General features: G+C 70.1%; 98 protein-coding genes, 1 tRNA gene and 12 pseudogenes (2 of these 111 only partly in view). 39 read left to right on the top strand and 72 right to left on the bottom strand.

What is annotated here, in order from left to right; translation table 11 throughout:
• Positions 1–167, top strand: partial view of a pyridoxal phosphate-dependent aminotransferase gene (locus DK427_RS11635; RefSeq protein ID WP_109951395.1) — the end only. 1,036 nt of this gene lie to the left of the window's left edge; 167 of the gene's 1,203 nt are visible here — the last part of the coding sequence; its start codon lies beyond the left edge, outside the window; the stop codon is at positions 165–167.
• Between the two features lie 42 nt (positions 168–209).
• Here the strand turns inward: DK427_RS11635 and DK427_RS11630 are convergent, their stop codons facing one another.
• Together DK427_RS11630 and DK427_RS11625 are read right to left on the bottom strand one after the other, a co-directional pair.
• Positions 210–548 (bottom strand): type II toxin-antitoxin system PemK/MazF family toxin, encoded by a 339-nt coding sequence (locus tag DK427_RS11630; RefSeq protein WP_109951394.1) that lies wholly within the window; start codon positions 546–548, stop codon positions 210–212.
• Positions 518–751 carry an antitoxin MazE-like protein gene (locus DK427_RS11625; RefSeq protein ID WP_109954121.1) on the bottom strand — a complete coding sequence of 78 codons (234 nt, stop codon included), beginning with the start codon at positions 749–751 and terminating at the stop codon, positions 518–520. Before DK427_RS11625 ends, DK427_RS11630 begins: the two co-directional genes overlap by 31 nt.
• Before the next feature lie 148 nt (positions 752–899).
• Here DK427_RS11625 and DK427_RS11620 point away from each other — a divergent pair, with 148 nt between their 5' ends.
• The gene (locus DK427_RS11620; protein ID WP_109951393.1) at positions 900–1,172 is read left to right on the top strand and encodes a hypothetical protein; all 273 of its coding nucleotides are present in this window, start codon (positions 900–902) and stop codon (positions 1,170–1,172) included.
• 13 nt (positions 1,173–1,185) lie between these two features.
• Here DK427_RS11620 and DK427_RS11615 read toward each other — a convergent pair whose 3' ends face one another.
• Together DK427_RS11615 and DK427_RS11610 are read right to left on the bottom strand one after the other, a co-directional pair.
• The gene (locus tag DK427_RS11615; protein ID WP_109954120.1) at positions 1,186–1,365 is read right to left on the bottom strand and encodes a hypothetical protein; all 180 of its coding nucleotides are present in this window, start codon (positions 1,363–1,365) and stop codon (positions 1,186–1,188) included.
• A 119-nt stretch (positions 1,366–1,484) separates the two neighbouring features.
• Positions 1,485–2,396, bottom strand: a complete 912-nt coding sequence (locus tag DK427_RS11610) for a histone deacetylase family protein (protein ID WP_204165304.1) — start codon at positions 2,394–2,396, stop codon at positions 1,485–1,487.
• A gap of 115 nt (positions 2,397–2,511) precedes the next feature.
• Here DK427_RS11610 and DK427_RS11605 point away from each other — a divergent pair, with 115 nt between their 5' ends.
• From DK427_RS11605 to DK427_RS11590, 4 genes are all read left to right on the top strand, one after another.
• A complete protein-coding gene (locus tag DK427_RS11605) occupies positions 2,512–3,666 on the top strand; it encodes a ceramide glucosyltransferase (RefSeq protein WP_109951392.1) in 1,155 nt (384 codons plus the stop codon).
• Between the two features lie 49 nt (positions 3,667–3,715).
• Entirely contained in the window at positions 3,716–4,402 is a 687-nt protein-coding gene (locus DK427_RS11600; RefSeq protein WP_109951391.1) for a type 1 glutamine amidotransferase, read from the top strand.
• Between the two features lie 232 nt (positions 4,403–4,634).
• Positions 4,635–4,826: a hypothetical protein gene (locus DK427_RS11595; RefSeq protein WP_109951390.1), complete on the top strand. Its 192-nt coding sequence runs from the start codon at positions 4,635–4,637 to the stop codon at positions 4,824–4,826.
• Between the two features lie 57 nt (positions 4,827–4,883).
• On the top strand, positions 4,884–6,080 hold the full coding sequence (locus tag DK427_RS11590) for a pyridoxal phosphate-dependent aminotransferase (RefSeq protein WP_109951389.1): 1,197 nt from the start codon (positions 4,884–4,886) through the stop codon (positions 6,078–6,080).
• 66 nt (positions 6,081–6,146) lie between these two features.
• Here DK427_RS11590 and fhuF read toward each other — a convergent pair whose 3' ends face one another.
• From fhuF to DK427_RS11545, 10 genes are all read right to left on the bottom strand, one after another.
• The gene (fhuF, locus tag DK427_RS11585; RefSeq protein ID WP_109951388.1) at positions 6,147–6,878 is read right to left on the bottom strand and encodes a siderophore-iron reductase FhuF; all 732 of its coding nucleotides are present in this window, start codon (positions 6,876–6,878) and stop codon (positions 6,147–6,149) included.
• The gene (locus DK427_RS11580; RefSeq protein ID WP_245930897.1) at positions 6,875–8,107 is read right to left on the bottom strand and encodes an MFS transporter; all 1,233 of its coding nucleotides are present in this window, start codon (positions 8,105–8,107) and stop codon (positions 6,875–6,877) included. Before DK427_RS11580 ends, fhuF begins: the two co-directional genes overlap by 4 nt.
• A 209-nt stretch (positions 8,108–8,316) precedes the next feature.
• Positions 8,317–8,799 (bottom strand): response regulator, encoded by a 483-nt coding sequence (locus tag DK427_RS11575; RefSeq protein WP_109951386.1) that lies wholly within the window; start codon positions 8,797–8,799, stop codon positions 8,317–8,319.
• A 202-nt stretch (positions 8,800–9,001) separates the two neighbouring features.
• A complete protein-coding gene (locus tag DK427_RS26695; protein ID WP_204165303.1) occupies positions 9,002–9,178 on the bottom strand; it encodes a hypothetical protein in 177 nt (58 codons plus the stop codon).
• A 37-nt stretch (positions 9,179–9,215) separates the two neighbouring features.
• Positions 9,216–10,199: a LacI family DNA-binding transcriptional regulator gene (locus DK427_RS11570; RefSeq protein WP_109951385.1), complete on the bottom strand. Its 984-nt coding sequence runs from the start codon at positions 10,197–10,199 to the stop codon at positions 9,216–9,218.
• 265 nt (positions 10,200–10,464) lie between these two features.
• Positions 10,465–11,703 carry a cytochrome P450 gene (locus DK427_RS11565; protein WP_109951384.1) on the bottom strand — a complete coding sequence of 413 codons (1,239 nt, stop codon included), beginning with the start codon at positions 11,701–11,703 and terminating at the stop codon, positions 10,465–10,467.
• Positions 11,700–12,983 (bottom strand): NAD(P)/FAD-dependent oxidoreductase, encoded by a 1,284-nt coding sequence (locus tag DK427_RS11560; RefSeq protein ID WP_109951383.1) that lies wholly within the window; start codon positions 12,981–12,983, stop codon positions 11,700–11,702. The genes DK427_RS11565 and DK427_RS11560 overlap by 4 nt, the downstream gene beginning before the upstream one ends.
• The gene (locus DK427_RS11555) at positions 12,980–13,201 is read right to left on the bottom strand and encodes a ferredoxin (protein WP_109951382.1); all 222 of its coding nucleotides are present in this window, start codon (positions 13,199–13,201) and stop codon (positions 12,980–12,982) included. The genes DK427_RS11560 and DK427_RS11555 overlap by 4 nt, the downstream gene beginning before the upstream one ends.
• A 94-nt stretch (positions 13,202–13,295) precedes the next feature.
• Entirely contained in the window at positions 13,296–13,526 is a 231-nt protein-coding gene (locus DK427_RS11550) for a hypothetical protein (protein WP_109951381.1), read from the bottom strand.
• Positions 13,527–13,720: 194 nt separating this feature from the next.
• Positions 13,721–13,951 carry a hypothetical protein gene (locus tag DK427_RS11545; protein WP_109951380.1) on the bottom strand — a complete coding sequence of 77 codons (231 nt, stop codon included), beginning with the start codon at positions 13,949–13,951 and terminating at the stop codon, positions 13,721–13,723.
• Positions 13,952–14,133: 182 nt separating this feature from the next.
• Here DK427_RS11545 and guaA point away from each other — a divergent pair, with 182 nt between their 5' ends.
• On the top strand, positions 14,134–15,690 hold the full coding sequence (guaA, locus tag DK427_RS11540) for a glutamine-hydrolyzing GMP synthase (protein WP_109951379.1): 1,557 nt from the start codon (positions 14,134–14,136) through the stop codon (positions 15,688–15,690).
• A 28-nt stretch (positions 15,691–15,718) separates the two neighbouring features.
• Here guaA and DK427_RS11535 read toward each other — a convergent pair whose 3' ends face one another.
• Entirely contained in the window at positions 15,719–17,017 is a 1,299-nt protein-coding gene (locus DK427_RS11535) for an RsmB/NOP family class I SAM-dependent RNA methyltransferase (RefSeq protein ID WP_109954118.1), read from the bottom strand.
• A 138-nt stretch (positions 17,018–17,155) separates the two neighbouring features.
• Here DK427_RS11535 and DK427_RS26690 point away from each other — a divergent pair, with 138 nt between their 5' ends.
• Positions 17,156–17,326 carry a hypothetical protein gene (locus DK427_RS26690; protein ID WP_204165302.1) on the top strand — a complete coding sequence of 57 codons (171 nt, stop codon included), beginning with the start codon at positions 17,156–17,158 and terminating at the stop codon, positions 17,324–17,326.
• 19 nt (positions 17,327–17,345) lie between these two features.
• Here the strand turns inward: DK427_RS26690 and panE are convergent, their stop codons facing one another.
• From panE to DK427_RS11515, 4 genes are all read right to left on the bottom strand, one after another.
• Positions 17,346–18,281: a 2-dehydropantoate 2-reductase gene (gene panE, locus DK427_RS11530; RefSeq protein WP_109951378.1), complete on the bottom strand. Its 936-nt coding sequence runs from the start codon at positions 18,279–18,281 to the stop codon at positions 17,346–17,348.
• Between the two features lie 207 nt (positions 18,282–18,488).
• Positions 18,489–18,887, bottom strand: coding sequence for a type II toxin-antitoxin system VapC family toxin (locus DK427_RS11525; RefSeq protein ID WP_109951377.1), 399 nt, complete (start codon positions 18,885–18,887; stop codon positions 18,489–18,491).
• Between the two features lie 316 nt (positions 18,888–19,203).
• The gene (guaB, locus tag DK427_RS11520; RefSeq protein WP_109951376.1) at positions 19,204–20,697 is read right to left on the bottom strand and encodes an IMP dehydrogenase; all 1,494 of its coding nucleotides are present in this window, start codon (positions 20,695–20,697) and stop codon (positions 19,204–19,206) included.
• Positions 20,698–20,868: 171 nt separating this feature from the next.
• A complete protein-coding gene (locus DK427_RS11515; protein ID WP_109951375.1) occupies positions 20,869–21,777 on the bottom strand; it encodes a DUF3313 domain-containing protein in 909 nt (302 codons plus the stop codon).
• Between the two features lie 252 nt (positions 21,778–22,029).
• Between DK427_RS11515 and DK427_RS11510 the strand changes: the two genes are divergently transcribed.
• On the top strand, positions 22,030–23,451 hold the full coding sequence (locus DK427_RS11510) for an MFS transporter (protein ID WP_109951374.1): 1,422 nt from the start codon (positions 22,030–22,032) through the stop codon (positions 23,449–23,451).
• Between the two features lie 32 nt (positions 23,452–23,483).
• Here the strand turns inward: DK427_RS11510 and DK427_RS11505 are convergent, their stop codons facing one another.
• From DK427_RS11505 to DK427_RS11495, 3 genes are all read right to left on the bottom strand, one after another.
• Positions 23,484–23,897 carry a DUF2147 domain-containing protein gene (locus DK427_RS11505; RefSeq protein WP_109951373.1) on the bottom strand — a complete coding sequence of 138 codons (414 nt, stop codon included), beginning with the start codon at positions 23,895–23,897 and terminating at the stop codon, positions 23,484–23,486.
• Positions 23,898–24,398, bottom strand: coding sequence for a DoxX family protein (locus tag DK427_RS11500; protein WP_109951372.1), 501 nt, complete (start codon positions 24,396–24,398; stop codon positions 23,898–23,900).
• A gap of 73 nt (positions 24,399–24,471) precedes the next feature.
• Entirely contained in the window at positions 24,472–25,698 is a 1,227-nt protein-coding gene (locus DK427_RS11495; protein ID WP_204165333.1) for a multidrug effflux MFS transporter, read from the bottom strand.
• 236 nt (positions 25,699–25,934) lie between these two features.
• Here DK427_RS11495 and DK427_RS11490 point away from each other — a divergent pair, with 236 nt between their 5' ends.
• Entirely contained in the window at positions 25,935–26,108 is a 174-nt protein-coding gene (locus tag DK427_RS11490) for a YqaE/Pmp3 family membrane protein (RefSeq protein ID WP_109951371.1), read from the top strand.
• Between the two features lie 63 nt (positions 26,109–26,171).
• On the opposite strand, the gene DK427_RS11485 is transcribed toward DK427_RS11490, so the two are convergent.
• The 5 genes from DK427_RS11485 to DK427_RS11465 all read right to left on the bottom strand — a co-directional run bounded on the left by DK427_RS11485 (position 26,172) and on the right by DK427_RS11465 (position 31,629).
• A complete protein-coding gene (locus DK427_RS11485; RefSeq protein WP_109951370.1) occupies positions 26,172–27,632 on the bottom strand; it encodes a L,D-transpeptidase family protein in 1,461 nt (486 codons plus the stop codon).
• A gap of 135 nt (positions 27,633–27,767) precedes the next feature.
• Entirely contained in the window at positions 27,768–28,505 is a 738-nt protein-coding gene (locus tag DK427_RS11480; protein WP_109951369.1) for a DUF1796 family putative cysteine peptidase, read from the bottom strand.
• Complete coding sequence (locus tag DK427_RS11475) at positions 28,502–29,464, bottom strand: acetyl-CoA carboxylase carboxyltransferase subunit alpha (protein WP_109951368.1); 963 nt, start codon at positions 29,462–29,464, stop codon at positions 28,502–28,504. Before DK427_RS11475 ends, DK427_RS11480 begins: the two co-directional genes overlap by 4 nt.
• 362 nt (positions 29,465–29,826) lie before the next feature.
• Positions 29,827–31,200, bottom strand: a complete 1,374-nt coding sequence (locus DK427_RS11470) for a PleD family two-component system response regulator (RefSeq protein ID WP_109951367.1) — start codon at positions 31,198–31,200, stop codon at positions 29,827–29,829.
• A 54-nt stretch (positions 31,201–31,254) separates the two neighbouring features.
• Positions 31,255–31,629 (bottom strand): response regulator, encoded by a 375-nt coding sequence (locus DK427_RS11465; RefSeq protein ID WP_109951366.1) that lies wholly within the window; start codon positions 31,627–31,629, stop codon positions 31,255–31,257.
• 76 nt (positions 31,630–31,705) lie between these two features.
• Between DK427_RS11465 and DK427_RS11460 the strand changes: the two genes are divergently transcribed.
• Positions 31,706–32,005 (top strand): DUF3572 family protein, encoded by a 300-nt coding sequence (locus tag DK427_RS11460; RefSeq protein WP_245930893.1) that lies wholly within the window; start codon positions 31,706–31,708, stop codon positions 32,003–32,005.
• A 21-nt stretch (positions 32,006–32,026) separates the two neighbouring features.
• Here DK427_RS11460 and DK427_RS11455 read toward each other — a convergent pair whose 3' ends face one another.
• The 6 genes from DK427_RS11455 to DK427_RS11430 all read right to left on the bottom strand — a co-directional run bounded on the left by DK427_RS11455 (position 32,027) and on the right by DK427_RS11430 (position 36,793).
• Positions 32,027–32,917: a cell envelope integrity EipB family protein gene (locus tag DK427_RS11455; RefSeq protein ID WP_109951365.1), complete on the bottom strand. Its 891-nt coding sequence runs from the start codon at positions 32,915–32,917 to the stop codon at positions 32,027–32,029.
• A gap of 94 nt (positions 32,918–33,011) precedes the next feature.
• The gene (locus DK427_RS11450; protein ID WP_109951364.1) at positions 33,012–33,506 is read right to left on the bottom strand and encodes a DUF3016 domain-containing protein; all 495 of its coding nucleotides are present in this window, start codon (positions 33,504–33,506) and stop codon (positions 33,012–33,014) included.
• Positions 33,503–33,718, bottom strand: coding sequence for a hypothetical protein (locus tag DK427_RS11445; protein ID WP_066921812.1), 216 nt, complete (start codon positions 33,716–33,718; stop codon positions 33,503–33,505). Before DK427_RS11445 ends, DK427_RS11450 begins: the two co-directional genes overlap by 4 nt.
• A gap of 98 nt (positions 33,719–33,816) precedes the next feature.
• Positions 33,817–34,338, bottom strand: a complete 522-nt coding sequence (locus DK427_RS11440; protein WP_109951363.1) for a ComEA family DNA-binding protein — start codon at positions 34,336–34,338, stop codon at positions 33,817–33,819.
• Positions 34,339–34,490: 152 nt separating this feature from the next.
• Positions 34,491–35,951, bottom strand: coding sequence for a right-handed parallel beta-helix repeat-containing protein (locus DK427_RS11435; protein WP_162559773.1), 1,461 nt, complete (start codon positions 35,949–35,951; stop codon positions 34,491–34,493).
• Entirely contained in the window at positions 35,948–36,793 is an 846-nt protein-coding gene (locus DK427_RS11430; RefSeq protein WP_109951361.1) for a LuxR C-terminal-related transcriptional regulator, read from the bottom strand. The genes DK427_RS11435 and DK427_RS11430 overlap by 4 nt, the downstream gene beginning before the upstream one ends.
• Positions 36,794–37,267: 474 nt before the next feature.
• Here DK427_RS11430 and DK427_RS11425 point away from each other — a divergent pair, with 474 nt between their 5' ends.
• The 4 genes from DK427_RS11425 (at position 37,268) to DK427_RS11410 (ending at position 41,477) form a co-directional block, all read left to right on the top strand.
• Complete coding sequence (locus DK427_RS11425) at positions 37,268–38,293, top strand: hypothetical protein (RefSeq protein ID WP_109951360.1); 1,026 nt, start codon at positions 37,268–37,270, stop codon at positions 38,291–38,293.
• Between the two features lie 63 nt (positions 38,294–38,356).
• Positions 38,357–39,460 (top strand): acyltransferase family protein, encoded by a 1,104-nt coding sequence (locus tag DK427_RS11420; RefSeq protein ID WP_109951359.1) that lies wholly within the window; start codon positions 38,357–38,359, stop codon positions 39,458–39,460.
• 74 nt (positions 39,461–39,534) lie between these two features.
• Positions 39,535–41,037: a UbiA family prenyltransferase gene (locus DK427_RS11415; protein ID WP_109951358.1), complete on the top strand. Its 1,503-nt coding sequence runs from the start codon at positions 39,535–39,537 to the stop codon at positions 41,035–41,037.
• 11 nt (positions 41,038–41,048) lie between these two features.
• The gene (locus tag DK427_RS11410; protein ID WP_109951357.1) at positions 41,049–41,477 is read left to right on the top strand and encodes a GtrA family protein; all 429 of its coding nucleotides are present in this window, start codon (positions 41,049–41,051) and stop codon (positions 41,475–41,477) included.
• A gap of 6 nt (positions 41,478–41,483) precedes the next feature.
• Here DK427_RS11410 and DK427_RS11405 read toward each other — a convergent pair whose 3' ends face one another.
• The 7 genes from DK427_RS11405 to larC form a co-directional block, all read right to left on the bottom strand.
• Complete coding sequence (locus DK427_RS11405) at positions 41,484–42,284, bottom strand: GNAT family N-acetyltransferase (RefSeq protein WP_109951356.1); 801 nt, start codon at positions 42,282–42,284, stop codon at positions 41,484–41,486.
• A 97-nt stretch (positions 42,285–42,381) separates the two neighbouring features.
• On the bottom strand, positions 42,382–43,470 hold the full coding sequence (locus DK427_RS11400) for a CobW family GTP-binding protein (protein ID WP_109951355.1): 1,089 nt from the start codon (positions 43,468–43,470) through the stop codon (positions 42,382–42,384).
• Between the two features lie 85 nt (positions 43,471–43,555).
• On the bottom strand, positions 43,556–44,140 hold the full coding sequence (locus DK427_RS11395; protein WP_109951354.1) for a HupE/UreJ family protein: 585 nt from the start codon (positions 44,138–44,140) through the stop codon (positions 43,556–43,558).
• A 40-nt stretch (positions 44,141–44,180) separates the two neighbouring features.
• A complete protein-coding gene (locus tag DK427_RS11390; RefSeq protein ID WP_109951353.1) occupies positions 44,181–45,290 on the bottom strand; it encodes an aldo/keto reductase in 1,110 nt (369 codons plus the stop codon).
• A gap of 49 nt (positions 45,291–45,339) precedes the next feature.
• Positions 45,340–46,011: a nickel pincer cofactor biosynthesis protein LarB gene (gene larB / locus DK427_RS11385; RefSeq protein ID WP_109951352.1), complete on the bottom strand. Its 672-nt coding sequence runs from the start codon at positions 46,009–46,011 to the stop codon at positions 45,340–45,342.
• A complete protein-coding gene (larE, locus tag DK427_RS11380) occupies positions 46,008–46,823 on the bottom strand; it encodes an ATP-dependent sacrificial sulfur transferase LarE (RefSeq protein WP_109951351.1) in 816 nt (271 codons plus the stop codon). Before larE ends, larB begins: the two co-directional genes overlap by 4 nt.
• Complete coding sequence (gene larC, locus DK427_RS11375) at positions 46,820–48,067, bottom strand: nickel pincer cofactor biosynthesis protein LarC (protein WP_109951350.1); 1,248 nt, start codon at positions 48,065–48,067, stop codon at positions 46,820–46,822. Before larC ends, larE begins: the two co-directional genes overlap by 4 nt.
• Positions 48,068–48,346: 279 nt before the next feature.
• On the opposite strand from larC, the gene ggt reads away from it, so the two are divergent.
• Positions 48,347–49,936 carry a gamma-glutamyltransferase gene (gene ggt / locus DK427_RS11370; protein ID WP_109951349.1) on the top strand — a complete coding sequence of 530 codons (1,590 nt, stop codon included), beginning with the start codon at positions 48,347–48,349 and terminating at the stop codon, positions 49,934–49,936.
• A 78-nt stretch (positions 49,937–50,014) separates the two neighbouring features.
• Here the strand turns inward: ggt and DK427_RS11365 are convergent, their stop codons facing one another.
• Both DK427_RS11365 and DK427_RS11360 read right to left on the bottom strand, forming a co-directional pair.
• Entirely contained in the window at positions 50,015–51,418 is a 1,404-nt protein-coding gene (locus DK427_RS11365; protein ID WP_109951348.1) for a Wadjet anti-phage system protein JetA family protein, read from the bottom strand.
• Between the two features lie 30 nt (positions 51,419–51,448).
• Positions 51,449–51,868: an FKBP-type peptidyl-prolyl cis-trans isomerase gene (locus tag DK427_RS11360; RefSeq protein ID WP_109951347.1), complete on the bottom strand. Its 420-nt coding sequence runs from the start codon at positions 51,866–51,868 to the stop codon at positions 51,449–51,451.
• A 138-nt stretch (positions 51,869–52,006) separates the two neighbouring features.
• Here DK427_RS11360 and DK427_RS11355 point away from each other — a divergent pair, with 138 nt between their 5' ends.
• Positions 52,007–52,339, top strand: coding sequence for a hypothetical protein (locus DK427_RS11355; protein ID WP_109951346.1), 333 nt, complete (start codon positions 52,007–52,009; stop codon positions 52,337–52,339).
• Here the strand turns inward: DK427_RS11355 and DK427_RS11350 are convergent.
• The 11 genes from DK427_RS11350 to DK427_RS11300 form a co-directional block, all read right to left on the bottom strand.
• Positions 52,336–52,614: a hypothetical protein gene (locus DK427_RS11350; RefSeq protein WP_109951345.1), complete on the bottom strand. Its 279-nt coding sequence runs from the start codon at positions 52,612–52,614 to the stop codon at positions 52,336–52,338. The genes DK427_RS11355 and DK427_RS11350 overlap by 4 nt on opposite strands.
• A complete protein-coding gene (locus tag DK427_RS11345) occupies positions 52,614–52,820 on the bottom strand; it encodes a hypothetical protein (protein ID WP_109951344.1) in 207 nt (68 codons plus the stop codon). The genes DK427_RS11350 and DK427_RS11345 overlap by 1 nt, the downstream gene beginning before the upstream one ends.
• A gap of 105 nt (positions 52,821–52,925) precedes the next feature.
• Positions 52,926–54,470: an FAD-dependent oxidoreductase gene (locus DK427_RS11340; RefSeq protein ID WP_109951343.1), complete on the bottom strand. Its 1,545-nt coding sequence runs from the start codon at positions 54,468–54,470 to the stop codon at positions 52,926–52,928.
• 104 nt (positions 54,471–54,574) lie between these two features.
• Entirely contained in the window at positions 54,575–55,729 is a 1,155-nt protein-coding gene (gene lpxB, locus DK427_RS11335) for a lipid-A-disaccharide synthase (RefSeq protein ID WP_109951342.1), read from the bottom strand.
• The gene (locus tag DK427_RS11330) at positions 55,726–56,574 is read right to left on the bottom strand and encodes an LpxI family protein (RefSeq protein WP_109951341.1); all 849 of its coding nucleotides are present in this window, start codon (positions 56,572–56,574) and stop codon (positions 55,726–55,728) included. The genes lpxB and DK427_RS11330 overlap by 4 nt, the downstream gene beginning before the upstream one ends.
• A 5-nt stretch (positions 56,575–56,579) precedes the next feature.
• Positions 56,580–57,398 (bottom strand): acyl-ACP--UDP-N-acetylglucosamine O-acyltransferase, encoded by an 819-nt coding sequence (lpxA, locus tag DK427_RS11325; protein WP_109951340.1) that lies wholly within the window; start codon positions 57,396–57,398, stop codon positions 56,580–56,582.
• The gene (fabZ, locus tag DK427_RS11320) at positions 57,395–57,859 is read right to left on the bottom strand and encodes a 3-hydroxyacyl-ACP dehydratase FabZ (RefSeq protein WP_066920983.1); all 465 of its coding nucleotides are present in this window, start codon (positions 57,857–57,859) and stop codon (positions 57,395–57,397) included. Before fabZ ends, lpxA begins: the two co-directional genes overlap by 4 nt.
• A gap of 130 nt (positions 57,860–57,989) precedes the next feature.
• Positions 57,990–59,042 carry a UDP-3-O-(3-hydroxymyristoyl)glucosamine N-acyltransferase gene (gene lpxD, locus DK427_RS11315; RefSeq protein WP_109954115.1) on the bottom strand — a complete coding sequence of 351 codons (1,053 nt, stop codon included), beginning with the start codon at positions 59,040–59,042 and terminating at the stop codon, positions 57,990–57,992.
• Positions 59,043–59,214: 172 nt separating this feature from the next.
• Positions 59,215–61,773, bottom strand: coding sequence for an outer membrane protein assembly factor BamA (gene bamA / locus DK427_RS11310; protein WP_109951339.1), 2,559 nt, complete (start codon positions 61,771–61,773; stop codon positions 59,215–59,217).
• 394 nt (positions 61,774–62,167) lie between these two features.
• Positions 62,168–63,325, bottom strand: a complete 1,158-nt coding sequence (gene rseP / locus DK427_RS11305; protein ID WP_109951338.1) for an RIP metalloprotease RseP — start codon at positions 63,323–63,325, stop codon at positions 62,168–62,170.
• Between the two features lie 202 nt (positions 63,326–63,527).
• A complete protein-coding gene (locus DK427_RS11300; protein WP_109951337.1) occupies positions 63,528–64,457 on the bottom strand; it encodes an AEC family transporter in 930 nt (309 codons plus the stop codon).
• Between the two features lie 185 nt (positions 64,458–64,642).
• Here DK427_RS11300 and DK427_RS11295 point away from each other — a divergent pair, with 185 nt between their 5' ends.
• Positions 64,643–65,503, top strand: coding sequence for a 3'-5' exonuclease (locus tag DK427_RS11295; RefSeq protein WP_109951336.1), 861 nt, complete (start codon positions 64,643–64,645; stop codon positions 65,501–65,503).
• 9 nt (positions 65,504–65,512) lie between these two features.
• Here the strand turns inward: DK427_RS11295 and DK427_RS11290 are convergent, their stop codons facing one another.
• The 3 genes from DK427_RS11290 to DK427_RS11280 are packed head-to-tail and all read right to left on the bottom strand — an operon-like array spanning position 65,513 to position 68,347.
• Complete coding sequence (locus DK427_RS11290; protein ID WP_109951335.1) at positions 65,513–65,854, bottom strand: DUF6883 domain-containing protein; 342 nt, start codon at positions 65,852–65,854, stop codon at positions 65,513–65,515.
• Between the two features lie 6 nt (positions 65,855–65,860).
• Complete coding sequence (locus DK427_RS11285; protein WP_109951334.1) at positions 65,861–66,085, bottom strand: DUF4926 domain-containing protein; 225 nt, start codon at positions 66,083–66,085, stop codon at positions 65,861–65,863.
• A gap of 60 nt (positions 66,086–66,145) precedes the next feature.
• A complete protein-coding gene (locus tag DK427_RS11280; protein ID WP_109951333.1) occupies positions 66,146–68,347 on the bottom strand; it encodes a 3-hydroxyacyl-CoA dehydrogenase NAD-binding domain-containing protein in 2,202 nt (733 codons plus the stop codon).
• A gap of 98 nt (positions 68,348–68,445) precedes the next feature.
• Here DK427_RS11280 and DK427_RS11275 point away from each other — a divergent pair, with 98 nt between their 5' ends.
• Positions 68,446–69,228 (top strand): EAL domain-containing protein, encoded by a 783-nt coding sequence (locus DK427_RS11275; protein ID WP_109951332.1) that lies wholly within the window; start codon positions 68,446–68,448, stop codon positions 69,226–69,228.
• 27 nt (positions 69,229–69,255) lie between these two features.
• Here the strand turns inward: DK427_RS11275 and DK427_RS11270 are convergent, their stop codons facing one another.
• From DK427_RS11270 to DK427_RS11255, 4 genes are all read right to left on the bottom strand, one after another.
• The gene (locus tag DK427_RS11270; protein ID WP_109951331.1) at positions 69,256–69,768 is read right to left on the bottom strand and encodes a DUF2059 domain-containing protein; all 513 of its coding nucleotides are present in this window, start codon (positions 69,766–69,768) and stop codon (positions 69,256–69,258) included.
• Between the two features lie 122 nt (positions 69,769–69,890).
• The gene (locus DK427_RS11265; RefSeq protein WP_109951330.1) at positions 69,891–71,099 is read right to left on the bottom strand and encodes an acetyl-CoA C-acetyltransferase; all 1,209 of its coding nucleotides are present in this window, start codon (positions 71,097–71,099) and stop codon (positions 69,891–69,893) included.
• 46 nt (positions 71,100–71,145) lie between these two features.
• Entirely contained in the window at positions 71,146–72,924 is a 1,779-nt protein-coding gene (locus DK427_RS11260; protein ID WP_109951329.1) for an acyl-CoA dehydrogenase C-terminal domain-containing protein, read from the bottom strand.
• Between the two features lie 138 nt (positions 72,925–73,062).
• The gene (locus DK427_RS11255; RefSeq protein WP_109951328.1) at positions 73,063–74,571 is read right to left on the bottom strand and encodes an alginate O-acetyltransferase AlgX-related protein; all 1,509 of its coding nucleotides are present in this window, start codon (positions 74,569–74,571) and stop codon (positions 73,063–73,065) included.
• Between the two features lie 182 nt (positions 74,572–74,753).
• Between DK427_RS11255 and DK427_RS11250 the strand changes: the two genes are divergently transcribed.
• The 4 genes from DK427_RS11250 to DK427_RS11235 all read left to right on the top strand — a co-directional run bounded on the left by DK427_RS11250 (position 74,754) and on the right by DK427_RS11235 (position 80,971).
• Positions 74,754–78,173 carry an SEL1-like repeat protein gene (locus DK427_RS11250; protein ID WP_109951327.1) on the top strand — a complete coding sequence of 1,140 codons (3,420 nt, stop codon included), beginning with the start codon at positions 74,754–74,756 and terminating at the stop codon, positions 78,171–78,173.
• Between the two features lie 163 nt (positions 78,174–78,336).
• Positions 78,337–78,774 (top strand): DUF3429 domain-containing protein, encoded by a 438-nt coding sequence (locus tag DK427_RS11245; RefSeq protein ID WP_109951326.1) that lies wholly within the window; start codon positions 78,337–78,339, stop codon positions 78,772–78,774.
• A 109-nt stretch (positions 78,775–78,883) separates the two neighbouring features.
• Positions 78,884–80,710 carry a molecular chaperone HtpG gene (gene htpG, locus DK427_RS11240; protein WP_109951325.1) on the top strand — a complete coding sequence of 609 codons (1,827 nt, stop codon included), beginning with the start codon at positions 78,884–78,886 and terminating at the stop codon, positions 80,708–80,710.
• Positions 80,711–80,881: 171 nt separating this feature from the next.
• Positions 80,882–80,971, top strand: a tRNA-Ser gene (locus tag DK427_RS11235).
• 74 nt (positions 80,972–81,045) lie between these two features.
• Here the strand turns inward: DK427_RS11235 and DK427_RS11230 are convergent.
• Positions 81,046–82,194: pseudogene (locus DK427_RS11230) on the bottom strand (IS3 family transposase).
• A gap of 438 nt (positions 82,195–82,632) precedes the next feature.
• Here DK427_RS11230 and DK427_RS11225 point away from each other — a divergent pair.
• From DK427_RS11225 to DK427_RS11215, 3 genes are read left to right on the top strand one after another with little or no spacing between them, the layout of a single operon-like run.
• Positions 82,633–83,781 carry an acyl-CoA dehydrogenase family protein gene (locus tag DK427_RS11225; RefSeq protein WP_109951324.1) on the top strand — a complete coding sequence of 383 codons (1,149 nt, stop codon included), beginning with the start codon at positions 82,633–82,635 and terminating at the stop codon, positions 83,779–83,781.
• Positions 83,778–84,389, top strand: a complete 612-nt coding sequence (locus DK427_RS11220; protein WP_109951323.1) for a class I SAM-dependent DNA methyltransferase — start codon at positions 83,778–83,780, stop codon at positions 84,387–84,389. The genes DK427_RS11225 and DK427_RS11220 overlap by 4 nt, the downstream gene beginning before the upstream one ends.
• Positions 84,386–84,919: a cytochrome b gene (locus DK427_RS11215; protein WP_109951322.1), complete on the top strand. Its 534-nt coding sequence runs from the start codon at positions 84,386–84,388 to the stop codon at positions 84,917–84,919. Before DK427_RS11220 ends, DK427_RS11215 begins: the two co-directional genes overlap by 4 nt.
• Positions 84,920–85,205: 286 nt before the next feature.
• On the opposite strand, the pseudogene DK427_RS11210 reads toward DK427_RS11215, so the two are convergent.
• Positions 85,206–86,120 (bottom strand): annotated as a pseudogene (locus DK427_RS11210) (transposase); the annotation flags it as partial.
• Between DK427_RS11210 and DK427_RS11205 the strand changes: the two are divergent.
• Together DK427_RS11205 and DK427_RS11200 are read left to right on the top strand one after the other, a co-directional pair.
• Positions 86,103–86,287 (top strand): annotated as a pseudogene (locus tag DK427_RS11205) (transposase); the annotation flags it as partial. The pseudogenes DK427_RS11210 and DK427_RS11205 overlap by 18 nt on opposite strands.
• A pseudogene (locus DK427_RS11200) lies at positions 86,273–86,636 on the top strand (transposase); the annotation flags it as partial. The pseudogenes DK427_RS11205 and DK427_RS11200, both read left to right, overlap by 15 nt.
• Before the next feature lie 14 nt (positions 86,637–86,650).
• Here DK427_RS11200 and DK427_RS11195 read toward each other — a convergent pair.
• Positions 86,651–87,727, bottom strand: a complete 1,077-nt coding sequence (locus tag DK427_RS11195) for a linear amide C-N hydrolase (protein ID WP_109951321.1) — start codon at positions 87,725–87,727, stop codon at positions 86,651–86,653.
• 183 nt (positions 87,728–87,910) lie between these two features.
• On the opposite strand from DK427_RS11195, the pseudogene DK427_RS11190 reads away from it, so the two are divergent.
• Positions 87,911–88,585, top strand: a pseudogene (locus tag DK427_RS11190) (IS5 family transposase); the annotation flags it as partial.
• An 89-nt stretch (positions 88,586–88,674) separates the two neighbouring features.
• Here the strand turns inward: DK427_RS11190 and DK427_RS27080 are convergent.
• The gene (locus tag DK427_RS27080) at positions 88,675–88,980 is read right to left on the bottom strand and encodes a helix-turn-helix domain-containing protein (RefSeq protein ID WP_281276991.1); all 306 of its coding nucleotides are present in this window, start codon (positions 88,978–88,980) and stop codon (positions 88,675–88,677) included.
• A gap of 93 nt (positions 88,981–89,073) precedes the next feature.
• Between DK427_RS27080 and DK427_RS27540 the strand changes: the two are divergent.
• From DK427_RS27540 to DK427_RS11170, 3 genes and pseudogenes are all read left to right on the top strand, one after another.
• Positions 89,074–89,262, top strand: a pseudogene (locus DK427_RS27540) (integrase core domain-containing protein); the annotation flags it as partial.
• Between the two features lie 296 nt (positions 89,263–89,558).
• Complete coding sequence (gene ppk2 / locus DK427_RS11175; RefSeq protein WP_109951318.1) at positions 89,559–90,482, top strand: polyphosphate kinase 2; 924 nt, start codon at positions 89,559–89,561, stop codon at positions 90,480–90,482.
• Positions 90,483–90,710: 228 nt separating this feature from the next.
• Positions 90,711–92,174 carry a carbohydrate porin gene (locus DK427_RS11170; protein ID WP_245930890.1) on the top strand — a complete coding sequence of 488 codons (1,464 nt, stop codon included), beginning with the start codon at positions 90,711–90,713 and terminating at the stop codon, positions 92,172–92,174.
• 5 nt (positions 92,175–92,179) lie between these two features.
• On the opposite strand, the gene DK427_RS11165 is transcribed toward DK427_RS11170, so the two are convergent.
• Both DK427_RS11165 and DK427_RS11160 read right to left on the bottom strand, forming a co-directional pair.
• Positions 92,180–93,223 (bottom strand): CorA family divalent cation transporter, encoded by a 1,044-nt coding sequence (locus tag DK427_RS11165; protein WP_245930888.1) that lies wholly within the window; start codon positions 93,221–93,223, stop codon positions 92,180–92,182.
• A 6-nt stretch (positions 93,224–93,229) separates the two neighbouring features.
• Positions 93,230–94,867, bottom strand: a pseudogene (locus DK427_RS11160) (inorganic phosphate transporter).
• A gap of 277 nt (positions 94,868–95,144) precedes the next feature.
• Between DK427_RS11160 and DK427_RS11155 the strand changes: the two are divergent.
• From DK427_RS11155 to DK427_RS11145, 3 genes and pseudogenes are all read left to right on the top strand, one after another.
• Positions 95,145–97,212: pseudogene (locus DK427_RS11155) on the top strand (hybrid sensor histidine kinase/response regulator).
• Between the two features lie 131 nt (positions 97,213–97,343).
• A pseudogene (locus tag DK427_RS11150) lies at positions 97,344–97,544 on the top strand (integrase core domain-containing protein); the annotation flags it as partial.
• Between the two features lie 475 nt (positions 97,545–98,019).
• A complete protein-coding gene (locus DK427_RS11145; protein WP_109951316.1) occupies positions 98,020–100,404 on the top strand; it encodes an EAL domain-containing protein in 2,385 nt (794 codons plus the stop codon).
• A gap of 304 nt (positions 100,405–100,708) precedes the next feature.
• Here the strand turns inward: DK427_RS11145 and DK427_RS11140 are convergent, their stop codons facing one another.
• The 4 genes from DK427_RS11140 to DK427_RS11130 all read right to left on the bottom strand — a co-directional run bounded on the left by DK427_RS11140 (position 100,709) and on the right by DK427_RS11130 (position 103,363).
• Positions 100,709–101,698, bottom strand: a complete 990-nt coding sequence (locus DK427_RS11140; protein ID WP_109951315.1) for a DUF808 domain-containing protein — start codon at positions 101,696–101,698, stop codon at positions 100,709–100,711.
• Between the two features lie 386 nt (positions 101,699–102,084).
• A complete protein-coding gene (locus tag DK427_RS11135; protein ID WP_109951314.1) occupies positions 102,085–102,363 on the bottom strand; it encodes an adenylosuccinate synthase in 279 nt (92 codons plus the stop codon).
• 102 nt (positions 102,364–102,465) lie between these two features.
• Entirely contained in the window at positions 102,466–102,891 is a 426-nt protein-coding gene (locus DK427_RS26275) for a hypothetical protein (protein ID WP_162559772.1), read from the bottom strand.
• A 193-nt stretch (positions 102,892–103,084) separates the two neighbouring features.
• On the bottom strand, positions 103,085–103,363 hold the full coding sequence (locus tag DK427_RS11130) for a DUF2171 domain-containing protein (protein WP_245931007.1): 279 nt from the start codon (positions 103,361–103,363) through the stop codon (positions 103,085–103,087).
• On the opposite strand from DK427_RS11130, the pseudogene DK427_RS11125 reads away from it, so the two are divergent.
• Together DK427_RS11125 and DK427_RS11120 are read left to right on the top strand one after the other, a co-directional pair.
• Positions 103,314–104,625, top strand: a pseudogene (locus tag DK427_RS11125) (efflux RND transporter periplasmic adaptor subunit). The gene DK427_RS11130 and the pseudogene DK427_RS11125 sit on opposite strands and share 50 nt — an antisense overlap.
• Positions 104,626–104,741: 116 nt before the next feature.
• A pseudogene (locus DK427_RS11120) lies at positions 104,742–105,097 on the top strand (efflux RND transporter permease subunit); the annotation flags it as partial.
• 36 nt (positions 105,098–105,133) lie between these two features.
• Here the strand turns inward: DK427_RS11120 and DK427_RS11115 are convergent.
• Positions 105,134–106,112 (bottom strand): annotated as a pseudogene (locus DK427_RS11115) (integrase core domain-containing protein).
• Positions 106,113–106,367: 255 nt separating this feature from the next.
• On the opposite strand from DK427_RS11115, the gene DK427_RS11110 reads away from it, so the two are divergent.
• Complete coding sequence (locus tag DK427_RS11110; RefSeq protein ID WP_245930887.1) at positions 106,368–109,340, top strand: PAS domain-containing hybrid sensor histidine kinase/response regulator; 2,973 nt, start codon at positions 106,368–106,370, stop codon at positions 109,338–109,340.
• Between the two features lie 321 nt (positions 109,341–109,661).
• Entirely contained in the window at positions 109,662–111,035 is a 1,374-nt protein-coding gene (locus DK427_RS11105) for a sensor histidine kinase (protein ID WP_109951312.1), read from the top strand.
• 373 nt (positions 111,036–111,408) lie between these two features.
• On the opposite strand, the gene DK427_RS26685 is transcribed toward DK427_RS11105, so the two are convergent.
• Positions 111,409–112,555 carry the final stretch of a PAS domain S-box protein gene (locus tag DK427_RS26685; protein WP_204165301.1) on the bottom strand. The gene runs 1,691 nt beyond the window's last position, so 1,147 of the gene's 2,838 nt are visible here — the last part of the coding sequence; its start codon lies off the right edge, out of view — the gene reads right to left on this strand; it ends in the stop codon at positions 111,409–111,411.

Raw genomic sequence — 112,555 nt, 5'->3', positions numbered from 1 at the left:
CCGACCAGGACTTCGTCACCGAGCTCCTGCAGAGCGAGGGCGTTGCGGCGGTGCACGGCTCGGCCTTCGGCCTCGGCCCGAACCTGCGCATCTCCTACGCCACCTCGAACACGGCGCTGGAGGAGGCCTGCACCCGCATCCAGCGCTTCTGCGCCTCGCTGCGCTGATGCTGCCGAGCCCCGGCCGATCCTATGATCGGGCCGGGGCGCTCAATCGGCGAGGCCGAGCATGAGCGAGAGCATGTGGTTCAGCGCCAGCAGCTCGGTCCCGGCCAGCCGGCCCAGGACGGGGCCGCATTTGGCCCGCGGCAGCGCTGCGGCCTTGTCGACCATCACCTGCGACACCGTCCGCGACCCGGTATCCGCGTCGGCCGGCATGGTCAGTCGATAGATCGGCGCCTTGCGCAGGGTGCTCGTCAGAAGGCAGACCAGGACGCTGTCGGTGTCCGACAGCCAATCCGATTGCACGACGACCGCGGGGCGCGGCTTCCTGTAAGCGCCGGGGGCGGAGACCGTGATCAGATCGCCGCGCCTCGCGCGTCGGGCCACTCGACCGTTGCGGCGATGAAGCGCATCGCTTCCTCCTCCTCGGCGGCTCCGCGCATAAGGGCCGCCTGCCGCTTGGCCTCGACCTGAAAGCCTGGTGCCGCAGGGTCGGGCACCCAGACGCGGAGCAGCTTCATGCCGCGCGGCTCGCTGCCCGGCTGGTCGGGGTCTGTCCGGCGCGGGTCGTCGGGCTTGGTCAGGGCCATGATCGCACTCCGCAGGCGCATCGCCACGCTATTCCAGAGGGGCGGCGTCCGCCAGCCATCGTTCGAACGCCGGCAGGTGTGGGCGTACTCCGCGGAACGCCACCCCGGCACCGCCGTTTCTCCCGGGCAATTTCTCAGGGAGAACACCATGCGGATCGCCGTGAAGGCATCGGCCATCGCCGTCATGACGCTGATGAGCGTCGGCGCGGCCGAGGCCAAGGGTTGCATCAAGGGCGCCATCATCGGCGGCGTGGCCGGACATTACCTTGCCGAGCGCGGCGTGGTCGGTGCCGTGGCGGGCTGCCTCGCCGGCCGGGCGCTCGCCAACCGACAGGCGCGTCGCGACGTCGATTACGGCTCGCGCGTGCGCGATCCCGGTTACGGGGGCCGCGGCTATCCCAGGCGCGACTACAGCTACTGAGGCGCGCTCCGCCTCAGCGTGGGCCGAGGGAGCCGGTGACCGCCGGTTCCGTCGGCACTTGTCTCGCGACATCGACAGGGCGCGCGCCGTCCCGCCGGCCGTGATCGAGCTTGTTGGCGGAGATCAGCGCCGCGGCGATCATCGCCAGCAACGCCAGCGTGACCTTCGTGCCTTCCCAGATCCGTCCGAGCATCGCCGCCACTCAACAGTCGAACCGGCGCGCCGCCGCCTCGGCGCGACGGCTCGATTGTGCACCGCACGCTTCATAAATGGTTTAAGCACCGGCGCCGTCCCCAGTTCATTCCGGCCGTGTCACCTTCCGGCCTCGGCTTCCGCTGCGAGCGCCTGGAAGACGAGGGCGTGGCGGCCCGCCAGGGCGTCGACGTCGTGGGTGTAGCCCCCGCCGATCACCGCCACGAGTGGGATGCCCCGCGCCCGCGCCTCTCCCACCACGTAGCGGTCGCGGGCGTAGAGACCGTCGTCGCTGAGCGCGAGGCGGCCGAGCCGGTCGTCCCGGTGCGGATCGACGCCCGCATTGTAGAACACGAGGTCCGGCCGCAGCGCGTCGAGGAGCGGCGGCAGGCGCGCGGCGAGCACGTCCAGATAGGCCGCGTCCTCCATTCCGTCCGGCAGGCCGATGTCGAGGTCGCCCGGGATCTTCTGGGTGGGGTAGTTCCGCTCGCAATGAACCGACAGGGTGAAGAGGTCCGGCGCGTAGGCGAGGCAGTCGGCGGTGCCGTCGCCCTGGTGCACGTCGAGATCGACGACGAGCGCCCGGCGGATGGCGCCCTCGTGCTGGAGCGCGCGGGCGGCGACCGCCACGTCGTTGAATACGCAGAACCCCGCACCCTGCTCGCGCCGGGCATGGTGGCTGCCGCCCGCGGTGCTGCCGGCAAGGCCCTCCGCCAGCGCGAGGCGCGCGGCGAGCAGGGTGCCGCCGACCGAGGCGCGGGAACGGCGCACCACCGTCTCGGTCACCGGCAGGCCGATCGCCCGCTCGATCGCCCGCGGCACGTCGTGGGCGAGCACCGCGTCGATGTAGCCGGGCGCGTGCGCGTGGGCCAGCAGCGCCGCGGAGGCCGGCTCCGGCTGGACGAAGCCGAGCGGCGCGAGACCCCGCTCCGCCACGACCTCCGCCAGCCGCCCGTACTTCCGCATGGGGAAGCGGTGGCCGTCCGGCAGGCTGGCCTCGTAGGCCGGGTGGAACACGATCGGCGGGATCATCCGGGCGCGGGCGATGCGGGGAGAGGCCCCGTCATAAGACTGATACGGCGGGACTGTTAGGGGGCTGCGGAACGGCGCGGCGGCAGGTCGCGGCCGGGACGGGGACGACGGCCGCATGATCGAGGCGAACGCAACCGCGCTGGCCCTGGCGCTCTGCGGCCTGCTCACCCTGATCAACCTCGCGAGCCTCGGAATCGCGGCCCGGCGCATCGGCCGGGTACGTGGGCCCTCCGCCTTCCCGGTCGGCGCCCCGGTCTCGCTGGTGCGGCCCGTCTGCGGCCTGGAGACCTTCAGCGAGGAGACGCTGACGCGCGGCTTCCGCCTCGACTATCCGGACTACGAGATCGTCTTCTGCGTCGCCGATCCGGCCGATCCGGTCCTGCCGCTCGTTAATCGGCTGGTCGCCGCGCACCCGGCCGTGCCGGCCCGGGTGCTGGTGGGCGACGAGCGCGTCAGCGACAACCCGAAGCTCAACAACTGCGTGCGCGGCTGGGAGGCGGCGCGCCACGACTGGATCGTGCTGGCCGATTCCAACGTGCTGATGCCGCCGGACTACCTTCAGCAGATGCAGGCGGCTTGGCGAGACGACACCGGCCTCGTCTGCTCGACCCCGGTGGGCGCGCGGCCCGGCAACCTCTGGGCCGAGGTGGAGTGCGCGTTCCTCAACACCCTGCAGGCGCGCTGGCAATATACCGGCGAGGCGCTCGGCCTCGGCTTCGCGCAGGGCAAGAGCATGCTCTGGCACCGGCCCTTCCTCGAGCGCCAGGGCGGCATCCGGGCGCTCGCCGCCGAGATCGCCGAGGACGCGGCCGCGACGAAGCTGGTCCGGGCGGCCGGGCGCCGGGTGCACCTCGTGCCGGCCCCGTTCGAGCAGCCGCTGGGCCTGCGCCGCCGCCGCGAGGTCTGGTCGCGCCAGCTGCGCTGGGCGCGGCTGCGCCGGGTGACGTTCCCGCTCTTCTTCGCGCCGGAGATCGCCAGCGGCGTGCTGGTGCCCTTCCTCCTGGCGGGCCTGCTCGCCGGGACTCCGGAGACCTGGGTCGGCCTCGCCGGGCTTGCGGCCCTGTCCTACGGTGCCGAGTACGCGCTCGCCGCCCGCGCCGGCTGGCAGCGCTCGCGGCGCCTCCTCCTCTGCCTTCTCGTGCGCGACGCGATGATTACGCTGCTCTGGGTCCGCGCCTGGATGCGCAACGCCGTGGTCTGGCGCGGCAACCCGATGGACATCCGCCCGAAGCCCGCGCGCCGCTTGCGCGCGGGGGCGAGCACGGCCTAACCCGGAGGCCACCCGGTCGCGCGGCCGGACCGCCACGGACGACGACCCCTTGCGCATCGCCATCCTCGAGACCGGCCGCCCGCCCGCGAGACTCTCGCACTTTCCGTCCTACGCCGCGATGTCGGCCGATCTCCTGGGGCCCGGCTACGCCTGCGCGGCCTTCGACGTGCGGGCGGGCGAATGGCCGGACCCGGCCGCGCACGAGGCCTTCCTGATCACCGGTTCGCCGGCCGGCGTCTACGATCCCCTGCCGTGGATCGCCGACCTCGTCGCCTTCCTGCGGGCGCTGCCCCCGGATCGGAAGCTCGTCGGCATCTGCTTCGGCCACCAGGTCATGGCCGAGGCCTTCGGGGGACGGGCCGAGAAGGCGTCGTGCGGCTGGGGGCTCGGGCTTCACGCCTACGACATCACGGCGCGCGCGCCCTTCATGGACGCGGCGGCCCATATCGCCGTGCCGGTGAGCCACCAGGATCAGGTCACGGTGCCGCCTCCGGGGGCGCGCGTGCTGGCGGGCAGCGCCTTCACACCCTACGGCGTGCTGGAATACGCCGACCGTGCCGCCCTCTCCTGCCAGTGCCACCCGGAATTTCGCCCCGACTATGCCCGCGCCCTCACCCGGAACCACGGCGCCGCGCTTCGGGATCCGGCCCTGATGGAACGGGCGCTCGCCAGCCTCGAGGCCCCGCACGACAGCGCGCGACTCGGCGGCTGGATCCGCCGCTTCCTCGCGGCCTGAGCGGCGCCTGCGGCCTTGCTTCGATACTCTCGGCATCGGAGAGGGGCGCGTCCGGTTCGGGTGCGATCCAAAGGTTCCTATGCGGTCGCCCTGCGCCCGCTCGGAAGAAGGACCCAGAGGAACCATTGTGCTGACGCTCTCCCCATACGGCCGAGCCGGTGCTATGCACGGGCGCTCTTCCGGCGTACGGGCCTGTCCCGACGCCCCTTTCCCGCTCGACGCGAGTGCCGACATGAATCCGCTGGTTCCGCTCTTCATCCTCGTCAGCCTGCCGATCGCCGCGATCAGCCTCGTGCTCTACACCGATACCGGCATCGAGCCGGCTCTGGTCTGGGCGACGGTGAAGACCTTCGTGATCCTGGGCATCGTCGCGGGCGCGCTCTCGTTCGGCGCGAGCCGGCTCGCCGAGCGCACCAAGGCCTGATGCGAGGACGCGGCGCGGGGCCCTCGCGCCGCCACTGCACCGCACCGAGAGGGCGTCATGCTCCAGATCGTTCCGGCCTTCGGCCGTATCGGGGAGGAGAACGCCTTCGCGGTGCTCGCCCGCGCAGGTGCCCTCGCCGCGCAGGGGCGCGATGTCATCAATCTCGGCATCGGCCAGCCCGACATGCCGACGCCGCCCCACATCGTGGAGGCGGGCATACGGGCGCTGCGCGACGGCCACCACGGCTACACGCCGGCGACCGGGATCCTGGGCCTGCGCGAGGCGGTGGCCCGAGACATCCTGCGGCGTCACCGCGTCGAGGTCTCTCCTGAATCCGTTCTGATCGTGCCGGGCGGCAAGGTCACCATGTTCATGGCGATCCTGATGTTCGGCGAGCCCGGTGCCGAGGTCCTCTACCCGGATCCTGGATTTCCGATCTACCGCTCGATGATCGAGTTCACCGGCGCCACGCCCGTGCCGGTGCCGATTCGCGAACGGAACGGCTTCGCCTTCTCGGCGGCGGAGGTGCTGAGCCTCGTCACCGACCGGACGCGGCTCCTCATCCTCAACTCGCCCGCCAACCCCACCGGCGGCGTGACGCCCAAGGCCGAGATCGACGCCCTGGTGGCGGGGCTCGCCGCGCATCCGGACGTAGCCGTACTGTCGGACGAGATCTACGGCACGATGACCTATGACGGCGAGGCGCACCACTCGCTCCTGGCCTATCCGGAGATCCGCGACCGGCTGATCTACCTCGACGGCGCCTCGAAGACCTACGCGATGACGGGCTGGCGCCTCGGCTGGTCGGTCTGGCCGCAGCCGCTCTACGATGCGGCGCGCAAGCTCGCGGTCAATTCCCATTCCTGCGTCAACGCGGCGACGCAGTACGCCGGCATCGCGGCACTCGACGGGCCGCAGGATTGCGTGGCCGCGATGCTGGCCGAGTTCGACCGGCGGCGCGCGATCGTCGTCGCGGGCCTGAACGACCTGCCAGGGGTGGGTTGCGTCACGCCGAAAGGGGCGTTCTACGCCTTCCCGAACATATCCGGGACGGGCTGGCGAGCCAAGGCGCTGGCCTCCGCCTTGCTGGACGAGACCGGCGTCGCGACGATCGGCGGCCCGGATTTCGGCATGCACGGCGAGGGCTACATCCGCCTCTCCTACGCGAACTCGGCGGAAAACATCCGCCGGGCGCTGGAGCGGATGCGGGCGTTCCTGGAGCAGCGGGCGCCGGATTCCGGCCAGCGCGGCTGAACGGCCGATCGCCTGCTTGGGGTATCACGCGGGAAAGCGGACACTGGGCAAGTCCGCCCGATCCAGTCAGGTCCCGGCGCAGCGCTCCAGCGGGCAGAGCGCTCCGCAGGAGGGGATTCCCGGCAGGCGGCTGCGCAGGCAGCAGGTGCGGCGGCGGGAGCCGGCGGCGCCCGGGCAGAGCGCTTGGGCGAGCGGCGTGCCGGCGCAGACGGGAGCACCGCAGCGGCCGAGGCAGGAAGCGACCTCCGCGCAGGCCGGAGCGTCGCCGCCCCCGAGTTCGCCCGCGACGTAGTCGAGGATCACGGCGGCGTTGCCCCAGATCACCCGCGGCGCCGGGCCACCCTGGGCGCAGCACAGAGCCACGAAGGGGCGCAGGTGATCCTCGACAAGGCCGGCCAGCCCGGGGCGCGGCCCGGCGACGCAGACACGGCCGCATCCCGGCTCGCCCGGCTCGACCAGCAGGCGCGCGGGCCGGCCGGCGGCGTCGAGTTCCAGGCTGGTCCTGTCGAAGGCGAGCGGCAGGGGCCGCCCGAGGCGGATCAGGGCGGTCAGGGCGGGCGTCGCGAGCGCGGCGAGGTAGAACTGGCTCCAGTAGGAGACGAGCGCCCGCCGGTCGACCGGATCGCGACGGGCGCCGTCGAAGAGGCCGCCGCAGAAGGCCGCGAGCGTCGCGTCGAACACGGCCGGGTCGCGCAGCGCCGCGAGCGGGCGCGCGTCCGCTGCCCCCGGTCCAGCCGCGACGCCGCTCCGGTAGGCCGTGAGCGAGTCGGGCACGCGGGCTGCGACCTCGTCGATCATCGTGCCTCCGGATCGGTCCGCGGGGTGCGGGCCACCGCGAGGGCGAGCCACGCCACGGCAGCCGCATAGAACGGCATCGCGCCCGCGAAGTAGCCCGGCCAGCCGACCCATCCGGCGAGCGCCGGGGAGGCCACCCGCAGGGGCATCGCCGCGAAGAAGGCCGCGCCGAACAGGAGTGCGTAATCGGTTGCCGGCCGCGGTCCCTGGGCCCAGCGATAGATCATGTTGAACACTGGCACGCCGAGGATCCCGCCGCAGACGAAGTTCAGGACCGTGGCCGCGACCGCGAGCCCGGTCGCGCCCGTCGCGCAGGCGGCCGCCATGAGCCCGCCGGTGGCGAGCACGCCGAGACCGCCCGCCGCGATCAGCCGCACGGTGCCGAAGCGCGTGACAAGACCGGCCGCCAGCACCGCCATGACGAGGTTGACGACGGGCAGGACGGTGCCGGTGAGGAACCCGACGCGGGCGAGCGGCACGCCGAGATCGAGCAGGGCCAAGGTGTTCGGGCCCGACAGCAGGTAGGACGCCGCGAAGTAGGCGCCGAGTGCCAGGATCGGTCCGAGGAGGGTGCGCAGGCGCGCGAAGGAGCCCGACCAGCGATGCGGCGTGCCCCCGGCCCCGCGCAGGCGCGCTTCCGGGTATGCGAGGATCGGCAGCAGGCAGAGTGCGTCCATGGCCGCGCAGGCCAGAACGGCGCCGCGCCAGCCGAGAGCGTCGTAGGATCCGAGCAGTACGCCGACGCCGAGGATGCCGCCGAGCGAGGCGCCGCAGAGCTTCGCCGAGGCCACATAGGTCCGCCGCTGCGCAGGCACCGTCTCGACGACGAGTGCCTCCAGCGCGATATCCATCGTGGCGATGCAGGCGGAAGCCAGGACCGCCAGCGCCAGCAGCAGACCGAGCGGCCAGCTCTCGCCGAGGCTGAGGACGACGAGCAGTGCGACGGTGAGCCCGAGGGTCGCGGCGATCCAGCCGATCCGGTGCGCGAGAAACGGCAGGCGGACCCGGTCGAGCAGCGAGGCCCAGAGGAAGGTCAGGCCGACCGGCAGGTTGATCAGTTGCAGCAGGCCGACTTCGGCGAGATCCATGCCACGGCTGCGCAGGATCAGCGGCGCGCCGCCCGACAGGAAGCCGAGCGTGGCGCCGAAGCTGACGTAGAGGCAGAAGAAGGGCGCCAGCGGGCTCAGCTCGGCCCGCAGGCCTGCGGCCCGAACGGCGACGGTCGCGCTCACCGCGCGGGGCACCCGGCGCAGTGGGTGCTCCCTCTGCGATGGGCGACGTGGCGCGGAGAGCCTGTGCGGCGACAGTTTATAATCACACTAATCTATTGTTTTGCCTCGTGAATTCGGATTATGCGAGCCGTCGCGTTGTTTCAAGGCGGAGACGCGCGATCGCGCCGCGACCGCCGGGCGCAGGGCATTCCGCAGCCGGAGACGGGAGTTCAGTTCCTGTCGGGCTCGCGCACGGGCGCGGCCGCGGCGGCGAGACCTGGCTGAGCCGGACTCGTCGGCAGGCCCTCGGGCAGGAGCGGGATGGCGGACGGGCCGTCGCTGCCGCGGATCTCCTGCGCGATCACCTGTGCCAGGACGTGATAGTGGAACGGCTTCCACACGATCCGCACGCCCGTCGGGATCTGGCTCGTCAGGTCGCTCGCGGAACCGGACGTGATCAGGAGTGCGAGGCCGGGCCAGCCAACCCGCGCGCGCTGAATGAGACCGATACCGTCGCCGAGAGCCGTCAGCGTGCGGCCGGTGATAAGCGCGCGGATCTCAGCGCGTGTCTCCAGCACGGCGAGCGCCCCGGCGGCGTCGGCGACCGCGACGACCGTGAAGCCGGCATCGCTCAGCATGTCGACCATGACCATGCGGATCAGCGCGTCGCCCTCTGCGATGAGGATGGCGTCGGGCTCGCTGGGGAAACTCACCGGATTGTCTCGGCCCCTGCCGCACCGCGCCGTGAGCGGCCGGTCCGTGCTTGGCTCGCCCAATAAGGTGTGAAACCATACTGACTTCTGGTTGAGGTAGCAATCGGGGTCGAGCCACAGAAGCCGACGGATCGCTGGATACCTCCACTAGCGGTTGTAGCCATCTGGTCTTCCCAAGAGCAGCGGGAAGACCTGTGACCGCTCAGATCCGTGCCAGAAGGAAGAGACTGAGCCCGATGGCCAGCAAGCTGCCGGCGATACGCGCGCAGGCGCTCGCTCCGACGCCGTCTTCCCGCCGACGCAGATGCGCGAGTTCTGCGAAGATCGCGGCCCAGTAGGCTGCCCAGAGGCTCAGCGCGGAGGTCAGCCAGATCTGCATCCTCCAAGATGGGGAGCCGCGAACGGAAAAGGCCAGCCTATCGCCGCCGCGTCGAGCCGCGCAGCACCGTTCGACCGCACAGCACCACCTTACGCACGGGTTGATCGGGGTGCGCAATCCGGTCGAAGAGGAGGCGCATCGCCTGCGCTCCGATCTCGTCAACGGGCTGCTCGACGACGGTAAGACCGGGCTCGACGAGGTCGGTCCAGAGCTCGTTGTCGAAGCCCGCCAGCGCGAGGTCGCCAGGCACGTGCAGCCCCAAGCCCCGGGCGGCGCGCAGGGCGCCCATCAGGATCAGGCCGTTCGAGAGCACCAAGGCCTCGGGACGGTCGGGCCCGGCGAGCCAGCCCGCGGCTGCGGCTTCCGCGGCGGCGGCGTTGGGGGCGACGGTGCGGGCAGCGGGGTCCAGGCCGTGCCGGATCATCGCCGCCTCGTAGCCCGCCCGGCGCTCGCGCGCGGCCGAACTCGTGGAGCCGAACAGCCCGCCGATCCGCGAGAATCCTTGATCGACCAAGTGGTCCACGAGGCCGGCGCCCGCCGCCGGATTGTCGAGCACCACGCAGTCATGGATGCCGGGCGGCCCGACTCGGTCGATCAGCACGACCGGGAAGGCAGCGGTCCGCTCTCGCAGCAGCTCGGCACCGTCGCCCGTGGGCGCGAAGATCACCCCTGTGACGCGCTCCTCCTCCATCAGCCTCAGATACATCGACTCGCGGGCCCGATCCTCGTCGGTGTTGCAGAGGATCACCCGCATGTCCCGGGCGAAGGCAGCATCCTCGACCGCGCGGCTGACCGCCGTGAAGAACGGGTTGCGGATGTCGGCGACGATCAGGCCGATGGTCCGGGCCGCCTGGGAGCGCAGGCGCCGCGCCGACAGGTTCGGCCGGTAGCCAGTCGCGCGCACCGCCGCCTCAACCTGCTCGCGCAGGGCGTCCGAGACCGGGCCGCGGCCCAGCGCCCGCGAGACCGTCGCAGTCGAGACACCGGCCGCGCGGGCCACGTCGCGGATGCCGACCGTCATCGTTCGCGCGCACCTTCAGAAAACGTTTTCACGGGTTTGGCGAAGTTCTGCCAACTCGACCGAGGCTCGGCAAGCCGCGTCGATCGCGCGTTCATAGTTCGCGCCCCACGCGGATGCGAAGACATTCAGCGCGCGACATCGCGATGCCAGGGATCAGCGCCGTCTGCCCGGTGGCCGTTGCAGACGCCCCCGAGTCCGGATCTGATAGGAATCAGGTTCGTCTCGGGCTGAAGTCGAGGATGGGCGAAGGCTTTCCCGCTGACCCTTAACTTTGCTCCACCCCGCCGATCGCCAGTGGCAACGCGCTCGGCCCACGCAGAGAGGCACCCTGGCGATAGGGCGGCGGGTCGGCGAGCAGGCGCGGCTCCCGTAGCCGGCGGCTCAGGGCCACCAGGGCGATCTCCGCCTCGATCCGGGCGAGCGGCGCGCCGACGCAGTAGTGAAGGCCGCCGCCGAAACCGAGATGGCGGTTATCGCGCCGGTCCGGGTCGAAGCGATCGGGATCGGTGAACCGCGCCGGGTCGCGGTTGCCGGAGGCGATCAGCAGGACCACCGGCGCGCCCTCCGGGATCGTGGTGCCGGCGATTGGGATGTCGGCGAGCGCGAGGCGCGTCCTGTACTGCACCGGCGGCTCGTAGCGCAGCAGCTCCTCGATGAGGCGCGGGGCGATTTCCGGCTCGCGGCGCAGCCGCTCCAGCTGTTCGGGGAAGCGCAGCAGCGTCAGCACCCCGTTGGTGATCAGATTCACGGTGGTCTCGTGACCGGCCACCAGCAGCAGCACCGCCGTGGCGATCAGGTCGTAGTCGTTCATCCGCTGGGACTCGTCGCCGGCCGCGAGGTCGGAGAGGATGTCGTCCTGCGGCTCCCGGCGCTTGGCCTTCACGAGGTCCTGGATGTAGTCGGCGATCTCCCCGAACGTCTCCTCGTTCTTGGCCTGCGTCTCCTCGTCGCCGCGCTGGTTCGGCTCCAGCGCCGTGGCGAGCTGCGTCGCCCAGCCGTGGAAGCGTGCCTCGTCCTCCGGCGGCACGCCGAGCAGGTGGCAGATCACCGTGACGGGCAGCGGGTAGGAGACCGCGGCGACGAGGTCGATCCGCGTCTGGCCCGAGAGCTTGTCGATGAGCTCGCCGGTGAGCCGCTCGGTCGTCGCCCGCATGCCGCGCACGCGCTCGACACTCAAGGCGCGCATCACCCGGCTCCGCAGGGCGTCGTGGTCGGGCGGGTCGCGGAATATGAAGGGGCGGTGCCGCTTGCGGATCTCGGCGCGCACCGGCCGGATGATCAGGTCGGTGATCGGGCGGCCGGTCCAGCGGAAATGCTGCGGGTCGGGCAGGTCGTCAGAGCTGATGCGCGGGTCGTGCATCAGGCGGTCGATCTCCGCGTGGGTGCCGACGACGTAGGTGCCGTCCGCCTGCGGGCAGACGGGCTGGCGCCGCAGTTCCGCGAAGAGGCTGTAGGGGTCGGCGCGGTTGGTCGGGTCGAGGAAGCGCTCGAACAGGGTGCTCACCGAGTCGGTTCCTCCAGGGACTGCATCGCGACACGGGCCGGCGCGTCCACCCCGCCCGGCAGCGGCGGGAACGGCGCGCCCTCCAGGATCGCCGCCCGGTATGCCGGGAGCCAGCGGGCGGAATCGACCGAGGCCGAGGCGACCGTGCGCCCCGCCTTGCCGAACACCGCCAGGAAGCGCCGCTCCTCCATCGAGCCCCGTACCACCGCGAAGGCGTCAGACCCGGCGGCGAGGCCGACGAGCTTGATCGTCAACCCGAATTGCTGCGACCAGAAATCCGGGAGGTGGTCGTGCGGCACCAGTGCGGCGGCGTCCCCGGCCAGCATATTGCGGGCGGCCGTCCGCGCCTGGGCCACCGCGTTGCCCCAGTGCTCCACGGCCACCAGCGCACCGCCGTCGTGCGGATTCGGCCAGTGCGCCACGTCGCCGGCCGCGAAGATCCCGTCGGCTGGGGTGCCGTCGGCCCCCAGAGCCCGGCAGAACCGATCGCAGCGCAGGCCGTTGCGGTCGGTCGCGAGCCCGGCCCCATCGAGCCACGCGGTGTTGCGCTCCGCGCCGATCGCCACGACCAGGCAGGCGGTTTCGATTCGGTCTCCATCCTCCAGCACCAGGCCGGCGAGGCGCCCCCGCGCGTCGCCCTGCATCCGGGCGATGGCCGCATCGAGGCGCAGGTCGACGCCCGCACCCCGGGCGACCTCGGCCACGAAGCTGCCGAGCGGGGCGCCGACCGCCCCGGCGAGCGGTAGCGAGTCGCGCACCAGCACGGTGACGGGGATGTCCATCTCCCGGCAGACCGAGGCCACCTCGAAGCTGATGAAGCCGCCGCCGACCAGCACGACGCGACCCGGACGGTCCCTCAGCCGCGCGGCGATCCGCTCGGCATCGTCACGGGTACGCAGGGTGAAGACGCCGTCGAGGGCGGCCTCGGCCGAGTTCGGCCAGGGCCGAGCCCGGGCTCCGGTCGCAACGAGGCAGCGGTCGAAGGCGAGGCGAGAGCCATCGGCGAGGATCACGGTGCGCTCCGCCCGGTCGAGCCCGGTGGCGGGCACGCCAAGCCGAAACTCGAGATCCAGATCCGCCGGCTGCGGCAGAGTGGTGTCGGCGGAGGTAAGCCCGCGTAGCGCCTGCTTCGAGAGTGGGGGCCGGTCGTAGGGCAGGTGCGGCTCGTCGCCCGCGAGGACGAGCGAGCCGGAGAACCCCTCGGTCCGCAGGGCCTTGGCAGCACTGAGGCCTGCCAGGGAAGCGCCCACGATCACGACCCGCCCGGGCGCCTCGCTCACCGACCCGCCTCGTCCAGGGCCGCCAAATCGTCGGCGCAGGCAGTGATCGCCCGGACCGGGCAGGCCAGCGCGGCGCGCTCGATCTCGGCTCGGTCGGCATCGTCGGGGGCGGTGTCGTAGACCAGCGCCTCGCGGCCGTGCAGGGCGAAGTGGCGCGGCGCCGCGTAGACGCATTGCGCGTAGGCCTGACACCGGTTGAGATCGACCACGACCCTCAAAGCACGCTCCCGTCCTGCCGGCGGGCGCCGCCGCGGTGCCCCGCGGCCTAGATCGGCCCTGCGCGCCCGGGATCAAGCGTCGCGGCGGACAGGGTCAGTTCATCCGTTGTCGCAGCGCCTGCCGGTCCTCGCGGGCGAGGCGCTTGCCGACGGCGAGGAGCAGCATCTCCGAGAGGCGGTGGAGATCCGGATCGTCCAGATCTCGTACCGCCTCGTAGGCAGCGATGCAGCGGTCGGCCGCGAGCGCGAGCGGCGCACCGACCTGCGCGCTAGCTCCGCCGGCACGGAAATCCGTCGGTCGACGCCCGTCCCTGGGTTTGGGCATGATCGGTGTGTCCCCTTCGCCGAACGGGCTCAACGTTCGACACGCGCGCCGCGCCTGCCAAAGGATCGGGACAATAACGGGCAGGCAAGTGCCTGTAAGCTGCCAATCACGTCGCTCGACCCATCATCGAGCGGGGCCATGAATGAAGTCAAGCCGCGCCGCCCTGGAGAGGACGGCGCGACGTCGGTCATGCCTCAGAGGCAGCGGCGGCTGCGCACGACCGTTACGCGGCCGAAGGGGCCGCGGCGCTTGGTGACCACGGTGCGGCAGCGGGGCCCGCGGATGACGGTGCGGCGCACCACGCGGGCCTGCTCCACGCCGCTGCCGGGGGCGACGAGCGGTCCGGGGCCGAGCGGGAGGGCGGAAGCTGGCGCGGAGAGACCGGCCAGGGTCAGGGCGGCAAGTCCGACGAAGATCGCTTTCAAGGTTCGAGCTCCTGCTTCGGTTGCGGGGCAGGCCGTGTGCCGCGCGAGTCGTGAACGAGCCCTTAACCGCCGGCTGCGCTTGCAAGGCGCGTCCGATTGTGGGTTGAAGCGGTGGAGGCCTGCGGGCACGCGCGTTGCGCGCGTCCCGGCGCTCGTCTAAGCGCGGGTTCATGGCGACTTCCATGACGACCGACCACGACAAGATCCTCATCGTCGATTTCGGCAGCCAGGTGACGCAGCTCATCGCGCGCCGCGTGCGCGAGGAGGGCGTCTACTGCGAGATCGTGCCCTTCACGAAGGCGGCCGAAGCCTTCGCGGAGACGCGGCCCAAGGGCGTGATCCTCTCCGGGGGCCCGGAATCGGTGACGACCGAGGCCTCGCCCCGCACCCCGCAGGTGGTGTTCGATTCGGGGGTCCCGGTCTTCGGCATCTGCTACGGCCAGCAGACCATGGCGGCCCAGCTCGGCGGCGAGGTCGAGGGCGGGCACCACGCCGAGTTCGGCCGGGCCGAAATCGAGATCCTCAGCGACTGCGCGTTGTTCAAGGGTGTCTGGCACGTCGGCGAGCACTATCCGGTCTGGATGAGCCACGGCGACCGCGTCACCAAGCTTCCGGACGGCTTCACCACGGTGGCGATCTCGAAGAACGCGCCCTTCGCGGCGGTGGCCGACGAGGCGCGCAAGTTCTACGCGGTGCAGTTCCACCCCGAGGTGGCGCACACGCCCCACGGCGCGCTGCTCATCCGTAACTTCGTGCGCGACATCGCCGGCTGCTCCGGCGACTGGACCATGGGTGCCTACCGCGAGGAGGCGATCGCGAAGATCCGCGAGCAGGTCGGTGGCGAGCGCGTGATCTGCGGGCTCTCCGGCGGCGTCGATTCGGCGGTCGCCGCGGTGCTGATCCACGAGGCGATCGGCAGCCAGCTCACCTGCGTCTTCGTCGATCACGGCCTGCTGCGCCAGGGCGAGGCCGAGGAGGTCGTGCGGCTGTTTCGCGACCACTACAACATCCCGCTGGTCCACGTCGAAGCGCAGGAGATGTTCCTCTCCGCGCTCGAGGGCGTCAGCGACCCTGAGGTGAAGCGCAAGACGATCGGGCGGCTCTTCATCGACGTGTTCGAGGCCGAATCGAAGAAGATCGGCGGAGCGGCCCTCCTGGCGCAGGGCACGCTGTACCCGGACGTGATCGAGAGCGTCTCGTTCACGGGCGGCCCGTCCGTGACGATCAAGAGCCACCACAACGTTGGCGGTCTCCCCGAGCGCATGAACATGAAGCTCGTGGAGCCGCTGCGCGAGCTGTTCAAGGACGAGGTGCGGGTCCTCGGGCGCGAGCTTGGTCTGCCCGAGGGCTTCGTCGGCCGCCACCCCTTCCCGGGCCCCGGCCTCGCCATCCGCTGCCCCGGCACGATCACGGGGGAGAAGCTCGACGCCCTGCGCAAGGCCGACGCGATCTATCTCGAGGAGATCCGGAGGGCCGGCCTCTACGACACGATCTGGCAGGCCTTCGCGGTGATCCTGCCGGTCAAGACGGTGGGCGTGATGGGCGACGGGCGCACTTACGACCACGTCTGCGCCCTGCGCGCCGTCACCTCCGTCGATGGCATGACGGCAGACTTTTACCCCTTCGACATGGCCTTCCTGGGCCGGGTCGCGACCCGGATCATCAACGAGGTCAAGGGCATCAACCGGGTGACCTACGACATCACCTCGAAGCCCCCCGGTACGATCGAGTGGGAGTAGCGGGGCCGCGCGCCCCGCGGGCGGGGCCTCAGCCCCGCCGCTCCAGGCTCGCCACGTAGAAGCCGTCCGTGCCGGTACGCGCCGGGCTCATCTGCAAGCCGTGGCGGGTGAAACGCACGGCCTGGGCCAGTTCGGGCAGCACCCGCGCCACCACGTCCCGCGCCGGCAGCACCGCGAACCCGCTCGTGCGGCCCAGGAAGGCGTCGAGCGCGCCGTCATTCTCCTGCGGCAGCAACGAACAGGTGATGTAGGTGACGCGCCCGCCCGGCCGCACCAGACGCGCCGCACGGTCGAGCACCGCCGCCTGCTCGGCGATGCGGGTCGCGAGGCTGCCGGGCCGCAGGCGCCACTTGGCGTCGGGGTTGCGCCGCCACGTGCCCGCACCCGTGCAGGGCGCATCGACCACGACGCGGTCCACCGTGCCGTCGAGATCCGCCAGCACGTCCGTCCGCGCCCGGCCGCCCCGGGGTGTCCGCACCTCGGCCTCGGCGCCGGAGCGGCGCAGGCGCTCGTGGATCGGCGCGAGGCGGCGCGGGTCGTCGTCGCTGGCGATCAGCCGGGCGCCGTTGCGGGTCTGGCTCGCGAGCGCCAACGTCTTGCCGCCCCCGCCCGCGCAGAGGTCGACCGCCGTTTCACCGGCCTGCGCCTCGCTCAGCAAGGCGGCGAGCTGAGAGCCCTCGTCCTGGATCTCGTACCAGCCCTCCAGGAATTCCGGCTCGACGTGGAGCGCGGGCCCACGGCCGTCCGCGCCGATCGGGATGCGCAGGCCCTGGGGCGCGAAGGGCGTCGGCTCTGCGTTCAGATGTGCGAGCGCCGGCAGTGCGGCCGCGCGATCCTGCCGGAGCAGGTTCAGGCGGATGTCGAGGGGGGCGCGGCGCGCAAGCGCCTTCAGCTCGGGCAGGAGATCGTCCCCGAGCAGGCTCACCAGATCGGGCAGTACCCAGTCGGGCACGTCACCCGCGACGTGCGGCGGCGCCTCCGCGAGGCTGCCCTGGTCGAGCCGCGCACGCTCCTCGGCGCTCAAGGGGTCGGGCGCGAAGCGCTCGCCGGTGAAGAGCTGCGCGATTGAGGGCGCGGCCAGTCCCTGCTGCAGGCGCAGCGAGCCGAGCAGCACGGCGCGCGGCGCCTCGTCCTGCATGATCCAGGCGGCCGAGGCGCGGCGCCGCAGCGCGTCGTAGACGAGGCTCGCGATCGCGGCGCGGTCGCCCGAGCCGGCAAAGCGGTGGGCAAGGCCCCAATCCTTGAGCGCGTCGGCGGCTGGACGACGGCGCGTTGCGATGTCGGCGAGCACCTCGATGGCAGCGGAGCAGCGGGCGGAGGGTGTCAGGTCGGTCTCCTGTAATCTTCTGTTCACGCTGCCGTGAAACGGCCACGCTTCCTGCGCCGGGCCGCCACGATACGGCCGAGCTTACGGCCCGATCCGAGCCGAGAACGGCCCTTGCTTCAACGAAGGCCGGAGAGCCCGATGTCCCCCCTCCCCCGTCTCGCCCTGGCGGCGCTCGTCGCCGCGGCGCTCGCCGCCTGCTCGCAGGCCCCGGCCGCACCGGGTCCGGAACTCAGCCCGCCGCCGCCGCGCGTCGATGCCAAGACGCAGCTCGAATACGGTGGCCCGCCGCCCCGCGGCCCGCGCTACTGAGCGCGCCTCGCCGTTCCCACTACCGGGCCTCGCGAGCTCGGTGCGCCTCGTATGCCTTGAGGCCCGTATAGACGATCCCGAGGAGCGGGTGCGCGACACCCGCCGCGCGCGCCCGCGCGATCAGGTCGCCGACGATGTGGTCGGCCTCGATGCGGCCGCAGCCTAGGATGTCGCGCAGCATCGAGGCCGTCATCGGCGAGCCCTCGGCCGTCAGGGTGGCGCGGGCCTGGGCGGTGACCTTCTCGCGCGGCGCATGCCCGGCTGCGGCCGCGATGGCTAGGCACTCCGCGTGGAGACCTTCGATGAATTCGCGTCCGCCCGGCGCGGCGACGATGTCGCCGATGGAGGCCCGCATCAGGGTGGTGGCGCCCGCGAGCGTCGCCAGGAACACCCACTTCTCCCACATCTCCAGCAGGATCTTGTCGCTCAGCCGGGCCTGGAACTTGGCCCCCTGCATCAGCGCGTCGATCGCCTGCACCCGGTCCGATCGGCCGCCGTCGCGCTCGCCGTAGGTGATCGTGCAGAGCTCGCTCATGTGGCGGATCTCGCCCTCGGCCCCGACCGTCGAGATGATGGCGCAGGAGCCGCCGAGCACGCGCGCCGGCCCGAAGGCGGCGTCGAGCGCGTCGAGATGGGCGAAGCCGTTGAGGATCGGCAGGACGACCGTGCCCTCGGTCACGGCGGGCGCCACGTCCCTCAGCGCCGCGTCGAGATCGTAGGCCTTGCAGGAGAGGATGACGAGATCGAAGGCGTGCTCGGCCAGCCGGTCGGCGGTCACGGTCCGGGGCTCGGGCAGGTGCAGGTCGCCGAACGGGCTCTTCAGGTTCAGGCCGCGGGCGGCGAGCGCCTCGGCCCGGGCCGGGCGGACCAGAAAGGTCACGTCGCGGCCGATCTCGGCGAGGCGCGCCCCGTAATAGCCGCCGGTCGCCCCGGCCCCGACCACCAGCACGCGCATCCGTCTCTCCCGCTGCCGCGATTGCCCGACCTCCATGCGCGCGGCCGGTCGCGGATGCAACCACCGGAGCGGCCACACGATCGCGTGGCGGGGAGGTCGGAGTGAGAAGAGGCCACGCGGTAGCGAGCCGCGCCAAAACGCAGCGATGCGCGGCCCTACGAAGCCCGACGCCGGACGATACGTCCGAGACTTCGCGACCGGAGCCGTTCAGCTCCCGATCGTTCGGATCGATCCGGCGGATCGAAGCTGCCGGACGAGTCGGGTGTCGGCGGTCGCGAAGACCGCACCCCAACGCTCCGCGGCGGCAAGGTACAGCGCATCGTAGTTCGTGCAGCCGACCCGCACGGCGATCTCGAGGGCCGCAGGCGCGATCTCGTGGATCGTCTGCAATTGTACCAGTCGCGTCAACGCGGCGATGACCTCGCGCGCATGGTCGAGCGTGATCGTCTCTGCCCGATATGCCCTCAGAAGCGTGTTGCCGACTTCGACGAGAATGTGCCCGGGCGCGATGCGGACGTCGCCTTGGGCCAGAATCGCCTCCGCCACATCGCTGTGCGGCTCGGGCAGGAACCATTTCACCGCGACGCAAGCATCGATGACGATCATCCCGCGTCGCGCTCGGCCCGGATCGACGGCGCGCTGTCCGGCAACAGGCGACGTAAGGCCCGCACCCGGATGCTGCACGCCAGGGCTACGGCTTCGTCTGCCGTCAGGGCGTTCACCTCCCGGATGCCGTCGGCGCGCCGCCGCAACGCGGCTGGCGCGGCTGCGCCCTCCTCGCGTGCGCGCTCGTAGGCCGGTCCCCGGCCTAGCTGTGAGAACCAGGGCGCGATCGTCTTGGTCGAAGCCTCCGAACAGGATTCTGCCACGAAACGACCGGATGCCCTAGATCCGTTGGCTGGTGGGGCTGGTCCAGCCCTCCTCAGGTCCGCGACGGATAGTTCGGGCTCTCGCGGGTGATGGTGACGTCGTGGACGTGGCTCTCTCGCAGGCCCGCATTGGTGATGCGGATGAACTGCGCCCGCTCCTGGAACTCGGGGATCGTGGCGGCGCCCACGTAGCCCATCGCGGCGCGCAGGCCGCCTGCGAGCTGGTGCAGCACCGCGCCGACCGGGCCCTTGTAGGGCACCTGCCCCTCGATGCCCTCCGGCACGAGCTTGTGGGTGTCGCTGACCTCGGCCTGGAAGTAGCGGTCGGCCGAGCCGCGGGCCATCGCGCCGACGGAACCCATGCCGCGGTAGCTCTTGTAGGAGCGGCCCTGGTACAGGAACACGTCGCCCGGCGCCTCGTCGGTGCCGGCCAAGAGCGAGCCGAGCATCGCCACCGAGGCGCCGGCCGCGATCGCCTTGGCGAGATCACCCGAGTACTTGATGCCGCCGTCGGCGATCACCGGCACGTCGGCCTCGTAGGCCGCCTCGACCGCCTCCATCAGGGCGGTGAGCTGGGGCACGCCGACACCCGCCACGATGCGGGTGGTGCAGATCGAGCCCGGCCCGATGCCGACCTTGATGGCGTCCGCGCCCGCGTCGATCAGGGCCTGGGCGCCGTCGCGCGTCGCGACGTTGCCCGCCACCACCTGCACGGCGTTGGAGAGCTGCTTCACCCGGCGCACGGCGTCGAGCACCTTGATCGAGTGGCCGTGGGCGGTATCGACCACGATCACGTCGCAGCCCGCATCGATCAGGCGCTCGGCTCGCTCGAAGCCGCCGTCCCCGGTCGTCGTGGCGGCGGCCACCCGCAGGCGGCCGTGCTCGTCCTTCACGGCGGTCGGGTAGGCGACCTGCTTCTCGATGTCCTTCACCGTGATCAGGCCGATGCAGCGGTAGTGGTCGTCGACGACGAGCAGCTTCTCGATTCGGAACTGGTGGAGCAGGCGCTTGGCCTCGTCCTGGGTCACGCCCTCGCGCACGGTGATCAGCCGGTCGCGGGTCATCAGCTCGGCCACCGGCTGGCTGGCGTTCGTGGCGAAGCGCACGTCGCGGTTGGTGAGGATGCCGACAAGCTTGCCGCGCGAGCCGTTGGGGCCCCGCTCCACCACCGGAATGCCGGAGATGCGGTTCTGCTTCATCACCTCGAACGCCTCGGCGAGGCTCGCGTCCGGGTGGATGGTGATGGGGTTGAGCACCATGCCCGACTCGTATTTCTTGACGAGGCGGACCTGCTCGGCCTGCTCCGGCGGCTCCAGGTTGCGGTGGATCACGCCGAGGCCGCCGAGCTGGGCCATGGCGATCGCCATCGGCGCCTCGGTGACGGTGTCCATCGCCGAGGAGAGGATCGGCAGGTTGAGCTTAATCGAGCGGGTCAGGCGGGAGCCGACATTCACCTCGGTCGGCATCACCGAGGAGGCAGCGGGCCGCAGGAGGACGTCGTCGAAGGTCAGGCCCTCGATGATCGAGGCGGCGCTGATGGGGGCCATGTGCCAACTTCCCTGCAGGTGCGCGGCGCCTGATTCAGGGCCACCGGCGTGATTGGGTTGGCACGGGCCGATATCACGGGGGAACCGGCCTCGCCAAGGCGACGAAACCGCCCCGTCCCAGCTTATTCGCGCCGGGCCCGCCTGCGCGGGCCGCATGGCGCTTGCCGCACGTCAGGGCAGCGGCCGGCCGTTGGTCGGTCCCTTGTCGGTCCAGTCCGGCGGCAGGCCGATATAGTCGCCCGCGATGCCGTTGACGCCCGGCGCCCGGCCGAAGGCCTCGCAATCGGGGTCGAGCGGCGCCTCGCCCAAGGACGTGATGCGCACGCGGTCCCAGGTTGGGAGCGTGAGCGGCGCCTTGAACGGGTCGTCGCCGGTGGCGATGAGGTAACCGAGATCCTGGCCGAAATCGCCCGCGAGGTCGTAGGCATCGCTGGCCGGGGAGAAGCGCGGCTGGCTCGTGAAGGAGTTCGCCGCCCCGCCCCAGACCATCGCGACCCGCTGCTGGCGGCGGCGGTCGAGCGCCTCGGCCTCGACGGTCAGGCTGCCGAGGCCGATCGGCACGCGGGGTATCGGCACGCGGCCGATGCCCTGGGCAAAGCCGACGCCGACCTGGGAGGCCACCGTGACGGCCGCCGACAGGCCGATGGTCGGGCCCGCGCCGCCGAGGTTGGTCGCCTCCACGCGGGTGACCTGGGCGCGCACCGTAAGGTCGGCGTCGCGGGTCGAGACCACGTCGTACTTCAGGGACAGCTCGTAGCAGAGCGCCCGGTCGGCGTTGTTGGCCACCACCCGGCGCTCGACCTCGTTGAGCCCCGCGGCGCCCGCTGCGTTGGCCGGGAAGCTCGTCGGGACGATGCGCACCGTGCGCGTTCGGGCGAGCGCGGCCCGGTCGACGTAGAGCTTCGCCGAGGTCGAGGCCTCGGTGCTCGGGCGCAGCAGGTCGTAGCGGGTGAGCGAGCCGTTGTCGTTGAGCAGCACGGTGCCGCAGGCGGCGAGCGAGGCCAGCAGGACGGAGGCCACAGCGAGCCGCGGCAGGGATCGGGGCGATAGCGATCGGAGCGTCTTCGGCCTCGTTATCATCCGGTCACTTTCTCGAGGAGCGGCCTCGTCTTCCCGCCACCCGACCGGGCGCGGGCAGCCGCGAACATTACCGCCCAGCTTAAGGCCGCCGGTCGCCCCCCGGAAGGCCCGGCCCAGGACCGCAAAGCGTTCGGAAACAATCCGTGGCGGATCCGCCACGGATTCGGTCGGATCCGTCGCGGGATCGGTCACATTCCGGGCAGGGCCGCCGCGCATGCAACCGCCCGTTCACCAAAACGCTTGTCGAGACCGATGTCCCCGACCCGGATCGTACCCCTCGTCGTCGCCACCGCCCTGTTCATGGAGAACACGGACGCGACCGTGATCGCCACCGCACTGCCGACGATCGCGGCGAGCCTCGGCGAGGATCCGATCGTCCTCAAGCTCGCGCTCACCGCCTACCTCGTCAGCCTCGCGATCTTCATCCCCGTGAGCGGCTGGATGGCCGACCGATTCGGGGCGCGCACCGTGTTCCGCGCGGCGCTCGGCGTCTTCATGGCGGGCTCCCTCGCCTGCGCGGCGGCCGACGGGCTCTTGAGCTTCGTCGCGGCCCGCTTCCTCCAGGGCGTCGGCGGGGCCATGATGGTGCCGGTCGGGCGCCTCGTGATCCTGCGCAGCGTGCCGAAATCGGAACTCGTCACGGCGCTCGCCTACCTGACGATCCCCGCGCTGATCGGTCCGATCCTCGGTCCCCCGCTCGGCGGCCTGATCACCACCTGGCTCGACTGGCGCTGGATCTTCCTGATCAACATCCCGATCGGGATCGCCGGAATCGTGCTGGCGAGCATCTATTTCGAGGACCTGCGCGAGGCCGAGCGGCCGCCGCTCGACGTCGCCGGATTTGTGCTGCTCGGGCCGGGCCTGGCCAGCCTGATGCTCGGCCTCGCCTCGCTCGGGCGCCACCTGCTGCCGGCCTGGCTCACTTGGGGCTGCCTCGGCGGGGGCGCGGCGCTGCTGGGCCTCTACATCCGCCACTCCCGCCGCGTGCCGCACCCGGTCCTGCGGCTCGGGCTGCTCGGCTACCCGACCTTCCGGGCGGCCGTGACCGGCGGCTCGCTGTTCCGCATCGGCACCGGGGCGATTCCCTTCCTGCTGCCGCTGATGCTGCAGATCGGCTTCGGCCTCGACGCGCTGCAATCGGGCCTGATCACGTTCGCGGCGGCGGCCGGCGCGATGCTGGTGAAGACGGTGGGGCCGCGCATCCTGCGCACGTTCGGCTTCCGCGCCGTGATGGTGACGAACGCGGTGCTGGCCGCCTGCTTCCTGGCGGTGAACGGGCTCTTCACCGCCCAGACGCCCCACGCTCTGATCGTCGGTCTCCTCTTCCTCGGCGGCTGCCTGCGCTCGCTGCAATTCACCTGCATCAACGCCATCGCCTACGCCGATCTGGAGCAGCGGGAGATGAGCGCGGGCACGAGCTTGGCGAGTGTCGCGCAGCAGCTCTCGCTGAGCCTCGGTGTGACCCTGGGCGCGCTGGCGCTGGAAGCCGCCGCCGCCTGGCACGGGCGCGCCGAGATCCGGGCGGAGGATTTCGGCCCGGCCTTCCTGGCGGTGGCGCTGATCTCCGGCGCCTCCGTGTTCCCGTTCCGACGGCTCAGCCCGGATGCCGGCGCGGAGATCTCGGGCCGGCGCGCGACCGAGGCGGCGCCGGCCGGGGCGCCGGGACGGAACTAGAGCCTGGAAAGCCCGTCGTTCGGATCTTGGACCTAAACGCCAAGCCAGATGCGTTTGAAGACCGCGTGGACCAGGCGGCCCGAGCCGTCCGGCATCTCAACGCGCATGGTGATGTGCAGCCGTTCAACGACGCGAAGGACCGTGATGTCGAAAGCTCGGCCGGCAACCCACCCCTTCGTCGTCGCCTGCCAGGAACCAGTCCCCCGCGCGTCGAACCGATTCCTGTCGCCGGTGTCATCGACCAGAGCCGACCAGCCGTTGTTGGCGACGATCCTGAGCGCCCCTGCCTCTCTCGTGATCTCGATCCGGCAACTTCTGCAGGAGCCGGCATTCGTCTCGACCTGCTGCCACGTTCCCTCGATGGGAGCCGGCTGGGCGGAGACAGCGCCGACAAGAGCCGGTCCCACGCAGAGGGCCGCGCACAGCGAGGAGAGGAATCTCGCCATCTAGGCCGCGGCGCGAGCCGGCCGCCCGCCGCGCTTCGGGCCGTTGCTGTTGGCGGGCTTGCGGGCGGGCGCCTTCTTCGGGGCGGAGCGCACTCCGGCGCGCCAGCCCTGCCAGCTCCAGGCGCCAGGGCCCTGGAGGGTGTAGAGCAGGAAGCCGCCCGCCAGTCCGAGATCGGCGAGCAGCAGCGTGCGCTCCGAGATCGCCGCCGCGCCGCCGAATTGCCAGAACGGATGCAGCACCACGGCCATGCCGGCGGCGAAGAGCGCGAGCGCGAGGCCGGTGAGCCGCGGCAGCACGCCCAGGATCAGCGCCAGCGGTCCGAAGACCTGCACCACCACCATCGCGGTCGCGACCGCGTTCGGGGCCGGCACGCCGGCGCCCGCCAGGGTCACCGCGAAGCCCGAGACGTTGAGCGCGCGCGCGATCCCGGTCGGCAGGAGCGCGGCAGCGAGCAGCAGGCGCGCGGCGAGGCTTAGGGCGTCGGGGGCTCTGGCGATCACGGCGGGCTCCTTCGGGCAGGCCGGAGGAGCCTTGAGGCGGGTGCGTGTAGGCCGGGTTAAGGACGCAAGGCCATCAACCGGAGACGCCGCCGCGGAACAGTCGTCCGTGCTCGGTCCAGGCCACGACGAGGAGCGCGAGGCCGCCGAGCGTCGCGTAGCCGATGCCGATCGGCAGCACCGTGCCGTCGAAGGCCTGCCCGATCAGGAAGCCGCAGAAGGCGCCGAGAATCGTGGTGTAGAAGCCCAGGAAGGACGAGGCGGTGCCGGCGATGGCGCCCAGCGGCTCCAGCGCCAGCGCGTTGAAGTTCGGCATCGCGAAGCTGATCAGGAACTGGTTCATCGCCAGCACTCCGAGGAACAGGGCGAGCGGCGGATGGCCGTGATAGGCGAGGCCGACTCCGACCTGCGCCAGCCCCACCATCACGAAGGCCGAGAGGCCCGCATGCGAGAGCGGACGCATGCCGAGGAGCCGTACCACGCGGGCGTTGACCAGCGTCGCCGCGCCCATCGCTCCCGCCACCGCCCCGAAGGCCAGCGGGAACAGGGCGCCCAGATGGTAGAGCCCGGTATCGAAGATCTGCTGGGACGAGCCGACATAGCCCATGATGCAACCCGTGAGCAGGCCGAGCGCCGTGGCGTAGCCGACCGCGACCCGGCAGCGCAGCGTCGTCAGCACGGCCTGGACCGTGGCGCCGAAGGAGAGCGGCCGGCGGTATTCCGGGTGCAGCGTCTCGGGCATGCGCCAGGTGAACCAGAGGGTGCAGATCGCGGCCAGCACCAGCATCGAGACGAAGACCCAGACCCAGGAGCCGAGCGCCAGCATCATGCCGCCGACGGCCGGCGCGATCATCGGCACGATCAGGAACACCATCATGATCAGCGACATTACGCTCGCCATCTCGCGGCCGGCGAAGCGGTCGCGCACGATCGCGGTCGAGAGTACGCGCCCGCTCGCCGCGCCGACGCCCTGGATGATGCGGGCGGCAAGCAGCCAGCCGAAGGAGGGCGCGATCATCGCCAGTGCCGTGCCGGCCGCGTAGATCGCGAGCCCGGCGAGCAGGACCGGCCGGCGCCCGAGCGCGTCCGAGACCGGTCCGTAGACGATCTGCGCCAGCCCGAAGCCGATCATGTAGACGTAGACGAGAAGCTGGAGATGGTTCGGGTCGGCGACCGCGAAGCGCGCCTGGATCGCCGGGAAGGCCGGCAGCAGGTTGTCGATCGAGATCGCGGTGACCGCCATCATCAGGGCGACGATGGCGACGAACTCGGCGAAGCCGGGGCCGACCCACGCGAGAGGCATCGGCGCGGTGGCGCGGGCGCCCTCGGGCGGGTTCGGCCGGATCGGTGCGGTCACGGATGCCTCGGATCGGAGCGGCGGGAGAGCCCCCTCCCGGGCTCCCCGTCCCCCGACAACGCGGCGGCGGTGTGACGGTGCGCATGTCCGCAGCACAGCCGTGACCAGCCGACGGGTAAAGGGCCGGAACGGAAACGGTTCAGCTTCGTTGGGCGCCCGAACCCAATCCTCTGGAGAGACCGATGTCCAGCCTCGTCCGCATCCTTCTCGCGATCTTCCTGCCGCCCGTCGCCGTGCTGCTGACCACCGGCTTTGGCCTGCAGTTCCTGCTCAACATCGTGCTGTGGATCCTGGGCTGGCTGCCGGGCACCGTCCACGCGCTCTGGCTGATGAACCGCGAGCGCCCGCTACTCTGAGCGGGCGGACCGTCCACGAACTCCCCCTCCCCCGCAGCGGTACGAAGGGGAGCCGGCAGCGCCTCAGCGCGCCGCCTCGGCCTTCGCGGCCGGCTTCTTCACCTCGGCGACCTTCGCGGCCGGGGCCTTCTTGGCCTCGGCCAGCGCGCCGGTCGCGACCGGAGGCTTGGCCAGATGCGCCTGGATCCGGGCGCGGGCGGCATGGACCTGCTTGGCAGGCTCTGCGGTCGCTGCGTCAGTCGCGGGCGTTGCCGGCGCCGCAGCGGTGGCTTCCTCCTTGCGGGCCAGTCCGCCGAACACCTTCTGGAAGGCCGAGACGTCGCCCTCCGCGTCCGCGACCGTGACGCGGGCGGGCTTGGCCTCGGCCGGCTCCGCCTGCTTGGCCATCATCATGGGCGCCGGGGCCGGCTTGGCACCGCCGGTGAGCGCGGCCGCGGCGGCCTTCGTGGGGATCGGCGCGGCGGCGAGCTGCGTGCGGCCCTTCGGTCCCGTCGCGGGGCCGGCCTTCGGCTCGATCGCGACTTCCTCGGGCGCGGCCGCGAGCGTCTCGGGGCGGCTCACCTCACCGAGGTGGTGACGGCCGAACTCCTTGGCGTTGTAGGGAAGCTCCTCCTCCTTCGTGCCGAGGCTCGCGAAGGCGGTGACGTTCTGCGGCCGGAAGACCGGGTTCTGACCCCCATCTTGGTAGACGACACGGGTGGCCGGCGTGCCCTTGGCGACGAGCTCGGCGATCTGCTGGTCGTCGCGGGCGCGCTTCTCGGCGACCTGCGGTTCGACCCGCGGGCTGCAGGAGCCGGCCGCCGCGTCGGCGCCCCCGAACACGTACTTGGCTCCGCACAGGCCGACCTTGGGCTCCTGTTTCAGGGCCTCGAAATAATCATAGCCTTCCTTCAGGTTGTTCCAGAACGGCGCGTTCGCGTCGTTGCGGAACTTGGCCATGTTCTGGGCCGTCATCCGGAACGGGTAGGACTGGAACTGGAAGGCGCGCTGGCCGCCCGCGAAGGCCTCGCGGGCGATGGCGTAGATCTCGGCCATCGAGGCGTCGGTCATCGCGAAGCAGCCGGCCGACGAGCAGGTGCCGTGCACCATGATGTAGTTGCCGGTGCGGCCGTTCGCCCGGTCGAAGGCGTTCGGGTAGCCGGTGTCGAACGACAGATAGTAGGCCGAGTTCGGGTTCATCTGGCCCGGGGTGATCGTGTAGAACCCCTCGGGCGCCTGCCGGTCGCCCTGCTTGGTCTTGGGTCCAAGCTGGCCCGACCAGCGGCAGATCGGGAAGGTCTTCAGCAGCGCGTACTGGCCGGTGCCGTCGCGCTTCCAGACCTCCAGCTCCGACTCCTTCTTGTAGGCGCGGATCAGGATCGGGTCCGTCTGGCTCATCCCCTTGGTCTGCATCAGCGACAGGGTCTGAGCCGGGACGGGAGTCAGGTGGCGGGTCGAGGCGCCGTTCACGAGCCCGTCCTGGCAGGCGCCGAGGCCGAGCGTGACGGCGATGAGACCAGCAGCCGCGAGCGGGCGCACAGCCATGGGGAACCTCGTATCGATACTCCACCCGCGGGCACGTTCGGCCGGCGTCGGGCGTCACTCCCCAAACCCGTAGATCGGTTAAACTTGACCCTCCGTTACCGCAATGACGCGGAGGACACAGTTCACGGCGAAGACTCAGCCGAGATGTGCGGGATTGCACGCGGCCTCGGCGCGAATCAGATCGAGGAGGCGCGCGTCGTCGGCCGGGTCGGCGAGGCGCAGGCCCACCGGCGCGGAGGGGGTCTCCAGCGTGATGTGCAGGAGGTCCGGCCGCGGCTCGGCCCGCTCCGCAACGCGCGGGGCCGGCGCGCCCGGCAGTAGTTGGATTACCGTTAAATGGCTGCGGGCGGCATCCCCCGCCAGCACGTCGCAGAGGCTGCTCACGTCCGCTGGCGCGACGTGCAGGTGGCTGAGCAGCCAGTAGCGGTTGCGCGCGCCGGCCAGGGCGCGCGCGGCGCGCAGGCGCCGCACCCCGGCCTGCAGGAAGGCGAAATCCGCGTCGTCCGCGGCCGGGTCGTGGTGGTTGAAGATGCAGTCGAGACCGTAGTGCTCGCGGTAGAGCCGGTGCCGGCCGCGGGTGATGTCCGGCCCCTCGCGCTCCGGCAGCGGGATCGTCTCCAACTGCGCCCGGTCGGCAAGCGTTCGGCAGTCATCGGCGAGGCAGTCGCGCACCATCGGTGGCAGGGTGAAGACCCAGTCGAACGGGCCGGACCATGTGCGCAGGCCCAGTGTTTTCAGGGCATGCGCCATCTGACAGTTGCTGCCCAGCGAGACGTGGTTGAAATCGCCTGGCTCGCGCCCGTCCGGGCGGCGCAGCCTGAGTCTGCGCCGCAATATCCCGAGAAGGCCGCCGCCCTCCCCGCCTCGTCTCACAGCCGCCGGCCGATCTCGAGGAACTTCCGCGCGCGCAGGTCCCGGATCTCGTCAGGTTTCAGACCCTCGAAGCTGCGCAGCGCCTCGTCGAGGGCGGCGCCCGCCGCCGCCACGGCGCCGTCGCGGTCGCGGTGCGCGCCGCCGGTCGCCTCCGGCACGATGCCGTCGATGACGCCGAGCCGGAGCAGGTCCTGCGCGGTGATCTTCATGGCGGTGGCAGCGTCGTGCGCCCGGCCCTGGTCGCGCCAGAGGATCGAGGCTGCGCCCTCCGGCGAGATGACCCCGTAGATCGCGTGCTCCAGCATCAGGACGCGGTTGGCTGTCGCGAGCGCGATGGCGCCGCCCGAGCCGCCCTCGCCGATGACGAGCGCGACGTTGGGCACGCCGAGCGCGAGGCAAGCCTCGGTCGAGCGGGCGATGGCCTCGGCCTGGCCACGCTCCTCCGCGTCGATCCCCGGAAAGGCGCCGGCCGTGTCGACGAAGGCCAGCACCGGCAGGCCGAAGCGGTCGGCGAGCTCCATCAGACGCACGGCCTTGCGGTAGCCCTCAGGGCGGGCCATCCCGAAATTGTGGCGCAGGCGCGCCTCGGTGGTCGCGCCCTTCTCCTGGCCGATCACGCAGACCGGCCGGCCGCGGAAGCGCCCGAAGCCGCCGACCACGGCCTCGTCCTCGCCGAAGCTGCGGTCGCCGGCCATCGGCGTGAACTCGTCGATCAGCCCGGCGCAGTAATCGAGGAAGTGTGGGCGCTGCGGGTGGCGGGCCACCTGCGTCTTCTGCCAGGGCGTGAGGTTGGCGTAGATCTCGGCCAGCGCCTGGGCGGCCTTGGCCTCAAGCCGGCCGACCTCCTCGCTGATCGAGACGGCGCCGTCGCGGGCACCGACCGCCTTCAGCTCTTCGAGCTTGGCTTCCAGTTCCGCCACGGGCTTCTCGAAATCGAGATAGGAGCGCGTCACCGCCATCGGTTCACAAATGTCCTGCGCGTCGATCGAGAGCCCACGGGCGCGAACAGCGCCGCCGGGCGGGGCGTGGTGTTGGCGATGCGGGAAGGCCTGTCAACAGCGGGGCCGGCCGGACAGACATGACGGCCGGCGCTCCGACTGGCTTAGATCGAGGGCCGGAAGGCCGAATCGGCGCGTGCCGCCGAGGCCAGGATGACGGCGGTCCAGCAGACAGCAGACGCCGAAATCCGGCTTGCCACACGCAGCACCTGCGAGGGCTGCGGCGCGGGCAGCCCCGCGCCGCTTCGGCGGCCCCGCGGGACGAAGCGTCGGAGCCCCTGCCCGGCCTGGCCGATCCCGCCCAGGCGCCGCTGGACCGACGCTCAGGCGGCCTCGGCCTCGACGCGGTTCCGGCCGCTCTTCTTGGCGCGGTAGAGCGCGAGGTCGGCGCGCTTCATCATGTCTCCCGCCACCGCGTCGTCGCCCTGCCGGGCCGCCACGCCGATCGAGACCGTGACGGGGACGGTGCGGGTGGCGCGCTGGACCGCGAAGGGCAGAGCCTCGATTCGGGCGCGAATGCGCTCGGCAATCGTCTGCGCCTCGGCGAGGCCGACATCGGGCAGGATGATCACCACCTCCTCGCCGCCGTAGCGGGCGACGATGTCGACGGTGCGGGTATGCAGCCGGATGCGCTCGGCGAAGGTCCGCAGAACCTCGTCGCCCGCCTCGTGCCCGTAGGTGTCGTTGATGGACTTGAAGCGGTCGATGTCGAGGATCAGCGCCGCGACCGGGCGCTGGCGCAGACTCGCCTCGGCGAAGAGGGCGCCGAGATGGCTGTCGAGGTAGCGCCGGTTGTGCAGCCCGGTCAGGCCGTCGGTGACAGCTAGCTGCATCGAGGCCTGGACCGCGCCGCGCAGCACCTCGGAGAAGCGCTTGCGCCGGACCTGAGTCCGCACCCGCGCCGCCAGCTCGTTCCGGTCGACTGGCCGCAGCAGGTAGTCGTGCACGCCGAAATCGAGGCCGCGCACGATTCGCTCGCGCTCGTGCGCCTCGCCCAGCATCACGAGCGGCACCGTCCGCGTGCGCTCCAGCGAGCGGAGCTGGCTGCACAGGCGCAGGCCGTCCGTGCCCTGAAGGTCGAGGCTGACCAGAATGCAGTCGAAGGCGCCTTCGGCGGCTCGCACCAGCGCGCGCTGCGGGTCGGGCTCGACGCTCACCCGGTGGTGCTGGCCGAGCGCCGCCGCCATCCGGTCGGCCGAGCCCTCGCGGTCCTCCACCAGCAGGATCTCGGCATCGAGGCCCGTCTCGGCGGCTGCGCGGGCCAGCGGGTCGCCGAGGCCGGCCTCGCGGGAGGCGAGCGCGCGGCTGAGCAGCTCATCCGTCACCATCTTCAGGCGCACGAGGCTGCGCACCCGCGCGAACAGCGCGACGTCGTCCACGGGCTTGGTCAGGAAGTCGTCGGCCCCGGCCTCCAGACCTCTGAGCCGGTCGGCGGGCTGATCGAGGGCCGTGACCATGATCACCGGAAGATGGGCGGTGACGGGGTTGCTCTTCAGGTGACGACAGACCTCGAACCCGTCCATCCCGGGCATCATCACGTCGAGCAGAACGACGTCGCAGAGACCCTGCTCGCAGATGGCGATCGCGTCGAGCCCGTTCATGGCGGCGATGGTGGTGAAATACTCGAGCGCGAGCTTCGTTTCGAGAAGCTTCACGTTTGGAAACAGATCATCGACGATCAGGACGCGCGCCGACATCTTTCCTCGCGGGCAATCGGAGACGACGCCCGCGCGGATGCACCGGCTCAGGCGTCAGGATTTGGATTCAAGATAAGTCCGAACCGTTGCCAAAAACTTCGCGACCGAGATCGGCTTGGACAGATACGCCTCGCACCCGCCCTCGCGGATTCGCTCCTCATCGCCCTTCATGGCAAACGCCGTGATGGCGATCACGGGAATGTGCTTGAGGTCGTCATCCTCCTTCAGCCATTTGGTGACCTCGAGGCCGGAGACCTCCGGGAGCTGGATGTCCATGAGGATGAGGTCGGGATGGTGGGCACGCGCGAGCTCGATCGCCTCGATGCCGTGCGCGGTCTTGAGGGTGGCGTAGCCCTGCGCCTCGAGGAGGTCGTTAAAGAGCTTCATATTGAGCTCGTTGTCCTCGACGATCAGCACCGTTTTCTTCATGAGCGTACATCCCGGTGCGCGCGACGCTTGGTGGTTAACGGTCCGTCACCCTGTCGGAGTCCATTCTAGGGTTTACATGTTGATGAAACGCAAATCCCTTCAAGAGGATGAAGCTTCGGATTCGCTGGCTCTGGATGTTCTTCTGTGGATGGTCCAAGATCCGGATCGGCTTCTCCCCTTTCTCAACGCGACCGGACTGTCGCCCGAGGCGCTGCGCGGCGCGGCGGACGATCCGGCCGTGCGCGACGCCGTCCTCGACCACATCATGGCGGACGAGCCGGTGCTGCTGGCCTGCGCCCGCGCGCTCGAGATTTCGCCCGAGCGGATCGCCGCGGCCTGGGCGCGCCGCAGGCCGCCCGAGTTCGAGGCGCCCTGACCACCGGACCAGCGCTCTGGATCAGGGACGGCAGGGTTTGTCCGGCCCCTTGTCCAGTTCCAGGCGCGAGAGGTCCCCCAGGATCGCGAAGTCGCCGTAATCGAGCTTCAGCGCGCCGCTGACCCCGTTGTCGTAGAGATCGAAGCTCAGGGTGTAGATCGGCGTGCGCTCGCCGCGTCCCTGCGTGAAGTAGCTCAGCGTCACGGGCCAGCGCTGCACCGAGGCCAGCGCGCCCTCGCGCAGAGGTCGGTCGCGCTCGGACCCCGTGGCCTGGGTCGGCCCGGTGCTCGGCCGGCCGATGACGGCGAGGGTGTCGTAGACCTTGCGGCCGTCGTCGGATCCGTCGAAGACCTTGGCGGCGAGCGTGGTCTCGCCAGCCCGCGCCGCCTCGATCAGGCGGCGCATGTGCAGGCTCGGGAACAGGACCGGTCCGGCCTCGCCGAACTGGTCGCGCTTGGGCTCCTTCAGGCGAACCTTGAACGTCTCGCCCTCCAAGGTGGCGCTGCCGTCGACCGTCGGGCTCGGGTTGCCGTTGGTCGTACTCGCGGTCCGGAAGCGGAATTCGTGCCCGTTGCCGCCCTCGAAGGTCGTGTTGCGCAGGTCCGAGGTCCGGCTTCCCGTCTCCGAGGATTCGAGCACTGTCACCTGCCGGGTCTGCATGGTGTAGCCTTGGCAGGCATCGCCCTTGAAATCGACGGCGATCCGCCCGCGGGCGCTGTCGACGGAACGGGTCCCCCCGCTGGAAGCGAGCGACAAGTCATAGACGGCCCGGTGGTTGGCCAGCACCACGGGAGACGCGGATTTTGCGAGGGCCTCGGCCGCCGGTGTAGGTCCGCCAGGGGCGGCCTTGAGTGCGCCGGCCTGGGCGAGCCCACCGACGAGAAGGAGTGCGAGAGCGGGACGCAGCCGCATGGAGGATCCTCCGGTCACCATGCGGGGCAGATAGGGGGCGTGGCCAAGCCGGGCAATGCGCCGGCAATGCGCTGCCCCGGATGGCGAGCCCGGCTCAGCCCGGCCCGGGGAAGCGCCGGGCGAACCAGTCCCGCACGAGGGCGCGCTCGTAGGCGAGGCCGCCGCTCGCCAGACGCGCGCTGCCGGTGAGCAGGAAATTGATGTCGGTCAGAGTCTCCTCGCTGCGCGCCGCCACCCGGCCGCCCCGGCGCAGCTCGTAGGCGAGGCGGATGCGCGGGGGCGCGGCATCGGTGACAACCCGCACGCCCTGTGGTGCGCCGATGCCCGGCCGCTCGAAGCCCGCGAGATCGATGTCGAGGACCGTGATCGCGAGACCGTCGCCGGGGGCGAGGCGTCGGCGGCCCGCCTCCTCGAAGATCCGAGTCATCTCGGCGAGCGTCGCCCGCAGGGACTGGCCCGAGCCGTAGCGGTTCTCCGCGTCGGTGAAGCGCTCGGGCGCGACGTAGCGCACCGTGACCTCTTGGGCCGCGGCCGGCACCGCGGCGAGGGCGACGGCCAGGAAGCCTGCGCCCGCGCCGGTCCGACTCATTGCTGGGAGCGTGTGATGACCGCCAGCAAAGCCCTCGCGACCGGCTCCGTCACGGTGCGGCGATACTTGCGGTGAACGAGCTGCCCGTTGTGGTAGACGTCTTGCTCGACGTAGAGGCGCTCGCCGTCCCAGCGGACGATGTTGTCGCTCTCCGTCGTCTCCTCGACGCCGAGATCGGATCTCAGGATCGTGCTCCCGGTGTGCGTCAGCATCCGCAATAACCCTGACTCTGTGGCCCCGCAGGCCGAAGGAGGGGAAGCATAGGCGGCGGCGGCGGCGCGCGCCAGACGCGACGCGCGACCACGCCGCCCTACTGTACGGTGACCTGGTCCTTGATCCGCTCGTAGGTGGCCCGGCTCAGCACGCGCTTGGCCAGGAGTTGATCGACGGAGCCGTAGGGCCGCTTCTGGATGATCGCGCGCCCGATATTGCCGCCGCCCCGCAGCCCGTTGAGCTGGGTCAGGGTGGCGGTGTTGAGATCGACGAGCGCCACCGCGCGTGGATCCGCGCTTTCCTGAGCGGCGGCGGCCGGATCCGGAGCGGGCGGCGATGCGGGAATGGTGGCCTGGGCGGAGGGCGCCGCCTCCCGGATGGCCGGGGCCGCCTGCACCGGCGGCACGGAGGGGCGCACCGAGAAGTCCGCCTCTGGCGGGAGCGCGCGAGCTGGCGGCTCAGGCTCGGGCGAGGGCTCCTTCCGGGGTGCCGCGACCGTCGGCACCTCGGCGACGGGCTGGGGCGCGGAGCGGATCCACAGGAACTGGGCGAGTGCCGCGAGCACACCCGCCACCACGAGCAACACGGACACGCGCACGATGGCCGAACCGCTGAGCATGGCGCCTCCCCCTCGCTGCCGCGTTTTCTCTCATTCTCCGGGAAGGAGAGGCAAGTTTCCGGAGGGGGGCGGGCGAGCATCCCGGGTACGAATCCACTGCAAACGCCGTCACAGGAGGCATGGCGGGCTGTCGCGGCAGTCCGGGTAAGATCTCAAGGGGCGGCCTTCAGGATTCCGGTCTGTTCCTGGCCCGCGGCACGGAACTGCGCAAAGTCGATGATATCGTGGCCCCAGATGAAGCGCGGCGGCGTCGCGGCAGGAAAGGTGTAGAGGTTCCGGTCGAAGCCGTTCCGGCCGGTTTGGATCACCCGGAAGTTGGGCGAATCGGGCTCGGCATCGGAGACGCCGCCCGCGCTGCCGGCGCCCTGGAACACGAAACGGTTGTCGTGGACCCGGTTCCCGGCAGTCCGGTACAGGCCGCCCTGAGCCCGTGCCCGGGCCTGATCGACCAGCACGACCGCGTGGCCGCCGGGACGGACCGTGATGTCGTTGTCGCTGACCTCGACGTCCTCGGATGCAGCCACCTGGATGTCCGCGTCCCAGAACCAGGTCGCGGCCGGGTCGCCGTTGAGGCGCAGCGTGTTGCGGCGGATCACGGCGGCGTAGGAGATCTCGTAGAAGATGCCGGGCCCGAGATTGCCCTCGGCATGGTTGCCTTCGAAGAGAACGTCCCGGCAGTCGATGTCGCACCAGAGCCCGGGGCCGCCGTTGCGCTCGACGCGGTTGCCCCGCAGGACGACCGCGCGGCTCGCGGTGATCTTGACCCCGCCCGCCTCCCAGGCCGGATCGAAGCCGGCTGTGTTGTTGGCGAAGATCCGGTTGTTCTCGAACAGGATGTCGGTGCCGCCAGCGGTCGCGCCGAGCTGGCCGTTGTGGTGGATCGCGCAGTCCCGCACTGCGCCACCCGATATGACGCCGACGCCCGCACCCGAATTGTACCTCAGCTCGCTCCTCTCCACTCGCCAGCCAGGCCCCTGCCCCTCGATCGCACCCTCCTGGGCGGGCGAATCGTACTTCTCGACAAGGAGGCCACGGATCCGCACGTTCGGCGCCCGCCCGCGGAAGGCGAAGCGGGCGCTCGCCGCCTCGATGACGTGCCCGGCCGGGTCGTCGGCGAGGATCACGCGGCCCTGTGCCGCCTCGACGAGGTAGCGGCCGGGCCCGAGGTCGGTCCGCGCCGCGACTCGTCGCAGGGGCGTGCCATCGCGGAACAGGGCCAGCGGCTGCAGGCAGAGGGTGCCGGAGCGGCACTGGCCGGGACCCCCGCCCCGCGGCCACAGGCCGTCCGCCTGCCAGTACGGACCCGCCCGCGTGAAGCCGCCGAGCACCCGGGCGCCGTCGAGGACGGCGCCCGGCTCGCCCAGGAAGGTCTGGTCGGCCAGGGGCGTCACCTCCTGCAACCGGTAGAGGCCGGCGGCGAGGCAGACCGTGCCGCGGGGCCCGGCCCGCAGGGCGGCCCGCTGGATCGAGTCGCCGGGTGTGATCCGCACGGCCCCGGCCGGGCAGTCCGAGGGCTCCGAACCGGCCGCGCCGTCACTCGCCGCCGGGGCCGGCACCGGCGCGCAGACCCCGGCGAGCGCCGCGAGGATGCCCGCGAGCCGACGGCGGCTCACCGGAGATAGGCGGGCTCGGCGCGCCAAGTCGTGCGCGGCGCCGGCAGGTCGTCCTCCTCCAGCCCATCGCCGGGCGCTGCCGAGGCCGGATCCGGGCGCGCCGCACCGCCCGCCAGCTCGGTGCCGACGAGGTGCTTCATGCCCCAGATCGCCGCCTGGGTCCGATTCTTCACCTGGATCTTGCGCAGGATCGCCTTGACGTGGCCCTTCACCCGACCCTCCGCGATCGAGAGGCGGTCGGCGATCACGCGGTTCGACTCGCCCTTCACCAGGCAGGCGATGATCTTGATCTCGCGGGCGCTGGGGCGGAAGCCCTCGCCGCCCTCCGGACGATCCGGCCCCTCGCAGGACGCGGCGTCCGCGGAGGGCGGCACCTCCGTGGCACGCTCGCGCGGCGCCGGTATGGCGAGATGCGGCACGACCCTCTGCCCGAGAAGCGCGAGTTCGAGGGTCTCGACCAGGGTCTCGGCCGCGACCGTGCGCAGCAGGATCGCGGCGACGCCCGCCTCGAGCATCGGCAGCACCTGCGCCTCCCCGCAGGCCGCACAGAGGCAGACGATCGCCGCCTCCGGATAGAGCATCCGGGCCTCCGCGACCCGCTCCAGTTCCTCCTGCCGCGCCGGATCCATCGCGAGCAGGATGACCAGTGCGTCGGCGTGGAGCGCGACCGGCTCGATGGCGTCCAGATGATCGGCCAGGGCCACGACGTCGAACGGAGATCCGACGAAGATGTGCCGCAATCCCTCGCGGAATAGCGCCGTGTCTCCGACGATCGCGACTGCGGCAGCGCCCTCGATCAGGACAGCCTTCTCGATCCGCTCATTCGAGACGAGACAGTTCATATCGCAACCCTCTCAGTGCGGGGTTTCCCCATGCGAAGGAGCGTATGCTCTAATACGTTCCGACGATGACTATGTATGTGAGCGGACGAGAAGAGAAACAACAAAAGATAAAGACCTCTCCCTTTGGTGACTGACAAATTTGCCAGTAAGGCGAGGATCCGACCCTGATGAGGACCGCCAGTGCTCACAAAGGTCCCATTGATGCCTGAAGGATTCTCTGGATGCGTTGAGTCTGTGCAGGTCTGACCGACCTTTCTGCGCGATCGGGGTAGACAAAGACGGATTCTCGCCGCCCCGCTCGGCACATCGGAGGTGGTCTACGCCGTTCGGAGTAGTCCCGCAGCGAACCCGCCGAAATTCGCTTGCACTGTAGGATCCCTCAGATCGAATGCAGTCCAGGCGGGTTCCGGCATGCTCGACGAACGCTCCCGCGCAAGTCATTCCAGCGCACATCATCTTGGTCCGACCCTCGGAGTGTCCGCACGCACGGCACCGGCCGATTCGCGCGACTGGGTGACGGAGTTCCGGCGCGAACAGGCTCACCTGATCCGGGCAGCGCCCCGCCGCGGCCCGCCCCGCCTTCTCTCCTACGGTGCTGGCGCGGCACTCGCGGCGGCACTGACCATTGGGCTCGCCACGCTGCTGCCCGTCCATTTCCGCGGTTCGCCGGTCTCGCCGGATTCCGCGGTGCCCGCCCCCGTCGCGACCGGTCCGGCGGTGGCCGAGCTGGCCGATGCCCGCGAGGAGGCGTTGCGCTTCGATCTCGCCCGCACGCAACAGGAACTCGCCCGCTCACGGCAGCAGGCGGAGGCGGCGCGCCTTGCCCATCTGGACGAGGTCGAGTCGCTCCGCTCGGCGGTGGCGCGATCCGAGGCCGACGGCGCCCGCGCGAAGGAGGCGCAGACCGCCGCCGAGGCCAGAGGCGGAGGCCTCGCCCGCGATCTCGAAGCCGCTCAGGCCGACCTCTCGGCGGCGCGGCGGGACGCGGAGGGGGCGCGGGCCGAGGCTGCGGCGGAGCGAGACCGGTTCGAGCAGCTCGATCGACACCGCTTCGAGGCGGATGCGCGGGCGCTGGCTCAGCGCGCCGATAGCGAGGCCGCGCTCGCGCGGGCGGTCCGTGAGCGGGACGAGGCTCGAACCCGCCTCGCCGAGGTCGCGCAGGCCGCCACTATCCGGGGGCAGGCCGCGGCATCGCGGCCCAACCCGCAGCCCGTCGACTGGACCGCGTTCGACCTGAGGCTCTCCACGGACGAGGCGAGCCTGCCGGCTGCGCAGCCTCCTCCGCGGGCTGGACCCGATCGCCAGGGGACCGGACCTGAACGGAAGACGAGCCGCCGGCCACGCGAGGCCACCGGCGACCGCGCCGGGCCGGCTCCGCGAGTCGGAAGCGGTGGCCGGCCGAGGGTGGGTGCGGAGCGCGCCCCGGCCGCTTCACAGGGGAGCCGTCCGGCCCCGGATTCGCACCTGCGAGGGCCGGTCGCGGCCGATCCCGACGCCTGAGCCACCCGAACCCCTTGCTCCGGCACCGCACCCGCGCCGGACGAAACCCGCCAGGAGAGATCCGTGACAAATCCGGGCCGGCGCGCCGACCTCGAATGGCTGAAGGCGCTGGCCGCGCTCGAAGTGGTGATCTGCCATTCCGACCTCGCGGTGAAGCACTTCTCCGGGTCGCTCCTCGCGCAGTCCTGGTATCTGCCGGTGAGCGGGATCGGGGTGGAGGTGTTCTTCGTCGTCTCCGGCTACCTCATCTGCCTGCGGGCGCCGGCCTACCCGACCGCGCCGGCCTTCCTACGCTCCCGAATCCTGCGTCTCATGCCGCTCTACGCGCTGTTCACGGGCCTCGCGGTCGCTGCGCGTCTCGTCAACCCGGCCTGGGTCTGGAACGGCTGGGACTTCTCGGCCGGCACGATCGTCAGCTCTTTCCTGATGCTGCCGCAGTCGCACTACCCCATCGTGGGCGTCGGCTGGTCGCTGGAGCACGAGGTCATCTTCTACGCTCTCGTCGCCCTGCTGATCCTGGCGACGCGGCTCGCCGGGACGGCGCCGGTCCGGTTCGGCGTCGCGCTGTTCGGGCTGGGCTGGTGCGGGGCGCTCCTCGGCATTTCCCCGAGCGATCCCGCCTGGTACCTGCACCCGCTCAGCGTGCTGATGACGGGATTTGCCGCCGGCTGGCTCTACCGCTGCCACGAGGCGGCGGGACGGGGCGGCATACCCTGGCTCCTCGTCGCCTGCCTGGGCGCGACCGCCGCGCTGAGCCTCGTCGCCGACGCGGCGAATGCCGAGCGCCTTCTGCGGCTCACGGGCGCCTCCGTTCTGGTCGTCCTCGTCATCGCGTTCCGGGGGGCGCTTCTGCGAATACCGATCGCGGACCGTGTGCTGTTCCCGCTGGGGCTTGCGACCTACAGCATCTACCTCTCGCACTGGTTCACCATGTCGGCGCTGGGGAAGGTCGCCGGTCGCCTCGGGCTGCCCGAATCGGCGCAGGTGCCGGTGCGCCTCGCCGTCATCGCGCTCAGCATCGCGACGGGCTTCGCGGTCTACCATCTGCTCGAACGTCCCCTCGACCGCTGGCTGCGGGCCGGCGTGCCGATACGGGAAGCCTTCCGCCCGCCCTTCCGGGGCCGTCAGGAGAGCGGAATCGCTCATCCCATCGGCGTCCTCAAGTAATCCTGAAGGTCGCGCCAGTGGATCGGCTCCCTCTGGCAAGGTCAGGTCGCACTCGCTTGAAGCGGAGACCAGGGATGGCCGAGATCATCGCCGGCGGCGCGGCGACCGCCGGGGCCGGGACGGAGGTCGGGGAGACCAGCTTGCGCCCCCTGGTGATCGATCTGGATGGGACGCTCCTGCGCACCAACATCCTGGTCGAGTGCGCGCTGGCCTACCTGCGGCGGGAGCCGCTGGCGCTCCTGCACATCTTGGTCTGGCTGTTCCAGGGCCGGGCGCGGCTGAAGCAGGAACTGGCCTGCCGCGCCCTCGTCGATCCGAAGCTCCTGCCCTTCAACGACGAACTGCACGCCTACATCGCCGCGGAGCGGGCACGCGGCCGCAAGGTCTACGTGGCGACCGCGGCGGACGCGCGCATCGCCCGCGCGGTTGCCGCCTGCCACGGCCCCTTCGAGGACGTTCTGGCAAGCGACGGCGTGATCAATCTTAAGGGCCGGCACAAGGCCGAGGCGCTGGCGCGCCTGTTCCCGCAAGGCTTCGCCTACGCGGGCGACAGCCGGGCCGACATCCCGGTCTGGTCGCGGGCCGACGAGATCATCGCGGTCGGCCGCCCGCGCTTCACGGCCCATGCCGCCGGCAGCCTCGGCGCCGGCCTCGGCAAGCCCTCGCTCGTCTTTCCGACGCCCGCGATGCTGCCGGCCCTCCTCGCCTGCGCTCGGCCGCACCAGTGGGCCAAGAACCTGCTGGTCGTCGCCCCGGCGATCCTCGGCGGCGTGGCGCTCGATGCCGGGCGGATGCTCGACGTTGCGCTCGCGCTCGCGGCGCTCTGCATCGTCGCCTCGGCGACCTACATCCTGAACGACCTCTGGGACGTCGCCGACGACCGCCGGCACTGGTCGAAATGCCGCCGGCCGATCGCGAGCGGGCGCTTGCCGATGGCGGCGGCCGCGGGCGCGGTGCCAGCTGGGCTCGCCGCGGGCTTCGCGCTCGGGGCCCTGGTGGGACCGAGCACCGTGGCGGCGCTGATGGCCTACACGACGCTCACGATCGCCTACTCCCTGGCGCTCAAGCGCGTGCCGATCCTCGACGTGGTGGTGCTGGCGGGCCTCTTCACGATTCGACTCGTGCTGGGCGCCCAGGCGGCGGCGGTGGCGCCCTCGCCCTGGCTCCTCGTCTTCTCGATGTTCCTGTTCGGCTCGCTCTGCTTCGCCAAGCGCTACGTCGAGGTGGAGCGCTGGAAGGAGCGCGGCACCGGCACAACAACGAGCCGCGGCTACGAGACGAGCGATGCGCCGATTCTGCTGGTCCTCGGGGCGGGCACAGGCGTCGCGAGCATCGTCACCCTCGTCCTCTACGTGATCTTCGACGCCTTTCGGCACGACCTCTATACGAGCGCTGGCTGGCTCTGGGCCTTCCCTCTCATCCTGTTCCTGTGGCTGGCGCGGATCTGGCTCGTGGCGGGACGCGGTCGGCTCGACGACGATCCGGTCGCCTTCGCGCTGAACGACGGGCCGAGTCTGATGCTCGGCGGGGCGCTGGTCGGCGCCTTCGTGCTCGCTTGGTCGGGGGTGCTGGCGTGATCGACTTTCATATGACCCGCCTCCGCGACCTGCCGCAGCCGGCGCGGTTCCTGCTGGCCGGCGGGCTCGCCGCCCTGGTCAATTGGCTGGCGCGCTTTCCCCTGTCCTGGCTCGTGCCCTACGGCCTCGCCGTGGTCGGGGCCGCCTGCATCGGGATGGCCTTCGGGTTCGTCGCGTATCGGGCCTACGTCTTCCGGGATGCCGGCCCAGGCGGGTTGCGGCAGGTGCCGGATTTCCTGCTCGTCAACGCCGTCACGACCGTCCTCGTGACGCTGGTGGCGCTCTCTGGCCGCGATCTGCTCACGCTCGTCGGCACGCCCTGCGGCCGGGCCGAGGCGATCGCCCACGCCTCCGGAATCGCGGCTGGCGCCGTGGGCAACTATTTCGGCCACGCCGCCATCACCTTCCGCACCCGACGGCCCGTCGCCGCCGAGGGTTAGTGCCTCTCAGGCCAGGCTCGCATCGAGGCCCGCGTGGCGCCACGCGATGGCGCCGGAGCCCTGGCCCAGATGGATCGTGCCGGCAACCAGGTTGCCGGCCCGGCTCGCGAGCGCGACGGCGAGTTCCTGACGGCGGGCGAAGAGCCGGGTTACCACGCGCACCATCGCGGCTTCCTGCGGCTCGGCGATGATCGGCTGCCGGGCGGTGCGCGCGTCGAGGGCCAGGAAGGCCTCGACCGCATCGCGGACGCGCTCCGGATCGCGGATCATCTCGACGGTCGCGGACGGCGGGACGTAGCCTTCCGGCCGGATGCCGACCACGCTCTCGGCAGGGATGACTCGCCGCCGTCCGGAAAGAGTGTTCGCGCGCGGCGTCGGATCGTAGGCGACCGGCCTGGGAAGCGCCCTGAGATGGGCCGCTACGGCGGCGTGGATCGCCGTCCCGCGGCCCGGATCGACCAGCGAGCGCGCGGCGAGCCCGGGGGGCCACCAGGGACGGGCGCGCGAGGCGCGGAACAGCGGCTCGGCGATGGCCAGCGGCACCACGCCCCGCAGTTCCGGCACCGCGCCCAACTCCCAGGCCAGCGCGAAGGCGATCTGCTCGCCGCCCGCAAGATGGCGGGCGGCCGTCAGCAGGTAATCCGGGTCGGTCCGCGGATCGAGCACCGCGTTGCGGGCGATGAGCGCCCGCCACGCCGCGACCATCTCGGCATCGACGCCCTGCACCCCCTTGAGATCGATGCGCCAGGCGGCCCCGTCCGTGGTCTGGGGGCCGTAGCCGCCCTGGATCAGCGTGAAGCGCCGCATCGTCCCCTCCGACCGATTTCCGACAGATCTGTCCCGCTTCGGGACCGGCGCGGCCCGCGACCGCTCACTCCGTGGAAACCGTTCAAGGATGGTGCCGTCAGCCCCCCGGGATGGCGAGCGGATTATCGGTGAGCGCGGCGGCGTCGGGCGTGTCGGGCCGCGGACGGCCGAGGAACGCATCCCAGAGCCGCGTGACGAAACCGGGATCGAGGTCGCGCACGATGAGGACGAGGCGCGAGGTCCGATCCGCGTCGGGCCAGGCCGGCAGGGTGACGGGGGCATGCACCACGTGCTGGACCCCGTGCACGACGACCGGCCGCTCCGGGGCATCGGCGAGCGCTACCAGACCTTTGAGGCGCAGCAGGTTCGGGCCGTGGCCGGAGCGCAACAGGTCGAGGAACATCTCGAAGGCGGCGCGCGGCACCGGCACGTCGCTCGTCAGGGAGAAGGCGCGAATCGACGCGTCGTGCCGGTTGGGGTCATGCGCGTGGGCGTGCTCGTACGTCGCGACCGCGCCGAGCCAGTCGCGCACGTCCGCGGCCTTTCCGTCGAGGCCGAACAAGCCGCCGAGCAGGGTCGCGGCCGGCACGTCCGGCAGGACGATCGGGGCGGCCGGGTTGAGGGCGACGAGACGCGCCCGCAACGGCGCGGTATCGCCGGCCATATCCTGCTTGGCCAGCACGATCCGGTCGGCCACCGCGACCTGCCGCAGCGCCTCCGGATGCGCGTCGAGGGTCGCCGCACCGTTGACCGCGTCGACCACCGTGACGACCGCCTGCATCCGGTACCGCAGGACGAGGTAGGGATGGTAGATCAGCGCGTGCAGGATCGGCGCCGGGTCGGCGAGGCCGGTGGTCTCGATCACGACGCGGCGGAAGGGCGCGATGCGGCCGTTGTCGCGCTTGCGCAGCAGATCTTCCAGCGTCGCGATCAAGTCGCCCCGCACCGTGCAGCAGAGGCAGCCGGCGCCGAGCAGCACCATGTCCTCGTCCACCCGCTCGATCAGCAGGTGGTCGAGGCCGATCTCGCCGAACTCGTTGACGATCACCACCGTGTCGGCGAGCGCCGGGTCGGCGAGCAGGCGGTTGAGCAGCGTTGTCTTGCCGGCCCCGAGGAAACCAGTGAGCACGGTGAGCGGGATCGGCTCAGGACGGCCGGGAGGTTGGGTCTCGGGAGAGGTGGACATGGGGTTGGCCTAGCGCGGGCCCTGCGCGGGCTCAACCGTCACGCGATCCCCCTCCCCCTCTACGGGGAAGGGAGACCGGCGGCGATCAGAACGCTCCGACCAGCAGCGTCAGCCCCGACAGAGCGACGGCAGCGCCCATGGCGGGCGCGGCGCGGCGGCGCTCGGTGCTGACAAGGAAGCCGATTCCGAGACCCGCCGCGTGGAGGAGCGCGGTCGCGGCGAGGAAGCCGAGCCCGTAGGCGAGGCCTGAGGCGGTCTCCGGCATCTCGGCGCCGTGGGCGTAGCCGTGGAACACCGCGAAGACGCCGACGAGGCCGATCAGCGCGGGCAGCGCCAACCGGCTCGCGAAGACGATGGCGAGGCCGAAGGCGACGAGCGAGAGCGCAATGCCGGCCTCGGCCAAGGGCAGCGCGACGCCGAAGACGCCGAGTGCGGCGCCCACCGCCATCATCGCCATGAAGGCGACCGGCAGGCCCCAGCGGGCCGCGCCGCCGCGAAGCGCCGCGAGCAGGCCCACCGCCACCATCGCGAGCACGTGATCAAGTCCGCCGACCGGGTGCGCGAAGCCGTGCGCGAAGCCCACCGCCTCGCCGTGTCCCGGATGGGCCAGCGCCGCCCCGGGGACGAGAAGCAGCAGGGCAGGCAGGAGCGGCAGGACGCGACGGGTCATCAGGGGCCTCAAGGTCGATGATATGATGAACATGGAAGCCTCATTCCATCGTGGGCGCAAGCTTCTGCACGCCCGGCACGTCCTCGCCGAGCCAGGCGGCGTTCTTGGCCGTGCCGTCGAAGGTCGCGCTCGTCTTGAACAGCTCGTACTTGCCCTCCAGGGCGTAGGGCCTGCTGCGGCCAAGGAGTTCGGCGACACGCGCCTTGTCCATCGGCCGGAAGGTCTTCACCGCCTCGAAGGCCTGGTCGAGGTCCCGCTGGTTCTGAATCCCGGTGATCACCACCGCGACCGGCAGATTGAGCGAGAAGTGCAGGTACTCCAGCGGCTTGATCGGCGCGTCGCTCTTCAGGATGACGCCGTCGCCGAAGGTCTTCATCGCCAGCGGCGCGATCCCGTTCTGGACGAGGTAAGGCAGGACGAGATGCCCGAACGACCGGAAATGCGCGTCCATCACATTGAGCGGCATCTGCACCGAGTCGAACTGGAAGCCGCGCTCGGCCGCCACCTCCAGCATCTGCAGGTGGATGCGCGGGTCCTTGTGCCCGGTGAAGCCGATGTAGCGGAGCTTCCCCTGCTTTTTCGCCTCGACGAAGGCCTCCATCGCCCCGCCCTCGGCGAAGACGCGGTCGGGATCGTCGTAGCGCAGAATCTCGTGGTGCTGGACGAGGTCGATCCGGTCGGTGCGCAGCCGCTTCAACGAGGTATCGATCTGCTTCATCGCCTCGTCCTTGGTCCGCCCGTCCATCTTGGACATCAGGAAGACCTTGTCGCGGTAGCCGCCCTGGGACAGGGCCTCGCCCATGCGCAGCTCCGAGCGCCCCTCGTTGTAGTCCCAGCAATTGTCCATGAAGGTGATGCCGCGATCGATCCCGGCATGGATCAGGCGCGTCGCCTCGTCGTCCGAGACGGCGTTCTTGCCGAGATGGAAGCCGCCCATCCCGATGGCCGAGATCTTCTCCGCGTGGCGGCCGAAGGGCCGGTAGAGCATCTCGCCCCGCATCTCGCCGGGATCCGTGACGAAGGGGAGGTCCGCGGGATCCTGCGGGCGGGTCTGAGGCAGGCCGGGCGCGTTCACGGCCGCACCCGCCGGGCCCGTGGCCGCGAGACCGGCGCCGAGGACGGCGCCCTGGAGAAAGCTTCGGCGTTCCATGCGGGTTCTCCCGACTGCGAGCCCAGGTGCGGGGTGGAATGGATCGATCTCATGGGGACAACTCCCGGAGCGCGCGGGCGGCGTGGAGCACGCGCATCGCCGCGCAGGCCGCGCCGTAGCCGTTGTCGATGTTGCAGACCGTGATGCCGGGCGCGCAGCTCGCCAGCACCGCGTCGAGCGCCGCGCGCCCGCCCTCGGCGACGCCGTAGCCGACCGAGGTCGGCACCGCGATCAGCGCGCCGGGCACGAGGCCGCCGACGACGCTGGGCAGCGCCGCGTCCATGCCGGCCGCCACGATGACGACCGGGTGCGCCCGGATCTCGTCGAGGCGTCGCTGCAGCCGCCACAGGCCCGCCACGCCCACATCGGCGATCAGCGTGGCGCGGATCCCCGCATAGGCGAGCGTCCGCTCGGCCTCGCGGGCGACAGGCACGTCCGAGGTGCCCGCCGCCACGATGGCGACGGGGGCCGCGCCCGACACCGCATTCGGCCGCCCGAACACGGCGGTGCGCGAGACCGGGCAGTAATCGAGGTCGTGCCGGAGCGCCGCACGCTTCTCCGGGTCGAGCCGCGTCAGGAACAGGCGGGCGCCGCGCTCGCCCGCAGCCGCGAGGATCGCGTCGATCTGCTCCGCCGACTTGCCGGCCGCGTAGATCGTCTCCTCGAGCCCGATGCGCTCGGGCCGGGCGAAATCGAGGGTGAACTCGTCCGCGACGCTCACCGGGCCACTCCGTTGCGCAGGAAGGCGCTGCCGTTCCTGTACGGCTCGAACCGCACCGGGCCGGCGAGCGCGGGTGCGGGCGCGCGCTCGCGGATCGCGGCGCCGAGATCCGCCCGCAGGTCCGTATCGAGGAGAGCGAGGCCGCGCGCGTCGAGTTCCACGACGACGCCCTCCGCTCGGACCCGGCAGCGCACGCGCGCCTCGGACCCCTCGGCGGAGAGCGCCCCGCCGACGAGGCGCTCGACCGCGTGGATGAAGGCCAGGGTCTCCGGCTCGATGCGGATGCCGGTCTCGACCCGGCTCGACAGGCAGGGCGAGGCGGGAAGCTCGGCGACGTCGCCGAGGCCGAGCTCGCGCGCCAGCACCCGCACCGCCGCCTTGCCCAGCCCCGCGGCCACGAAGGGATGACGCACGCCGTGCTCTCGCGCCGCGTCGAGGCCGGGCCGGTACTCGCCGAGGTCGTCGAGATTGGCGCCCGACACGATCTGCCGGTCGGTGGCCTCGCGGATCGCGCCGTACAGGTTGGTCTTGCAGAAGAAGCAGCGGTTGACCGGGTTCGCCCGGTAGCGCGGGTCGGCGAACTCGCCGGCCTCGATCACCCGCAGCCGCCAGCCCTGGCGCCCGGCCTCGTCGCGCACCCGCGCGGTGGCCTCCCCCGGCACCGCGGGCGAGGCGGCGTGGACCGCCAGCATCCCGGCCCGCCCGAGGCTCCGGTGGGCAAGGGTCGCGAGCGTCATGCTGTCGACGCCGCCGCTGACCGCCACCGCGAGCGGGCCCATCCCGGCGAGCAGATTCTCGAGGGTGGCGCTCATGACCGGCCCTCCTCCGCCTGTTCGGCGAGCGCGATCCGCTCGGCCGCGCGGCGCAGGCTCTCGCGGGCGGCGTGGCCCTCCTGCGAGAGGGCGTCGTCGGCCTCGGCCTTGGCGGTCGGGCCGCCGGGGCGCATCACCGTCTTCACCCGCAGATCGCGGCCGCCGACCGCAACCGTGCGGCTCGTCCGCTCCAGCACGCGGCCGGAGACGATCTGGTGGCGCAGGCCGATCGTGGTGGTCTCGCGGAAGCAGGCCTCGGCGGCGGCGTCCAGCGCCTCCGCGCGGGCGAGCACGCGCACATGGACCATCATTCGTCCCTTCTTGCCGAAGACCGGCATCTGCACGACGTCGAGCACGTCCGGGTGCGCACGCAGCCGGTCGAGACCCATCGCGAGATCCTCCCCCGACTGGTCATCCACCTCGAACTCGATCACCGCGAGGCTGCGCTGGCGCCCATCCCCACGCGGGCCGACCTCGCCGAAGACGAGGGCGCGCACGCAGTTGCTCAGGCCCGGCAGGGTGCGGGTGCCGAAGCCGATGCCGCTGCGGGCGAGCCTGCGGGGCTCGCGCAGCCGCGTTCCGTCCCCGCAGAGATGACGCAGGATGGCGGCGCCTGTCGGCGTCACCCGCTCGCCCGGCACGCCGTCGTCGATCGTGTCGAAGCCTTCGAGCAGCAGGGCCGTGGCGGGCGCGGGCACCGGCAGGAAGCCGTGCTGGGTGCGGACCCGCCCCGAGCCGAGGGGCAGCGCCGACACGCTCCAGCGGGTCGCGCCGGTCGCGGCCGCCAGATGGGCCGCCGCCACAATGTCGGCGATCGAATCGACAGCTCCCACCTCGTGGAAGGCCACGTCCGCGACCGGGATGCCGTGCACCCGCGCCTCCGCCTCGGCAAGATGGCCGAAGATCGCGAGGGCATGGTCGCGCACCGCCGGGTCGAGATCGGCCGCGATCAGCCCGGCGCGGATCTCCGACCAGTGCCGGTGATCGTGCGCGCCGTGGGGGTGGCTGTGGGGGGCGTGGTGATGGGTGTGGGTGTGCGCGACCGGCTCACCCGGCTCCGCCACGGTGAAGCGGCGGCCCTGGAGCACGCCATCGTTGTGGGCCATCAGCTCGCAGGCTGCGCCTCGCGCCGCCGCCCGCACGCTGGCGAGCACGCCGGCCTCGTGCTCCGGGAAGGCGTCGAGCAGGGCCGCTGCGAACATGTCGCCGGCCATCCCGCCGATGGCGTCGAGATGAATCTGCATCCGGGGGCGAGAGCCTGGTGAGCCGCGTCGGTCGGTGATGCAGCCACATCGTTCGCGCGGGCCGGGGGACAACTGCTCGCGGCGCGGGGCGGAAGGCCGCAGCCGGGCGGGGCCGGGCCTTGACAGCCCCGCGACAGATCCGGCGATCCGTCCCCGCTTCACCCTGGCATACCATCTTGGCATGCCGAATGCCCTGTGCATCCTGCGGCGGGCGCGCCTGTGTCCGGGCCGCACTCGAGGATGGGCCATGCCGTCCGAGGATCAGTCGGGAGTCGCGTCGTGAGAGATTTCAGCAGGCCAGGGCGCTCGCCCGTCTACGCCGGCAACGGGGCAGTCGCGACCTCGCACCCGCTCTCGACCCTGGCGGCGATCGAGGTGCTGCGCGCGGGCGGCAACGCGGTCGATGCCGGGATCGCGGCGGTGGCGGTGCAATGCGTGGTCGATCCGCTGATGACCGGCATCGGCGGCGACTGCTTCGCTCTCTACGCCCCGCGGGGCGCGAGCGTGCCCGACGCGCTCAACGGCTCCGGCCGCAGCCCGGCGGCGGCCTCCGACGCGTGGTACCTTGAGAACGGGGTCGCGATCACGCCGACCTCGCCGCACGCGGTCACAGTGCCGGGCGCCGTCGCGGCCTGGGCGACGCTCCTGGAGAAGCACGGCACCCGGTCGCTCGGCGAGCTGCTGCAGCCCGCGATCCGCTACGCCGAGGACGGCTTCCCGGTGCAGCCGCGGGTCGGCTGGGACTGGGCGCGCAGCGTCGAGCGCGTCTCGCACGATTCCGGCGCCGCCGCGACCTACCTGTTCGATGGCCGTGCGCCGGCCATCGGCGCGACCGTGCGCCTGCCGCGTCTGGCCGCCACGCTCCGCCGGATCGCCGAAGAGGGTCCGCGCGGCTTCTACGAAGGGCCGGTCGCCCGCGACATGGTCGCTCGTCTGCGAGCGCTCGGCGGCCTGCACACCGAGCAGGACTTCGCCGAGGCCGGGCCCGACTGGGTCACGCCGATCACCACGCGCTATCGCGGCTACGACGTCTACGAGTGCCCCCCCTCCGGCCAGGGGCTGGCGGTGCTGATGATGCTGAACGTGCTCGCGCCCTTCGACGTCGCCGCCCTCTCCGACCTCGACCGGGCGCACCTGCTCGCCGAGGTGTGCAAGCAGGGCTACCACCACCGCGACGCGCTCTTCGCGGACCCGAGCCTGCACAGGGTGCCGGTCGAACACCTGCTCTCGGACGCGTGGCAGGCCTCGGCCAGGGGCGCGATAGACATGACCCGCGCCCGCGTGCCGGAGGTCTACCCTGAGATCGCCAACGAGGTCGCGCACCGGGACACGGTCTATCTCAGCGTGGTCGACCGGGACGGCAACGCGCTCTCGCTGATCAACTCGATCTTCCAGGGCTTCGGCAGCGGCATCCTGGCGCCCGAGAGCGGCGTGCTCCTGCACAACCGCGGCCTCAGCTTCCGGGTGGAGCCCGGCCACCCGAACACGATCGCGCCGAAGAAGCGCCCGATGCACACGATCATCCCCGGCATGCTGATGCGCGATGGCCGGGCGGTGGCGCCCTTCGGCGTGATGGGCGGCCACTATCAGGCGATGGGTCACGTCCAGCTGCTCACCAACGTCATCGACCTCGGCCTCGACGTGCAGGAGGCCCTCGATGCGCCGCGCAGCTTCGCCTACGACGGCGTGGTCGAGATGGAGAACGGGTTCCCGGAGGCCATCCTGGCCGGGATGCGCGACCGGGGTCATAAAGCGGTAACGGCGCCGCTGCCGATCGGGGGCGGTCAGATCATCTGGATCGACCAGGCTTCCGGCACGCTGGTGGCGGGCTCCGACCCACGCAAGGACGGCAGCGCGCTGGGGTATTGAGGGGCTGGCGGTTCGCGAAAGAAGCTCCCCCCTCTCCCCGTACGGCGGGGAGAGGGGATCCCTCCTCCGCTCTCGTGGCTACTTGGGAGCGCGTTCGGCCGTGTCTGCGGCGGGACCGCTCACCACCCGCCTCAGCACGAAATCCGGGCAGTCGAGCCAGCCGTTCGAGAGCCGCTCCGTGAGATGTGTGACGCCGTAGCGGGTGCCCAGCTCGCCCTCGAACAGCACGTCGATCTCGCGCAGGCGCTGGAAGACCACGAAGGCGTCGATATCGGCGACCGGGATCTCGGAACCGCGCAAGCTGCCGTCCGCGGTGAGCCGCGCCTCCACGAAGTCCGCCATCGAGCGGGGCGTGACCGTCGTGCGCCGGCGGAACTCGGCCTTGGCGCTGACGAAGGCCTCGATGCGCGGATCGACGAAGATCTCGGGCAGAGGGTCGTTGTCGATCGGCGGGCGGGTCCGGCGGGGGGTCGAGAGATGCGCCTCGCCGATCGGCGGGCGCAGCAAGGAGATTGCTGCCGGCATGTCCGGCGCCGAGCCCGCCGCGCCGACTGCGCGAAGCGCAGCCGCGGTGCGCTCGACACCGCCCGCATCCGGCCGGTCCATGTAGCGCACGGCCGCCGCGATGCGCCGCTCCATGCGGGCCACCACTTCGTCCACCGCGTCGAGGTGTCGGTCGATGCCCTCGAACACCCCCAGGATCTCGGCGAGGTCTGCGCGCACCGCGCGCTCGCCCGCGTCGAGGTCGGCGGCGCGGCCCTCGCGCACCAAGCCCTCGGCCAGCGCCCGGATCAGCAGCGCGTCGCGCAGGGCGCGCCCCGCCTCGCGCACGATGGCCGAGCGGAAGCGGAACGGGTTGAAGCGGGTATGCAGCGTCCGGTAATCGCTGATCAGGTGCCGCTCGACGAAATCCTCGAAGTAGAGGCGGAAAGCGGCGCGGCGGTCCTCCTCGCGCAGGATCCGGTCCTCGATCTTGCGCATCGAGCCGGCGAGGCTGCGCAGGTGGGACAGGAAGGCCTCGGCCTCGCGGGCGGCGTTCGCCAGCGCTTCCGAGCGCTCGCCCGGGTTGGCGAGCGCGCTCTCCAGGCTTCCCAGAACCTCCAGCACGGCGCCGCCGTAGGAGCGGGTCTCGCCGCGCTCGATCCGGGACAGCTCCTCGAGAAGGAGACGCGCCTCGGGGTCGAACTCGACCACCGGCACGTAGCGCTCGCGCCGCTCGATCAGCCAGCCGGATTCGAGGAAGCGCCGGTAGAGCACCGAGCGGCGCTCGATCGCGTCGGGCGGAAAGCTCGCGTCGTCGGCAAGCTCCCGCGTCTCGCGGCCGGCCGCGAACTCGCCAATCTCCGCCAGCAGATCGGCCTTGCGCATCGGCTCCGAGCCGATGACGCGCCGGTGCAGGTGCAGCAGCAGGGACGCGTTGAAGGCGCGGCTCGGTGAGGCGAGCGGCCGGAACAGGTCGTCGGGAAGCTGCGCGAACAGCACGTTGTCTGACCCGTCCCGGCTCGGTCGAACTTACTTCGAGCCGATCAGCTCGACGTCGAAGATCAGCGTGGCGCCCGGCGGGATCACGCCGCCCGCGCCACGGGCGCCGTAGCCGAGTTCCGGCGGGATCACGAGGGTGCGGCGGCCACCAGCCTTCATGGTGGCAACGCCCTCATCCCAGCCGCGGATGACCTGACCGGCACCGATCTGGAAGCTGAAGGGCTGGCCGCGGTCGCGCGAGGAATCGAACTTCTTGCCCGGCTTGCCGCCCTGATCGAGCCAGCCGGTGTAGTGCACGGTGACCTGCTGGCCGGTCTTCGGCTCGGGGCCGGTGCCGACCACCTCGTCCTTGTACTTCAGGCCCGAGGGCAGCGTGGTGTAGGCGTCGGCGTTGGCGGCAGCGGTCATGGCGATCAGCGCAGCTCCTGCGAGCGGGAACAGACGAGACATTGGGCCTCCTCTCGGGTCGGCGTCGCGTGCCGCCCGTCGGCGCGCCTCTTAACAGCCTCGGCACCCAAGAGGCCAGACGGCACCCAAGAGGCCAGACGCCGAAGCGGAGCCCTTCGGGGGCCCGCGCGTTGGACGGTGATGGAGACCCGCACTCTGCACCCCGAGACCGTCCGGCCCGAGGATTGGGACGCGCGCGTCGACCGCCTCACCGCGAAGCTGCCCGACGCCTTGCGCCGGGCGATCGACTGGCTGCGCGAGCCCTCGCGGCTCTGGGTGCGGGTCATCGCCGCGATCCTGTTCATCCTCGGCGGGGTCTTCGCGATTCTGCCGGTGCTCGGCCTGTGGATGCTGCCGGTCGGCCTCGCCCTGCTGGCGCAGGACGTGCCCGGGCTCAAGGTGCCGCTGGAGAAATCGGCCCGCTGGATCGAGGCGACCTGGGAGCGGCTCAAGGCACGCTGGCGGAACCGCTAGGTCTCCGCGCGGGCATCCTCGAGGAGCTGCGAGAGGCCCGAATCGACCTCCTGCGCCAGCATGGCGCGCTCGGCCTCGCTGAGGTCGCCGGCCCAGCCCTTGGTCCCGAACCCTGCGGCGCAGCGCGCCCGCTCGGAACCGATGAAGGCCTCGGTCTCCTCGGGGCGCGTCCGTATGGCGTGGACGAGCCCGAACCAAGCGGCGCGCTCCACGACGGCGAGGCGGGCGCGCAGGCGGATCATCACCGCCCGATCGGGGGATACCGTCTCGCTCATCAGCGGCGCTGCTCGCAACGGGTCTTCACGTAGCTGTCCTTCGCGATCTCGATGCCCGAATTGGCCGCAATCACTGGGCCCTGAACGAGGCATTCCTGAAGCGTGTGGGCCGGGCCCGTCACCACGTCGATGGCGGTCTCGCGGGTGCAGTCGGGCGCCGATATCGATTTCGCGCATATCAGGGCGACGACGATGATCTGGTTCATGACACCTCCCGCGGACGCAGCCTCTTCAGGGCTGCTCCGGGAAGTTGTCAGCCGGCAAGAGGGTTCCGGTCGAGCGGACGTGGTGACGCGGCCGTGAACCGCGCCTCAGACCCGCGTGCGCGGATCAACCCCCGCATCGATCTCGGTGGAGCTCGGGGCCCGGCCCTCGCCCAGGAGGTGCAGGAAGGCCGTGAACTCGGGGCTGCGGCCGATGCTGCAGGCCGCCGTCACGCGCTCGCCGCGGATATAGTAGGCGATGAAGTCGAGTTCGTTCGCGCTGCCGCGCAGGACGATGCGGTCGAAGCCCGGGGCGTAGCCGCCGTAGTCGAGCCGCTTGTCGCCCTGGTTCGACCAGAAGAACGGTGCGCCGGCGAACGGCCCCGATTCCTCGAGGATCTGGCGGGCGATGTGCGTGCCATGCTGCTGGGCGAGGCGCCAGTGCTCGATCCGCGCGGTCTCACCGCTCGCTCGCTCGGGGAAGGCTGCGATGTCGCCCGCGAGCCAGACGTTCTCGGTCAGGCTCAGGTCCGGACCGACGGCAACGCCCCCGTCCTCTCGCGCCGCGATGCCCGCGATCGCGCCCGTCTCGGGTGCCGCGCCCGCGCCGATCAGCACGATGTCGGCGAGCAGGCGCTCGCCCGCCTCCGTCTCGACCGCCTCGACGCGGCCGGTGCCGGCAATCCGCGCGACCTTGCCTTGCTTGAAGTGCACCCCGTTGCCCGCGTGGTAGCGCTTCAGCGCGGCACCCACCGCCTCGCCGAACCGCTTGGCGAAGGGCACCACCTCGCGGGCCAGCACGGTGACGTCGAGGCCCCGCTTCGTCAGGAAGGCCGCAGCCTCCAGGCCGATGAAACCCGCGCCGATCACCACGACGCGCTTCGCGTTCTCGGCCGCCGCGCTGAGATGCACGGCATCGTCCAGGCTGCGCAGGGTGTGGACCCCGTCAAGATCGGCGCCGGGAAAGTCCGGCACAGCCGCGCGGCTGCCGGTGGCGATCACCAGCGCGTCGCCCGTGAGCGCACGTCCGTCCTCGAGAACGACGCGGCGCGCTTCCGGCTCGATCCGCGCCACCGTCCCGTGCACCGCCTCGATCCGGTGGGCGGCGTAGAAGTCGGGTTCGAGCAGCGTCTTCTCGGCCGGCGTGGGCTTGGCCAAAAACTGCTTCGAGAGCTTGGTGCGGTCGTAGGGCGGGTGCGCCTCGCGGCCGACCATGGTGATCGGGCCCGCGAAGCCGAGGCGGCGCAGGCTCGTCGCGCAGGAGACCGCGGCAGCGCCGGTGCCGACCACGAGGACATGCGTCCCGGGATCCCGCGGGGGCGGAGTGGGATGGGCGAGCGGCTCCAGCGTCGCCACCACCTCGTCTCCCTCGACGCGGACGGGATAGCGCGTCAGCGCCTCGAGCGCGGGCGGCTCCTCCAGCCCGCCGTCGGCCAGCGCGAAGGCGGCCTTGTGCCAGGGGCAGTAGAGCCGTCCGCCGCAGATCTCGCCCTTGGCGAGCGGCGCGCCGAGATGCGGGCACTTGGCCTGAAAGGCGCGCACGCCGGAGGCGTCGCGCACGAGGAGCACCTTGGCCTCGCCCGCGGCCGCCTCGACCATGCCGCCGAGCGGGATCTTCTCCAGCGGGTGACGAATCTCGGTCGCCTCGGCCATGCTCGTCACCCGCTCGCACCATCGCGGGACACGCCCCGCACACGGCGACACAAGTCGCGAGCGGCGCGAAGGCTCCGGCGAACGATGCAGGACGCGGTGCCGCGTCAGCCGCCCGCGCCGGAGGCCGTTGCGAGGACGATCTCGGCGGCGCGCTCGCTTGGGGCGGCGCCGTCGGGCAGCCGCATCAGATCGTCGAGGCGGGCGAGCGCCGCGCCCTGCGCGTCCCGCGCCGGACCGCCGACGAGCAGGGATGCGAGCGCGCCCGCGAGGTTCTCCGCCGTGCAATCGGCCTGGATGAATTCTGGCATCGCGTTCTCGCCGAGGATCAGGTTCGGCAGCACGATGGTCGGAACCTGGATCAGGCGCCGGCCGATGAACTCCTCCACGCGTGAGACCCGGTAGGCCACCACCATCGGCACGCCGGCCAGCGCCAATTCGAGGGTCACGGTGCCGGAGGCCGCGAGCGCCGCGCGGGCACGCCGGAAGAGTGCGTGCTTCGCCTCCTCGCCGGAGACGATCCGCACCGGCACGGCCCAGGCGGAGGCGAGCGCCTCGATCCGGGCGCGGTGGCGCGTGACGGCCGGCAGCACCGCCTCGAAGGCCGGCCCGCCTTTCAGCCGCGCCAGCGTCTCGCCGAAGACCGGCATCAGCCGATCAATCTCGGAGCGGCGCGAGCCCGGCAGCACCGCGAGGGTGTAGGGCGTGCTCTCCCGCGCCCTCGCCTCCTCTGGCCCCGGCCGGAAGGCGTCGAGGCGCTCGATCAGCGGATGGCCGACATAGGAGCAGGCGGGGCCGCCGAGGCGCCGATGGGCGTCTGGCTCGAAGGGCAGCAGCGCCAGCACGTGATCGATGAAGGCGCGCATGCTCTTCGCCCGCCAGGGCCGCCAGGCCCAGACGCTCGGCGAGACGTAGTCCACGATCGGCAGGCTCGGCAGGCGCTTGCGCACGCGCGAGGCGACCGCGTGGGTGAAGCCGGGGCTGTCGATGATCACGAGCACGTCCGGCTGAGCTGCGACCACGTCGTCCACGGTCTCCCGGATCCGGCGCAGCAGCGTGCGGGCGCGGGCGAGCACCGGCAGGTAGCCCATCACCGCCACGTCATCGAGGGGGAAGAGCGAGGCGAAGCCTTGCGCCGCCATCGCCTCGCCGCCGACGCCCCCGAGGGTGAGCGGGCCGGACACCCGCGCCCGCAGGGCCGGGATCAGCTTGGCGCCGAGCTGGTCGCCCGAATCCTCGCCCGCCACGAGCCAGATCTTCACGGGGCGCCCTCCAGCCCGACGAGGAAGAGGCCGGCCCGGTCGGCCTCGGCGACGGTCGCGGCCCGGTCGATGATCAGCGTGCGCCCGGCCTCGACGGCGATCCCGGCGCAGCCCGCGGCGGCGGCGTTCCGCACCGTGCGGGGCCCGACCGCCGGCAGGTCGATGCGCAGGTCCTGGCCGTGCTTGGAGACCTTTACCAGCACGGTGCCGGGAGCGGACCGGCCGTATCCGAAGGGCTTGCGCCCGAGCGCGCGGGCGCGGGCGAGCATCCGGTCGGTGCCCTCGGGCCCCTCCACAGCGAGGATGCGCTCGGCCGCGGCCACCGCCGCCTGCCCCACGTCGAAGGGGGATAGGGCGGCGAGCAGCGCCCGGCCCGCCCGGACCGAGGCCTCGGCCTCGGCGTCCGGCGCGTGGCGGCCGAGGGTCCCGGCCGGGCTCAGGAGATCGGGCGCGGCCTCGTGCACGCCGAGCACCCGGTGGCCGTTCTCCTCCAGGAGCGCCAGCACGGCCCGGAGCAGCCGGTCGTCGCCCCCGCCCGCGATGGCGCGCAGCGCCTCCCGGTTGCGGAGCGCCGCGCCGGCATTGAGCAGGGCGGCCGGGCTCGGGCGCGAGACGCCGCCGGCCGGGATCACCACGGCCGGGCCCCACGCCTTCAGGATGGCGAGCGTGGCACCGACATCGAGCAGGTCCACCGTGGCGTCGGCGCGCGCGCGCAAGGTGCGCTCGGTAAAGCCGCGCACGGCCAGCACCTTGTGGGCACGGCCGGCCCGCTCCAGCGAGCCGGCGACGAGATCGGGCAGGCGCCCCGCCCCGGCGACGAGGACCAGGGTGCCGCTCTCGGGCATGTGCGTCAGGCCGCGCTCGTCGGCGTCGGCACCTCGCGCGGCGTGCAGATCGAGCGCTTGCCGCCGGCGCGGATGAAGGCGAGGATCTCGCTGACCGCCGCGTGGGACTCGAACTCGGCCGCCACGTCCTCGACCCGCTCCATCAAGGTGCCCTCGGGGGCGAAAAGCAGACGGTAGGCCCGGCGCAGCGTGTGGATGTCCTCGCGGGCGAAGCCCCGGCGCTGCAGGCCGATGATGTTGAGCCCCGAGAGGTAGGCCCGGTTGCCCAGCACCATGCCGTAGGGGATGCAGTCGTTCTCCAGCCCCGAGAGGCCGCCCACGAAGGCGTGTGCGCCGACCCGCGCGAATTGGATCACCGCCGCGCCTCCCCCCAGGATGGCGAAATCGCCGACCGAGCAATGACCGGCCAGCATCACGTTGTTGGAGAAGACGACGTTCGAGCCGACCCGGCAATCGTGCCCGACATGGGAGTTCGCCAGGAAGGTGCAGCGGTCGCCCACCACCGTCTCCGAGCCGCCGCCCGCGGTGCCCGGGTTCATGGTGACGCCCTCGCGGATCGTGCACTCGGCGCCGATCGTCAGCGTCGTCTCCTCGCCGCGGTATTTCAGGTCCTGCGGCGGGTGACCGATCGAGGCGAAGGGATAGATCCGGGTGCGCGCGCCGATGCGGGTGTTGCCCGCGAGCACGACGTGGCTGACGAGCTCGGCGCCCTCGCCCAGCACCACCTTCGGGCCGACATGGCAGAAGGGGCCGATGCGGGCGCCCTCGCCGATCTCGGCGCCGTCCTCGACGACCGCGCTCGGATGGATCAGGGCGGCGCTCACGCGGTCACCAGCATGGCGCCGATCTCGGCCTCGGCCACCAGCGCGCCGTCGACCCGGGCCTCGCCGCGGAACCACCACATGGTCTTGCGCTGGTTGAGCTTCTTCATGTGGAACCGCACCTGGTCGCCCGGCACCACGGGCTTGCGGAACTTGCACTTGTCGATGGTCATGAAGAAGACCTGCTTGGTCTGGACCGTCTCCGACATGATGTGCCGGCAGCAGATCGCGCCCGCCGTCTGGGCCATGCCCTCGATCAGCAGCACGCCGGGGAAGACAGGCATGTTGGGGAAGTGGCCGGTGAACTGGGGCTCGTTCACCGTGACGTTCTTGATGCCGATGCAGCTCTCGTCGCGATCGATCTCGATGATCCGGTCGATCATCAGGAACGGGTAGCGGTGGGGCAAGAGCTCCAGCACCTTCTGGATGTCCGCCGCTCCGAGTTCCTGCACCGTCTCCGTCATCGCCTCTGAAGCCTTGTGTCCTGCCCGGGAGCGGCCCGGTTCATGCGTCGATCGTTGCGGGTGTTTCGTCCGAAACGCCGCGCGAAGGCAAGACGTCCGGGCTTTTCGGGGAATCAGGCGATGCCGATCCTCAGTCCTGCGCCTCGTCCCGGCCGGAGCGCTCGGCGAGCTTTGCCAGCGTCGTCAGCTCGCGGAACCACGCGCGCACGGGCTTGGCGGGCGTGCCGCCCCAGCGGCTGCCGGGGGGCACGTCGCGGTTGACGTTCGAGGAGCCGGCAATCTGCGAGCCGCGGCCGATGGTGAGGTGGCCGACGACGCCGACCTGTCCGCCGAGGACGACGTAATCCTCCAGCGTGGTCGAGCCCGAGATGCCGACGCCTGAGACGATCACGCAGTGCCGACCGATCACCACGTTGTGGGCGATCTGCACAAGGTTGTCGATCTTGGTTCCCTCGCCCACCACGGTGTCGCGGCTGGCGCCGCGGTCGATCGTGGTGTTGGCGCCGATCTCGACGTCGTCCTGCACGATGACGCGACCGATCTGCGGCACCTTGAGGTGGCTCGCGCCCATGGCGAAGCCGAAGCCGTCCTGACCGATGCGCGCGCCCGGATGCACGATGACGCGGTTGCCCATCAGGGTGTGAGTCAGGCTCGCCGAGGCGCCGATGGAGCAGTCGCGCCCGACCCGGCAGCCGGGTCCTACCAGGGCGCCCGGCCCGATCACGCTGCCGGCCCCGATCTCGGCGTCCGGCCCAATCACCGCGCCGGGATCGACTGTGACGCCCTCCTCCAGCCGCGCGTCCGGATGGACATGGGCGCCCGGTGCGATCCCGCGGGCGCCGAACTGCGAGCCGGGTCGCAGCGCGTCCGGATGAAGGCGCCCGAGGAGGGCGGCGTAGGCGCGGTAGGGATCGCGCAGCACCAGGGCGACGGTGCCGTCCGGCACCCGGGCGGCGAAGCGCGGGGAGACGAGGCAGGCCCCGGCCCGGGTCGCCGCCAGCGCGTCGCCGTAGCGGGCATTATCCATGTAGGCGAGGTCGTCGGGACCCGCCCGGTCAAGGGGCGCGGCACCCGTCAGAGTCCGGTCCGGATCGGCGCCCGCGGGGAGCGCGACGCCCGCCGCGTCGGCGACGGCGCCGAGTGTGAGGGCGGATCTCGGAACGAAAAAGTTCGGGTCGGACATGCTCTGAACCGTCGCGCGGGCCGAACGCGATTCGGCGCGCAAGGTCCCGTCCAGGGCGCCGCCGGGGCCGGCGCCTTCTCCGGCTCCTGAGGCGGATCGAAAGGGGCACCAATATGACGAAAGGGCCGTCCCGGTTGACCGGGACGGCCCTTCCTCAGGTCCGTTCGAGGGCTCAGAAGCGCGAGCCGCCCGAGAAGCGGAAGGCTTGGATCTGATCCTTGCCGATGCGGCCGGCATAGGCGCCGTTGACGAAGACCTTCTCGCCCTCGTCCTTCGACAACGCGTAGGCGTAGTCGAAGCGGATCGGGCCGAGCGGCGAGTTCCAGAGGATCGAGGCACCGATCGAGGAACGGATCACCGTCTTGTCGCGGACGTTCAGGCACTCCGGCTCAACGCCGATCGTGAAGGTGTTGAAGTTGCAGCCCGAGGGGCCGAAGCCGTTGATCAGGCGGTCGCCGTTGACGTCGAAGTTGCGGCGTCCGTTATAGCCGAACAGCGTACCGGCATCGGCGAAGACCGCACCCTTCAGGCCGAGATCCTTCGGGATGCCCCAGATCGGGAACTGGACCTCGACCGTGCCGCCCACATAGGTCGAGCCGCCGACCGCGTTGGAGCGGGCGTCCGTCGTGCCGATGTCGCGCGGGCCGATGCCGTTCGGCGCGAAGCCGCGCACCAGCGACGGGCCGAGGAAGAACTGATCGGTCAGGCGCAGCGGCTGGTTGTCGAGGGCCGAGATGTGACCGCCCTGGATGCGGACGAAGCCGACGACGTCCTCCCAAAGCTCCTTGTAGTAGCGGGCGTCGCCCGTCACACGGAAGAACTTAGAGTCGCCGCCCAGGCCCGCGACGTCGGGCTTCAGCTCGGCGTAGAAGCCGTTGCGCGGCGCGCCGATCACGTCGAGGGTCGAGTAGGCGAGCGTGACGCCCGCCAGCGAGGTGAGCGTGTTGCCCTGCGAGCCTTTGAGCGCGATCGAGGCCTCGCCGTTGTAGGCGCAGTCCGGGTAGCGCGCGAAGCCGGCAACGTTCTGGCCGTTGATGACGGTGCCCGCCGGATAGGTATCGGTGAGACCGGGGATCGGCACCGAGCAGTCGTTGTAGGGCCGGCGCAGCGTGTTCGGCACCTTCAGCTCGGTATTGTAGAGCGAGTAGCGCAGCGTGACGCCGAACGATTCGGTGATCGGTAGGCCGAGGCGGAGCTGACCACCGTAGACCGTGGTCTCGTAGCGCGAGTACCGGGTCAGGTCGCTGTACTTGTAGAAGGCGTCGAAGCCGGCGGCGAGCCGGTAGCCGAGGAAGTACGGCTCGGTGAACGAGAAGTCGACGCCGCGGGAGTACTGGCCGCCGGTGCCGGCCACGCGCACGTACTGGCCGCGGCCGAGGAAGTTCGACTCGGAGACCGAGACCTCGCCGATGATGCCGTCCTGGGTGGAGTAGCCGCCCGCGACGGAGAACGAGCCGGTGGGCTGATCCTCGACGTCGATGTTCACGATGACGCGGTCGGGCGAGGAGCCCGGCTCGTTCGAGAAGCGGACCTTCTTGAAGAAGCCCAGGCCGTTCAGGCGGCGCTCGGCCCGGTCGGTCAGCACGCGGTTGTAGGCGTCGCCCTCGCCGAAATCGAGCTCGCGGCGGATGACGTAGTCGCGGGTACGGGTGTTGCCGCGGACGTTGATGCGCTCGACGTAGACACGCGGGCCGTCCTCGACCACGAAGCCGAGCGAGACCTGATGCGTGGCGCGGTCGCGCTGGCCGGTCGGGCGGACCTGCGCGAAGGGGTAACCCTGGCGGTTGACGTCGTTGGTCACGCCCGAGAGCGTCTTCTCGACATCCTCGGCGTTGTAGACGTCGCCGACCTGGGCACGGACCTCGTCCTGCAGGCGGCCCGTGTCGACGCCGGGCAGGCGCGAGTCGATCGCCACCGCGCCGACGCGGTACTGCTCGCCCTCGGCGACCGTGACGGTGATGACCCAGCCGCTCTTCTCCTCGCCCTCGACGTAGCGGGCGTCGGCGTTGACGATCTGGAAGTCGGCGTAGCCGTTGCGCAGGTAGTAGCGCCGCACGAGGTCGAGGTCGTTGGCGATGCGGTCCGGATCGTAGACGTCCGAGGTCTTGACGAAGCTCAGGAAGTTCATCTCGGACGAGGTCATCAGACCCTTAAGCGTCCGCTCGGAATAGGCGTTGTTGCCGACGAAGTTGATCGAGACGATGCCGGTCTTATCGCCCTCGTCGATCTGGTAGATCACGTCGACGGTGCCGTTGGGCAGGTCGACCGTGCGGTAGGTGACCTTGGCGGTGCCGCGGCCGGCGCGGCGGTAGACTTCCTTGATGCGCTGCAGGTCGGCGTTCACGACGGCCGGGCTGAAGGCGCCACGGGACTTCGCCTCGATCTGCCCTTCGAGGGTGGCCTTCTCGACCTTCTTGTTCCCCTCGAACACCACCCGGTTGATGATGTTGTTCTCGCGCACCGTCACGACCGTGCGGCCGCCGCTCTGGGCGACTTTCACGTCCTGGAACATGCCGCTGGCGAGCAGGTTGCGCCGGGCTTCCTCGGCTGAGCCGGAGGCGGTGCCGGTGACGTAGGAGCGGATGGTGTCAGCGTCGACCCGACGGTTGCCCTGAACGACGATCTGCTGCGCCTGCGCGGCGGTGCCCGCGAGCACGCCGGCCGTCGCGGCGACTAGGACGATGGTCCGCTTCACCGACTCGCGCCGGCGCTTCCCCGTCATCGACATCATGTAATCGCCCGTCCGCGTTGTTCTTTCGAGAGCGTGCTCTCGCCTGCCGACGGGCAGCCGTTGTCCGGCCATCCCGTCACCTGGTCCAAGCGTAGCTCTTACCGGGATTCCCCGAGCAAGCAAACGTTACCGGGACCTCTCGCCTGGGGAATTTGCCGGGTCGTGGCCTTCGCGCCACTTAACGCAGCGTGGGTCCGTGCCGAGATCGATGGACAGGGTAAACCGCACGTAAACGCCGGCCGCGGAAGGGATTTCCGAGCCGGCGCGGGACTTTCTTAACGATTCGCAAACCCTGCGGGAGAGGCCTTCGGCAGCCTCGCGCCCGTCGGTTCCGGTGGGCGGATCGCGGCGCTACCGTGGCGCTACCGCGGTGCCGCGATGGCGGACCTGGGCCTCAGGTGTTGCGCCCCCAGGAGGCGCCGAGGTTCAGGATGTCGTTCCAGGCCGCGAACAGCATCAGCATCAACACCAGAGCGAGGCCGATGCGGAAACCAATCTCCTGCGCCCGCTCGCTCAGGGGGCGGCCGCGCACCACCTCGAAGGCGTAGAACAGCAGGTGGCCGCCATCGAGGAGCGGGACGGGAAAGAGGTTCAGCAGGCCGATCGAGACGGAGAGGAGCGCGATCAGTCCGACGAGGCCGCCGACGCCGCCGGTCTTAGCCACCTCGCCGGAGACGCGCGCGATTCCGATCGGACCAGAGAGCTGGTCGGCCGACTCGCGGCCCGTCACCAGCTTGCCGAGATACGAGAAGGTGCGCTCGACCACGAAATAGGTCTCGTGCACGCCGAGGTTCAGGGAGGCCAGCGGGCCGTACTCGACGAGGCGCGCCTCCGAGCCGTTCGGCGAGCGTATGCCGAGCCGCCCGACCCGGTGGCGGCCGAAGGGGGTGCGGTCCTCGTGCACCCGCGGGGTCGCCGTGATGGTGCGCTCCGCGCCGTCGCGCTCGACCGTGAACCGGAGGGTGTTGCCGGCGCTGCCCGTGACCGTGCGGTACATCGCGTTGAAGTCGCGCACCGGCTGGCCGTCGATCGCCTTGATCAGGTCGCCGGGCTCGAAACCGGCCTCGGCCGCGGCGCTGTTCGGCTCGACAGAGGCGACGCGGGCGGGCAGTTCGTAGCGCCCGCCGAGCCAGATCGCGCCGGCAAACAGCAGTATGGCGAGCAGGAAGTTGGCGATCGGGCCCGCCGCGACGATCGCGGCGCGCTTGGCGACCGGCTGCGTCGGGAAGCTCGTCGCCCGCTCCTGCGGGCTCATTCGGGCCAGCGCCCCGGGGTCCGGCACGCTGGCGCCGTTCACGTCGCCGTGGAACTTCACGTAGCCGCCGAGCGGGATGGCGCAGAGCTTCCAGCGGGTGCCGTGGCGGTCGTTGAAGCCGAAGAGTTCCGGCCCGAAGCCGATCGAGAAGGCGTGGACGCCGACCCCGCACCAGCGCCCGACCAGGAAGTGGCCCATCTCGTGGACGAAGACCACGATGGTCAGCACGAACAGGAACGGGATCACCGCGCCGAAGAAACCGGTGGCGGTTCCGCCCATCGCGTTCAGGAAGTCCATCTCGTCGATCCTCAAGACCTCGACCGGGCACCGCGGCGACCGGACGGCCGTGTCGGCCGCTTGCGCTCTAGCAGATCGTGACGCGCGGGGGCCAACGCAAACCTGCGCGAGGGGAACCGAGCGTCGCACGCCGCGCGGGACTTGGCGAGCCCCGACCTCCGTCTCTGCCCGCTATTCCCAGGCCGGTGCCCCGGACCCGGCGTCAGGCATGGCCCAGCAGGGTCAGCCACGCGATGGTGGTGGCCGGCGCGATCAGCGTCGAGACCAGCACGGAGGCGGCGATCAGCCCGGTCTCGGTCTTGTAGCGCATCGCCAGCAGGTAGGAGTTGATCCCGACGGGCATGGCGGCGAACAGCGTCGCCACGCCCGCATAGGCCGGCGGCATCGCGAAGACGTGGAAGGCCAGAACCCAGACCGCGAGCGGGTGCAGCACGCATTTCAGCAGCGCCACGACGAGGGCGCCCGGCAGGTCGAACATCACCCGGTAGCGGCGCAGGCCGGCGCCGAGGGCCACAAGCGCGCAGGTCGAGGCGGTGGCCGCGAAGGCGTCGAGGATCGCCTTCACGGGGCCGCCGGGCGTGAGGTGGAGCACCTTCAGCGCCATGCCGATGAGGAGCGAGACGAAGATCGGGTTCTTCAGGAGCACCAGCGCGAGGCTGCGCAGGCGCAGCAGCAGCGGCTTGTCGCCCTCGGCCTCGAGCAGGAAGGTCGCGAAGCCCATCATGATCGGCAGGTGGACGGCGAGCAGCAGGAAGAGCGGGAAGGCGCCCTCGTCGCCGTAGGCCTGTAGGATCATCGGCACGCCGACGAAGATCGTGTTGGACTGGCTCGCCGCGAAGCCGTGGAGGATCGCCCCCTGTCGGCCGATGCCCTTGCGCCTCAGTGCGATGAGCGAGCCGACGAGCCAGGACAGGCCGGCACCACCGAAATACGAGATCCAGTAGGACCACGCGATCTCGCCATCGAGCCCCGGCCGGGTCAGGGTGACGATGATGAGCGCGGGCACCGCGACGGCGAAGACGTACTCGGACAGGCCGTCGCTGACCCGCTCGGAGAGGAGCCCCACGACGGCCGCGGCCCAGCCGATCAGGATGATCCCGAAGATCGGGACGATGATCGTGATCGCGTTCACGGGCGGGACGGGCTTCCGGGATCTGGGGGCGGGACCTGTGGATTGGCCGGGCGCATACCATGTTCCGCCGGCAGCGCACGGGGGGCACGGCGCATGGCGCATCTGCGGGCTGACAGAACCGGCGGCCTGACCCCATTTCGGCCGGGATCCTGCGGGAGAGCCCGAAACCCCGCTATGATCCTCCGATGACCACGATCGCGATCGATTTCGAGACGGCCAACGAGCGGCGCGACAGCGCCTGCGCGGTCGGCCTCGCCTGGATCGAGGGGGGCCGCGTGGTGCGACGGGAATCGCGGCTGATCCGGCCGCCTGAGCTGCGCTTCGCGCCGGGCAACATCCGGGTCCACGGCATCCTGCCGGCTGACGTGCGCGACCGGCCTAGCTTCGCGGCGGTGATGGCGGAGTTCATGCCCGACCTCGCGACCGGCACGATCCTGGCCCACAACGCCAGCTTCGACATCGGCGTGCTGCGGGCCTCGCTCCATGCATGCGGGCAGGCCGCGCCGCCGCTCGCCTATCTGTGCACCGTGCAGGTGGCCCGGCGGGTCTTCCCGGATCCGGCCGGCTGTGGGCTCGCCAAAGTCGCCGGGCGGCTTGGCATCCGGTTCAGCCACCACGACGCGGGCGACGACGCCTATGCCTGCGCCGAGATCGCGCTCGCGGCGATGCGCGAGACGGAGACGGGGGACGTCGCGGGTCTCGCCCAAGCCATCGCCCTGCCGCTCACCCGGATCGACGGCAGTCCGCCCCCGCCGCCGCGGCCCGCCCGCGGGGCGATCGCCGAACGGGCGCTGCGGACGTTCCGCCCACCCGCCTCCCCTGCCACACCGCGTTTCACCGTCCGGGGCAGCACCGGCAACCGCTACGAGGTCACGCTGGACGAGCGCGCCGGCGCTCCGAGCCTGCGCTGCACCTGCATGGCGGGCCGCCACGGGATGCGCTGCCGCCACGTCAAGGCGCTCGCGGTGGGCGATGTGACCGACCTGCTCTCGGACAACGCGGTCGATCTGGTGCGGGTGTTGGGGTTGCTCGCAACGGCGCCTTAGGGCGCAGGCTCAGATCGGGAAGGCTGTGATCAGCCGCGGCGGGCTCATGCGTTCATGAGCCTGCATCCAGCTCGTACGGGTCTTCGGAGCCCGACCATCGGGCGTGAGTAGAGGTCCCTCCACTTCGAAGTGGAGACCCCATTCGTCAGACCAGATCTCGCGAATCGAATTCTCGGTCGCAGGCCGCTGAAGGGCAACGATCAAGTCCTCCGGCCGACGAGGATCGAATCCGAAGCGGACGAAGAACGCAGCCTTCGCGGCGGCTTCCGGACCGTTATCGAGGCAGGGGAGATAGCGCGTGACCTTGGCGAGGGGAACGTAAGCCCGGCGCCGCTCCCCATCGGAGAACACCGGCGTCTACCGGAGAGCCGTCAAATCCTCAGCCCGCACCGTCAGCACCGCCTGCACCGGATGCGTGAATTCCACGATGCAGGCCCGTCCGTCACCTAAGATCGCGACCACGGTTCCGGCCGCGCCGGCCGGAACGCGCGTGCCATCTCGTGCCTGCCGATCGGCCCGCAGCCGGGCGCGGTCGAGAAAGGATGGAGCGGCTTCGGTCAGGATGCCCGGGGCGTTCGTCATGCTCGCAAGATGAGCCGACCAACGCACCCGGGCACGGGCGCCTGGGCAACGGGAGCGCCCTCAGGCCGCCTGCTTCTCCGCCGAGCCGTAGAAGGTGCCGCCGTCCCGGGCCATCGCCAGGACGTTCTCCGGCACGCTGAAGCGGGCGCCGTGCTTCGCCTCCAGGGATTGCGCGAGGTCCACGAAGGCCCGTGCGCCCATGAAGTCGATGTAGGAGAGCGCGCCCCCGGTGAACGGCGCGAAGCCGAAGCCGAGGATCGAGCCGACATCGGCCTCGCGGGGATCGACCACCACGCCCTCGCCGACCGTTCGGGCGGCCTCAAGGGCCTGGACCACGAGCAGGCGGTGCTTCAGCTCGGTGAAATCGACCGCGTCGGGATCGAGATGGGTCGGCTGGAGTTCCTTCAGGCCCGGCCAGAGGCGTTTCGGGGCACCCTCCGGATAGTCGTAGAAGCCCTTGCGGTTCTTGCGCCCGAGCCGGCCCTGGTTCTCCACCAGCTCGACGAGAAGCTGCTTCTGGCCCGGATCGACCGCGTCCGGACCGAGCTGGGCTTCCGTGGCCTTGGCGATCTTCAGGCCGAGATCGAGCGCCACCTCGTCGTTGAGCGAGAGCGGGCCCACCGGCATGCCGGCCTGACGGCCCGCGCTCTCGATCATCGCGGGCGGCACGCCCTCCAGCAGCATCTTGTGGCCTTCGAGCAGGTAGGCCGTGACGCAGCGATTGGCGAAGAAGCCGCGGGAATCGTTGACCACGATCGGCGTCTTCCTGACCGCGCGGACGTAGTCGAGCGCGGTCGCCACCGCCCGGTCGCCCGTGGCGCGGCCGCGGATGATCTCGACCAGCATCATCTTCTCGACGGGCGAGAAGAAGTGGATGCCCACGAACTGCTCGGGCCGCCGCGATGCCTCGGCGAGGCCGCTGATCGGCAGTGTCGAGGTATTGGAGGCGAAGATCGCGTCGGGGCCGATCGCGGCCTCGACGCGGCCGATCACCTCGGCCTTCACCTTCGGGTCCTCGAACACCGCCTCGATGACAAGTTCGCAATCCTTCAGGTCGGCGTAGTCGGCGGAGGTCTGGATGCGGGCGAGCAGCGCCTCGCGATCGGCTGTCTTGGCGCGGCCCTTATTGATCTGGTCGGTGACGAGCTTGTGGGCGTAGGCCTTGCCCTTCTCGGCCGCCTCGATCGACTGGTCGATCAGCACCACGTCGAGCCCGGCATTGGCCGTGACGTAGGCGACGCCGGCGCCCATGAAGCCGGCGCCGACCACGCCGATCCGCTTGAGGGTGGTGGGGGGAACGTCCTTGGGCCGGCGCGCGCCCTTGTTCAGCTCGCCCATCGAGATGAACAGGGTGCGGATCATCGCCTGCGCCTCGGTGGTGCGCAGGATCATCGCGAAGTAGCGGCTCTCGACCTTGAGGGCGAGATCCATAGGCAGCTGCAGGCCCTCATAGACGGAGGCCAGGATCGCCTTGGCGGCCGGGTAGTTGTCGTGCGTCTCGCGGCGGTAGATCGCGTTGGCGGGCGGCCAGATCATCATGCCGGCCGGCGAGTAGACCTTGCCGGATGGCGCCTTGAACTTCGGCACGTCCCAGGGCGCGACCGCCGATCCCCCGCTGAGGATCCAGGCCCTGGCCTGGGCGACGATGTCGTCCTTGGGCGCCACCGCGTGGACGAGCCCCATGCCCTTGGCCATCTGCGGGCGGATCTGCTCACCCTTGAACAGCATCTGCAGGGCGTCGCCCGTCTGCATCAGGCGCGCGACGCGCTGCGTGCCGCCGCCGCCCGGGAACAGACCGACCTTGATCTCCGGCAGGCCGACGCGCGTCTTCGGATCGTCCGAGGCGACCCGGTGGTGGCAGGCCAGCGCCAGCTCGAAGGCCCCGCCCAGACAGATGCCGCTGATCGCCGCCGCGAAGGGCTTGCCGCAGGTTTCGAGCCGCCGGAACAGCAGAGAGAGGCGGCGCGATTCCTCGAAGAGGCGGACCATGGCGGCTTCCTCGCCGGCGGTCGCCTTCAGCTCCTCGTAGGCGCGGCCGAGGCCCTGCAGCATGGTGAGGTCGGCACCGCCGGAGAAGTTGTCCTTGCCGGAGGTGATCACGCAGCCCTTGATCGCCGCATCGCCCGCGACCGTCTCGACGATCTGCTGGAGCTCGTCCATCACCGCCTCGGTGATGACGTTCATCGAGCGGCCCGGCATGTCCCAGGTGGCGAGGGCGACGCCGTCGGCGTCGGTCTCGAAGCGGAAATTCGTCAGGTTCATCTCACGTCCTCGCGTCTATGGGAGGGGCGGGTCTTAAGGCTTCGGTGAGGTTGCGCGGTCATGGTCTCGCCCGGGGGCACGACAGAAGTACAGGTGCTATGAAGACTGCCCATGCCTGCCGTGCCTGCCGGGACGGCGCGGAGCTCGACTTCGCCTTCACCATGGCGTTCCAGCCGATCGTCGACTTCCGGACCAGCACGATCTGGGGCTACGAGGCGCTGGTGCGCGGACCCGAGGGCCAGGGCGCCGGCACCATCCTCGACCGCGTGACCGACGAGACCCGCTACCGCTTCGACCAGGCGGCGCGGGTGAAGGCGATCGAACTCGCCGGCCGCCTGTTTCCGCCGGGCGGCAGCGAACGCCTGTCCATCAACTTCATGCCGAACGCGGTCTACGAGCCGAACGCCTGCATCCGCGCCTCGCTGGAGGCGGCCCGGCGCGTCGGCTTCGCGCACGAGCGCATCATGTTCGAGTTCACCGAGAACGAGCGGTTCCGCGACACCGCGCACGTGAAGAACATCGTGGCCGCCTATCGCCGCCAGGGCTTCCTCACCGCGCTCGACGATTTCGGTGCGGGCTTCGCGGGCCTCTCCCTGCTCGCGAACTTCCGGACCGACCTGATCAAGATCGACATGGATCTCCTGCGCGGCATCGACGCGGATGAGGGCAGGCAGGCCATCGTCGCGGGCCTGATCGCGATCGCGCGGTCGCTCGGCGTCACCGTGCTGGCCGAGGGTATCGAGACCGCGGCGGAGTGCGAGACCCTGCGCGGGCTCGGCGTCGACCTGTTCCAGGGCTATCATTTCGCCAAGCCCCTCCTCGAGGGCCTGCCGGCGGTGGCGGGCTTCCCCCTCGTCCAGGCCGTCGCCCTGGTCGCCTGAGATCCGCACCCGCCGGCTCCCCACGGTCTACTTGGCCGGCGCGGGGGCCGGCGCCGGCGCGGGCGCCGCGGCGGGCGGGCTTCCGGGCTGCGGGCCCTCGCCGCCGGCGGAGGCCACCGCCAGCATGTTGAGGAGCTTGGTCACCGAGCCCTGCGAGATCGCCGTCACGCTGGAGGACGGGTCGGCGTTCATGCCCTGGAACTTCTGGTAGGTCTTGTCGTCGTAGATCTCGTTGAGGTGCTTCAGCTCGGCGAGGCTGAACTTGCCGGCGTATTCCTTCGAGAGGCCCTCGACCATCACCTCGCGCTGGCGGTCGAACTCGGCGTTGAGCTCCTTGCGCACCGCGTCGGCCTTCTGGTCGGGCATCGTCGCCACGGTCTTCTCCAGGGCCGCGCCGAAGCCGGTCTGCAGGTTCTTGATCAGGGTCTTCGAGACGAGGGTCTTGGCCTCCGCGACCTTGTCGGCGGCCTCGTCGGCGTGGGAGCCGAGCGGCAGCGCGAGGGCGGTCGTCAGGCAGAGGGTGGCGATGAGGCGCGTCATCTGAAGCGTTTCTCCCATGAGGCTTCGGTTCCGCCTCGCGGCGGTCGGGTCGGCCTCTAGCAGCGTTTGGCACGCGAGGGGAGCGGCCGGCCCGGCCGCTCCCGCGAACGTCAGCCCGCGCGTCAGACCCGCTCGATGATGGTGGCGGTGCCCATTCCGGCGCCGATGCAGAGCGTGACCAGCGCCCGCTCCTTGCCGGTGCGCTCCAGCTCGTCCAGCACCGTGCCCAGGATCATCGCGCCGGTGGCGCCGAGCGGGTGGCCAAGCGCGATGGCGCCGCCGTTGACGTTGACCTTGGCCGGGTCGAGGTCGAAGGCCTGCTGGAAGCGCAGCACCACCGAGGCGAAGGCCTCGTTGATCTCGAACAGGTCGATGTCCTCCAGGCCCATGCCGGCCTTGGCCAGCACCTTGCGGGTCACGTCCACGGGGCCGGTCAGCATCAGGGCGGGGTCGGAGCCGATATTGGCGAAGGCCCGGATGCGCGCGCGGGGGCGCAGGCCCGCCGCGTCGCCGGCCTCGCGCGAGCCGATCAGCACGGCCGCGGCGCCGTCCACGATGCCCGACGAGTTGCCCGCGTGGTGGACATGGTCCACCGCCTCGACGTCCGGATGGGCATCGGTCGCCACCGCGTCGAAGCCGCCCATCTGGCCCATCTGCACGAAGGATGCCTTGAGCGACGCCAGCGACTGCATGTCGGTGCCCGGCCGCATGTGCTCGTCGCGGTCCAGCAGCGTGATGCCGTTGACGTCGCGCACCGGCACAACGGAGTTGCGGAACAGCCCCTCCTCCCAGGACTTGGCCGAGCGCTTCTGCGACTCGACCGCGTAGGCGTCGCAATCGGTGCGGGTGAAGCCGTACTTCGTGGCAATGAGGTCGGCCGAGACGCCCTGGGGCATGAAGTAGGACTTCACGGCGATCGCCGGATCGACCGGCCAGGCGCCGCCGGAGGCGCCGAGCCCGACGCGGCTCATCGACTCGACGCCGCCGCCGACCGTCATGTCGTGCTGGCCGGCCATCACCTGGGCGGCGGCGAAGTTCACTGCGTCGAGGCCCGAGGCGCAGAAGCGGTTGATCTGCACGCCCGGCACGTGGGTGCCGTAATCGGCCACCAAGGCGGCCGCGCGCGCGATGTCGCCGCCGGCCTCGCCGACCGGATCGACGCAGCCCAGCACCACGTCGTCGACGCGGCGCGTGTCGAGGTCGTTGCGCTCCTTCAGCGCGCGGAGCGCCGTCTCGGCGAGGCGGAGCGCCGTCACCTCGTGCAGCGCGCCGTCCGGCTTGCCGCGCCCGCGGGGCGTACGGACGTGGTCGAAGATGTAGGCCTCGGGCATCTCAGCGCTTCCTCGTGTCTCGTTGCCGCGGCTCTCGCGGAGCGGATCAGAACGCCTCGGCGGCCAGCGCCATCGTCGTGTCGGACCCGGCCTTGATCCGCGCGAAGCGCAGGGACGTCTCGGGCAGCATCCGCTCCATGAAGAAGCGGCCGGTGACGAGCTTGGCCTCCATGCGGGCATCCCCCGGCTTCGCGGCGGCCGCCTTGGCGATCTTCGCCCACATGTAGCCCATCGCCACGAGGCCGAGGAGGTGCATGTAGTCGGTCGCGCCCGCGCCGGCATTGTCGGGCTTGGCCATCGCGTTCTGCATGAACCACATGGTGGCGCCCTGAAGGTCGTTGAGCGCCGCCTGAAGCGGCGTGCAGAAGGGCTTCAGCGCCTCCGTCTCGTTGTTGTCCTTGATGAAGGTCTGGACCTCGCCGAGGAAGGTCATCATCGCCCGGCCGCCGTCGCGCGGCAGCTTGCGGCCGATCAGGTCCATGGCCTGGATGCCGTTGGCGCCCTCGTAGATCATGGCGATGCGGGCGTCGCGCACGAACTGCGACATGCCCCACTCCTCGACGTAGCCGTGCCCGCCGAACATCTGCTGCGCCTCGACCGCGTTGGCGAAGCCCCGGTCGGTCAGCACGCCCTTCACCACCGGGGTCATCAGGCCCATGTGGTCGTCCGCCGCCTGGCGCTGCTTGGCGTCCTCGGAGCGGTGGACAATGTCGGATTGCAGCGCGGTCCAGAGCACGAGCGCCCGGGCGGCCTCGTTGAAGGCGCGGATGCCCATCAGCGTCCGGCGCACGTCGGGGTGGACGATGATCGGGTCGGCAGCCTTCTCGGGCACCTTGGCGCCGGTGAGCGCGCGGCCCTGCACCCGGTCCTTCGCGTAGGCCACAGCGTTCTGGTAGGCGACCTCGGACTGGCCGAGCCCCTGCACGCCGACCGCGAGGCGAGCCTCGTTCATCATCACGAACATCGCGTTGAGACCGCGATTGGCCTCGCCGACGAGCCAGCCCTTGGCCCCGTCGTAGTTCATCACGCAGGTGGCGTTCCCGTGGATGCCCATCTTGTGCTCGAGCGAGCCGCAGGCGACGCCGTTGCGCTCGCCGAGGCTGCCGTCCTGGTTCACCAGGAACTTCGGCACCACGAACAGCGAGATGCCCTTCGTGCCGGCGGGCGCGCCCTCGATCCGGGCGATGACGAGGTGGACGATGTTCTCGGACAGGTCGTGCTCGCCCGCCGAGATGAAGATCTTGGTGCCGGTGAGGCTGTAGGAGCCGTCGCCGTTCGGCACCGCCTTTGTCTTGAGGAGGCCCAGATCCGTGCCGCAATGCGGCTCGGTGAGGTTCATGGTGCCAGTCCAAGTGCCCGCCACCATGTTGGGGATGTAGGTCTGCTTCTGCTCCTCGGTGCCGTGCACGAGGAGCGCGGCGATCGCCCCCTGCGTCAGGCCCGGATACATGCCGAGCGCGAGATTCGCGCCCGAGACGAATTCCTGCATCGCGGTGTTGAGCGTGTGGGGCAGGCCCTGGCCGCCATACGCCTCCGGCACCGAGAGACCCATCCAGCCGCCCTGCGCGTAGGCGTCGTAGGCGGCCTTGAAGCCCTTCGGCGTCGTCACCGACCCGTCCGGGTTGCGGGTGCAGCCCTCCAGGTCGCCCGCCCGGTTGACCGGCGCGAACACCGTGTCGGCGAGCTTTCCGCCCTCGCCCAGCACCGCCTCGACCACGTCCGGCGAGGCTTCGGAAAAGCCCGCGAGATTCGCGTGGTTCTGGAAGCCGAGCACGTCGTTGAGGAGGAACAGGGTGTCCTCGACCGGGGCGCGATAGCTCGGCATGTGCTCTCCTCCGATGGGCTTCTTGGGCGGCTTGGACGATCCGCAGGACCGTACCGCTCGATAGTTCATATCTAAACTATCTCACTGCCGAGCCGCAAGGGGCGGCAGCTCACAACCAGCAGGATCCTGTCACCAGCATCAAGAATCTGGAACGTCGACCAGGAAGCGCTCGACGGTCTGGCAGACCACGATGTCGGGCCTCAGACGCTGCACCAGCCCGTCAGGCAGGCGCGCCTTCCAGGCAAAATGGTAGGTTCGGAACCAGCGGGCGAACCACCAGGATAGGCGGGCCTGGTATTCGTCGGCGGGGCCGCAATAGGAGTTGCCCAGCACGAGAACGCTGGCGTCGATCGGCGCCACGGGGTTCCGCCAGGACTGTGCGAAGCCGACATGCCCGCCAGGTGCAGTCCGCTGGAAGGTCAGCTCCGCGTGGCCGAAGACCTCGTCATAGGGGCGAGGGTCGAGCTCCCGGCGCAGGTCGAGGAACGGCACGCCGAAGAAGCGTGACGCCAGATCGCCCGTGCCGGCCCGCAGGATGTCGTAGACCGGCTCCGGCCCGGCCGGCAGGCCGAGATGCGCCAGCACGGCCCGGAAGACCGCGCAGGTCCCGTAGGACGAGAGATGCGAGTCGGTCCGCAGCACCGTGGCGCCGGGATCGGGCACGGCGGCGAGCGCGTGGCGGGCCGAGACGTAGCAGGCGGCCGGACGGGTTGATCGCGCCAGACCCGCCTCGATCCCTCGCAGGATCGCGCCGGGCGTGCGGATCGGCAGCGGGAACAGCTCCGGCGCCAGCGTCATCGTCTCGGGAAGGATCAGCTGCACGTAGCGCGCGCCCGCCGCCTCCAGACGGTCGCGCCGCCGCTCCATCAGGGCGAGCCAGTCCTCGGCCAGCACCACGGGGCGCGGGTCATCGTCGGCGCGGATATACTCCTCCAGCGCGCGGTTTCGGCCGCCGACGATGAAGAGTTGGCCGTCGTGCCCAAGCATGGCGACCCCGTCAGCCGAGCGCAGGCCAACGGGCACGCGAAGCGGCGTCAGCGCGCGTGCCGGGTCGCGCACCGGCTCCATCATGGCGCACTGGAAGGCGCTTCGGGCTCCGCGCAGCGTACCCGCTGCTGCCAAACCCGAATGGTCGGCTGCAGCCTCGCCCAGCAGGACGCGCAGCCGCTCCCGCGTGGCCGCCTGCGCCTCGTCGGAGAGCGTCCCCAGGTGGTCGAGATAGTCGATCGCCGCCCGCGCCCGAACTGCCTCGGCGAGGTCCTCGGTCAGCGGGATGCGCGCGACCGGGCGCCCGTCGCGCAGGAGGTGGACGGTCAGCGCGCCCGAGGCGAGGTCACGCATCACGTGGCCGCCTGCCACATGGACGGCGAAGCGCGGGCGCTCCCCCTCCGCGGGCTCGATCGCGACGGTGAGCCCGACCCGCTCGTTCTCCCGGTAGACGCCGACCACCGGCGTTGCGCCGTCGGCCCAGACATCGCCTCGGACCCAGCCCGTCAGGTCGTCGCCCGCCCAGGCCCCCTCGACGGCACCGATCCCATCCAGCCGGATGCCACGCCGGAGCCAGGCCCGGTACAGCCTTCGCCCCTCCTCCGCGACCGCGATCAGCAGTCTTCGCGGCCGGACGACATGCGGGAGACGGGGCGGCATCTGGAGGATCGTCCGGCGCGAGCGGCGTTTCGTCGTGCGGCGTACAGACCGCGTGAGCTTTAACGGGGTGTTTACCAAGAAAGTTAATGGTCCGTGCCTGAAGAACCGCATGCACCACCGGTCCACGCCCGAGGCACGGATCCGGCGGACCAGCTGCCGCACGCCGTCCGAGGCAGGCCAGGATGACACGAACCGCGAAGCCGAACTTCGACAGCTTCGATCCCGACGTGCTCGAAGCGGCCCGCGATGTCGCGCGCCGGGCCGGCATCCCGCTGGAGGAGTGGATCGCTCAGAACGTGCCGCAGGCCGGCCAGCGCCGCAGGCGTCCGGGCGAGATGCCGCGACAGGCGGAGCGGCCGGTCGGGGAGAGCGGCCGTGCGCGTGCGGGTCGCGCGCCGCAACGCCCTGCCGACCAGCACCGGCTGTCCATGCCGGAATCCACAGACGACGATGCCCTCGCCGCGGTTCTTGCCCGCCTCGACGGACTGAACCGGGATCTCGCGGACGAGCGGCGCGCTGCCGAGACGGCGACGAGCCGCCACTTGGAGGAGATCGAGTCCCGCTTGGCCCGCGCGCTCGATGCCGGCGCCGCCCCGGTCGAGAAGGTGACCGAGCGCCTCGTCGATATCGAGCGCCGCATGTCCGAGCTCGGCGACAAGGTCGCGGCCGCGCGCCCTTATCCGCGCCGCGGTCGTGGACCCGCGGAAATGCGCGAGGCGGTCGAGGAGATCCGCCAGCGCCAGCGCGCATTGGCCGAGGAGCCGGGCCCGGCCCGCCGTCCCGCAGGCGGGACCAGCGTCGTGGCGGGCATGCGCCGCGACCTCGCGAGACGCCTCGATGCCGGCCTGCACGAGGACCTGATGATCGACACCGCCGAGGCGGTCTCCGCACTGCAGCGCGAGAGCCTGCGCCTGCGCGAGTCGATCGGCGTCCTCGCCACCAGCCGCGACGTGGGCGCGCTGGAACAGGCGATGATCTCGCTCGCGACGAATGTCGAGCGGGCCCGGCCCTCAGCGGATCTCGCCGCGATCGCGGAGCCGATCGAGACGATCCGCCAGCAGGTCGAGCGCCTGGCCGGCGAGGTCGCCGACGACGTCCACGGCCGCGTGGCCGCGGAGGTGCAGCGCCTCGCCGCCCGCCTCGACAGCGTCGCGGCCGTGGGCAGCGGCGGCGACGGGCGCGCGCTCGAAACGCTGTTCCAGGAACTCGACGAACTGCGCCGGCTCGTCGGCACGCTGGCCGGTCCGGAGCGGATCCAGAGCCTCGCCCAGGGCATGCAGGCGATCAGCGCCCAACTCTCGGAGCTTCAGGAGGCCGCGAGAGCCGAGGGCGGCGCGACGCTGCGCCCGCTCCTCGAGGAGATCCGCAGCGGCCTCGCCGCGCCCGCACCCGCCGCACTCGTCGAGCAGATGCGAGCGATGGCGGCGAAGCTCGACGACCTGCACGAGCGGGCCGACCGACAGGACCCCGCCGAGCAGCGAGCAATCCTCGGGCGCATCGATGCCCTGGCGGACAAGATGGAGCGGGCGAGCGCTCAGCCGGTCGACGATCTGATCGGTCGCCTCGAAGGCCTGGGCGAGAGCCTGCGCGGGCCCGCGCTGGCGAGCGGCGACGTCGCCTCGATCCACGCCATGCTGAGCAACCTCGCCGAAAAGGTCGACCGCGCGGGCGATCGGGCCGGCTCCGAAGGCCTCGACGCCCTCGAAAAGCAGGTTCTCACGCTCGCCAAGCGCCTCGATTCCCGCAGCGCGGACCCCGCGCTGGCGAGCCTGGAGCGCACCATGGGCGACCTGCTCGCCCAGGTGGCCGCCCTGCGCGAGCAGGCGCCGGATGCCGAGACGATCGAGCGCGCCGCCCGCGAGGCGGTGGCGGCGAGCTTCCCCGACCGCGCGGGTCCGCAGGACCGCAGCGAGATCGGCCTGCTGCGGGCCGGCCTCGCCGACCTCCAGGCACGACAGGCCGCCTCCGACCAGCGCCTCGGCACGATGCTCGACGGAGTCCAGTCGGCCCTCGACCGCCTGATGAGCCGCCTCGACCCGACCGGCGAGCCCGATGCGGCGTCGCGGGCCGGCTCACGCCAGCCGAGCCTGGAGGCGCAGCTGATGGCCTCCACGGCCGCCGAGATCGCTCGCCCCCGCGGCGAGACCGAGCGCCGCCGCCGCCCGGAGATGCCCCGGGCCGGCACCGCGCCTCAGATCGGGGATGAGCTGCTGGAGCCGGGCGCGGCCCGGCCGCACCGCGAGCCGCGTGGCCCAGTCCGGCCGAAGGCCGACAAGGCCGATCCGGATGTTGATCTGACGGACGCGCCGGGGCGTGGCCTGCGCGACGAGGCCGCAGGCGACATCAAGACGAACTTCATCGCTGCCGCCCGCCGCGCCGCTCAGGCGGCGCAGGCGGAGCTGGCCAACGAGGCGGCGAGCGAGCGGCGCGACCTGCGCCTAGGCGCCCGCCTGGAGAAGGTCGCGGCGCCGGCCGGCGGCCGGCTCGCACGGCTGCGCGCCGAGATCGACCGACGCCGCCGCCCGATCCTCCTCGGCCTCGCGGCGATCGTCCTGGCGCTGGGGGCTCTGCAGGCGATCAGCACGCATGTGGCCGAGCCCGACCCCTCCACGCCGATGACCGCGCGCGTGGCCGCAGCCAAGCCGGAGAGTGCCAAGCCTGATGCCGCCGGGCCCGCGGCCGAGGCGATGAAGGCCGATGCCGCCAAAACCGACGCCTCGAAGGCGGACGGCACCAAGTCCGAGAGGTCGGCCGAGGCACCGAGGGCGGCGCTCGCCGACCCGCAGACCACCCAGTCGATCGCGGCCGAGCCTGCTCCCCCCGCTCAGGCCCGCGCCCGCACCGGGCCGCCCCGGATCTCCGGTGCGGCAAGCCTCTCGGGCGATCTGGCCGGCCTGCCGGCCAGCCTTGCCAAGACGCGGCAGGCGGCACTCGACGGTGACGGCGTAGCGGCCTGGGAACTTGCCATGCGCGCCGCGGACGGGCGCGGCACGAGCCGCGACCTCGCACTCGCCGCCAAGCTCTTCGAGAAGCTGGCTTCGGCCGGCTACGCCCCGGCCCAGTACAAGCTCGGCGGCCAGTACGAGAAGGGCTCTGGCGTGGGCCGCGACCTCACCCAGGCGAAGCTCTGGTACGGCCGCGCGGCCGAGCAGGGCCATGCCCGCTCCATGCACAACCTCGCGGTGATCTACGCCGAGAGCGCGGGCGCCAACGGCAAGCCGGACTACGCCTCCGCGGCCTCCTGGTTCAGGCAGGGCGCCGAGTGCGGGCTGCGCGACAGCCAGTACAATCTCGGCGTGCTCTACGCCCGCGGTCTCGGTCTCGGCCAGGACCTCGTGCAATCCTACGTCTGGTTCTCGGCCGCCGCCGCGCAGGGAGACGACGATGCCGGCCGTAAGCGCGACGACGTGGCCAACAAGCTCGGGCCGGCCGACCTCGCCACCGCCAAGGCGCTGGCAGCGAACGTCAAGCCGCGCAGGCTCGACCCGGCGGTGAACGAGCCGCCCGCAATGCAGGAGGGCGGCAGCGCGATGACGCTGCTCGGCGCTCCGGCACCGATGGCGAGTTCCCTCGCTCCACCGGCGCGGGGCCGCGGAGTCTGAGGCGATCCCCGTCCGCCCGGAACCGAGGCCACACCCTTTTCGGCGGGGCGGCTCGCCGCATGCCGGGAACCGTGCCGGGCGGGACCCGTATAACGCTCGATCGCGCGTGTCCCGCGCGATCCCGCCGCGGGATCGCGTGCGGAGACGACAGCGCGGAGGCTGAATGGCGCGCCTGAAACCGGCCCCGATCGGAGCCGTCGTGCTCGGCGTGGCGGGGCTGATCCCGTTCCTCGGCTTCGCCGCGCTGGCGGTCGCGGGCAACGACGGCGGGCTCGGCACGCTGGGCTTGAGCCCGCGCACGATCCTGTCGGCCTACGGCGCGGTCATCGCCTCCTTTCTCGGCGGGATCCGCTGGGGTGCGGCCGCCGCGCGGGACGCCGGCAGCGGCGACTACCTGCTGGCGATCGTGCCCTCGCTGATCGCCTGGGCGGCGCTCGCCGCGCCCGCGCCCTGGGACCTGCGCATCCTCGGCGTCCTCGTGCTGGCCTGGGGACTGATCGATCAGGACCTGCCCCGGCGCGGCCTCGTCCCCCGCTGGCTCGGCCGCCTGCGCCTCGTCCTCTCCGGCGTCGCGGGCGCCGCGCTCCTCGTCGCCGCCTGACCGGACCTCGTCTCCGGCGGCCCGCCCGTTGATTTCGCGGGCCCGCGACAGCATATCGCCCCCGCGTTTTTCGGGCCCCGTCCGGCCCGACGTCACGGGAGGCGATGCGGTGAGCGACTCGGTGGAGCGACACGAATTCGGTGCCGAGGTCGGGCGCCTTCTCGACCTCGTGGTGCACGCTCTCTATTCCGACCGCGAGATCTTCCTGCGCGAGTTGGTTGCCAACGCCGCCGACGCGATGGACCGGCGCCGCTTTGAGGCGTTGACCGTGCCGGCCAGCGCCCTGGCGCCGGACGCCAAGGTGCGCATCGCGCCCGACAAGGCGGCGCGCACGCTCACCGTGTCGGATGCCGGCATCGGCATGACCAAGGAGGATCTGGCGCAGAACCTCGGCACCATCGCGCGCTCGGGCACCCGGGCCTTCGCGCAAGGCCTGGAGGGCGCCAAGGCCGAGGAGCGCCCGAGCCTGATCGGCCAGTTCGGTGTTGGCTTCTACGCCGCCTTCATGGTGGCCGACCGGGTCACCGTCACCTCCCGCCGCGCGGGCGCCGAGGAGGCCTGGACCTGGGCCTCGGACGGCCAGGGCAGCTACACGCTGGAGCCCGCGGCGAGGTCCGAGCCCGGCACCGACATCGTGCTCCACCTGAAGGCGGACGCAGACGAGTACCTGGAGCCCTACCGGCTCGACCATCTCGTGCGCAAATGGGCCGACTTCATCACCGTGCCGATCGCGATCGTGCAGGAGGGCCGCGAGGAGGCCGCCAACCAGGGCACCGCGCTCTGGCGCAAGCCGAAGAGCGAGGTCACGCCGGAGCAGTACGAGGAGTTCTACCGCTCGGTCGGCATGAACTTCGACAAGCCGTGGGCGACGCTGCACTGGCGGGCCGAGGGCCAGCTCGACTTCTCGGCGCTCCTTTTCGTGCCCGGCATGAAGCCGTTCCAGGCGCTGGAGAACGAGCGGCAGAGCAAGGTGCGTCTGCACGTGCGCCGGATGTTCATCACCGACGAGGCCGAGTTGCTGCCGCCCTGGCTGCGCTTCGTCCAGGGCGTCGTCGACACCGAGGACCTGCCCCTCAACGTCTCGCGCGAGATGCTGCAATCGACGCCGGCGCTGGCACGGATCCGGCGCGCCGTCACCGGCCGCGTCCTCTCCGAGCTGGCGAGCCGCGCCAAGGACGCGGAGGACTACCGGGCGTTCTGGGAGAATTTCGGTCCGGTCCTGAAGGAGGGCATCTACGAGGACCACGAGCGCCGCGACGAGATCGCCCCGCTGCTGCGCTTCCGCTCCTCCGCCGTCGAGGGCTGGACCAGCCTGCCTGACTACGTCGCCCGCATGAGGGACGGGCAGGAGGCGATCTACTACCTCGTCGCCGACGATTCCGGGGCGCTGGCATCCTCCCCGCAGCTCGAGGGCTTCCGGGCCCGTGGCCTCGAGGTGCTGCTCCTGTCCGATCACGTCGACGCCTTCTGGCCCGACGCGCTCGCGCGCTTCGCGGACAAGCCGCTGCGTTCGGTCACCCAGGGCAGCCTCGATCTCTCGAAGTTCCCCGCGGAGACCGCGCCCGCGGATCTCCCGGCCGGCATCGACGCGCTCGTCGCGGCCTTCAAGACGGCCCTCGGCGACGACGTCTCGGACGTGCGCACCACAGACCGGCTCGTCGAGAGCGCGGTGGTGCTGTCGGCCGGCACGGGCCCGGATCTGCAGATGCAGCGCCTTCTGCGGCGTGCCGGCCGCGGCGGCGGCCAGGCCGTGCTGGAGATCAACCCGCGCCACCCGCTGATCCGCGCGCTGGCCGAGGGACCGGCCGAGGCGGTTCAGGCGGCGGCAGGCACGCTCCTCGACCTCGCCCGCATCCAGGACGGCGACGTCCCGCGCGACCCGGTCGCCTTCGCCCGCACGGTCACGGCGGCCCTCGCGGCGGACCGCCGCGCCTGACCTCCCATCCAGGCCGGCCTCGCCGCGTCGCCGGCCGGGCCTTGTCTGCGCTGAAGCGAAGACGCGCGGGACCGTCTTGCCACGCCCTCACCGCTTCGCTATAGCCCCTCCATCGGCCGTCCGGCCAAAGCGCGTCATCGCGCCGATCCTTGAGGTCGCCGGGCCGTCGATGGAGAGGTGGCAGAGCGGTTGAATGCACCGCACTCGAAATGCGGCATGGGTGCAAGCCCATCGGGGGTTCGAATCCCCCCCTCTCCGCCAAGTCGCCTTCAAACCCCTGCGATAACGGTATCTTTTTGACCTGACCGGTATTTTGGACCGAGCCGCGTGAGAGGCTACTGCATGGCCGCTGCCATGGGTAGGCGGAAGGCCGGATCGGGGAAGCTCACGGGCGCGGGTGGTCGGTAGCCCAAGGACGCGTGTGGCCGGACGCGGTTGTAGGTGTTCTGCCAGAGACTGATCACGATCTGCGCTTGTCTCAGTGAGTAGACGATCTCTTGGCGCAGGCACTCGGCGCGCAGCTTGCCGTTGAAGCTCTCACAGTACCCGTTCTCCCACGGTGAGCCCGGGGCGATGTACTGGATCTGCGAGCCTGTCTTGGCGGCCCGCTTGCGCAGCGTCTTCGCGATCATCTCAGGGCCATTGTCGCAGCGGATGTGCTCGGGGATGCCGTGCAGGCACATGGCGTCGGCCAGTGCCTCGGTCACACCGAGGCTGTTGATGCGCCGCGCCACCTTCAGCGCGAGGCAAGCCCGGCTGTGCTCGTCGATCAGCGTCAGGATGTGCAGGCTTCGCCCGTCGTGAGTCTGCCCCTGCACGAAGTCGAAGCTCCAGACCTGGTTGCGGTGGAGCGGACGCAGCCGCACGCAGGAACCGTCGTTCAGCCAGAGGCGGCTGCGCGGGCGGTGCTTCTGCGGGACCTTGAGCCCCTCGCGACGCTTGGATCGCGCTGGACCCGATCCTTGCCCACCTGCCAGCCGCCTGCCTGCAGCAGCGCGGTGACGCGGCGGTAGTTATAGCGCCCATACTCGGACGCCAGAGCAATGACGGCGCGGGTCAGTTCATCCTCGTCGGCCAGCACGGTCGGCACGTAGCGCTGCGTGCCCCGGTGCTGGCCGACGATCCAGCAGGCGTGACGTTCCAAGAGGCCGTACTTCTCCCGAATGCCGGCCACCGCCTGCCGGCGTCGCTCGGGGGCGAACCAAGGTTCCCGAGGCGACGTCCGCCAGCACCTGCTTCTCCAGGGATAGATCGGCCACGAGGCGGCGCAACCGAGCGTTCTCGCGCTCCAGATCCCTTCATCTTCCTGGCCTGATCGAACTGGAGGCCGCCGTACTCCTTGCGCCAGCGGTCATAGCTTTGCTCAGAGATCTCCGCCTCCTGAGCTGAGCCAGCGCCAAACTCTTGCCCTGGGCGGTCTGCACCTCGATCTGGCGCAGCGTCAGCACGACCTGCTCCGCGCGCGTCTTCTGTCCTCGTCGCATGTCCGACGCCTTCGGTCCCAGCTGATCCTCTCAATCAGCCAGGTCCAACATCAGCCGGTCAGGTTAAGAGCAGGCGCGTCCGTGCGGCACGGCGCGCGCGAACTTGGTCTCGCCTGCTGCGCCAAGGTGGCGCAGGCACATCTTGGCACAGAACCAGCCGCCCAACCCCTGGTTGGTGCCGAGCTTATTAGCTCTATCATATGTTTATGACTCGGACGCGCGGAGCGCCCGGTGCCCCGTACCATGCCCATGCCGCCTCCGGCCAAGGCCGTCTCCTCTGCCTGAGCGGCGGCCGGTCCGGTTGCTGATGAGATCACGCGTCGCGTTTGCGCCTGCGGCGGCCCAGCCGGACATCCCGGAGGAGCGGTCGCAATCAGTCCCCACCGGCCGGAGAACCGGGATGATCGCGGCAACAGCAGTGTAAGGAAAGGAAGGCGCTTGGATCAGAGGGCCCCGCTCAACATCGCCTACGACGCCGTCGCGGCCGCACGGGAGGCCTGCGCGCTCGCGACCGGTCGCGCCAGCGCGCAGGATCGTGACGACGGCTTCCCGCTTGAGGACGTCGGCGATCTTGCTCGCCTTGGCTTGCTTGCCGCGCCGATCTCCGCCTCGGAGGGTGGCGCGGGCCTCGGCGAGGAAGCGGGCGCCGGCAAGCTCATGGAGGTGCTGCGTCTTGTCGGGTACGGCAGCCTCGCCCTCGGGCGGCTCTACGAGGGCCACGTCAACGCACTTCAGCTGATCGCCCGCTACGGCGAGGTCGGGCAACGCGCACGCCTCTTCGCCGACGCCCGGGCCGGTCATCTCTTCGGGGTCTGGAACACTGAGTCGCCCGAGGGGGGGCTGACCCTCAGCGTTCGGCCCGGCGGCCTTCACCTCGCCGGCGCGAAGACCTTCGCCTCGGGCGCCGGCCACGTCACGCGCGCGCTCGTCACCGGCCGCCATCCGGAGGCAGGTGCAACTCTGATGCTGGTGGTGCCGCTGGAGCCCGGTACCCGCGCCGATCTCTCCGCCTGGCGGGCGCACGGCATGCGCGCCTCGGCCACCGGCACCCTCGACTTCGACGGCCTGGTCGTCCCCGAGGACGCCGTCCTGGGAAGTCCTGACGACTACCACCGCCAGCCGGACTTCTCCGGCGGTGCGTGGCGCTTCACCGCGGTGCAGCTTGGCGGCATTGAGGCGGTGTTCGATGCCTGGCGCGCCCATCTCGTGCGGCATGGGCGCGGCAGCGACCTCCATCAGCTCGCGCGGCTCGGCGAGGGTGCGATCGCGGTCGAGACCGCACGGCTCTGGGTGGAAGGCGCCGCGAAGGCCATGTCCGCGTCAACCCTGCCGCCGGGGCGCGTCGTCGCCTACGTCAACCTGACCCGGCTCGCCGTCGAGCGGGCAGGCCTCGACGTCCTCCGGCTCGCCCAGCGCTCGGTCGGGCTGCAGGGCTTCCTGCGCGGCCATCCCCTTGAACGCCTCTCGCGCGACCTCGCGACCTACCTGCGCCAGCCCGCGCCGGATGGAGCGCTGACGGGCGCCGCGGACGCGATCATCCGGGCAGGCGGAATGGCCGGTGACCTGTGGATGGGAGGCCGTGCATGACGCGATACACGACCACACTGCCGCCGAGCTACTTCGACGATTGCTACGCGCATGATCCGGACCCCTGGCGGTTCACCACGAGCCCGTACGAGCAGGCAAAGTACGCGGCCACGCTCGATGCCCTGCCTCGGGACCGCTACGCGTCCGCCCTGGAGGTCGGCTGCTCCATCGGTGTCCTGACGCGGATGCTGGCCGAGCGCTGCGATGCCCTTGTCGGCCTCGACTTGGCCGAGCGCGCCCTGGCCCAGGCCCGCGCGCGCTGCGGAAGCCTGTCCCATGTCCGCTTCGAGCATGCGCAGGTGCCCGAGCGATGGCCTGAGGGCTCGTTCGACCTGATCCTGCTGTCCGAGGTCGTTTACTTCCTTGATCGCGAGGACGTGGAGCGCTTGGCCGCGCGGGTGCTCAGCTGCCTGCGGAGCGGCGGCGACGTCGTGCTGGTGCATTGGACAGGCGAGACTCACTACCCGCTGAGCGGCGACGAGGCGGCCGAACGCTTCATCGCGGCCGCACGAACCTTCCTGCGCCGCGTGTGCGGGACCAAGACCGACGCGTACCGGCTCGATATCCTGGCTCGGGTGGAGAGGCAGGCCGCGGTGGATGACCTATGACCGGATGGCTCGACACGCCGCAGCGCTACGGCCGCATCAGCCGCGCGTTCCACTGGCTCATGGCACTGCTCTTCGCCTGGCAGTTCGCTGGGGCGCTGCTCTATGTCGGGATCGGTGACACGGCCCTGACCCGCTTCGTGGGTGGAAGCCACTTCACCCTGGGCTTCACGCTCTTCGTGCTCGTGTGGCTGCGCGGGGCCTGGGGGATGGCGAACCTGAAGCGACGCCCTGCGCATGCGGGCCGCTCCGGTCGGACCGTCAAACTCGGACACGGCCTCATCTACGCCCTGATGATCGCGGTGCCGAGTTTGGCTCTGCTGCGCCAGTACGGATCGGGCAAGCCATTCTCGCCCTACGGCATCCCGCTCATGCCAGGGCGCGAGACCAAGATCGAGTGGATGATGGTTCCCGCCGACCTGTTGCATTACTGGCTGGGCTTCACGCTTCTCGCCGTGGTTCTCGGCCACACGGCCATGGCATTCGTCCATCGGAGGCTGCAGAAGGAGGATGTGCTCGCTCGGATGACATGAGGCGTTCAAGTGGGCGGCGCCCTCAGCAGAGGGCCATTTCAGCCTCAGCGGGCTTGCCTTTGCTTGATCCGCCGGAGGTCAGGGGTTTGGGCCCCTCCCGGTCATCTATGTTCCATCGGCGGTCTCCAGGCAGGCGCTGAACCGCCGCTTTCGAGCGCTGTGCGGTCCGTTGTATCTGCTCGGCTGAATGCCGGTTTCCCACCGAGGCTGTTTGAGAACGCAGCTCATCGAGAGTTTGGAGGCACAGGCGCCGTAGCGCGGCAGCTCGAACTGGTGGGCCTCGGGTCCGGATGGCCGCCATCAGCGGACCGACCCCGACGATCTGGATCATCCGCTTCATGGTGTAGGCCAGAACCTGCAAGCTCATCTCGGTCCTGACCTTCGCCAAGGTTCGGGTCTGGAAGTGGGTGGCGCCCATCCAAGCCTTCAGCGTGCCGAACGGGTGCTCCACGGTCTGGCGACGGATCTTCATCGCATCCGGCATCCGGTCGAGTCGCGCCTGCATCGCATCGAGCACGCCCTCGTGCACCCAGCGCTTGACCCGCCGCGTCTCCGTCGGCGTGCAGCGGGGCTGTAGCGCGCAGCGGAGGCAAGCTGTCAGGTTGCGGTAGTGATCCGTCGCGTCGTCCTCGGTCCGACGATCGGACCGGGCGGCCCCCTTGGTCAGGTGCGGGCCGGCGGGACAGGTGTAGGGGGCCTGTTCGGCGTCGTAGACAAAGTCCTGTCCCGTGAAGAGGCCACGCTTGGCGTGGCCCGAGGTCAGGGTCTTGGGCACACAGGGCAGCACGCCGGTGCCCTCGCAAGTCAGTACCGGCTCCCCGCTGAGGTAGCCCTGGTCGGCCAGCACCGTCAGCGTGGTGCATCCCGTCGCCGCCTGCGCCAAGAGCCCCATCGGCGCGAGTTGCGCCCGGTCGCTGCCGACGTTGGTCAGCGCGTGGGCCACGATCAGGTGATGCTCGGCATCGACCGCGGCCTGGACGGTGTCGCCGACCAGGCCGGTGCCCTTGCCGCGGGTCGCAATGGAGCGCGCGTCCGGATCGGTGAGCAAGACCTGGCCGTCGGGGGCGGCCTCGACCTGCCGACCCATCGCCTGGAGGCCCTGCATCTACTCGCGTAGGCCCGCGATCTTCTCGTTGAGCCGCGTTGTGCGCGCCTCGGCGATGTCGCTCGGCTCGCGGTCAGCCCGATGCCACCCGGACAGGTCGGCTTCGCCGTCCACCCACGCCGCTGGGGGTCGAGCGCTTCTTCGCCTGGATCCGCCGCGACCGCCGCCTCTGGAAGGACCCAGAGACCACTCTCGCCTCGGCACAGGCCTTCCTCTACGCCGCCGCTGTCATAATCCTTGTTCGACGTATCGGACGGGGATCACGACTTATCGGACGGACTCTGAGCGGTCTGCTCGGCCCCGGGGATCGCAAGAGCCTGCAGCCGATGGCCGCCCGTCTCGGGCTGGCTGGCCACGACCTGTCGCAGCACCTCATCGCCTGCTCGGTCCAAGACGACGGCCCGCTCTGGACGGCGTTGGCCGGGCACGGCGGATCAGCTGGCGGGCGGATCCGACGCCTGCCGAATTGGGCGTCGGTGTGCTGGTGGCTGACGCCGGTTATGGCATCAGCGCTGCGTTCCGGCACGGCCTCGATGCGAGCGAACTCGTCTGGGCAGCGGGCATCGCCAAGAACCAAGCGTCTACGATCCCGGTATGAGGCTCGTGCCGCCATCCAGTACGACGCTCTATCGCGGCAGTCCGGCAAAAGGAAAAGGCTTCGCCTCGCGATAGGACCGTGTCGCATTTCCGGCGAAGACGTTGGCCTGATCGACGCCGAGATCGAGTTTCAGCACTTTCCCCGTTTCCTTGGAGAAATCGATCTGGTTCAGGTCGGTCCAGAATGTGTTGGGTGAAAGCGCCGATTCGAAGAAATAGAGGCGGCGCTTGTGATCGAAGACCGTGCGCCAACGTGTGGAGGATATTTCCGGTTGGTCCGACGTCGAAAGCCCGAGCGGCACGGAAACATTGCGTATGATGCCGTAGACGCTGGCCAAGAGGTGATTCGAGTCTCCATCCGGCGGGATCGATTTGACGTAGAAGGAGGCGCGGGCGAAGCGATCGGACGCACGGTTCGTACCGGGCAGCATGACCGTTCCGCCGATCTGCGACCAGTAGGATGCAAGGGCAAGCTGCTGTTCGTAGGTCGGAGAGTTCGTCATAACTTGGTATTGGCGTCCATGATGGATGACCTGCTTGCCGTCGATATATTCGATGATTGCACTGTCTCCGCTGGAATCGGACAGGGACATATGGACGTTTGCTATGACCTGGGTGCCAGGAATCGTGCTCGTCACGAGCGTGAAGGGGTGCTTCTCAAAGGCGGCAACGGCTTCATCGACAGTCGCGAAGTTGTCGAGAGCGTATTGCGCCCAGACTGAGATCGCCAACCCAGGCGGCCCCTTGCCATCGAAAGGCGGGTACTGCGACTCTTCAAGCCAGAGCACATTGGCCGTAAGGCCCTCTTCGTTGGCGCCGTCCGAGGTTGAGTTGTCGAACGCTGTCGCGACCAGGGATCCATATTTCGACGTCCACTGGATCGAGTTGGGCCCGACTTCACCATTGCGCGCCATCCCGCGCGGCAGGATGTAAAGATCGGTTCCGATCGGTGTTTCCCAGTCCATCGATCGGGCCGTGAAAATCTTTCCGTCTCGTCCGAGGTATACGAAGCGGGAGCAGGCGCCTGCGGGTTCAACAACGCCTTGAAGCGTGGCCCAGAATGCCACCACCGACACGAAAACCCTGATTGAAAGAATCCGTGTCATCGCGACATATCCTCATCAGGTTATGATACTGTAGTGCATATTTGAAAAATTATATTTCATTAATGGGTTATTTTAGTGATTTATTTTGGGCCTGCTCTCAGGCAGCCGGTCGATCCCTGAAATGATAGGAGCATGCCAGCGCAGACAATCATCCCGCAATTTCCTGCAATAACTTAAATCAAAATGCGGGAGATCTTGAACGCGATCTTCTACGTGCTGCGCAGCGGGATCGCGTGGCGTCTGATCCCTAAGGACTTGCCGCCCCGCTCGACCACCTACGGCTACTTCAGTCGGTGGCGCGACGATGGCCTGTTCGGCCGAATCAACCACCACCTCGTCATGGCCGACCGTGAACGGGTCGGCCGTGAAGCTTCGCCATCCGCGGCGGTTCTGGACAGCCAGAGCATCAAGACCACCGAGAGTGGCGGGCCGCGCGGCTACGATGCCGGCAAGACGGTGAAGGGTCGTAAGCGCCAAGCTCTGGTCGACACGGACGGGCGCGCCCTCGTCCTCGATCCGCAGCCCGCCGACGTGCAGGATCGCGACGGAGCGGTGCCGGTGCTGCGCCTGTCGCGCCGAACTTTTCCATTCATCACCAAGGCGTTCGCCGATGCGGGTTACACTGGCGATCAGCCGGCGAACGCCACGAGCATCAATGTCGAGATCGTACGCAAGCCACCCGGACAGGTCGGCTTCGCCGTCCACCCACGCCGCTGGGGCGTCGAGCGCTTCTTCGCCTGGATCAGCCGCAACCGCCGCCTCTGGAAGGACCCAGAGACCACTCTCGCCTCAGCACAGGCCTTCCGCTACGCCGCCGCTGTCATAATCCTTGTTCGACGTATCGGACGGGGATCATGACTTGTCGGACGGACTCTCAGAGAAAACGAGGTAGCTATCCTTATCACCGCTTCCCGTTGTAACCTGAACAGGCTGTAGGCGAAGGTTCATCAGGCTACTTGGGGTTCAAGCTGTAGGTATGCAGGATCAAACTCCGCGATCCGCAAAAGTTCATCCAAAGCTTCAATCACCAGTGTCTGCTCGCACAGCGTGATCAAAGCCAGGCTGCGCATCTCCCTCAGCACGCGATTGATGTGCACGCTGGTGAGACCCAACACATCGGCCAGATCGACCTGCGTGATCGGCAGCGGACAGCGGTAGTGATCGGCTAGCCCCACCGCCTGGAGCTTCAGGGACAGCTCACAGAAGAGGTGTGCGACCTGTGACCTGACCGGCTGGTTTTGGACCGGGCTGATTGAGAGGATCAGCCAGGACCGAAGGAGTCGGACATGCGGCGAGGACAGAAGGCACTGCGCAAGCGGGTCGCCAAGACAGGCTCGCAGATCAAGTACGTCGCCCCGGGCTCACCGTGGGAGGACGGGTACTGTGAGAGCTTCAACGGCAAGCTGCGCGACGAGTGCCTGCGCCAAGAGATCGTCTACGCGCTCCAGGAAGCCCAGGCTGCAATCGCCCTGTGGCAGAACACCTACAACCGCGTCCGGCCGCACGCGTCCCTAGGCTATCGGCCGCCCGCGCCTGTCAGCTTCCCCGAGCTGGCCTTCCGCCTACCCCAGGTCAAAGGCCACAACGTGCGTACCCTGACACGCTGCGGCCTCGGATCGACAACGCACCAGAACCGGCTCCGGATCAGGTCGCGACGGCGGTCGATGACGTCGGAGTGGTCCTGACGCCGCCGCAGAGCGCGGACCGCGATGCGGCCACCGAGGAGCCGGATAGTCCCGACCTCTTCCGGCCAGCCGGTCCAGGCTTCTCAGTCTTGTCATGGAAGCCTGATCCTATCGCCAATCCTCCTTGCACCTTCGAAGTGGCGACGATGATGCCTGACGAACGCACACCTCACGAGGCCGACATAGAGGCGATCCGCCGCGAGCTCGCCGACAGCTACGACGAGGAGTTCGAGCTGGAGCTCGAAGACGAGCGCCTGGAGCGCCTCGAGGCGCGGTCCGGCGAGGCACGACCCGATGCGCTGAGCCGCAAACTATACTTCCGCGAGCTGCTCCGCCTGCAGCACGAGCTGGTCCAGCTCCAGGACTGGGTGCAGGACAGGAAGCTCCGGGTGGTGGTCCTGTTCGAGGGCCGCGACTCGGCCGGCAAGGGCGGCGTGATCAAGCGGATCACCCAGCGCCTCAACCCGCGCGTCTGCCGCGTCGCGGCGCTGCCCGCGCCGAGCGAGCGCGAGCGCACGCAATGGTACTTCCAGCGCTACGTCGCGCATCTGCCGGCCGCTGGCGAGATCGTGCTGTTCGACCGCTCGTGGTACAACCGTGCCGGTGTCGAGCGGGTGATGGGCTTCTGCAGCGAGGCCGAGGTCGAGGAGTTCTTTCGCTCGGTGCCGGAGTTCGAGCGCATGCTGGTGCGCTCAGGGATCGTCCTGCTCAAGTACTGGTTCTCGATCACCGACGCGGAGCAGGAACTCCGCTTCCGGATGCGGATCGAGGACCCGCTCAAGCAGTGGAAGCTCTCGCCGATGGACGTCGAATCGCGCCGCCGCTGGGAGGACTACACCCGGGCCAAGGAGGACATGCTGGCGCGCACCCACATTCCCGAAGCACCCTGGCGGGTGGTCGAGGCGGTGGATAAGAAGCGGGCGCGCCTCAACTGCATCAGCCACATCCTGGAGCAGATCCCCTACGGTGAGGTCGAGCGTCCCCCGGTACGGCTGCCGCCGCGCGAGCGCCACGCGGATTACGTGCGCGGACCGATCCCGGCCGAGATGTACGTGGCGGCGCGGTATTGAGCAGTGGGGGGAGCAGCGGCCTCGGATCCATCCCGGGCTGCTGCGGTGATGGTTGGCGGGCGCGAGGGTCGGCTTTTCCTCCCTCGGGTCGAGACATCGCCTGCCCTGCACGAGCGTCCTGAGCGCTCGTGGTTTGGCGGGCAGAACCGACGGAGGGGCGCGGGGTACACGATGTTTCGCGGCCTCTGCACACCGCAGGTGCGGTCCCTCGCACTTGCAAGCTCGCTGATGTCGGGCTCCGCGGCGGTCGCGCAGCCACCCCTCGACGTTCTGAGCGAGGCCGCCCGCGTGGCCACCGAGGGCTTCGCCATCGGGTCCGATGCGGGCGCGGGCGGCGATCCCCAGACCTCCGTCGCCCAGCCGGTCTTCTCGGCGCAGCGCTCGGCGGAGGTGACGAGCACGATCCAGGATCTGCTCGGCCCGGCCGGAGACCCGGGCGGGTACCGCGCCTTCCTGCGCGCGCGCGGCATCACCTACGACCTGATCTACTTCACTGAAGCCGTCCACACGGCCCGCGGCGGCATGCGGCGGGGCACTGCGACGCTCGGGCTGGTGGATGTCGACGTCGATGTCGACCTCGATACCCTGGCGGGTTGGAAGGGCGGCGCCCTCCACACGACCTTCTACCAGGTCCACGGACGCGGTGCGTCGCGCTCCTATGTCGGCAACCTGCTGACCGTGAGCGACATCGAGGCTCTCTCGGCCTCGCGCCTCAACGAGGTTTGGTTCGAGCAGAGCTTGTTCGACGGCCGGCTCGCGGTGCGCGTGGGGCAGCTCGCCACCGATACCGAGTACATGGTCAGCCAGACCGGCATCCTGTTCACCAACGGCTCCCTCGGCTGGGCCGCAATCCTGGCGAGCAACCTCAGGGGCGGGGGCCCGTCCTACCCATTGGCCTCTCCGGGCGTTCGCGTAAAAGTCGTGCCCAACGCCAACCTGTCCTTCCAGGCCGGTCTCTACGACGGCGATCCGGGCGGGCCCGACCGCCTCGGCCGCGAGCCCGACCCGCAGCGGCGCAACCGCACCGGCACCCGCTTCCCGCTCACCGACCCGGCGCTCGCCATCGCGGAGGTCTCCTACGCCTACAACATCGCGCCGGGCTCCGTGGGCGAGCCCGGCACGGTCACGCTCGGCGGCTGGTACCAGTTCGGCCGCTTCAACGCGCTCGGCCGCGACGCGGAGGGCCGGTCGCTGGCCGACCCGGCGAGTTCGGGGATCGGGCGGCGGCTCGGCGGCGACGGCGGGATCTACGGGCTCGTCGACCAGACGATCTACCGGGAGCCGAACGACCCCAACGACGGCGCCAGCGTGTTCCTGCGCGCCGCGGGCTCGCCCGGCGACCGCAACCTGATCGACCTCTACCTGGATGCCGGCATCGCCTACCGAGGGCTGTTCCGCGGCCGGTCCGACGACACGATGGGGCTCGCGGTCGGCCACGCCCGTATCTCCGGCGCCGCCCGCCGGCTCGACGTCGAGACCGCGGCGTTCGGCGGCGTCCCGGGCCCGCGCCGCAGCGCGGAGACCGTGGTGGAGGCGACCTACCAGGCGGTGCTCGGTCCAGGCGTCGCCGTGCAGCCCAGCATCCAGTACGTGTTCAAGCCCGGCGGCGGCGTCGGCAACCCGCGCGATCCCGACGGCGCGCGGATCCGCAACGCCGCCGTGTTCGGCCTGCGCGCCACGATCCGCTACTGAAGCGCTCAGTCGCGGGGCGGGCGGATGCCGAGGCCGCGGATCAGCGCGAAGGCCGCGAGCGCCGAGGCGACGGCGACCGCGATGGCGACCGAGGAGCCGCTCTCGTTGTCCGCGAGCGGCAGCCCCTTGGTGTTCATGCCGAACAGGCCGGTCACCAGCGTCGGCGGCAGGAACAGGGCGGTGAGCACCGACAGGGTGTAGAGCTGCCGGTTCGAGGCCTGGGCGAGGTAGGAGGCCAGCTCCTCCTGCATCAGGCGCGAGCGGTCGGCGAGCATCACCATGTCCCGGTCGAGGGCGTCGAGCCGCTGCGCGATCCGGACGGCGGCGGCGACGGCCGCGGCCGGGATCTGCTCGTCGGCGGCGGCCGTCTCCAAGCGGTGGAAGACCGCGCGCAGGCCCAGCAGCTGCCTGTGCAGCCGGACCGCGTCGCGGCGGATCGGGCCGAGCCGCCGCCTCTCGCCGCGGACGCGCTCGTCGAGGATGTGGTCCTCGATCTCGTCGAGCTCGTCGGCGAGGCGGCCGCCGGTCTCCGCCATCGCGGCGACGACCTGCTCGACGATGATCTCCAGGAGCTGGACGGGCGCGAGGATGCACTGCCCCTCGCTCGCAGCATCGCGGGCCACGTCGGGTCCGACGACGGGGTGGCGCCGGCCGCTCGCGAGGAGGCGCGGCCCCATCACGAAATGCAGTCGCCCGCCCGCATCGACCTTGGCGGGCGCGCCGGCCTCGCGCACGAGATCGGCCACGACGCCGCCGATATGGCCGTCCTCGACCAGGAGGCGCTGGTGCGGATCGCTGGCGAAGGCGGCCCCGGTGAGGCGCCGTGGACCGAGCCGGCCCTCGGCGACGAGGTCGGCCAGCCGCGCGTCGTTCAGGTTGAAGTGCAGCCAGGTGAAGCCCTCGCCGAAGCTCCCCGGACTAAGCAGCACCTCCGCGTGGCCGACGAGGTGGCCGCGGCCACCCTCGTCGAAGCGCATGGCCCAGAGAAGGCCCGGAAGCGCCGGCTCGTCGCAGAGGAGGCGAGCCGGCATCGGCGATGCAGCGGTCATCCCGGTTCAGAACAGGCGCGAAAAGATCACGTAGAGCGTGCCGGACAGGAGCATCGCGACCGGCAGGGTGAGCACCCAGGCCATGGCCAGGTTGCGCAGGGTCGCGACCTGAAGGCCGGATCGGTTGGCGGCCATGGTGCCCGCGACACCCGACGAGAGCACGTGCGTGGTCGAGACCGGCAGGCCGAACATGTCGGCCGCGCCGATCGTGCCCGCGGCCACCAGCTCCGCGGAGGCACCCTGGGCGTAGGTCAGGTGGGTCTTGCCGATCCTCTCGCCCACCGTGATCACGATGCGCTTCCAGCCCACCATCGTGCCGAGGCCCAGCGCGATCGCCACGGCGACCTTCACCCAGGTCGGGATGAAGCGCGTCGCCTCGTCGAGGCTCTTCTTGTAGGCGTCGAGCGCGCCGACCTCGGCGGGCGAGAGCTCGCTCTCCTTGTCCTTCATCAGGAAGCGGACGGCCTCGGAGGCGAGGTACATGTCGTTGCGGGTGTTGCCCACCGCCTCGGCCGGGACCTTCGCCAGGGTGCCGTACCGGTCGACCTGCTCACCGATCTGCCCGATCAGGATCGAGAGCGACGGGTAGGTGCCGCCCTCGATCTTGCGGGCGGCGACGTAGGCCGTCACCGCCGGGCGAGGATCGCCGATGATGCCGTAGCCGGCAGCCTTCCTCGCCACCACCGCGGAGGCTGCCTGCGAGACCAGCCGGAACTGCGCCACCGAGGAATCCGGCAGGGCGCGGTTGAGGGCGTAGGCAGTCGGTACGGTGCCGATCAGGATGAGCATGATCAGGCCCATGCCCTTCTGCCCGTCGTTCGAGCCGTGCGCGAAGGAGACGCCCGTGCAGGTCGCGATCAGGAGGCCGCGGATCCACCAGGGCGGCGGCTACTTGCCCTTGGGCTCGGCGTAGAGGGCGGGATTGCGCACCAGGAAGCGCAGGACGAGCAGCAGCCCACCGGCTGCCAGGAAGCCGAAGACGGGCGAGAGCAGCAGCGACCAGCCGATCTCGGTGGCCTTCGTCCAGTCGACGCCGGACGTGCCCGAGCGGCCGTGCATGAGGGCGTTGGCGACGCCGACGCCGATGATCGAGCCGATCAGGGTGTGCGACGAGGAGGCCGGCAGGCCGAAGTACCAGGTCCCGAGGTTCCAGATGATGGCGGCGATCAGAAGGGCGAAGACCATCGCGAAGCCCGCCCCCGACCCGACCTGCAGGATCAGCTCGACCGGCAGCAGGCTGACGATGCCGAAGGCGACAGCGCCCGAGGACAGGAGCACGCCGAGGAAGTTGAAGAATCCGGACCAGACGACGGCGACGTTGGCCGGCAGCGAGTGCGTGTAGATGACGGTCGCGACGGCGTTGGCGGTGTCGTGGAAGCCGTTCACGAACTCGAAGCCGAGCGCGATGACGAGCGCCACGAAGAGCAGGATGTAGGGCAGGTAGGTGGTGACCTGGACGCCGGTGGCGTCGACGTCGAGGTAGATGCTGTAGGCGACGTAGAGGAGGGCGGCGGCGATGGCGCCCGTGAAGACGACGGCCGCGAGGATGGAGCGATGGCCATCGAGATTCGGGCGACCGTGGTGGGGCTCCGGCGCCGCTCGATCTCGGCCCGGCGCGTAGCCGCCGATCGCTGACCCTGCCATGCCGACCTCTCCGACGATGCGTGCGGTCCTGTACCGCTGAAAACCTCCTGAGCACGGGGTCGGCGAAATTTTTATGACAGCCTACGGATTAAAACTGACCTAGAGGGTCAGCCGCGCATGCTCCTGGGATAGAAGCGGAATGCGATCTGCCATCAGACGTCTGAATAGCACGTGCGACCGGACCTCTCCCAGATGCACCGTTGGGATCCGCTGAGGGTCAGGAGTACGGGTGGGGCATAGCCAACGTTTTTTGAGAGGTCTGCACGTTTCAACACACGTGCTGAGTGCCAGCGAACGGCCTCACCCCTGCGGTGGACCTACAGTGTCAGCCGCGAATGCACGCCGTGATCCGAGGGGCTTGGGTCGCCCCGAGGCGGCACGCCGCGAGGCGGAGCACCGGCTGCAACTTGAGGCCGAGCGGCAGCGCCTGAGCCTGCAGCAGATGCCGGGCTTCGCCTGCATTCTCACCGGGCCGGAGCACCGCTATTTGTACGTCAACGACGCCTACGTCAGGGTCGCAGGAGCGCGCCTGTTTGTCGGTCGGAGCGTGCGCGAGGTGTTCCCGGAGCTTGAGGGCCAGGGCTTCTACGAGCTGCTCGACAGGGTCTACGCGACCGGCGAGCCGTTCCTCGCGCGGGGCATGCCGATCCGCCTCGCGGGCGAAGGCGAGGAGCGGTACCTCGACTTCATCTACCAGCCGGTCCGCGACGACGCCGGCCTCGTCACCGGCATCTTCGTCGGCGGCTACGATGTCACCGATTGGAAGCGCGCCGAGCGGGAGTTGGCCGAGCTCAACGCCTCCCTTCAGGGCGAGGTGGCGGCCCGCACAGCCGAGCGCGACCAGGTCTGGCAAGCAAGCTCCGATCTCCTGTCGGTGGCGAACTTCGAAGGCCGCTTCGTCAGCCTGAACCCAGCCTGGGCCGGGACGCTCGGCTGGAGCGAGGCCGAGATGAAGGGCCGGCCCTTCCTCGACTACGTGCACCCGGACGATCGTGAGGTCACTTTGGGCTCCGTCGCTGCGCTGGTGCGCGGCGAGCCGGCGCTCGGGTTCGAGAATCGTTACCGCGCCAAGGACGGCACCTACCGCTGGTTTTCCTGGAACGCGGTCCCACGCGACGGGCTCATCTACGCCTCGGTCCGCGACGTGACCGTGATCAAGGCGCAGGCCGAGGCGCTCGCTCGGACCGAGGAGGCATTGCGCCAAGCTCAGAAGATGGAAGCGGTCGGGCAACTGACCGGCGGCCTCGCCCACGACTTCAACAACCTGCTGGCCGGCATCTCCGGCTCGCTGGAGCTCATGCGGACAAGGTTGAGCCAGGGCCGCCTGACGGACCTCGACCGCTACATGACAGCAGCTCAGGGCGCCTCGAAGCGGGCAGCGGCGCTCACCCACCGCCTGCTCGCCTTCTCGCGGCAGCAGACGCTCGACCCGAAGCCGACCGACGTGAACGCCCTCGTCCACGGCATGGAGGAGCTGATCCAGCGCACGGTTGGCCCCGCCAACACGGTCGAGGTGGTCGGCGCCTCAGGCTTGTGGCCCGCGCTGGTCGACCCGCACCAGCTCGAGAACGCGTTGCTCAACCTGTGCATCAACGCCCGCGACGCCATGCCGGACGGGGGCCGCATCACGGTCGAGACCGCCAACAAATGGCTCGACGAGCACGCGGCGAGGCAGCACGACATTCCGCCCGGACAGTACCTGTCGCTGTGCGTCACCGACTCCGGCACCGGCATGACACCCGACGTCATCGCCAAGGCGTTCGACCCGTTCTTCACGACCAAGCCCCTCGGTCAAGGCACCGGCCTGGGCCTGTCGATGATCTACGGGTTCGCCAAGCAGTCGGGGGGGGCAGGTGCGGATCTACTCCGAGGTCGAGCAGGGCACGACCGTGTGCATCTACCTGCCCCGCCACCACGGCCCCGCGGATGAGACGGGCACGCTAACGTCGCTCGCGGAAGCGCCGCGGGCCGAGCTGGGCGAGACGGTCCTCGTGGTCGACGATGAACCGACCGTGCGGATGCTGGTGACCGAAGTGCTGGAAGACCTCGGCTACGCCGCCATCGAGGCTGGCGACAGCGCGTCGGGCCTGAAGGTGCTGCAATCGGACGTGCGCATCGATCTGCTCGTCACCGACGTCGGCCTACCAGGCGGCATGAATGGGCGCCAGATGGCGGATGCGGGCCGGGTGAAGCGCCCGAGCCTGAAGGTGCTGTTCATCACCGGCTACGCCGAGAACGCGGCCGTCGGGAACGGCCACCTAGAGCCCGGCATGGCGGTGCTGACCAAGCCCTTTGTGGTCGAGACCCTAGGCGTACGCATCCGGGAGATGCTCGGCCGCGCCTAGTGGCGCCCCCGGTCGGACACGGGTATCAATTCTGTGGCGGCCGCGTAACAGCGAGCGTCACCCGCTACGCGTCACGCCGTCCGGCAGCTCCACAATGCGGCGCCGCGAGCGCTGGCAAGGGCTTGGCCGACCACGACAACGCAATGTGCGAGAGCTTCTTCGCGACGCTGGAGTGCGAGTTGCTCGACCGCCGGCGCTTCGCCTCTCAAGCACAGGCCCGCATGGCCGTGTTCACCTTCATCGAGGGCTTCTACAATCCCGTGCGCCTGCACTCCGCGCCCGGTTATCGCTCACCCATCCGCTACGAACAGGAGATGCTCGCTAACCCCTGATCCGCAAGCGTTCCACCGATCCACCAAAACGGGTCAACTCCACCTCAGGGCGAACCACTTCGTTGGAGGCGAATCGGTCGGCCGGGCTCAGTTGCTTCAGGTCGAACCCGCTTCACCAAATGCCGGACCAAACATCGAGCGGTAGCTCAGCACCCATCTTGGACCCTACCTCGACGCAAGCTGGCGGACCTTTGGATTTGCGCCCATCTCTGCCGCTCGTCAGCCGTCGCTCGCGTCTCCGAAGCAGACAGTGGGTCAAAACAGGTAACGATCTGACCACACCAAGCCAGACAGAAACGTTTCTGTGCGACCTGCGTGTCAAGACTAGTCTTCTCAGGATGCGACCTGAGCGAGATAGGGCTGAAGTCCTGCAGGGTAACTTTCATAATATATGTTATGAACAAACATATTTATTCTTTGGTAACGAGATGCCGAATAAGTAAGATGTGATTATTTTTCGCCGGTGCGCTTTGACATGCTTAAGGTTGTTGGCTGCTTCGTGGAAGCGCACGACTTATGGCTGGTTAGCCTGGCTGCCGTGATCTGTACCCTCGCGGCGATCACCTGTGTCGAACTCCTTCGTCATGCCAGCAAGGCCAGAGGGCGACTGCACGCCACATGGCTGTGCGTGGCAGCGGTCGCGGGCGGCTCAGGCATTTGGGCGACCCATTTCGTCGCGATGCTCGCCTTCGAGCCCAGCGTACCGAACGGTTACGACCTCGGTCTCACAGCGCTCTCACTTCTCTATGCGGTCCTGCTGACCGGCGCCGGGCTCACGCTCGCGCAGGTGCGGCCGGTGCCATTCGCGCCCCTGCTAGGCGGTGGGGTACTCGGAGGCGGGATCGCCGCCATGCATTACACCGGCATGGCCGCCTACGAGATCGCCGGCCATATCCGGTGGGATCCGATACTGGTCACCGCCTCGCTTGTGCTCGCTACGTCGCTCGGCGGCGCCGCCCTGCAGGTTACCTTGTCGGGCAGTGGCGCGCGTGCGCATATCATCGGCGCGCTGCTTCTGCTGCTGGCAATCGTCAGCCACCATTTCACCGCGATGGGTTCGGTCACGATCGTTCCCGATCCCAGCATCCTTATCTCGGAGGCCGCCTTGCCATCGCGCTGGCTGGCCGCCGGCGTCGCCCTGGCCAGCCTGACGATCCTGTTCCTCGCCTGCGCCGTGCTGGCCCTCGACATCCGGGACCGGCGTCACGCCGCCCTGGAGCGTGAGCGGCTTCAAAGTCTGGCCAACGCCGCTGTCGAGGGACTCGTGGTCTGCCGGGGCGACACGATCGTCAATGCCAACGAGAGCTTCGCGCGGCTGGTCGGCATCGGAGCAGCCGACCTGGCAGGCACTGCGCTGTCGCGGTTCATGCCCGATGCGGCAGCCCGCTTGGCGACCGCCGGACAGCCCGACCAGGCGGTGGAGACCGAGTTGAGGGTGTCGGACGTCAATGCGATCCCGGTCGAGCTGATCATGCGGCCGATCGCCTACGGGAACCGGCCCCACTTCGCCGTGGCCGTGCGGGATCTGCGCGCCCGCCGCAAAGCCGAGGGTCAGATCCAATTCCTCGCCCACCACGACCCGCTCACGGGTCTGGCCAACCGGACGAGCTTCAACCAAAGGCTTGACCAAGAGCTGAAGCGGGCCGACGCGACCGGCCGGAAGCTCGCCGTGCTCTGCCTCGACCTGGACCGGTTCAAGGAGGTCAACGACCTGTTCGGACACGCTGCGGGCGACACCCTGTTGGTGAACGTCGCCCGCGCGATCACGGCATTGCTCGATGAGCCACAGTTGATGGCTCGTCTCGGCGGCGATGAGTTCGCGATCCTGATACCTTGCGAACATGCCATGGCTGCCGGCCGCCTCGCTGAGCAGATCCTGGAAGCGCTGCGCACCGGCAGCATGGATGCCGCCGGACCAGCCGTCGCGACCAGCGTCGGCATTGCCCTCTATCCGGATGACGCGGACGACCGGGCACTGCTGCTGAGCTACGCCGATACCGCGCTCTACAAGGCCAAGTCCGAAGGGCGAGGCACCTATCGCTTCTTCGAGGCGAAGCTCGGCACCCAGGTGCGCGAGCGCCGCATCCTGGAGCATGATTTGCGTCACGCCATCGCCCGCGGCGAGATGCACTTGGTCTACCAGCCCCAGACCGACGTGCAGTCGGGTGCCATCTTCGGCTTCGAGGTGCTGCTGCGCTGGCAGCACTCCGAGCGCGGCCCGATTTCGCCGGCGCTGTTCATCCCGATCGCTGAGGAGAGCGGCGCCATCCTGCAGATCGGCGAGTGGGTTCTTCGCGCGGCCTGCCGGGAGGCGGCGAGCTGGCCCAACCCCCTCTCGGTGGCGGTCAATGTCTCAGCGGTGCAGCTGCTCGCCCCCCACTTCGCCCAGATGGTGCACGAGGTCTTGTTCCAGACCGAATTGCGCCCCGAGCGGCTGGAGATCGAGATCACGGAGACGGCGCTGATCCGGGACCCGAGCCGGGCCCAGTCGACCCTGCGCCAGCTCAAAGCACTCGGCCTGCGGATCGCCATGGACGATTTCGGCACGGGCTATTCCTCGCTCTCAAACCTGCGCGCCTACCCATTCGACAAGATCAAGATCGACGGCTCGTTCATCCGGGCGGTCGACGAGAACGAGCAGACCCAGGCCATCGTGCGCTCCGTGCTCGGCCTCGGCCGTGGCCTCGGCCTGCCCGTGCTGGCCGAGGGCGTCGAGACCGCGGAGGAGCTGCGCTTCCTCATCGAGGAGAACTGCCAGTCGGCTCAGGGCTACCTGATGGGCAGGCCGGCTGCGATCGAGCAATTTGCAGAGCACACGCATAACACCACCGTGCCAGCGCTGACCGACAAAGTGGCTTGATCGTCGGGTATGAGGAACCTCAGGTCATAGGCCGAGTGTTGCAAGTGACCGTATCGGTGCACCCCCGCCGGATCAGTGGCCAGACGCTGTGCAGGTTGCGGTGCGTGAGCGTGAAATGCTGCGAGCTTGAACGTGGGCCGACTGATGCCCGTGTTCCGATAGCCGAGGCGGTCGCCAGCGCGTCCGTGATGGCCGGCCCGGTCCCCTCCGCTTATGCAGAGACTCTTCCTCGAAGCAGGTATCCCGCTTCTGAGCGATGGTTCAGAACAGCAAACAGAGCGTCATTGCGGGAATGCCTCGCCGCTCAGGCCGTGCGCGTCCGCAGTTGTGAGAGGCTCTGCCACGCTGGTGCGAGAACATGGCTCGTCAGCGGGATCAGAATGCCGCCGACGACCAGACCAACGAGCCCGGATGCCGTTGCCGTCACGAGCCACCCTACGAGACCTTGAGCTGCGGGAAGCAGAGCGCCCACCCACTCGGCCGTGGCGTGGATCAACCGGGCCGGCGCCGATAGGCCGTAGCTCTCAAGGCCGTGCACGAGAATCCCGCCCCCGACCCAGATCATCGCGGCCGTTCCGACGATTGCGAGAAGTTTCAGCAAACCCGGCATGCCTCGGACGACGGCGCGCCCGATCCCGCGGCTCAAGCTACCGAGGGGGGGCGCCGCTGTACTCCTGGCCAGAGCCAACCCAGCATCGTCCGCCTTTACGATCAGCGCCACCGCACCGTAGACGGCGACAGTGATTCCCAAACCGACGACGGCGAGGATCGCCGCACGTGTCCAGAAGCTTCCCTCCGGGATGGCCGCCAGGGTGATCGCCATGATCTCGGCGGAGAGGATGAAGTCAGTCTTGATCGCGCTTGCAACCCGACGGTCTTCCAGCACCCGCGTGTTCTGTGAGCCGACAAGCGCGTCCTCATGCTTGTGAGCCTTGCCAGGGAACAAGACCTCGTAGACCTTCTCGGTGCCCTCGTAACAGAGATAGGCGCCACCCAGCATAAGGAGCGGCGTGATTGCCCAAGGGGCGAGCGCGCTGAGCGCGAGCGCCCCGGGAAGCAGGAACAAGAGCTTGTTGCGCAGCGAGCCCAGCGCGATCCGACCGACGATCGGCAATTCGCGCTCGGGCGCGAAGCCCACCACGTAGCGCGGCGTCACCGCGGCATCGTCGATGACGACGCCCGCCGCCTTCGCTCCGGCTTTGGCGGCTTGCCCGGCTACGTCGTCGAGCGAGGCTGCTGCCGTTTTCGCGATGACCACTACATCGTCCAGGAGCGCGATCAGTCCGACACTCATGACGTCCCCTCGGAGCAACAGCTTCGCTTAAAGACGTGCGAGCGGAGCGTTTGATCCGTGACCTGTAAAATCATCGCGAAGGATCGGCGGCCATGCACCGCTCGCTGCCGAAGGCATGCTTATCCGTCCCGGTGTGACGTGACGGCTGCCGGCTCCGCGAGCGATGGCCGCTGGAAGTTCGGACGACTGCCTCAACCACCGCGCAATCTGCCGGCCTCTCGACTTGCGAGCTTGGCAGCACGACTTCCGCGCTTAGCTCATCGCTTCGCCTGCTCGCTCGCGCGATGCGGCGGCTGGGCTTTTCTCGAGCGCGGACGCACGGCTCGGCCGCAGGACGCCGGATCAGCGGTCCGAGGCGAGCAGTCGGTGGCTCTCGGCCGAGCCTGTCACGCGGCCTGCGCGATTGTGAATTCCATGCCGCGACCGGGTCCCTGATCAGCGTAGTCGGCAAGCGCCAGCCCACGCTCAGCCAACGTGCCCTCTAGGATCGCGCGCTGCTTGCGCACCATCTGCCCCACCGCGAGCGGCGTCAGGCGCGGGCTGGCTTGTCGCAGCCGATCCACACCGATTGCGGCGGGTGTGCCGTCCCCCTCAGCGATACGCGCCAGAGCGAGGCCCAGATCCCGGGCCTTCGTCTCGGCAGCCGTCAGTTTCCTATATGCCATCTCGGTTCTAACCTTCAGTCTCAGGCGCCCTGCAGGCTCTCGACGAAGTGTCGAAGGTCTGCACCACGGAGCTAACCTTCAGGGCTATGCCCGGATCTCTTCTCAGGCCATTCGCAGGGTCGGCGCAGTTCCGTCGTTGAAGGGCCGGGTAAGGATGCAGCGACCTGCGGCGTCGTGCGCGTGGACAATCCAGGCCGCCCCTTCGAGACGGCCGGCAACCTGGCCGTCGATCGCGCGCGTGCAGATACCGGCCGCGGTGATCGAGCACCGTGTGCTCGCCGCCCGTGCCGTGGAAACGGTGAGTGCCTGCCCGCATACGTTCTTTGCCTCGGCGTCCACAACCCACACGCAAACCTCCGCACCCGAATCGTGCCGCACCGATCCGCCGCGCTTGTTCTCCCTGTGTTCTAGCAGGTGAGGGGCGCGAATGCACGCGCAGGCTGGGGATGCGTGGTCACCTGCGGGCGAGCGGATCGCCGCGATCCGCGCATCGGCGGAGATGCCTGGATAGTCCTCGTCCACGCACATGGGCGAGGCGCCGGAGGGCGCCTACGCGCCCATCACACCAGAGATCCGGAACCTGGAGATTGCCGGCCGCTCCTTTGAGATCGCAGACGAACTGTGACCTGACCGGAAGCGGCTTCTGCGCCGCCGGGCGCGGGTGAGCCGCAAAAACCCGCCGAACGGGTCGGTTTGACGATTCATCGGCAGGCTCGAACATTCAGGCCGCGCCCGATGTGCTCCACTCGCGCCTCACCGCGTCGGCAGACCTGCTCAGGCGGACCCGATTGCGCTCGACAGACTGGACAAAGTCGATCGAGATGGAGTGGTGCAGGCCGCCAGCCTCCGCGTCGTTCTTCGTCAGCTTGATGTTGCCGTTCTTCAGGTGAGCGACCGTACCGACGTGCGTCCCGTCCGAACCGACGACGATGGCGTGCTCGCGGATCTGACTGGCATCTGCCCTGGCATGCCTCCGAGCGCGAACGGGCGAAACCGCGATTGGGAAGCGATGTTCCGATCGCCTCGGCAACGACCCCTGCCGAGGGCCGCCCGTCGTCGGCATCATTGCGGCCCGCAAGGAGCCGATCACGCAGACGGAGCAGTTCATCGGCCGCATCGAGGCGACGCAGCGTGTCGACATCCTCGCTCGGGTGACGGTGTTCATCGAGAAGCGGCTCTTCGTCGAGGGTGCCGACGTCGAGGAAGGCACGCTCCTCTACCTGCTCGAGCAGGGTCCGTTCCGGGCAACGATGGCCGCCCAGCAGGCGCAGATCGCGCAGGTCGAAGCCCAGCTGGTAAACGCGCGGCTGACGACGCAGCGCGCCAGAACCCTGCTCGGCGGACCGGCGGGGCAGCAATCGATCTACGACGCGGCCCTGGCAAACGAGCGCGCCCTGGAGGCCCAGCTGCAAGCCGCGCAGGCCCAGCTCGACACAGCGCAGATCAATCTCGGCTACACGGAGATCCGCGCCGATCGGCGGCCAGATCGGGCGCACCGCGCTGACGATCGGCAACGTCGTCGGGCCGGGTTCCGGGGTGCTGACGACGATCATCAGGCAGGACCCGATGTACGCCACCTTGCCGGCGGCAGTCCGTGAGGCGATCAATCTGAGGGCGCGTTACGCGCCGAAGGGCGGCTTCGGGGCCGTCCGGATCCGGGCCCAGCTGCCGGACGGCCGCTTCTACGACCACACCGGGACGCTCGTTTTCATCAACAACACCAGCGCGACGAGTACGGACACGATCCTGCTAAGCGGCGTGCTGCCGAACCCGCCGATCTTCGCTCAGACCCGCACCTCGGCCATCCTGCGTGAGCTTACGGAAGGCGAGTTCGTGACCGTGTTCCTTGAGGGCGTCGAGCCGGTCGAGGCGGTCGCGATCCCTCGCGCCACCGTCCTGTCCGACCAGCAGGGCAGCTACGTCTACGTGATCGGACCGGAAAATCGGGCGGAGGAGCGCCGAATCCGGCTCGGCCAGCCGAGCACGACGCTTGCGGCTGTGACGAGCGGCCTCGAAGTCGGAGAGCAGGTCGTCGCCGAAGGCCTGCAACAGGTCCGCACCGGCGAAACAGTCTCGCCCGAACCCGCCGACGCCGTTCTGCAGAGGATGATGCGGAATTCGACCGTGGACGAGGACCGCGCGGGGCCCGCTGGCCGCAGGGCCCCCGCCGCACCCGTCTCGCCGCTGACTGGGCAAGCTCCGACCGGAGCGGCCAGCGGCGCCGGCCCGAATACGGGCGACGGCCCGAGCGGCCGGCGCTAGCGCAGCGTGGGACGCCTCATGGGACGCCGCCCCCACCCCCTCCCCTGTCTCGCTCCGCGGCGACTCATGGCGGATCGAACGTCGTCTGCACCAGGCGGCCGAGCTCGGGGCGCGCCATGATCTCATCGATCTTCGTGGATCGCCCTCGGCTCGCGATCGTCATCGCGCTGATCATCACGATCGCGGGGGGCTGGCGCTGCTCCGGATCCCGGTCGCGCAGTTTCCGGAGATCGTACCGCCGCAGGTGAGTGTGACAGGGACCTATCCGGGGGCCTCCGTCGAGGTCGTCGAGGCGAGCGTCGCTCAGCCGCTCGAGGCGCAGGTCATCGGCGTTGACCGCATGATCTACATGAAGTCCACGAGCGCCAATGACGGCAGCCACAGCCTGTCGGTGAGTTTCGACCTCGGCACCGACCCGGACATCAACACCGTCACCGTCAACAACCGCGTCCAGTCGGCCCTGTCGCAGCTGACCTGACCGGTATTTTGGACCGAGCCGCGTGAGAGGCTACTGCATGGCCGCTGCCATGGGTAGGCGGAAGGCCAGATCGGGGAAGCTGACAGGCGCGGGCGGCCGATAGCCGAGGGACGCGTGCGGCCAGACGCGGTTGTAGGTGTTCTGTCACAGGGCGATTACAGCCTGGGCTTCCTGGAGCGAGTAGAGGATCTCTTGGCGCAGGTACTCGTCGCGCAGCTTGCCGTTGAAGCTCTCACAGTACCCGTTCTCCCACGGTGAGCCCGGGGCGATGTACTGGATCTGCGAGCCTGTCTTGGCGACCCGCTTGCGCAGGGCCTTCGCGATCATCTCAGGGCCATTGTCGCAGCGGATGTGCTCGGGGATGCCGTGCAGGCACATGGCGTCGGCCAGCGCCTCTCAGCCAGAGGCGGCTGCGCGGGCGGTGCTTCTGCGGGACCTTGAGCCCCTCGCGACGCTTGGATCGCGCTGAACCCGATCCTTGCCCACCTGCCAGCCGTCAGCCAGCCGCCTGCCTGCAGCAGCGCGGTGACGCGGCGGTAGCCATAGCGCCCGTACTCGGACGCCAGAGCAATGACGGCGCGGGTCAGTTCATCCTCGTCGGCCAGCACGGTCGGCACGTAGCGCTGCGTGCCCCGGTGCTGGCCGACGATCCGGCAGGCGTGACGTTCCGAGAGGCCATACTTCTCCCGAATGCCGGCCACCGCCTGCCGGCGTCGCTCGGGGCGAACCAAGGTTCCCGAGGCGACGTCCGCCAGCACCTGCTTCTCCAGGGATAGATCGGCCACGAGGCGCCGCAACCGAGCGTTCTCGCGCTCCAGATCCTTCATCTTCCGGGCCTGATCGACCTAGAGGCCGCCGTACTCCTTGCGCCATCGGTCATAGCTTTGCTCGGAGATCTACGCCTCCTGAGCTGAGCCAAAGCCAAACTCTTGCCCTGGGCGGTCTGGACCTCGATCTGGCGCAGCTTCAGCACGACCTGCTCCGCGCGCGTCTTCTGTCCTCGTCGCATGTCCGACGCCTTCGGTCCTGGCTGATCCTCTCAATCAGCCCGGTCCAAAACCAGCCGGTCAGGTCAGCGCTCTAAAGCGCACGGGTTCGATCCAGTGCGCGGGCTTCACTCGGTTGCCGACCTGACGCCAATTCTCCGTCGCGCAATCCAGGGTGCGAAGGCACGGCGCAGCTGATATTCCCGCGGGGCGAACGCGACCATTCCCGTCCGACAGGGGCTGACCACGAAGCGGCCGGCATCATGAGAGTAAGAGACGTGCCCGGCGCACCCCTGACCAGCCTGACCCGCGCCGAGTTGGAAGCGGAAGTCCTGCGCCTGCGCGCAGCCCTTGACACCACCGGCGTGGAAGCCGGACGCGATGTCCGGATTAACCTCGCGAACTCGCAGGAACTGGCCGTCGCGCTCGACGCCAGCCGCACGGTCCGCCCCCATAGCGAGGCACGCCAACGGGCCGCGTTCGACAGCGCGCTCGATTTCGCCATGGTCGTCATGGCTTCGGACGGCACGGTGACCGATTGGAACGGCGGCGCCGAGCGGGTGATGGGCTGGACCGCCGCGGAGATGCTCGGTCGAAGCGCCGCCGAGTTCTTCACGCTGGAGGACCGGGCCGACGGGCGGCCAGCCATCGAGATGGCCGAGGCCCTGCGCGTCGGTCGCGTGCCGGACGAGCGCTGGCACTTGCGCAAGGACGGTCGACGGTTCTGGGCATCCGGCGAGATGTTGCCGCTTCGAGACAGCGATGGGAGCCATCTCGGCTTCGTGAAGATCCTGCGCGACGTGACCGTCGAGCACACGACGGGCCTCGCGTTGCGCGAGGCCCAGGAACGCTACAGGCTGGCCGCCAAGGCCACCAACGACGCGATCTGGGATTGGGACCTCGCGACCGACGCCGTCCTTTGGAACGAGGCGCTGGAGACCGCGTACGGACATGCGCCACACGCCGTCGTGCAGACGGCGGACTGGCGGAGGGCCCAGATCCACCCGGACGACAGAGCGCGGGTCGCGGATTCGATCCGCAGGGTGGCTGTCGGCACGGGCAGCTCCTGGACGGAGGAGTATCGCTTCCGGCGCGCGGATGGCACCTACGTCGAGGTGCTCGATCGCGGACACGTGCTCCGAGATGCGGGTGGGCAGGCTGTGCGCATGATTGGCGCGATGCTCGATGTCAGCCGCACGCGCACTGCCGAGGCCGCCCTGCGCGCCAGCGAGGAGCGCTTCCGGACGATTCTGGAGACGGTCGAGGCCGCCTTCGCCATCGTCGAGGTGAAATTCGACGCCGACGACCGGCCGGTGAATTACCGCTTCCTGGAGGCAAATCCTGCCTTCGAGCGCGAGGCGGGGGTCAACCTGCGCGGCAAGTGGGTGACTGAGTATGCCCCGGACTTGGAGCCATTCTGGTTCGAGACCTACGGGCGCGTCGCCAGGACCCGCGAACCGACGAACTTCGAGAGCTACGCCGAGGCGTTCTCACGCTGGTTCGACGTCCGGGCGGTTCCCGTCGGCGACCCGCGGGACCGACAGATCGCCATCATCTTCAATGACGTGACCGCTCGCCGCGAAGCCGAGGAGCGCCTGCGTGCCAGCGAGGCCCTCGCGCGCGCCAATATCGAGCGCGTGCAACTCGCTCTGGCAGCCGGCGCCATCATCGGAACATGGCACTGGGACCTGCCGACTGACCGCTTCACGGTCGACGAGGGCTTCGCCCGCAACTTCGGGCTCGACCCATCGCTCGGCCGCGAAGGTATCCCGCTCGCTCAGATCGTCGCTACCGTCCATCCGGACGACCAGGCCGGGCTCGCCGCGGCCATCGACGAGGTCATTGCCCGTGGCGGCGCCTACGCGCACCAGTACCGGGTGCGGCGCGCCGACGGGCGCTACTACTGGATCGAGGCGAACGGCCGCGTCGAGCTCGGGCCGGACGGGACGCCGTTGCGATTTCCCGGCGTGCTCCTCGACGTCGATGAACGCCGTGCCGTCGAGCAGGAACGTGACCGCGCCATCGCACAGTTGCGCAGCCTCACCGAGACCCTGGAGCAGCGTGTCGAGGAGCGGACTGCCGAGTTGATGCGCGCCGAGGAGCAGCTTCGCCAGTCTCAGAAGATGGAGGCGGTCGGCCAGTTGACCGGAGGCCTCGCACACGACTTCAACAACCTGCTGGCGGGCATCTCCGGCAGCCTGGAGCTGATGGGCAACCGCATCGACCAAGGACGCCTCAAGGACGTCGACAAGTACATGGCCGCCGCACAGGGGGCGACGAAGCGCGCCGCGGCGCTGACCCACCGGTTGCTGGCCTTCTCGCGCCGTCAGACCCTGGCGCCGAAGGGAACGGATGTGAACGCCCTGGTCGAGGGCATTCTCGACCTCATCCGGCGCACCGTCGGACCGGCCGTGCACGTAGAGGCGGTGGGCCTGCCCGACCTATGGCCCGCGCTCGTCGACCCGTCCCAGTTGGAGAACGCACTGCTCAACCTCTGCATCAACGCGCGGGACGCGATGCCGGATGGGGGCCGGATCGTCATCGAGACCGACAACCGCTGGATCGACGCGCCAGCGGCACTGCGGCAGGACATTCCCGAAGGTCAGTACCTGTCGCTCAGCGTCTCGGATACCGGCACCGGCATGCCGCCCGATGTCATCGCCAAGGCGTTCGACCCGTTCTTCACCACGAAGCCGCTCGGGCAAGGCACGGGCCTCGGCCTGTCGATGATCTACGGCTTTGCCAAGCAATCCGGCGGGCAGGTACGCATCCACTCCGAGGAGGGGCGGGGCACGACGGTCAGCATCTACCTGCCCCGCCATCTGGGTAAGGCCGAGCGTGATGAGACGACGGCGGAAAGAAGCCTCGCGCCGGTCGCCGAGGCCGGCGAGACTGTGCTGATCGTCGATGACGAGCCCAGCGTGCGCATGATGGTGACCGACGTTCTGGACGATCTCGGCTATATCGCGGTCGAGGCGGCCGATGGGACCGGCGGTCTCAAGGTCCTGCAATCGGACGCCCGGATCGACCTCCTGATCACCGACGTCGGCTTGCCGGGCGGTCTGAACGGCCGACAGTTGGCGGACGCGGCACGGGTCACTCGGCCCGACCTGAAGGTGCTGTTCATTACCGGCTTCGCCGAAAACGCCTTGCTCGCCAGCGGCGACCTTGAACCCCGGATGTCTGTCCTGACCAAGCCATTCGCCATCGACGCCTTGGCCGCCCGCATCCGCGAGTTGACGGCGGCCTGAGCCGCCCGGCCTCAGCGAGCGCGGAGGCCGCCGACGTCGACCCCGCCTACCTCCATCTCCCGCGCGACGACACGGCCGGAGATGCTCCCCCGCCCCCCATCGCGGGACCGCCGGGGTTTCGGCGCCGAGGCCGGTGCGGCCGACCACCGCAGGCTGCACTTGGCGGCCGCCTCCGAGGTTTGCACCTGGAAGACAAGGTTCTCATGCCGTGATAGGCGCGATTCCGACGAAGGCCCCGAGGGGAGGTGGCGATCCGGGGCGCTGCGGCTGCGGACCGGGTGGACCCGCGGGGCCGCCCCGGGCAATCGTCGGAGCGGGTTCATGGACAGCGTCAGCGCGCAAGACATCGTCGACACGGTGCCGTCGAGCCTCCTCGTGCTCGACATGGATCTTTGCGTCCGTTCGGCCAACCGCGCCTTCTACCGAACCTTCGCGGTCGAGCCGGAGTCCACGCTCGGGCGTCCCCTGTTCGAGCTCGGGAACGGCCAGTGGGACATCCCCGACCTGCGCCGCCTGCTCGTCGAGGTCGTGCCGCGCGACGGGACGGTCGAGGGCTACGAGGTCGGGCACGATTTCCCCGACATCGGGCTCAAGTGCATGCGCCTCAACGCCCGCAAGGTCTTCCGGCCCGGCAACAACGTGCCGTTCCTGCTGCTCGCCATCGACGACATCACCGGCGAGCACGAAGCCCACGACGAGGCCGAGCGTCAGGGTCGGCTCGCGCGCAGCATCGTCGACACAGTGCGCGACCCCATGGTCGTGCTCGAGGGCGACATGACCGTCGCGGCGGCGAGCCGGGCATTCCTGCGCCTGTTCGGCGACGAGGGCGGGGACCTGATCGGGCGCTCGCTCTACGACCTCGCCCAGGGTCAGTGGAATGTCGGCCGGTTGCAGGAACTGCTTGCGCGCGTGGTGCCGAACGATGCCGCCTTGGATGGCTTCGAGATCGAGGACGAGTTCCCGGGGTTGGGCCGACGCATCTTCAAGCTCAACGCGCGCAAGGTCCATCGCCCCGGCAACCACGTCACCCGGTTGCTGCTGGTGTTCGAGGATGTGACCGAGGCGCGCCTGCTGGAGCGGCATCGCGACCTGCTCGCCGCCGAACTCGCCCACCGCATCAAGAACAGCCTGCAGATCATCACCTCGTTTGTGTCCTACGAGATCCGCCGGGCAGCGGAGCCGTGCATTGCGGGCTATCAGGCGATGCAGGCCAGGATCGGCGCGGTGGCAGGCCTCTACGACGTGATCTCGCGCTCGGCCTCGCTCGGGCCGGTGCCAGTGATGCCCTACCTGGAGGGCATCGCCGGGAGCCTGCGATCCAGCCTGCTCGGCACCGAGAGCGGCGTCCGGATCGAGGTCCAGGCGGAACCTCTGGCCATCGTGGCCGACCACGCGGTGACCATCGGGCTGATCGTCAACGAACTCGCCACGAACGCGGTGAAGTACGCCTTTCCAGGCGGACGCGGGCGCATCGCCCTCGGCGTCGGGCGGCGAGACGGCGAGGTCGTGCTGACCGTCGCCGACGATGGGGTGGGTCTCGCGGCGACCGCCGGGAGCGGACCAGCCTCGGGCAAGGGCTCGCGCTTTGTCGAGGCGTTCGTGCGCCAAGTCGGCGGCATCCTCGCCACGGCCTCGTGCAAAGCGGGTACGACCTACACAATCAGGCTGCCCACCACCATCCTCGCCGAGAGCTGACGCTCCTGGGCTGTTCTTGCTGGCCCGAGGCTTGTCCGCCCGCGGGACGTCGGGGGCTTGCGGGCGAACGAGAGAACGGCCGAGCGCGGTGAGGCTGCTTTTCAGGTCGGTATCCTGCGCGTCCCGTCGCCTGATAACAAACGGCATCGCGGGACAATAATCCGGGAGGCGTTTCGGGTGCCGCGTCCAGACGAGAGCGGTCCCGGCGTCGTCAACCTTCATCGAAGGGTTGAACGGTATGGGATGCTCCCACCTGCGCCCGTGCTCCGAGCCTTTTCCACCGAGCGCTACCAACTCAGACCATCAATGAGTACGATCCAGCGCAGGTGACACGAATTCGTATTCATGTCGATTATCACCGTCGTGTGGCGCGCTAATTTTTCATAAATAGACCATCTGTTAGCGGAATATCAATGGAGCAACGCAACTCTGATTCATTCAGCGCGTAGCAAGTCCTGGCTTTCAACGCATAGGGCAAAGCCTTCTCGATCAGCTCCCGCCCGTACCCGCGCCGGACAGGCTCTCTGCTCTCGCTCAATCTCACAATGCCTGCCTCGAACCACTCCAAGAGAAGCCGGCTGCCGCCCTGCTCGTCTTGGTAGGTGCACCACGTGATCTCGAGCCGACCCCGCTCATTTGTCAGTGCGCCATACTTGCGCGCGTTCGTCGCAAGCTCGTGCAGGGCGAGCGCGAAGGTCTGCACCGTAGCCTTGCGCAGGGCGACCGTGGGTCCCACCAAATTGATGCGATCTTGCATCGCCGCAGCACCGAGCGCGTCAAGCTCGGACTGGATCAGCGTTCGGAGAGTAATCGGCGCTTGCTCAGAGCGGGATAATAAGCTCTGCACACGGGAGAGAGCTGACAGACGATCGTTGAATTGCACTCTGAATACATCGAGCGAGCGTGCATTCTTCAGGGTCTGTTGCGCGACAGAGCGCACGACCCCGATGAGGTTGCGGGTGCGATGCTGCAACTCGGCAACCATCACCGATTGCCGCTCTTGGAGCTGGCGCAAGGCATCGATGTCGGTTGAGGTGCCAAACCACTCGGTGATCTCGCCGGAGATCACGTCGCGCACCGGCACAGCGCGAGTGGAGAACCAGCGGTAGCACGCGGCCTGTACGTCGTGCAGGCGGTGCTCGACCATCAGAGCCTCCAGTTGCTCCGTCGCGCGCCACGCCGCCATCACCCCTCCACGGTCCTGCGGGTGGACGGCTTCGAGCCAACCGAGCCCGCGGCTGGCCAGCTCGCTGAGGCCCGTATAGGCGCACCATTGCGGACTGGACCAAGTCCGATCGCCCCAAGCCGTCGCGCGCCAGACCAGATGCGGGACGCCCTCCACCAGTGTCCGCAGCCTCGCCTTGCTCGCGCGGAGCGCCAGTTCCGCCGCGCGCTGCTCAGAGATGTCGAGCAGTGTGCCCAGCACGCGGGCGCCCGGTTGTCTCTGGCCGTCCGCGTGGACGATCTGCGCGCGCGCCTGGATCCAGCGAACCGCACCATCGGGATGGATGAAGCGGCCC

This window comes from Methylobacterium radiodurans (assembly GCF_003173735.1).
GTDB lineage: Bacteria > Pseudomonadota > Alphaproteobacteria > Rhizobiales > Beijerinckiaceae > Methylobacterium > Methylobacterium radiodurans.
This window is presented reverse-complemented; position numbering and strand designations above follow the sequence as displayed.

Excerpts from the sequence above, each read along its gene's own strand:
- DK427_RS11625 (WP_109954121.1), bottom strand. The coding sequence starts at position 751 with ATGGCCCTGACCAAGCCCGACGACCCGCGCCGGACAGACCCCGACCAG.
- DK427_RS11620 (WP_109951393.1), top strand. The coding sequence starts at position 900 with ATGCGGATCGCCGTGAAGGCATCGGCCATCGCCGTCATGACGCTGATG.
- DK427_RS11615 (WP_109954120.1), bottom strand. The coding sequence starts at position 1,365 with ATGCTCGGACGGATCTGGGAAGGCACGAAGGTCACGCTGGCGTTGCTG.
- DK427_RS11610 (WP_204165304.1), bottom strand. The coding sequence starts at position 2,396 with ATGATCCCGCCGATCGTGTTCCACCCGGCCTACGAGGCCAGCCTGCCG.
- DK427_RS11605 (WP_109951392.1), top strand. The coding sequence starts at position 2,512 with ATGATCGAGGCGAACGCAACCGCGCTGGCCCTGGCGCTCTGCGGCCTG.
- DK427_RS11595 (WP_109951390.1), top strand. The coding sequence starts at position 4,635 with ATGAATCCGCTGGTTCCGCTCTTCATCCTCGTCAGCCTGCCGATCGCC.
- DK427_RS11590 (WP_109951389.1), top strand. The coding sequence starts at position 4,884 with ATGCTCCAGATCGTTCCGGCCTTCGGCCGTATCGGGGAGGAGAACGCC.
- fhuF (WP_109951388.1), bottom strand. The coding sequence starts at position 6,878 with ATGATCGACGAGGTCGCAGCCCGCGTGCCCGACTCGCTCACGGCCTAC.
- DK427_RS26695 (WP_204165303.1), bottom strand. The coding sequence starts at position 9,178 with ATGCAGATCTGGCTGACCTCCGCGCTGAGCCTCTGGGCAGCCTACTGG.
- DK427_RS11570 (WP_109951385.1), bottom strand. The coding sequence starts at position 10,199 with ATGACGGTCGGCATCCGCGACGTGGCCCGCGCGGCCGGTGTCTCGACT.
- DK427_RS11550 (WP_109951381.1), bottom strand. The coding sequence starts at position 13,526 with ATGCCCAAACCCAGGGACGGGCGTCGACCGACGGATTTCCGTGCCGGC.
- guaA (WP_109951379.1), top strand. The coding sequence starts at position 14,134 with ATGACGACCGACCACGACAAGATCCTCATCGTCGATTTCGGCAGCCAG.
- DK427_RS26690 (WP_204165302.1), top strand. The coding sequence starts at position 17,156 with ATGTCCCCCCTCCCCCGTCTCGCCCTGGCGGCGCTCGTCGCCGCGGCG.
- panE (WP_109951378.1), bottom strand. The coding sequence starts at position 18,281 with ATGCGCGTGCTGGTGGTCGGGGCCGGGGCGACCGGCGGCTATTACGGG.
- DK427_RS11525 (WP_109951377.1), bottom strand. The coding sequence starts at position 18,887 with ATGATCGTCATCGATGCTTGCGTCGCGGTGAAATGGTTCCTGCCCGAG.
- guaB (WP_109951376.1), bottom strand. The coding sequence starts at position 20,697 with ATGGCCCCCATCAGCGCCGCCTCGATCATCGAGGGCCTGACCTTCGAC.
- DK427_RS11515 (WP_109951375.1), bottom strand. The coding sequence starts at position 21,777 with ATGATAACGAGGCCGAAGACGCTCCGATCGCTATCGCCCCGATCCCTG.
- DK427_RS11510 (WP_109951374.1), top strand. The coding sequence starts at position 22,030 with ATGTCCCCGACCCGGATCGTACCCCTCGTCGTCGCCACCGCCCTGTTC.
- DK427_RS11505 (WP_109951373.1), bottom strand. The coding sequence starts at position 23,897 with ATGGCGAGATTCCTCTCCTCGCTGTGCGCGGCCCTCTGCGTGGGACCG.
- DK427_RS11495 (WP_204165333.1), bottom strand. The coding sequence starts at position 25,698 with ATGCCTCTCGCGTGGGTCGGCCCCGGCTTCGCCGAGTTCGTCGCCATC.
- DK427_RS11490 (WP_109951371.1), top strand. The coding sequence starts at position 25,935 with ATGTCCAGCCTCGTCCGCATCCTTCTCGCGATCTTCCTGCCGCCCGTC.
- DK427_RS11485 (WP_109951370.1), bottom strand. The coding sequence starts at position 27,632 with ATGGCTGTGCGCCCGCTCGCGGCTGCTGGTCTCATCGCCGTCACGCTC.
- DK427_RS11475 (WP_109951368.1), bottom strand. The coding sequence starts at position 29,464 with ATGGCGGTGACGCGCTCCTATCTCGATTTCGAGAAGCCCGTGGCGGAA.
- DK427_RS11470 (WP_109951367.1), bottom strand. The coding sequence starts at position 31,200 with ATGTCGGCGCGCGTCCTGATCGTCGATGATCTGTTTCCAAACGTGAAG.
- DK427_RS11465 (WP_109951366.1), bottom strand. The coding sequence starts at position 31,629 with ATGAAGAAAACGGTGCTGATCGTCGAGGACAACGAGCTCAATATGAAG.
- DK427_RS11460 (WP_245930893.1), top strand. The coding sequence starts at position 31,706 with ATGTTGATGAAACGCAAATCCCTTCAAGAGGATGAAGCTTCGGATTCG.
- DK427_RS11455 (WP_109951365.1), bottom strand. The coding sequence starts at position 32,917 with ATGCGGCTGCGTCCCGCTCTCGCACTCCTTCTCGTCGGTGGGCTCGCC.
- DK427_RS11450 (WP_109951364.1), bottom strand. The coding sequence starts at position 33,506 with ATGAGTCGGACCGGCGCGGGCGCAGGCTTCCTGGCCGTCGCCCTCGCC.
- DK427_RS11445 (WP_066921812.1), bottom strand. The coding sequence starts at position 33,718 with ATGCTGACGCACACCGGGAGCACGATCCTGAGATCCGATCTCGGCGTC.
- DK427_RS11440 (WP_109951363.1), bottom strand. The coding sequence starts at position 34,338 with ATGCTCAGCGGTTCGGCCATCGTGCGCGTGTCCGTGTTGCTCGTGGTG.
- DK427_RS11430 (WP_109951361.1), bottom strand. The coding sequence starts at position 36,793 with ATGAACTGTCTCGTCTCGAATGAGCGGATCGAGAAGGCTGTCCTGATC.
- DK427_RS11415 (WP_109951358.1), top strand. The coding sequence starts at position 39,535 with ATGGCCGAGATCATCGCCGGCGGCGCGGCGACCGCCGGGGCCGGGACG.
- DK427_RS11410 (WP_109951357.1), top strand. The coding sequence starts at position 41,049 with ATGACCCGCCTCCGCGACCTGCCGCAGCCGGCGCGGTTCCTGCTGGCC.
- DK427_RS11405 (WP_109951356.1), bottom strand. The coding sequence starts at position 42,284 with ATGCGGCGCTTCACGCTGATCCAGGGCGGCTACGGCCCCCAGACCACG.
- DK427_RS11400 (WP_109951355.1), bottom strand. The coding sequence starts at position 43,470 with ATGTCCACCTCTCCCGAGACCCAACCTCCCGGCCGTCCTGAGCCGATC.
- DK427_RS11395 (WP_109951354.1), bottom strand. The coding sequence starts at position 44,140 with ATGACCCGTCGCGTCCTGCCGCTCCTGCCTGCCCTGCTGCTTCTCGTC.
- DK427_RS11390 (WP_109951353.1), bottom strand. The coding sequence starts at position 45,290 with ATGGAACGCCGAAGCTTTCTCCAGGGCGCCGTCCTCGGCGCCGGTCTC.
- larE (WP_109951351.1), bottom strand. The coding sequence starts at position 46,823 with ATGAGCGCCACCCTCGAGAATCTGCTCGCCGGGATGGGCCCGCTCGCG.
- larC (WP_109951350.1), bottom strand. The coding sequence starts at position 48,067 with ATGCAGATTCATCTCGACGCCATCGGCGGGATGGCCGGCGACATGTTC.
- DK427_RS11360 (WP_109951347.1), bottom strand. The coding sequence starts at position 51,868 with ATGTCTCGTCTGTTCCCGCTCGCAGGAGCTGCGCTGATCGCCATGACC.
- DK427_RS11355 (WP_109951346.1), top strand. The coding sequence starts at position 52,007 with ATGGAGACCCGCACTCTGCACCCCGAGACCGTCCGGCCCGAGGATTGG.
- DK427_RS11350 (WP_109951345.1), bottom strand. The coding sequence starts at position 52,614 with ATGAGCGAGACGGTATCCCCCGATCGGGCGGTGATGATCCGCCTGCGC.
- DK427_RS11345 (WP_109951344.1), bottom strand. The coding sequence starts at position 52,820 with ATGAACCAGATCATCGTCGTCGCCCTGATATGCGCGAAATCGATATCG.
- DK427_RS11340 (WP_109951343.1), bottom strand. The coding sequence starts at position 54,470 with ATGGCCGAGGCGACCGAGATTCGTCACCCGCTGGAGAAGATCCCGCTC.
- DK427_RS11330 (WP_109951341.1), bottom strand. The coding sequence starts at position 56,574 with ATGCCCGAGAGCGGCACCCTGGTCCTCGTCGCCGGGGCGGGGCGCCTG.
- fabZ (WP_066920983.1), bottom strand. The coding sequence starts at position 57,859 with ATGACGGAGACGGTGCAGGAACTCGGAGCGGCGGACATCCAGAAGGTG.
- lpxD (WP_109954115.1), bottom strand. The coding sequence starts at position 59,042 with ATGTCCGACCCGAACTTTTTCGTTCCGAGATCCGCCCTCACACTCGGC.
- bamA (WP_109951339.1), bottom strand. The coding sequence starts at position 61,773 with ATGATGTCGATGACGGGGAAGCGCCGGCGCGAGTCGGTGAAGCGGACC.
- rseP (WP_109951338.1), bottom strand. The coding sequence starts at position 63,325 with ATGGACTTCCTGAACGCGATGGGCGGAACCGCCACCGGTTTCTTCGGC.
- DK427_RS11295 (WP_109951336.1), top strand. The coding sequence starts at position 64,643 with ATGACCACGATCGCGATCGATTTCGAGACGGCCAACGAGCGGCGCGAC.
- DK427_RS11285 (WP_109951334.1), bottom strand. The coding sequence starts at position 66,085 with ATGACGAACGCCCCGGGCATCCTGACCGAAGCCGCTCCATCCTTTCTC.
- DK427_RS11280 (WP_109951333.1), bottom strand. The coding sequence starts at position 68,347 with ATGAACCTGACGAATTTCCGCTTCGAGACCGACGCCGACGGCGTCGCC.
- DK427_RS11275 (WP_109951332.1), top strand. The coding sequence starts at position 68,446 with ATGAAGACTGCCCATGCCTGCCGTGCCTGCCGGGACGGCGCGGAGCTC.
- DK427_RS11270 (WP_109951331.1), bottom strand. The coding sequence starts at position 69,768 with ATGACGCGCCTCATCGCCACCCTCTGCCTGACGACCGCCCTCGCGCTG.
- DK427_RS11265 (WP_109951330.1), bottom strand. The coding sequence starts at position 71,099 with ATGCCCGAGGCCTACATCTTCGACCACGTCCGTACGCCCCGCGGGCGC.
- DK427_RS11260 (WP_109951329.1), bottom strand. The coding sequence starts at position 72,924 with ATGCCGAGCTATCGCGCCCCGGTCGAGGACACCCTGTTCCTCCTCAAC.
- DK427_RS11255 (WP_109951328.1), bottom strand. The coding sequence starts at position 74,571 with ATGCCGCCCCGTCTCCCGCATGTCGTCCGGCCGCGAAGACTGCTGATC.
- DK427_RS11250 (WP_109951327.1), top strand. The coding sequence starts at position 74,754 with ATGACACGAACCGCGAAGCCGAACTTCGACAGCTTCGATCCCGACGTG.
- DK427_RS11245 (WP_109951326.1), top strand. The coding sequence starts at position 78,337 with ATGGCGCGCCTGAAACCGGCCCCGATCGGAGCCGTCGTGCTCGGCGTG.
- DK427_RS11220 (WP_109951323.1), top strand. The coding sequence starts at position 83,778 with ATGACGCGATACACGACCACACTGCCGCCGAGCTACTTCGACGATTGC.
- DK427_RS11215 (WP_109951322.1), top strand. The coding sequence starts at position 84,386 with ATGACCGGATGGCTCGACACGCCGCAGCGCTACGGCCGCATCAGCCGC.
- DK427_RS11195 (WP_109951321.1), bottom strand. The coding sequence starts at position 87,727 with ATGACACGGATTCTTTCAATCAGGGTTTTCGTGTCGGTGGTGGCATTC.
- ppk2 (WP_109951318.1), top strand. The coding sequence starts at position 89,559 with ATGATGCCTGACGAACGCACACCTCACGAGGCCGACATAGAGGCGATC.
- DK427_RS11170 (WP_245930890.1), top strand. The coding sequence starts at position 90,711 with ATGTCGGGCTCCGCGGCGGTCGCGCAGCCACCCCTCGACGTTCTGAGC.
- DK427_RS11165 (WP_245930888.1), bottom strand. The coding sequence starts at position 93,223 with ATGACCGCTGCATCGCCGATGCCGGCTCGCCTCCTCTGCGACGAGCCG.
- DK427_RS11145 (WP_109951316.1), top strand. The coding sequence starts at position 98,020 with ATGCTTAAGGTTGTTGGCTGCTTCGTGGAAGCGCACGACTTATGGCTG.
- DK427_RS11140 (WP_109951315.1), bottom strand. The coding sequence starts at position 101,698 with ATGAGTGTCGGACTGATCGCGCTCCTGGACGATGTAGTGGTCATCGCG.
- DK427_RS11135 (WP_109951314.1), bottom strand. The coding sequence starts at position 102,363 with ATGGCATATAGGAAACTGACGGCTGCCGAGACGAAGGCCCGGGATCTG.
- DK427_RS26275 (WP_162559772.1), bottom strand. The coding sequence starts at position 102,891 with ATGTGCGTGGACGAGGACTATCCAGGCATCTCCGCCGATGCGCGGATC.
- DK427_RS11105 (WP_109951312.1), top strand. The coding sequence starts at position 109,662 with ATGGACAGCGTCAGCGCGCAAGACATCGTCGACACGGTGCCGTCGAGC.